This is a genomic window from Citrobacter sp. Cpo032 (assembly GCF_030332975.1).
Lineage (GTDB): Bacteria > Pseudomonadota > Gammaproteobacteria > Enterobacterales > Enterobacteriaceae > Citrobacter > Citrobacter portucalensis.
In genome coordinates this window covers 1-113735 of the sequence record NZ_JAOWGU010000036.1, presented here as the reverse complement: position 1 = coordinate 113735, position 113735 = coordinate 1, and the positions used below count along the sequence as shown (strand labels likewise).

The window sequence follows — 113735 nt, the reverse complement described above, 5'->3', positions numbered from 1 at the left end:
TTGGGTAGAAGCCCGCAAACAGCAACAACCGCTGGCCAGCTTTCAAAATGATGTTCAGCCTAGCTCACGTGATTTCTACGATGCGCTGCAAGGTGCACGCACCGCCTTTATTCTGGAATGCAAAAAAGCATCTCCATCAAAAGGCGTGATCCGTGATGACTTCGATCCGGCACAGATTGCGAACATCTATAAACATTATGCTTCCGCGATCTCCGTACTGACCGATGAGAAGTATTTCCAGGGGAGCTTTGATTTCCTGCCTATCGTCAGCCGCATCGCACCGCAGCCGATTCTGTGCAAGGACTTTATTATCGATCCTTACCAGATTTACCTGGCGCGTTTCTACCAGGCGGACGCCTGTTTGCTGATGCTGTCGGTGCTCGATGATGAGCAATATCGTCAACTCGCCGCCGTCGCCCACAGCCTGAAAATGGGCGTACTGACCGAAGTCAGTAACGAAGAAGAGCTGGAGCGTGCTATCGCACTGGGCGCCAAAGTCGTTGGTATCAACAACCGTGATTTACGCGACCTGTCGATTGATCTGAATCGCACTCGTCAACTGGCACCGCGTCTGGGTCACGGTGTGACCGTCATCAGCGAGTCCGGCATCAATACTTACGGTCAGGTGCGCGAGCTCAGCCACTTCGCCAACGGTTTTCTGATTGGCTCTGCGCTGATGTCGCATGACGATCTGCATACCGCCGTGCGTCGCGTACTGCTCGGCGAGAATAAAGTCTGCGGTTTAACCCGGGCTCAGGATGCAAATGCGGCATACGAAGCAGGCGCCATTTACGGCGGCTTGATTTTTGTCCCCACATCACCGCGCGCGGTTAACGTTGCACAGGCGCGAGAGGTCATGACCGGCGCGCCGCTGCAATACGTCGGGGTGTTTCGCAACTCAGATATTACCGACGTGAGCGCAACAGCGGCGGAGCTGGGACTAACTGCCGTGCAACTGCACGGTAACGAAGACCAGTCCTATGTTGACGCCCTGCGCGACGTACTGCCCGCACAGGTGCAAATCTGGAAGGCACTCAGCGTCAGCGAGACGTTGCCAGCCCGTGATTATCAGTATGTCGATAAATACCTCTTCGACAACGGCCAGGGCGGCAGCGGTCAACGCTTCGACTGGTCACTTTTAGGCGGACAATCGCTGGATAACGTTTTACTGGCTGGCGGACTCGGCGCAGATAACTGCGTTGACGCGGCAAAAACCGGCTGTGCCGGTCTCGATTTCAATTCTGGCGTAGAGTCACAGCCGGGCATCAAAGATGCACGTCTTCTGGCTTCGGTCTTTCAGACGCTGCGCGCATATTAAGGAAAAGGACATGACAACATTACTCAATCCGTACTTTGGTGAATTTGGCGGTATGTATGTGCCACAGATTCTGATGCCTGCCCTGCGCCAGCTGGAAGAAGCTTTTGTCAGCGCACAAAAGGATCCTGAATTTCAGGCGCAGTTTACAGATCTGCTGAAAAACTATGCGGGTCGCCCAACCGCACTGACCAAGTGCCAGAACATTACTCAAGGCACCAACACGACGCTGTATCTCAAGCGTGAAGACTTACTGCACGGCGGCGCGCACAAAACCAACCAGGTGCTGGGTCAGGCGTTGCTGGCGAAGCGCATGGGTAAAACGGAAATCATCGCCGAAACAGGCGCGGGTCAGCACGGTGTTGCATCTGCTCTCGCCAGCGCACTGCTGGGGTTGAAATGCCGTATTTATATGGGCGCGAAAGATGTTGAACGTCAGTCGCCTAACGTTTTCCGTATGCGTTTGATGGGCGCTGAAGTTATCCCCGTTCACAGCGGTTCCGCAACGCTGAAAGATGCCTGTAACGAAGCGCTTCGCGACTGGTCTGGCAGCTACGATACCGCGCACTACATGCTCGGTACGGCGGCTGGTCCGCACCCCTTCCCGACCATTGTGCGTGAGTTCCAGCGCATGATCGGTGAAGAAACCAAGGCGCAGATTCTGGAAAAAGAAGGTCGTCTGCCGGACGCCGTTATCGCCTGCGTGGGTGGCGGTTCTAACGCCATCGGTATGTTCGCCGATTTTATTAATGAAACCAGCGTCGGTCTGATTGGCGTAGAGCCAGGCGGTCACGGGATTGAGTCTGGAGAACACGGCGCGCCGTTGAAGCATGGTCGTGTCGGGATTTACTTCGGCATGAAGTCCCCGATGATGCAGACCGAAGAAGGACAGATTGAAGAGTCTTACTCTATTTCTGCAGGACTGGACTTCCCGTCAGTGGGGCCACAGCATGCGTACCTGAACAGCATTGGTCGCGCTGATTATGTTTCAATCACCGATGATGAAGCACTGGAAGCCTTCAAAACGCTGTGTCTGCACGAGGGAATTATTCCGGCACTGGAGTCCTCCCATGCCCTGGCGCACGCGTTGAAAATGATGCGTGAGAATCCGGAAAAAGAGCAGTTACTGGTGGTTAATCTCTCCGGTCGCGGAGACAAAGACATTTTCACCGTACACGATATTCTGAAAGCGCGAGGGGAAATCTGATGGAACGTTACGAAAACCTGTTTGCACAGCTGAAGGACCGCAAAGAAGGCGCTTTTGTCCCCTTCGTAACCCTGGGCGATCCGTCTGTTGAGCAGTCACTGAAAATCATTGATACGCTGATTGAAGCCGGTGCCGACGCGCTTGAGCTCGGCATTCCGTTCTCCGATCCGCTGGCAGACGGTCCGACCATACAGGAAGCCACCCTGCGAGCGTTTGCCGCCGGCGTTACACCGTCGCAATGCTTTGAAATGCTGGCGCTGATTCGCCAGAAGCATCCGACGATTCCCATTGGGTTGCTGATGTATGCCAACCTGGTCTTTAGTAAGGGTATTGATGAATTTTACGCCCATTGTGAGAAAGTCGGTGTGGATTCTGTGTTGGTAGCCGATGTGCCGGTTGAGGAGTCAGCTCCGTTCAGAACTGCAGCGCTGCGCCACAACATCGCGCCGATTTTCATCTGCCCGCCGAACGCTGATGAAGAACTGCTACGCCAGATTGCCTCTTATGGTCGTGGCTACACTTATCTGCTTTCACGTGCAGGTGTGACCGGTGCCGAAAATCGTGCGGTATTACCGCTGCATCATCTGGTCGAAAAGCTGAAAGAATATGGTGCGCCACCTTCTTTACAGGGCTTTGGTGTTTCTGCGCCTGAACAGGTCGCTGGTGCTATTGAAGCCGGTGCCGCCGGTGCAATTTCCGGCTCGGCAATTGTGAAAATCATTGAGAAAAATGTTGCGGCACCGGAACAGATGCTGGCTGAGCTGAAAGCGTTTGTCAGCACGATGAAAGCCGCCACCCACCAGTAAGCTAAATCAACCGCCAGAAATTTCTGGCGGTTTTATCCTTCTTTCGTGTGCTTCATTCTATACATAGCGCTATCCGCATTCTGAATGGCCGCATCAAGTTCACCATTCACCTCTGCAATCCCCCACGATACTGACAATGGCACGGTATGGCCATCCACCACAAACACATGGCTGGTCACCTGCCCACTAATACGTTGCGCGATTGCTATAGCGTCAGTTGCCTGCGATCGAAACAGCAGGATCATAAATTCATCCCCGCCGGTACGAATCACAATATCGTGACTGGTGCGGGTGTTTGACAGCATTCTGTTGGCGATAATTTGCAGCGCACGATCGCCTGCCGCGTGGCCCCAGGTGTCATTGACGGCCTTGAACTTATTACAGTCAAGTAGCACCACCGAGCAGTGTGATAAATCCCGACGCTTGATGATGTCGAGAATTCGGCGGTTAAAACAGCCGGTCAGAGTATCGATATAAACTTTTAGGTCGCTTTCGTTTAGCCATGACTTTAACGAGAAGCTAATGATGATGAAAAAGAACGGCGCCAGCAGGATAACTATCCCGGCATGTGCGTCGCGCGCCATAAAACGGCCTAATGAAAGCGAATAGTGCAGCGCATATTTCTCCGAAAAATTGCGCACCATAAAGCGGGATTTACCGGTACATTTACCGGATAAACAGAGACTCTCATGGTTTGTTAAATTCACCAACTCCACATTCAGCTCCGGTGGAATTTGGTTGTCAAATGCCTGGGCTAACGCTTCCTGCAATTCGGGCTTTGAATGGTCATAGACCAGATAGGCTACGATTTGGTCTGATATCTCTTTGCCAGACAGATCGTAGATATAACTCACCACGCTGTAAGCTTTTTCACCGGTAATTTTATCGGTATAAAAATTCGTCGAACTAAGGGCTTTGTTTTTGACGTTTTTTTGCAGTAATCGAGTATAGAAATCGACCGGAGGATAGAAAAAGTTGGTGATATCCCGTGCCATTTCAGAATTAGAGAAACTGAAATTGCGCGAATCGGAAGCCATAAACCAGTAAAAATAATCTGAATTTTTGGCGATGATATAACGATGTGCATCGAAGCTGCCGGGGTTTAGCTCATTGACCATACCACGAATAAATTCAGCCGCTGTATACATACACAGCGCGTTGTGGCTGGTTTGCTGGGCAACCATTGTCCCGGTCGCCGAATGCAGCCGCTTTGGGTCGGCGTTAATTCCCCATTCCTGATCATTCCGAGGAACAAATCGAGACATATCGCCACATTGCTCGCCATTTGTGATGTGGTGATAGCGCTCACCAATCGCATCAGCGATCAGCTCGTTATCGTTAAAAATGTCCATCATGCGCGCTTGCAGGCGGTTGACACCTTCGCTGGCAGCGGCCATTCGCTGTTCATAAATAATAAACAGAAACAACGACGTAAATACCAACGTAATGAGCCCTGATACCAGCAGTGCCTGCCTGTTTCTGAGCTTATCCTGCACAATCTTCACGAGTCCACCCTGATAGTTAACAGTATTGCCAAATCGGTTACCCGTTTATGTTGTTGCATAACAGCGTTGTACGTTGATAGAGAATGTTCGCCACCCCGAAGCAGGTAAGTTGATGTAGCCCGCAGTCGCGCGCTTAGGTTACAGATTTATACATTAAAAGCACATATTTGTTAACATAAGCGCAAACTAATCATCACCTTCGATAGGATATCCTGCCCGCCGGATGGCCTCGCGGCAGTCGTTTACGCCTGCGGCATAGCCCGCCTCAATCTCACAAACCGGACTTGCGCTGCAATAAGGTAGTGTAACCGGAGTCGCAATAATTTTCTCCAGCGCCTCAATTTTATCCATGTAAAGCAATAACTCACGTGCAGCACTCACGGCAAACGCTGCCGTTTGGTCTTCGGAGAACGGTTCCAGAAGTGTGATTTTTTGCTGTAGCAGATGGCGGGTCAACATCATCAGCAATACCCTCAAAGTTGGTTTGCTTAAAGAGTAGCACTACATCAAAGGGGAGAAAGGCTCGATGTTTTCCCCAGAATGTTTAAATGAAGAACGAGGGGAATGTTTCCTGGTTGCTAACCACTGTCAGGCATGCTCGGAATCTATACAGTTCAATCATCCTGGTTGTGCAGCTATTAATTAAGTTGACTTCAAAAAGTCCCTTGCGAGACACTGCTTTAAAGCATACCAAATATGGGTGAACTTGTTGAGACATCTGTTGATTAAATTAGTTGTGTTAAGCGTTGGATTTTTAAGCGCTGGGGACATACTGGCAAATACTCCGGAACAGGTAGTCACCGCTTTCCAGAGGGATTATAAATATTGGAATGACCAGTCATTTCAGAGAAATCAGAACGATGGAAAGCAAGAAGTTATGCTCCAGGCCCAGAAGGGTTGGAATGAGCTTTTGAAAAAATATACAAAACCTGGTTTTCAGGGCGAGCCTATAGCTTTTGGTTCTGAGTCTAGTCATGACCCTGAGCAAGAGAAGATCATATCGGTTCAGATTACTGAAAAAATAGCGGTCGTAACGACAAAATTATCAAGGCAGTATTATTCACCTATTTATGAATATCAGTTGTCCAAAGAAAATGATACCTGGTATCTATCTCAGATTTTTTTAGTTGATGACGATGGAAAATATCCGAGTTTGTAATAACAGTGTACTTGTACTCATTGTTTCCATACTGCCTGAGACTGTCAATCGCTGGACGACTCTGAGCGTGAAGCGGACCACACTATCTGATGAAAAGCTTCACTCATAATGTCGGGACAGCGATAAGTGAGGAACTCACGTTGTGCTTGCATCAGAATGATCTGGAATGATGGAGTTAACATCTCAATTGTTCATAGCGGCGCTGAGTGGATGCAGGATATCGCGTACTTATAAAGTTAAGGCCAGAGATTTTAATTATTACATTTTCTTTTTTAAGATAGTGGTTTTTATCTATTTTTTAGAATAGACATATCTGGCCAGACATTCTTCTTCATAACAACTCTATGAGTTAAAAAAATCTGCCATAATGACAGATTCCTTTAATCTATCATTAGAGATTTGCAACGTTATGATATACTTTTTGAACATCATCGTCATCTTCAAGGGCATCAACAAGCCCTGCAAAGACTTCTAAATCTTCTGGTGAAAGTTCAATTTCTGATTGAGCAATCATCTCTAATTCTGTGGTAGATAATTCAGTAATCCCTGCTGCTTTTAGAGCTGCAATGCCTTTGTGAAGATCTGTAGATTCAGTATAAATAACGATGTTTCCTTCTTCTTCGGTTACATCACGAACATCTACTTCAGCATTAAGCAAAATTTCAAAAATATGATCAGGATCTGTTCCTTCGAATACAATCACTCCGGTATTGTCAAACATATAGCTGACAGAACCAGCCGCCCCGATATTCCCACCTTTTTTATTAAAAATTGAGCGGACATTAGCAATCGTACGGTTAACATTTGAAGTCAATGTTTCAGCGATAATCAGTGAGCCACTGGGACCAAAGCCTTCATAACGCCCTTGCACGAACGTTTCATCGCTGCCGCCTTTGGCTTTATCAATGGCTTTATCAATAACGTGTTTTGGAACCTGCGCTTGTTTCGCACGTTCAATAACGAATTTTAAAGATGTATTTAATTCTGGGTCTGGTTCGCCTTGTTTAGCAGCTGCATAAATTTCCACACCGAATTTTGCATATACATTAGACGTTGCACCGTCTTTAGCTGTTTTTTTAGCAACAATATTTGCCCACTTACGTCCCACTGGAATGATCTCCTCGAAAATTCATTTACATAGTCGACAGGTAAATAACCTAGCATTACATTATATCATGATGTATAAATCCTCGTCCATGAAAAATAAAATATCCAAATTTTACGATATGTTACTTTAATTTTATCAATAGTTAACATTTTGGATAAATTATCCCCTGACTATCTTCAGGTTTTTTTGTGCGTAATAAATGAACCGCAGCAATAATGCATAAGAGAAGAGAAACAAAAGTAATATTCCAGACAAACACTTCTACTATTAAAGTTGCTGCTGCACTGCTTATAGCGAGGTATCGACACACAAATTTTGTCAGGCCAGAGGCGCAAAATAATGGCCGATCAAGACAACGACACGCGCGGAAAAGAATGAAAAAAACTGGTCATTTGATGACCAGTTTTGCAGAAGAACTTAAAAACGATAACCCGCAGAGAACATAAACACCCACGGATCGAGGCGTACACTGTCTCGCTGCTGGACGCCACCCATTTTATAGCTTGCGGTGGTATCGATATCCATGTACCAGACCGACATGTTAATCAGCCAGTCGCGGTTAATCAGATAGTCCATACCGACTTGCCCTGCTGCACCCCAGGAATCTTTCAGGCTCAGATCCGATAACCCCGTTTCTTTACCGTTATCGTTAAAGCCTTCATCGAAGAAGGTCGTGTAGTTCACCCCAACACCTACGTACGGACGCAGTTTACTGCTGGAGTCACCGAAGTACCACTGCGCCATTAACGTCGGCGGTAGATGATGTACGGTGGCAATATCACCCGTTGCAGCAGTGCCGATTTTATGGCGGAACGGCGTAGCTGCCAGTAATTCAACACCGATATTGTCGGTTGCCATGTAGGTAAATGTCAGACCTAACTGCGTGTTATTGCTGACATCAAAGCCACCTAAGCTGCCCAGCGTACCACCTGCACCTTCCGTCGGCCTGACGGTGGCTGAACCTGCACGAATAAAGAATTCTCCAGCTTCATGCGCAAATGCGTTACCAGAGAGAAGAGTTGTTAAAGCCAATGCTGCAACTGTTAATTTTTTCATGTCCGCTCCATCGTTATGGTTATAAAAGCGGAACGAATATACCCACATTGGAGTAATAAGTGATCTAACATGGATCACATTGACTTTGATAATTTAACATTTATTGATCCAGATTAAGTTAGAACTTGCATTCAAAATCCAGGTTAAATTAATTCAGATCAATTTTGATATATTTTCAATGTGCAAGTACCTCCAGCTCATTGCTGATGGGTGATGAATATCTGCGCGTGATGTGCAGATAACAAACAGCGTTCATGCACGACGCTGAAGTCGTAGCCAAAAATTACTGCAGCTTTACAAAGATATGCTTTTCCATACATCGCGCGATGCTGCCACTGTAGAGTTATCCAGGGTACAATTGCCCGCAAATGAACACCTGCAAAACTCAAGGAGAGTGCATGTCTATCACGGCGAAATCCGTTTACCGTGACACGGGAAACTTTTTCCGTAATCAATTCATTACCATCTTGCTGGTATCGTTGTTGTGCGCGTTTATCACAGTGGTGTTAGGGCATGCCTTTTCCCCCACTGACGCACAAATTGCGCAACTCAGTGAAGGCGATCAGTTAACCAGCAGCGTGGGGCTGTTCGATCTGGTGCAAAACATGACCCCGGAGCAACAGCAAATTTTGCTACGCGCTTCCGCGGCGTCGACGTTTTCCGGTCTGATTGGTAATGCCATCCTCGCCGGGGGCGTCATCCTGATGATTCAGCTGATTTCAGCAGGTCATCGCGTCAGCGCATTACGTGCTATCGGCGCCAGTGCGCCAGTGTTACCGAAGCTGTTTATTCTGATTTTTTTGACTACTCTGCTAGTGCAAATCGGTATTATGCTGGTTGTTGTTCCCGGTATTCTGCTGGCGATCCTGCTGGCACTCGCACCGGTGATGTTGGTACAGGACAAAATGGGTGTCTTTGCCGCGATGCGCAACAGTATGCGTCTGGCGTGGTCGAATATGCGACTAGTTGCGCCGGCAGTGATCGGTTGGTTGCTGGCAAAAACGTTGCTGTTGCTTTTTGCGCCAAGTTTTGCAGTACTTACGCCGAATGTAGGCGCGGTATTGGCGAATACGCTGAGCAATATGATCTCCGCCGTGTTGCTGATCTATTTGTTCCGCCTGTACATGCTGATTCGCCAATAAACCCTGAACGCATTCCGGGCTTGTACCCGGTGCTTTTGATTACGGAATCGAAGAATGAAGCAGTTTCTTGATTTTTTACCGCTGGTTGTCTTTTTTGCTTTTTATAAGCTTTACGACATCTATGCGGCGACCTCGGCGCTGATTGTCGCGACGGCTGTGGTGTTGATTTACAGCTGGGTTCGCTATCGCAAGGTCGAGAAGATGGCGTTAATCACCTTTGTCCTGGTGGCCGTATTTGGTGGTTTGACTATTTTTTTCCACAACGATGAATTCATTAAGTGGAAAGTAACGGTGATTTACGGGCTGTTTGCTGGTGCTCTGCTGGTTAGCCAGTGGGTGATGAAAAAGCCGCTGATTCAACGCATGTTAGGTAAAGAGCTGACCCTGCCGCAGCCGGTGTGGTCGAAACTTAATCTAGCCTGGGCCGTCTTTTTCATCCTGTGTGGCCTGGCGAATATCTATATTGCATTTTGGCTACCGCAGAACATTTGGGTCAACTTCAAAGTGTTCGGCCTGACCGCCCTGACTTTATTCTTTACGCTGCTGAGTGGGGTCTATATTTACCGTCATCTGCCGCAAGAAGATAAATCGTAATACATGCTCGCCAGATCTGCGGATCTGGCGAATTTTCATCCCTTCGCGTTCCAAAGAGCTGACAACCTGACTTACATCTGCTCTGCACGCCGCATCACCTCTGTTCTCAACGCACAAATTCTAGTAGCATCGCGCCTGTAATCTTTCTCTATAGTCGGTTCTACAATGACAACAACGAATAACACTCCCCAGGGTGAACTGGTTTTACGCACTCTGGCCATGCCTGCCGATACCAACGCGAACGGTGATATTTTTGGCGGCTGGCTGATGTCACAAATGGATATAGGTGGCGCGATTCAGGCCAAAGAGATCGCACATGGTCGTGTGGTAACGGTGCGAGTGGAAGGGATGAGCTTTTTGCGCCCGGTCGCCGTAGGTGATGTGGTGTGTTGCTATGCGCGCTGTGTGAAACGCGGGACAACCTCGATCAGCATCAATATTGAAGTTTGGGTGAAGAAGGTCGCTTCTGAACCTATTGGGCAGCGCTATAAGGCCACCGAAGCTCTGTTTATCTACGTTGCCGTTGATAAAGACGGGAAACCGCGTCCAATTCCCACGTTGGTCTGATAGCACACGTCAGTACTGCTATCCGGCAATCATCACTCTTGATCATTGCCGGACGGCCTGATGCTTACTCGATCTGCGTTGTGCCGTTTAATTTGAAAACAATATTCACCACAAGTCCGGAACCGGGTTTACCAGCTTCATAACGCCATCTACGCATCGCGTTTTTCACTTCACGTTCAAACATATTGGCAGGCTGTGCAGACAGGATTTCCACATTTTCAACCCGGCCATCCGGCGTTACGTTAAATTTGACCTTTACCCGGCCTTCAATGCGCAGCGCCTGAGCTCGCGCCGGATACTGAGGCTGATTACGGCTTAAAGCACGTGGACCCGATGGCGCACTGACCACCGGTTTGCTGGTAGTTGCCGGCGCGGTATTGGTCATTGTGCGCGTAGGTGCCGTATTTTCCAGTGGGGAGGCCGGGCGCGGTTCTGCTGGTTTAACATCGCGTTTCGGTTGCTCTTCCACCTTTTTCACCGGTTTTGGCTTCGGTTTAGGCTTGGGCTTCGGTTTTTCAATCACCACCGGCGCCTCTTTTGGTGGCTCTGGAATCGGTTCAGGTTCCGGTTCAGGCTCGACAACGGGTTCCGGCGGCGGCTGAACGGCCTGAGGCGGTTCGAGATCGGCAGGCGCGACCATCGTGACAGAGATCGGCTGCGCTGGCGCAGGTAGTTCAATAACCTGATGTACCGAGGTATACAGCAAACCAGCCACTACGGCACCATGAATGCCGACAGACAGTAACGTTGGCCAGGGAAAGCGACGAGGTAAATCAAGGGTCATTGAAGTCATAATCGTTTCAGTAAAAAAACCAGGCCCTGATTTTAAATGCAAATAGCAATCATATTCAATAAGCCCGTGGTGCTAACTGACATTTAAAACGCGATTTTATGATAAAAAACCACTTTCAGAGTATGGCCTTAACATATCAGTTATCTTTCCGTTGCAGTTGTTAGGCCTTTCCAATAACGTTATTAACGACTTTTACCGTTCAAGGAGTTCTACCCGTGCTGTATGTTATTTACGCTCAAGATATCGCAGACTCTCTCGAAAAACGTCTTTCCGTGCGCCCTGCTCATCTGGCTCGCCTGCAACTCCTTCATGACGAAGGTCGTTTGCTCACGGCGGGCCCTATGCCAGCGGTCGACAGTAACGATCCCGGTGCGGCGGGTTTTACCGGCTCGACGGTGATTGCCGAATTTGAATCTTTGGAGGCGGCACAGGCTTGGGCAGAAGCCGATCCGTATGTTGCGGCGGGCGTATATGCGCAGGTTTCAGTAAAACCTTACAAGAAGGTTTTTTGAATTTAAATAATTAACCTTAAATTCAAATAGATAAACACAAGCATTCATCCAAAATCAAATTTAAGGGCGCATTTAGGTACACATTAACCTACGCGCCCTCTCTTTTAGTTACCACCTATACTTTCAGTCTGACATATGGCTGGAGGTTTCTATGTGTGGACGCTTTTCACAGTCGATGACGCGTGAAGACTATCTCGTCCTTCTCGCTGACGAAGTCGAACGAGACATTCCATATGACCCGGAACCGATCGGGCGTTTTAACGTGGCGCCAAGCACCAGAGTTCTGCTTCTGAGCGAACGTGACGAGAAACTCCATCTCGATCCTGTTATCTGGGGATACGCCCCAGGGTGGTGGGATAAACCACCACTAATTAACGCACGCTCTGAAACTGCGGCCACCAGCAGAATGTTTAAGCCTCTGTGGCAACACGGTCGCGCAATTTGCTTTGCTGATGGCTGGTTTGAGTGGAAAAAGGAAGGCGACAAAAAGCAGCCCTACTTCATTCATCGAGCCGATGGCCAGCCGATATTCATGGCGGCGATCGGCAGCACACCATTCGAACGTGGAGATGAAGCAGAAGGATTTCTGATAGTGACGGCTGCTGCAGACAAAGGACTGGTAGATATTCACGACAGGCGGCCACTGGTACTGTCACCAGATGCTGCTCGCGAATGGATGAGGCAGGACGTTGGAGGGAAAGAAGCTGCGGAAATTGCGGCCGATGGTTCTGTGCCGGCTGAGAAATTTACATGGCACGCCGTGACACGTGCCGTCGGGAATGTGAAAAATCAGGGAGCAGAACTAATACAGCCAATATGATTACATTACCGGACAATCATCAAATTCCGCGTTCCTGGCATCATTAATGATGTACGTGATCACCCCGAATATAGCGGGTGCAGAACTGTAACCGTCATCATCTACTGGCAGTGCCTCCCTTCTCCCGTTATCCAGATTAACCAGGTGGGGCTGAGGATGAGTCCGATATCGCTTGATCCTGAATTCTCCGTCTATCGCGCATATCAGCAGCGAGCCATCACAGGGAGAAAGTGAGGCATCAACAACAAGCAGCGCCCCCTGGATTATCCCTTCCCTGAAATGTGAACGCGATGCCCGCATGAAATACGTCGCTGCGGGCTGACTGATTAGCTGCTGGTCGAGAGAGATCCTTGTTTCAACGTAATCTGCCGCAGGTGAAGGAAAGCCCATGGCTAGAGTCCTCCGTTTGGATTGAACAGCTGGAAGGTACGGTTCTCGCCTTCCTGCGTTGATATATCGCGGAATGTTGTCACATACCACTCGATCCATTCGTTGGCCTGCTTCATCGTCCAGTTCCAGTTAACCTTACTCAGTTCCTGGACAAACCGCTGAGTGGTGACGGTCTTCCGGCCATTTGGTTCCTGATTTATCGAAGCATACCAGGCTATTTCAATATCGCTGCGTCGTGGCATCATTACGCCCTCTCTTGAATACCGGATAAAAACACAGTATAAATACTGTATATCCATCCAGTAAAGAGGCAATGAGCAATGTTCGTGGAACTCGTTTATGACAAGCGTAATGTTGAAGGGTTGGCGGGGGCCAGAGAGATCATCCTGGCTGAGTTGACGAGGCGAGTGCACCAGATTTTCCCTGACGCCGAAGTGAGGGTGAAGCCGATGCAGGCGAACGGCTTGAATAGCGATGCTAGCAAAAGCGATCGGGAAAAGCTGAACCGCATGCTGGAGGATATGTTTGAAGAATCCGATATGTGGTTAGTTTCGGAGTAGTGCCAGCTTTTACCAAGTCCTTTTCATACCTTTCTGGATACGGGAAACCAAATTCCCGTATTGGATGAACCATTGCCGCCCTTTTTTAAAGCTGCTCTACCAGCGGATAAAAATTATGATCCTCGCGCTGCATTCGTTCATGCACCTTGCGCAACACTACATTCGCGTCGCGGCGAAATGCCTCGTCACAATTGATAAGCTTATTTGCCGTATTCCAGCGACGGGAAAACTTTTCATACTCGGCAACAATATCAGCCATCTCGCGCTGAAAATTTGCGCTCATTGTTTTTAGCTTTTGATCGTTCACCTTTTCCAGATAAGGATATAAAAACTGATCTTCGGCAGAAAGGTGTACTTTAATCACAGAACTCATACTGATAACGGTTTGAGCGATTTCTTGCGCATGAGCCGTCACACCCGCCCGGCTAAGCTCCCTGAGGCGGCTAATTTTATGGATAATCTCGGCATGCTGGATCTTCATTTTATCAATATTCACTGGGGAATCCCTTAATGAGCTTTGCAATTTATAACATATATATTAAATGCATCTTTAAAAATAAGCAATCTGAGTTGTTTTTATTAAATTTTATAAATTTACGTTATGTAAATACATAATAAACAAAATTTGAATGCAAATATAAAGAGATCTATTGCCAATCTTCGGAATTTTTCTATCGTACATATGTCTCAAAACTGCGCCAATGCCGCCTCAAGAGATATCGCAGCATCAGTGCTGTTGATAAAGTGCGTCACCCGCCTCATAACCTCAGCCTCTTCAGCTGCATCACCTTCGATCGCTTCGCCGTCATCCGTGATTAACGCTTTCCCCCTAAGCTTCGCAAACTGCGTCCGACCTCCGGACAGAATCAACAGCGCATCACCCTGCTGTGGGCGCGTGACCGGGACGATGATCGCATAACCCGCCGACGTCTCGAGGATGCGACTGTCGGGAGTCATGCAGACACTGGCTGGCGTAACCCGCTGCTCTATATAGTCGGTAGCTGGTGAAGGAAAGCCCATGTTTACGCCCTCTCTTGAATGCTGGATAAAAACACAGTATAAATACTGTATACCCATCCAGTAAAGGAGCAATGAGCAATGTTCGTGGAACTCGTTTATGACAAAAGGAATTTTGATGGTCTGCCCGGTGCAAAAGATATCATTCTGGGCGAGTTAACTAAGAGGGTTCACCGGATCTTCCCCGATGCTGATATTCGGGTTAAGCCGATGATGACACTGCCGGCGATCAACACTGACGCCAGCAAGCATGAGAAAGAACAGATAAGCCGTACTGTTCAGGAAATGTTTGAAGAGGCTGATATGTGGCTGGTTTCAGATTAAACACCTTGAACCGTCATATTGCTTAAGTACAATCCGCCGTGACTGGCAATCATTCAATACTCGCACTATCGAACGTTCGCCAGTCGGCCGCAATCATGTTCTTGCATACGGCGTGGTTGCGGCAACCATCAATTTTGCTGGCTACCTTTCAGCGTCTCAATGACATTCTTCAGAGAATTGAGCTCTGACATTTGTTCCTTCATAGCTCTGCCCATATAAACCAAAGCGCAGGCCATATCGGCCATAATGACATTGTTATCAAGGGCAAGGGTATCGTCTTTGAGACCAACCTCAATTTGATGGTCAACATATTCGTTACCGGACTCATCCCCCCCAATAACGTCCTCAAAAACAGGTCCACCAGGCACTATCTTTACGTACTGCGGATCCACTTTAGTCAGATCCTGGGCAATAAGGCCAAAGCGCTGCGTATCCGATCCCTTATACTTAAACATCGTCGGTAGTAGTTCCTCCGCGAGTCAGTTGGTAGGCTTTGCCGTTCTCCGTCAGGAGCCGCGTTGCCGTAGCGCGCATGCGGCGATAGTCGATTGCCATGCTACCCCCTTTCGACCCGGACCTGGTTGCCGCCCACTACAAGCCCGCGCAGTGCGGAATAGAACCATGGGAATGACGGAGAAGCTTTATTCGTTCCCGGCTCATACTGGACTGTTACCGCACCCTCAACGCGCTCCATCGTCACCGCCCCACCGCCAGCGACCGACGGGGTGAGGTCAATCTCCTGCGATTCGATAGCCAGGCGACATTGAGCATCAATCAGACGCTGTGGAATAGCATCATTCGGCAGGTCAACACCATCGAAGCGCACGCCGGAACGCGGCCAGGATAGAGGCTGTGATGCGCTGGAACGCTGACCGCGCCAGGCCTTCCCTTCCAGAAAGTCCATTGCCTGCATCAGCATCTGGCCGCACTCATCATCATCTGCAGGAATGCTATATCCGCGCCCGGCGGCAAATGCCCGCAGGTCTGACACGCTGGCGTAGCTGTTGAAGTCTGGAGAGTGGGGATCGGCAACCAGCATGTTTATTCCTCCAGACGCCAGTCCAGCGCCAGCCAGTTATCCACTTCATCAGGATGAACATCTGCGCGCAGCGGGCCGCCAGGGAATTCTGGGGAGTCACGTACCATGACCACCAGCTCAATACCCTGCTGTTCCTGCTGCTGTTCCTGCTGCTGTTCCTGCTGCTGTTCCTGCTGCTGTTCCTGCTGCTGTTCCTGCTGCTGTTCCTGCTGCTGTTCCTGCTGCTGTTCCTGCTGGGCAGGATTTTTATCAGCGGCCTGCTGAGCTGCAAGCTTTTCCGCTTCACGCTGAGAGCGCTGCTCTTTGGTTAATCCGGCCATTGGGCCTCCTGAAAAACAAAGGGGCCGAAGCCCCCTGGGTTAACCCATGATGATGGCGGAATGACGTGGCGCCACAGCAGCCACACCCCATGCCAGCCCCACTTCATAACGCACCTGACGGTACTGGCGGTACAGCGCCACCTGGAAAGTGATGCCAGATACCGGGTCGGTCACATTCATGACGTCATCAGCAGTATCGCCACCTTCAGGCATCGCCGGGGTACGGCTGGCCAGCAGGAATGCCCCGCGGTCAAACGCCATGTTCGGTACGAATTCGCTCAACACGGTGACATCAGCCTGATCTGCCAGATCCTGACGGAGGCCCGGCGCGCTAATAGTGATAGTGGAAGACGTAGCCGCAACGACCAGATACTGATTGTCATCACCGGCGAACTTCACCGCAGTACCTGCAGCGATACCGCCGGTACCGGCAGAGATAGCGATGATGATATCGCCCTCTTTCTTCGCGCCATTGACCTTATAGCCAGCAGCAGCGCTTTTCGCGGTACGCTTGATGCTGAAGGATTCGTGGAGGTTGAATCCCATGATGCGACCGATAACACCTTCACGCAGCAGCTGGTCGGTTCCCGCTTCGTTCGCTTTGAAGAGGACAGCCTGTTTACCACGGATGGATGCCATCGCTTCGCCACCAAGCACCATACGCAAATCGGTAGTCGGCGCACCGTTATCGGTCAGGATTTGACGCGCCAACGCAGCATCAGTCAGATCGTCTTTGATGCTGAACGGGGTATTCTTCGGCGCGCCAACAGCGCGGGAGGAGTTGAGGTACAGCGCAGCGAGGTCTGCATCCACTTCGTTCGCCAGCGCTCGGAAAGCCTGCTTGAACTGGTCAGCCAGGATGGTGTTGTAGGTGCCAGCCGGGCCCAAAGCCAATTGCTCTTCACCATTCCATTTGACCGGGGCCATCTTGGATTTGGTGATTTTGACATCCACACCACCGATGGTCTGGTCGCCAGAATTAGGTGCTGACGGACCAGGGACAATATCTTCAGTGGTGGCTGCAGGTGCGACTGGCGCACGTACGGTCTGGTCTTTTGCAGCAGCATCCGCTTTCGCGTCACGCGCCACCGCAGGAATAAAACCAGTTTGCTCGCGGGACACTACGTCCAGCGCGGTATAGATGGTCGGGATCAGACCAGTAAGGGTATTGCCTGCCATTTATGGCTCCTTTCGATTTAATCGACGATGCTGACGCCGTCTTTCAGCGCTGCTTGCTTGCCAGCGTTATCCAGGGAATCAAACGCACCGCGTTTCATGGTTTTTTGCCCGGCCTGGTGCTGCGACTGGTGAGAGCCGCCGCCGCTGTTACCGGACGCTTTGAGGATGTAATCTTTCTGCGGATGCGACTCGACCAGAGACTCCAGGGCCTCATCAAAGCTGGCTAACTCGCCGGGCTTGGTGCGAGAGAACACCTTATTGCCCTGGCCGTCGTAGGCGACAACCTTCCCTTCTTCGATTTTGAAGTTCTGACCGAAGTAGGAACGCACGAACTCCGTCGGGATCGCCATCTTCTCGGAGATGAACTTAGAGCCACCGAAACGGCCGCCGATCATCTCGTCGTAGAGTTGAGTTTCCAGCTGTTTGGTCTTACCGTTCGCCTCGTCCAGCTGCTGCTGGAAAACTTTGGTGATCTCCGCCTTTACCTGGTCAACGGCACCAGCATCAATCAGTTTTTTCTGGTCGATTTTGGTCATCATTTCCAGGGCCTCGAGCGCCTTGGCCGGGTCGGTGATGCCAGAGAATTTCGCGAGATTGGCTTCCGCCACTTCCTTCGCTTCACGGTGAGTTTTCGCCTCGCCATTCAGAGAGGTGATTTTGGTCATCGCTGCGACCGCATCGAACGGGATTTCTTTGCCGTCATCATGGATGTACACAGGCATACCGTTTTCAACGACCACATTTCCGTTAGCATCAAGTTTCAGTTTCATTGTTTTTGCTCCAGCCTTCCGGCCATACGTAATGGGTCATCCGACCCGAGCACCGCGTCGCATCCGCTCAGCGGCAGGCATAAAAAAAGCTGCCCGGAGGCAGCCTGTTAGATAAATTCGATTGTAATTTCGCCGCGTAGCTTGCGGGAGTAAACCTCACTCCGCTTTCGTTTATTGATCCGCAGCGGGTGTGGATGAATGCAAGCGACACCTCGCTTAACGTCCGCCCAAACGCAGCTCTTTACCTCATTACCATTTACAAACACCCTTCGTCTGCCACGGCCATCGCCCACGCAGTGAAAATCATCATTACGCATACCCTATCCCTCAAATGCCGACGCATCCACGCGGCGCAGTTCGTCCAGGGTCAGGTACTCCCCGGCATCGTTGAACATCTCCGGTACGGTGATTTTGCCGTCACGCAGCATCTGCGCGCGAGTAACGCCCAGCACCTGCTCCTGCCGCGCGTAAGGCTGCCTCGCAAGCCACTCGGCATAGCTGGTATGAGCTGGCACCTGTCCGTCCATTGAGGCTCGCGTGACGCTGCTCAGCTCGCCTGATGCTATTTGCATTTCCTCCCACGATTTAGTGATCAGGATTTCACAGGAGCGACAGCAAAAGTGGATTTTGCCGGGTCCGCGCAGATACGGAATTGCATGGCCCAGCGGCTTGCCATCGAGTGTGTAGAGTTTACGGTCGCGGATGATGCACCACTGGCTGGTGTGGGTGTCCAGAGTCGAAGACCACTGTTTGGCCTTCACGATATCGCTGTTGGCCTGGGCGAACTCCTGACGCGCTGAAGCAGCCATATGGTTCACCGCCGTGCGCGTGACTACGGCCAGGTCGCGCCGGGATGTGTTGATCACCCCGTCCTCGCGATTACGCTGTGGCGTACCAGCAATGCGTCTGACAATCTGCTCTACCGTTTCACCCTGGAGGAAACCGGAGCGCACAGCGTTAGTGATTTTGTCCAGTCGATCCGATTCGAGTTTCTGCCCCCACTCCTTGAGCAATCGTCCCTGGAATGGCTGCGCCACGGCAGCAGCGTAAACCTGCTCTGGTGCGATACTCTGGAGCGGAACGTGCTGGAGAATCTGCTTCGGAATAATGCTGCTGAAGAGGTCCAGTTGATACCCCGCCTCATACTCAACGTAACGCGTCAGTTCGCGCGCCAGCGCGGAATTAACCGGTTCATATGCCTGTTGGTTGAGGTCACGCGCACCAGCCAGCAGCGATGCCAGGCGACGGGCGCTGTAGGTATCAGCACGCTTGCCGTCCAGCAGCACCAGCAGTCTGGCGGCCAGGTCAGCATCCAGCTTGTTGAGTAGAGCCACCATCCGCCGGGCGACGCCGGTACCGTAGCGATTCACATATAGGCCGTGCGCTATCGTCTCGTCCTGCAGACGGTCGTTAACGGACCGGGCCATATCACACCTCGCCAGTCGGCGGTTCGCTCAGCGTGGCCGATTCAGCCAGCAGTTCGCTCAGCACCACATCGGGATCTGCGTCAGCGTCAATCAGGTTGAGCTTCTGCAGCGCCTTAATCGCGTCGACACGGCGGAGGTCACCACCCTGGCGCAACGACTGAATAGCCAGCGCCGCCGGCGGGTTGAACTCCTTCGATTCGACATCCAGTTCAGTGCGGACATCGACGCTGCCGCCATCCTTCTCACCGATGTACTCAGCCATAATTTGCAGGATGTTGTCGATTGCATCCTCGAGGCTGGTTGCCATGGTGTAGAGCGGCGACTGCTCCTGCATCTTCTCTTCCGATGTCTGGTCAACAGACTTGGTCGAGGTGTTGTCAGTGCGCAGCAGCTTCGCGCCCGCCTGGCGCATCTGTTCCACCAGGTCAGTCAGCGAATCTTTGCCAGCACCAATGGATGAGCCAGTATGCTCGACGTATTCGAGCCCTTGTTTCTGCCTGTCGGAGAACTGAGTTGCAGAGGAAGAGCCGATAACCAACTCCTCACCATCCCCAAGGCCAAATACCGTCAGCAGAGGCACCCGTGCGACATGCAGAATGTTGTCCTGCTCGCTCTGGCTCTGCCAGTGCTTAACGTTCAGCAGCGCCATGTTGAGCAGCGGCGGTGAACCACACATAAACCCGGTACGTTTGGTGTAGAGCGTGACCAGGGTGATATCTCGGCGGGAGGTCTGCCACTCTTCATGCAGCGCCCAGTTCACCTGACCATCGGCACCAGTGGCCTTGCGGTAAATCTGCACCTTCCCGGGCGTCAGCAGTCGAATCTGCTCAACCTTGGTCTGCCCAAAGTCGTCACCATCTTCGACCACCACCTCTTTGATGCGCAACGCAGTGAGCTGCACCTTGCCGCCGGTCATCGTCGACTTCCAGCCGATCACCTGGCGGGGATTCAGCATCGTCACATAGGGACGCGCTCCGGTGGCCTTTTCATCAGCCTTGGTCTTTACCTGCTCGGCATCGACCCGGGGGTAGTCCACCAGCGCGTGGGACAGACCGTACTGCATCGCCAAGCTGAAGAACGCCTGTGCCCATACATCGAGGCGACTGCCTTCAAGATCCACGTTCCTCGCAAATTCGCGCAGCGCATCCGGGACGTTCTCGCCCAGTTGGATCGGCTCAGCGAATACGCGGCCAACGTTCTGGTTGATGGTCTCTTCGTAGGCAGGAAGAAGCGTGGCCACAGCCAGGCGCTTTTTGTAATCCTCTTTGTCCTCTTTTGGCCAGCGCGGCAGATATTGCTCGCCAAGCTGTCGCATATAGAGCGTGCCGCCCATCAGGGCATCGTTGATATCCCACGCCTCGACCATGTTCCCATAGTCCAGATTGGGTGTTGAAATATCAGGCATGGGGTTAGAGCCTCAGGCTGGTGACTTTGCCGACTTTCTTCGGCGGTGAATGCAGGACGGCGTATCGCGTGCCGTCCCAGTCGTGATCTTCCTGCTGGGTGTCTACATCATCAGGATTCTTACTGTCTCGAACGAGAACCGGTACGCGGCTTATCCAGCCCCTGCAGTAGTCGAATACGTAGAATGCTGGCTTCTCAGGCATGCCTGATTCCAGCTTCTTACCTTCAATGACGGCCTCAAGCATGTCAGCAAAAAGGGCCGCGCCGTTCACGCGCGATCCCGGTTTCTTGTTGGATGGAACCCACTTAACGCCCTGCGATTCCATCTTCTGAGCAATGGAGAGTTCGTCATCGCCAGTGTTGTAGATTGCCCCGTCAGCCGGGCCGGGAACAATCTTCTTACAGATGTCAGGCATAATATTCAGCTGCCCCTGTGTAACACCGTTTAGCTTTATTTCTTCGGGTTCAGTCAGTTCCTCGCCCACCAGACGCTTATCAACCCACGCCACGCCTTTGGCGACGTTAGTGGATGACATGTTCAGGCCTTTGTTGAGCTCATCAGGCGGGCAGCCGTACCATTCTCCAATCAGGATCAGCGACCCGGCAGGCGGGCAGAACTGGCGACCGTCGGGCAACTTTGCGGCGGTACCGTCGGCACGCGCCCACCAGAGATTAGAAAACGGCTTCGACTCACCCCAGTCATGGGAGCGGTCGACCGTCCAGCTATCCGGGATGCGGAACGGCTTAATAACGTGCAGCGAGGCATTCCACAGGTGGTCAAAGCGTCCGCCGCTGGTGACGTCCCACGAGCCCTCAACCCACGCTTTGCGCCGATTAGGGTCTTTGATGGCCATCAGCGTTGCGATGTACTGGGGATCGAGATACGGGTTCTCTTTGAACGAGCCGTGAATCGCAACGCGGGTAAGCGTCACGTCCTCTTCTCGTTCGGTCTGCGGGTTAAAGACCTTTTGCGTTTCGCGAATGATAGTGCCGCGTGGTGCTGGCTCAATGAAGCGCTTCTTAACCCAAGTATGGCCGATGCCAAACGGGTTGGTCGTGCTGAACGTCTCCAGGGGGATTGGCTTAAGCAACGAGCCATCATCCAGCGGATAGTTCTCCGGCCGGAACGATGAGCGTCTGCAGGAGAACATCATCTCGTAGAACTCAGCCGACTGCTGCTTGGTCAGTTCGTTGAAGCCGATGAAGGGGAACTCCTGACCGTGATAGTCCCAGTAGTCACACTCTTCTTTCCCAAAGCGGAACAGCAGCTCTTCGCCAGTCGGCCATACCCAACGTAATTCACTGGCCGATGCCAGATAGCGTGCGCCGTCGTGAAATAGGCGATACATACGCTTTGACTGGGTAATGATGTCGGTGAGGTTTTTATACTCGGTATCGAATATCACACCTCGCCAGAACGAACCATATCCAAGGCCAACCAGACGACGAAAGCGAGCCAGCTGCGCAGCGGTTTTACCGGGCCCACGAGTTCCTTCATAGAGAATCTCGTTACACGGGCAACTCAGGGAAAGCGACTGCGACCCCGGCAATGGTTTCCAGACGGCTTTGTAATTCATCCACCCAATACCTCGCCTTGCTGTTTCTGCGCCGCTTTTTCCCAGTCATCCACGTTGTCGCATGACGGAACCGGCATTACGTTATGTGTGGCGATGACATTTTGCTCCACCTTCTGCCTATTGGTGTAAACGTCACCAACTTCCTTCGCTGCCTGCTCCATAAGCGCGGCAGTGAGCGCCATGTTTTTCATCCCTTCTGCTCTCGTAGCCATGCGATCAAGAACACGCAGGCGATATGCTTTGTTCGCGATAGGGATTTCGGCTATTTCGGTTTGAAAGCGAGTCCTTGTCGCATTGAATAGCGCCACCCATTTTTTCGCCAAGCCACGACCGCTAACCTTCGTAGGATCGTGCGTCTCAACTTGCTGCGGGGTGATCTTTATGCCGAATTCTTTCTGGACGGCATCGACCACAATCGATGGAGTGTCAAAACACGCAAGCTGTTGAATGATGAAGGCTTTCACTTCCGGTTTTAACGCAGCCATAAATCACCATTCGTCCAGAACAATCCAAAAGTTAAGCCAACTTCAGCATGCACGTCCCGCATGACCTGGCTATATCGATGTGAGCCACTTCTGCCGGCGCATTGGCCGCATCAACGAACTCCTGTACTTCTTTGCTGGCACCGTATCGACGTACGACTCCAGTGAATTCTTCGACGTCGTGGCCACGTAGTGTAAGTACTGGCTGCCCGGTCTCTTTGTTGAACTTAGGCGCGCCGAAATCATCGGTGGCCTGGGCGATGTGGTAAAGCTCATGCTCAACCAGCGCGCAGAATTCAAGGTCACTGCATTGTGAGCAGTAATCTGCTGCCAGCGTGATGATGAACTTCGGAATACGCCCAAACCATTCATACATCTGCTGCTCCATTCTTGCTTTTTGCCAACCACCGGAACGGAGCATTACCTGTTCGGCCTGACCGAGAACATATCGCCCTTTTTTCGCGAATGATTCTGAAGCCCACATAAAGCACAAATCAGCTTCCATTAAATGGGCGTGGTCAGGGTTATGGATGCTTCCGTCATCACTGAGGATTTGCCGGCTTATCCACTCATGCACTTCGTTAGCGGGGATTAGCATGGTGTATGGCTGCCAGTTGTCGGAGGCGATGAAGTTTACTGGCGGATATGGCCTCGTTTTTTTTGCTTCCTCCGTCACAATTAACAACCTCACCTTATTGATTTAAAGGGATACACCCCCAAATAAACATCTAATTCAATTTCTGGGGATGTTTATGTATCACTACTTTTTGTTAACCTATTCAGTTGAGAATGTCGGCAATTCAAGTTATGAGTCCACCGCTAAAGCTGTTAGAGATAGCATTGGGACGTTGACGCTCGAGGCTGTTAAGTCCACTAATGAAACTATTGCTTTCGCCATAGATGGGTGGGAAAAACTTAAAAACGTCGAAACTGCAATATCCGGGCAGATATGGATTTACGGTGAAGATGAGGAGTCTGACAGCGCCAAGGAGGCATTTTCAAAGAAACTAGTGCGTACGTTATTTCGAAATATTCTCGAAGACAAAAATGCCACGCGAGACACAACAATCATACATTGTGCAATGATCATCGGCGGAGCTGGGCAAACCTTCACCTTCAAAGTTTTACCTCGAGCGTAACTTATTGGCCCCATCTCTAGTGGGGCCTCAACTCAACAAACGCAGCATTACATTATCGAAGCCCCTCAGTGAAGAGCTTCTGTAATGCGGTCAGGCCTGCGCCTTACTGGCAAGCTCAGCTAAATCTTTGAAGTCCTGGCACATATCCAGTCGATGACCATGATCGTCGACAAAGTTATACCCTTTGAATAGCTCTACGATTTCCTCGGGACTTTTCCCATTCAAACGAGGAAACTGCTTTGATTCGTCAACCTGTTTCATCTTCAAATCTCCAATCAGTAGGTTATGACCAGGCCACTTCAACGCTGGAAATTGCATTCCATAGTAGTGGCATTTATCAATACTCTCGGGTTCCTTCTGCCGTGCACACAGCGTTAATGAATGCACCGTCAAAAGGTCAGTATTTTGATGCCCACATTAAAAAAGCTGGCTACCCTTATCGCAAAGTTGGCTAACAGCTAGCGGGGATTCGTCCCCGCTTTTTGCCACTTCCTGTTATTCGACTCTCTCACCGAGTCGTAAATCCGCTCACACGTCATCCCGGCGTTGTAGCTTTCGTCAGCTCTTCCAGCATAATATCGAGCTTCTTCTGCAAGGCGTCCGAGCATGTCGGCGAGCATTCCGGCGCCGGCGCTGGTTGTTTTGCTTCTGACGGTAGCGGCAAGATCTGCGGTGTGCTTTGCGGCGTCCAGGCTGGTAGCGAGTTTTTTGGCTTGTTGCTGCAACTGGCTAACAGTGGCAGACATACCAGCAGCAGTGGCAGCAGATTTTGCGGCTTGTGCTTGTGCATCTTTGACGGCCTCATCACGGGCAACAATTCGCCCTTGTTCAATCATGCGGGCGGCGGTCTGGGCGTTCGCTGTTTGCGATGATTCCACACTGTCACGCTCTGCCCACTTCTTTTCCCAACCACGGCTGCTCCATACACTACCCGCGATGAATGCGACAGCCACCAGCAGAGAAATAGCAATGAACTGATAGCGCAGGTTCACTGTTCTATCCCCCAGCACGCCAGCGCGCTTTCCTGGTCTCGTCGTTCTACCTGTCCATAGCAACCATTTTTCTGACCTTTGGTCAGACGACAATCGCGGCCGCCGTCTTTAATCCACCAGCGGATCGCTTCACAGGCTCCTTTACGGTCGCCAGCATTGATGCGCTTATAGAACGTAGACGGGAAGCATTTTCCGGGGCCGATGTTATAGGGGCAGAAAGATGCGATCCCGGCTTTCTGTGGTTCGGTCAGTGGTACTTTGATATTTCGGTCAACCCACGCCAGCGCCTTGTCGCGTTCAATGGCATTCACCTGGGCGCATTTCTCAGCAGACAGTTTCATGCCCTGAACTACTGGCTTGCCATCAACCATCGTGGCGCCACGGCAAATAGTCCAGAGCCCACCGCCATCACGATACGCCTGCTCGCTATTACCCTCCTTCTCATCCAGAAACTGATCGAGAATAACTGGCGCGGATGCCCCGGCAAGAATCAAACCAACGACCGCTGCGCTCAGCTTATTCCTCAGCTTTTGTGGCATAGCCATTGCGACGATCCTCCCGTTCCTTCCAGCGGAAATACCAGTTCACTGCACAAGTGATAACAGTGCATGCGATACCGACAATAATTGCCCAGTCGCTCAGGCTTAACCCTGCAATTCTGTCGGCCAACATCCAGGACACCTCTTTTGCTGTTTTAGCTGTTTCGGCATATGCCTTCGCTGATACACCGCAGCCGGTCAGCGTGGTTCCTGTTCCATATGAAAGTCTGCTGTAAATGGTGCTCATTCTGGTCATAGCCTCACCTCCGATTTTTCGGATGGCGTTTTGTAGAAAGGGAATAAAAAAGCCCGTTCGAATGAACGGGCCAGAAAAGGAGAATTTTGCATTACTGAAGTGTTAACGCGATGCCGGGTGCCTCCCGGTGGGCCTTTGGCTGACAAACCATGACCCGTGAGCACTTTGCATGTCACTCCCTGACATTTTTTACTGTCAGTTTCACCCCTCCGCTTAGGGGGATTCATCACAACAACTTCAAACGAGAGCTTTTACTGAATGCTCTTTAACATTAGGACCGATAAAGCAAATCTGCAAACAAATAGCCCTATGATTTCAAAAGAGTCAGGCTTCACGGGCTGGATTTATCAACAAAGCACGTAGTGGATGATTCCCGTGAGCCTGAAATAAAAAAGGCCACGCAATGCGCAGCCTTTATGACGAGAGTTTTATTGTTCAGAGGCACTCCATCCAACAAACCACCCACGGTTATCAGGATTTTAACGGAGTGCTTTTGGATGAGCGCTGAACCAAAAGGTCAGTATTTTTACACAGCAATTTTGCAAAAAGCAGCGACCATTCAAAAATGGAGCGGTCAGCGGGAATCGAACCCGCTTCATCAGCCTGGAAGGGTGAGGTAATAGCCATTATACGATAGCCGCTGTTTTGCGGGTCTGTTCCCCACAGTCACCGCTTGCCTTATTTAGAGTCATGCTCGGACTGACTATCCATTGGATTCTGGTGCCGACTACCGGAATCGAACTGGTGACCTACTGATTACAAGTCAGTTGCTCTACCTACTGAGCTAAGTCGGCGTTGGTCCGCCACCGAGGACTTGAACCTCATACCGTCAACTTAGAAGGTTGATGCTCTATTCCGATGAGCTAGTGGCGGCACAGCACATGAGTTGTAAGTAGCCATGTGCCTCTATTTTATCAGTCAGTACCAGAAACGCAAAAGCCCAAGGCGTTAACCTCGGGCTAAAAAATCGACTTACTGCCAGTGCATACAACAATGGCACAATATCAGATTTACACGAAATATATGCGTTTCAATCCAGTTTTGCAAGACTTACATCCAAATTTGTCGCCTTTTGTTGTGAACGTGATCGCGTAACCTGCAATAATGCGTCGCCATCCAGTCGCTGGTAGATACGCCTCATATCCACCCAGCGGTCCGTAAACGTCTCTGACCAGTTCTTTGGGTTTACGCCCACCAGCTCTGCCAACTTCTGGTATTCGTACGTCTCCCGCCCAGCCAATTCCGCCTTCACATCCTGCGCCGCCAGCCAGATAAGCTGACGTAAACGGTCTATCGTCTTCTTCGCTACTCGCTTCCCTTCCAGCTGTTGGCTGAACTGCTCCCAAGCCCAGCGTGTTATGACGACCTGATTGTCCCAACCGGTGTTTTCGCTGTAGCTCCATAGCAACCAAGCCTTCTGATGTTCTTCGAGTGACATTAACGCGCGGCGCCACGAAGCTGTGGAGTATTCAACCGGCTGTACCAGGGGAATATGCGATCCCTTGGCATGCGACTGTTTACCGGGGATTGGAGGGTTATCCAGAGTTATCATTTCGCCAGTAACCTCATCCTTCACCTTCATCTTCTTCCGCTTAAAGGTACCGGTATCGAACTGCGCGTTCTCCAGCCAGGCCATTAACTGCCCTTTCGTCGCACCACTCAGATCGGCGGTGGCCACTATCAGCTGCTGACGCACGTATTCGAGAAATTGAGTGTTCATACAGCACCGCCTGTGGTTTTGATGTAATTCTTCAGTATTCGGTAGTCCGTCAGCACAGAGCCGGGAAAGTGGTATAAGCGCAATCGTTGCCAACGAACGCGGAGGTGATCGGCAAAATAGGATTCGAATGTCATGCGGCCTCCCTGCTCTTAATTAATCCACGACGAAGTGCGCTGTAGCGCTTTCTGATGGCTTCGAGTTCTTCGATTGTGTATCGGTGCGGAACGTTATTGTTTTCGAGCGCCTCGACGCGCTCAGCCCCAATTTTCTCTATAAGGCCAAGGCGGTACTGCTGCTGATTGCCCGACAGCTGAACGTTACAGTGGTGGCACTGTTTATTGATATTGTCTTCGTGGTAGCGCAGGTGTGATGCCTTACCGCGTGACCGATAGTGACCTGCTTCCCACTGGACGGTTTCGAACGTCCCGCAACTGATGCATGGCAAATAATGGTCACGCTCGCGAATATAGTCATTGACTACACGCTGCGTTAAATCTTCCCAGTGCTTCAGCGGCTTAACCGCAGCTTTACGCTGGCGCCAGGCGGCTCGCTCTTTTTTCTCAGTGGCGCGCTTTTTGGCAGACTCCTTACGTTGTGCCGCCTCCCTGACCTTTCTGGTCTGCTCTTTTCCAACCGCGCTGGCGCACTCATAACCGCAGACAGTCTGCGTATCGCGAACAGGATGGAACCACTGGCGGCATTCTTTGTTGGCGCACTTCCGGCGCGGTAATTTAGCCATAATCACCCCCAGACCTTTTGTCGAAAGGTTCTTGGTGTACGCGCCGGATGCTCGCATTCAGGTAATTTTGCGCTAACAGTCCAGGTGATATTGTCGCGATTAAGGCTGAGTTCTACCGTAGCGCCACGACGGCGATAACTGGCCACCAGCTCGTCGGCCTGCTCGGTTGTGCATTCATGATGGTGAAACCAGGAATATTTCATCGCCATCACCCCACAAAGCTCATAAGCTGGGCGGCGGCATTTTCGGCCTCTTCCCTGCTGCTGAAAGTGCGGGACAAAATCCAGCGCCACAGAACATCGATCGCGGCTTTGTACAGCTGCTGGAATTCGGTTTCGTCCATGTTGGCGAAGGCAATGCTGCGAGGGTGTTTGCGAAGGGTGCCGTCGGGCAACTGTATGGCGTCGTAGTGGCCAGACTCGACTATCACCCATGCTCGGTATGCGTCATAGGATTTGCAGATGCTGATGCTACCGGCACGCTTATCAGCGATACGGTCGAGATATTGCTCGGCAGCGTCCAGGAGTGCAGCTTCACTTCCACCGAACGAGGCGAGGAATTTTGCGTACCCGGTCACCAGCTTGCGTTCATTGCTGGATATCGCCCCGCCAGTAGGTTCCCAGTATTCGAAACCGAGATTGAGTAATGCGAAGAAGCGACGGTGAAAGGCAGGGTTGCGTACCTGCCGGAACTCGGCCACCAGCACGGCGCCAAGCTTGATTTTTGATTGCAGTAAATCGCTGGTCTCGGGTGTGGCCGGGATCAGGATACCTGAAGACTGCTTGATTAGTTGTAGCTGCGCCATGGTGCTCTCCGTGGCGCATCAAGTTGTCAGTTGTTCAGGCTGACACTGACATTATGTACAGTTGATAATGGAAAATCAATGCAAGAAAAAACCCGCCGTAGCGGGTTGAATTGTCGATATGGGAATTCCCATATCCCTTGTGTGGCAGGTTATATCAATCACCAGAATCTGCGAGCTTTTGCATAGCACCTGCATAACGGGACATGCCGATTTCCAATGCTGACCTCACCTCCTGTTGTGGCGCTTCTGAAGGGTCGCACCCCATACAGGGACAAGGGAACGTATTCGCTGACTTTTTCCAACGGAAATAACCTGTACCGCCACAGTATTTGCAGGGACCAGTATCAGCATTTCGGCGCTCCTGTAGCTCATTTAGATCGTCAATTGCATCAAGTATTTTCTGTGCAAGCGGTTCTATAGAAGATGGTGACATATCGATAGTGAGTAACATCAACACCTCGATTGAATCAGCTGTTCTCTGATTTTTAGCTTCATTGTCCATAAATTCTTTCCGCTTTGTGGCGTCTCCGAAAACTACATTGGGCTGGTAGTAAGGCATAGCGACACAACTGGTACTTCAGCTATCAACATAGTCGTAGGTATTTTTGTTGTCCGGTTCAATTTCATTTTTTCACTCCCAGAGTTAACTGAGGCTGAAGCATGGCGGCGCGACATGCAAACCATGCAGATTCAGCAATTGCCCCCAGGTGTTTCTTTGCCGATGAAGAGTAATTATTAGGTTGATAGTATTGCTCCCATTCTATCCCGAACCATGAATAGAAATTATCATCAGCGTCAACTACCGGCGCTGGCGGGGCGGTGTAGAGAACTCTCGTTTCACACTCAAGATTTTTTGCGAATCCGTCGTGCTGAGCTTTCGTGCAATCATCCCAAAGGCTTCCCTCGTCATAGCGCTCACGCCATTGGTAAACAGGCTCTGCGTCCATTGCCGCCAGCGCGATACGCGCCAGCTCACGAATTTCATCGCCGCCAATATCGTCGATCTCATCTCGACTGGAAATTTGAGTGAGCCACTCAAGGCGTTCTCTGGTAATAGTGGTCATTTTGCACCCCCTTTAAGCATGGCGGCGCGGCAGGCCTTCCAGCCCTCCCACATCCTGATGAAATCATGGGCCAACCATGCGGAATACTCCGTTACTGCATAGCCAGTGCCACAGCGGGTGACATGCTTTGGCATTTTGAATGATCGCTCGAATGCGTCGCGCGGATCTTCATCCAGCACTACCGGCTCGGCGTTCCTCGCTTCCAGCACTGCATTAATTACCTTCACAGCATCAGCCATTGCGTAGCCGAGATTACCGCCGTCGCTTTGTGCTGCTGCTTTGCTGAGTATTTCGCGTATCTGGTGCAGGCGATCGAGTGATACAGGACCGTTCGCCGGGTGGTTAGTTGTCATGGGTTAGTCCTCCTTAATCCCATTGCAAAACTGATGCGAAATATGCGCCGCGACACGGCGTGTCACGAGGATGATGCCAGCCTGAATAGCCATCCTGACCACCTATTGGGCTAACTTTGTACCAGCACTGGTAATAGCGGGCGCTACTTGCAAAATCAGCCGCACCATCCGAGTCGATTACATCTTGGGACACAGAAGCCTGAATTATTTCCGCTTCCGTATAATCGCCGCGCATAACGATGAATCGCGCATCGTCCGAGCAAAGATAATCACATGAACCGTCATGTTTACCTTTGGTGGTAGGTTTGATTAATTTATCCATCTCACTCCCCCTTCACGCCAATGCCAGTGTCGCGGTCAATATGTTCAGAGCGGCAAGCGGTAGCGTTACGACAATCATTCCACCCGGCTACATATTCGTAATTTTGATATTCATCCTCGATATTCAGCGGCTGCGGAATGTATATCCGCGCCACCAGTTCTGCTATGCGCTTCTCTGCGGCTTCCAACTTGGCGCGCAGATTCTCGAAGTCATCAGCCTTTACAACTGGCACATGCCCGTAACCATGGTCTTTCGTACTGCCGAATGCCGCCGGATGGATGTAATACGTTTTCGGGTTCACGTCACCTGCTCCAGCCTGTTTGTTGAGTGCTGTCATTGGGCTGACTCCTGTTTCGATTTGCGTAGAGCTTCTTTGTAACTGGCCTTTGCTGCTTTTTTGGTGTCGCACCACTCGCCTTCAACATCACGTCGTGGATAGCCATAAGCCGCGTCGTATGAGCAGCGAAACATTCGGCATTTTCCATCACGGCTGTATTCGACTTCAGGCAGTCGATATCCCAACAACCATTCACTGAACGGCTGGCAGCTATCAGCATCAAGATATTCTTCGTATCGAGTGCGTTTCTTTGGCTCTGGCAGTGCAGAAATTGCCGTTGCTTCACCTTTTTCTGTGACGTGATAAAGCGTTCCGTCGCCTACAAAACCAGGTGCGGGACGGGAGGTAGCTAAACCATCAGATACCAGTTCTTCCCACTTCTCGTTATCCGTATGCCCTTCGCCTACGAGGAAATAATTACGGTATGGCGTGCGGTTCCGCTCATTGATGCCCAGCGCATGCTGCATGAGTTCAATTCCAGTGCTCATAGCGCGGATCCTTTGCGAAGTTGGGCTGCAACTGCTTCGGCTCGTTCAGCCGTCAGGTTGTAGCTACACTGCATATTCACCGAGCAACCATCTTTATTGGCAAGCCCTCGGCAGATAGCCGACACTTCGTCAGCGCCGCTTGCCCGCACTTCAGCTAGGAAAGCGTCGTAAGCAGGTATCTGCAATACAGCCAGTGAGCGAATCATCTTCTGAACTTCTGGCGGGCATTGTTCGTAATGGTCGTCTGTGATGAATACCGCTTCGTTGTGAATTTTATCTACAGCGCTTAATTCAGCCGCCAGCTCCCTGCACTTGCTCTCGGCGTTAGCGAGCTGTACTGCCATGTCTGTGACTTCGGCTTCAAGTTTTTCAGCATATTCAATCAGGAGATCGATTCTTTCCGGCGTTACGGTTTTAACGTATTTGCAAATCGATGACGCATAATTATCATCCTGGAGTGTGCCAGCCAGGCCATTACAAAATTTGCGGTTCCCTTTTGTCGCCTTGATATCGGCGATGATTTTTTTAACATCTGGTTTCATGCTGATGCTCTCCCGTAAAACGCCAGTACACGCTGCATAGCCGGACTTGTGCGGCATACTGAAGTAACCATGTTTCTTCTCACTTTCGATTTGATCTGCTTAATGTTCAACTCCCCGCCTGGTTGCAGCGAATAGACCGGGTGATGTGGCTCGCCAGTGCGGATTACTACCGCTCTGCGTACCAGGTGAAGCAGCAGGTTGTGTGCTTTCTTGCAGTCGCATCCAAGAAGGTTCTGAACCTGACGCGGCGTTACGGTCTGGTTAACCCGAAGAAAATCGACAATTGCCCATAGTGATTTGCTTGCCATAGAGATTTCCCCCATTAGACCAGACCGGCGTTTTTGCGTTGTTTGTACTGAGCCATCAGCATCTCTGCAGGCGTTGGGCCAGTAGCTGCTTTCGGCGCTGCAAGTGCGCGACGGATTGGCGGTACCGGCTTACCGGACAGTGCTCGCTTTTCCCAGTCATGCAGGATGTCACCAGCGGCTCGGATAAGTTCCTTCTCACTGAACTGTCCCTCTGTTCCACGACGGCGAAGCTCCAGGCAGACGTGGTAATACAGCGGGTTTTTATCCTTCCATGGGAACTGCTCACTGGTCGGATAGCGAAAAACAAGTTTCCGCCAGCGCCAGTATTCGCTCATGATGTCGTCCACACTGACACCCAGCGCACCACTCCCCTCACGGCACCACGAAATAAACTGACCCGGCGACGGCCAGAACGGTGACTGGCTGGATCGGGCCTTCTGCATCCCGGCGGAAAGTTGCTCACGGGAGGTGATGCCTGACTCAGCAAAAGCCGCGATCCATTGCTGCTTTGCAACGCGAATATCAGCGTCAGTACGTAGGTTCGTCTGAGTGGATGCCGGGAATACCTGCATGAGGTTTTCAAAAAGCATATCCACCAGCTTTTCAGCGTCAGCGTTTACAACCTTGCGTCCGTCGTAAGAATCTCCAGCCATGCGCGATAGCATTTCGCTGTCGCGATTCTGAATTGCACGATAAAGATCCGGGGTCATAAAAATTTCTCCCATGCTTCAGGACTGTTCCAGTGCGGGCCAGTTTCGGATTTGTTTGCGCTGACATCTGTGCGTGGCTTACGGGTAGTGTCTTCGCTGTGAAGGGTTAACGTGTCCCACTTGGCGCGGAGCTTTGCGGGGGAGAGAATATTTTTGTACCAGAACGAGTCTTTGCAGGCCCATCGGAACAGCTCACAAATCTCTTTGTGGGTGCGTCCGTCCAGTTGGCGCATCAGGCGTATTTCATTCGCCCAGCCAGCCATATTCGGTTTTTTCAGGGATGGTTTGGTGATGTCGCGCAGCGCCAGCATCCACTCTGCACAACGGAGATCGTCAGATGTCCCCCACTTGTCACCTTTCGGAGTCTGGACAGCTGCATCAGGAACAATTTTTGAAATTCTCTGACGTACATTAAATACGTTAGTATTTAATATTACTTCTTGTTCATGATTCTCGGGCTTAAGCGCGCCCTTATGCTCTGGGTTATGCTCGGCATCCACTCCCGAAGCCTCGCCATTGCTGGGTTCGTTATGCGCGGGGCTATGCTCGCTGTTATGCGCGGCGTTATGCGCGGGTAAATCGTCCATTTTTTGAGCGTAATGCGCAAAATTTGTGATGGTAATTACAGTGCCTTTTCTCTTCTCGCCAGCGGTTGAAATCATCCCTTCTTTCACGAAAAGAGACAGCATTCGATCCACTGCATGACGGCTTGTTGGCTCCCCATTTCGGTCGCATAATTTCAGCCCGAGATCTGCCGACGTGGTCACCAGTTGTCCGGTTTGTAATGGCCACTGCCGGCCTTTAAAGCTTGCCGTGTAGGGCTGACGGGCGGCGCCCAACAGAAGGTTCTCCCATAGCGTGCGCAGGAAGACATCTTTAGCCCAGGGCTTCTTCAGTACACTCCGGTACAACGGGATGAATCCGGTCTTCTGGTTCTCCATCCGGTTGCTCCTGACGGCGGTACGCGCCGCAAAATCGGCGTAGGCGACATTCGACATAGCTATGCCTCCCTTACCTGGTATTTTGAAAAACTCTTTGTCATAATGACCTCGCAATGAGTACGCAACGAATTGCACCTGAAAGCCGTTGGTGTTCGCGCACCGCGGCTTTCGCCATTTTTGAACCGGTCATAGAGCCCCCAGCATCATCTGCACCATTTCCATCAGCGGACCGGTTAACCCAGGGTCAACGCGATACATCTCCACGATCCCCTCGCTCAACTCTTTCAGCTTCTGATGACGTGGAGCGTCCATCGCGACGGCTATCTTCGCTTCGCTGGTTTCTTTCTCCAGCCGCGCCAGACGAGCCATAACGTTGTCTTCTGGTAGCAGACGGTTGCGGTACTTGAGCGGCAGAACAGCAAGAATTGCCGGAGTCAGTTGGCGAACATTTTCGCGGTACCGTTCGCTGTTGAAATGGTTGTCCAGGAAACGGAAGAGTTTCTGGCGCTGTCGGCTGAGGTCGTCAGGGAAAGTAATCTCGTCCCCCCCCTGCGCCCGGTACTCTTCGACGATCAGAGCCGTAACTACGTCCTGACCATCGGCACCAGCCCAGGAGCGGACCGCGTCACGAATGGCATCATGTTTATCGCCATGCTCTTGTTGAGTGCGATTTATCATCGCGGACGAATGGAATCCGGTATTTTGTTGGTACGTAAGTGATTGCATAGTGCTTTCCCTTTCGTGGTTAATTTGCTGTCATGCTGCTTTTGGTTTGCTGATCTCAAGAATTTGGGTGGTGGTAAATCGCCCCTCTGAAGCTTCAGCAATCTTCGACGCATAATCCGTCTCACCGGTGTAATCAGTGCGTGGTAAACAGCCGCTATTGATCCATTTGTAAATTGCGCGCGGACTGCGCTCACAAGCTTTTGCTACTACAGGTACTCGAATCATTTTGATGATTTCGCCAAGACTAATAGGTTGCATTCTTTGACCCTTAAATTGAACTGTAAGTACATATTATGTTGGAACTGATAGTTCACGCAAGTGATATTATGATTGAACCTATGGTTCAGGAAGAAAAAGCGCGAAAAGACTTTTCCCATAGGCTAGCGCTGGCCTGCGATAAAGCTGGTTTGCCGGTACATGGTCGTCAGGCTGAAATAGCCAAAAATATGAAGCTGACACCAAAAGCTGTAAGCAAATGGTTTAACGGGGAATCAATTCCAAGGCGTGGGAAGCTGCAAGAGCTTGCTGCGAGCATAGGTACAACTTCAGCTTACCTGCTAGGTGACAGCGTGGCTGATGGTATTGCGGAGGGGCACTTACAGAAATCGACCGAAACATTTCGTATAGACGTACTCGATGTAGCTGTTAGCGCTGGACCGGGCGTGATCAATAGTGAGTTCGTAGAGGTATTACGCTCCGTGGAGTACTCAGTAGAAGATGCGCGTCAGATGTTTAATGGTCGTAAACAGGAACAGATCCGCATCATCAACGTTCGTGGTGACAGCATGTCTGGAACGATTGAGCCTGGTGATTTGCTGTTTGTCGATATAAGCGTTCAACACTTTGATGGTGATGGAATTTACGCTTTCATTTATGACGACACATCCCATGTGAAGCGACTTCAGAAGATGAAAGATAAACTCTTGGTCATCTCAGACAACCAGACCTATCGACCGTGGGAGCCGATTGAGAAGGAAGAGATGAACAAAATATTCGTATTCGGAAAGGTGATCGGTAGCATGCCGCAGACCTACCGTAAGCATGGTTAGCAGATTAACAGTGGTCTGAATAGACGTTTGGGTAACGATCAATCAATCTCTTAACCGCCATATTCCGTAAAGAATGGCGGTTAAGTTTGTTACAGATACTACCAATGCAATTGTGGCAAAAATATCTGCTCCGGACATAAGGAAATCTCCATGAGTTACAGCGACATTGTTGCAACTATTGCAATGATTGTATCTATCAGTGCTGTTCCTGCAAGTGGTTATTTAAGCTATAGATATGCAATCAAGGGCGAAAAGAGAAAGGAATGGAATAGTGTTGTTGAACCAATCCTTGAGTATTTAGAAGGGCATGAAATATTTCTAAGCAGAAAGAAATGTCCTGATTGCACATTCCACAGCTTCCCATCCAAAAACTGGGATGCAGCAATTAGAAGGGTTAAAGACCCAAAGAAAGCACTGCAAGTGCTTCATGACTACCAGTCAATTTTGAATGAAATAAAAAAATCTCCGGCACCAGTTATTTATTTTGGGCAATCAGAAGCCGATCGAGAGGAGTGGATTGATAGGTATCCTGACGGGATCATCAAGCTTAATGAGCTAATGACACATATATCGTTGAAATAATCCTGCCACCGTGCCGGTTTTTTATTTGACCTGATAATTCATAATGTTAAGATGATTCCGATTGCAATCAATGGATATACATAATGAAAAAAATGGCTCTGGCAGTAGCATTAGCTGTAACCCTCACAGGGTGCGCGTCTTCTGGAAATCAGAAACTTAAAAGTGAAACTGAAACAAGTGTTCAGTCTAAAATTCAGGAAGGGAAAACGACCAAGGTTGAAGTGAAAACCTTGTTTGGCTCTCCTGATGCAGTCTCTTATACCGATGGTGGTAATGAGATCTGGAAGTACTCATTTGCCAAAGTTAAAGTGAATGGAACCTCATTCATTCCATTCTATGGCTTGTTCCATAACGGCACGAACGGCACTAAGAAAGAACTGACCATTCTATTTAAAGATAATACCGTACAAAAATACACAATGGCGGAATCGGCGATCAATACCAAATCCGGTTGGGCCGACTAGCACCATTTGCCCGGCAAAGAAAGTCGGGCCATTATTGCCCCTTCCTCACGAACTCCGCTGCATCCCGCAAAAATCCCTTGTGGATTACATTCCCTACAGCCTTACGCTTAGCTTCCAGCTGGTCGACAATAGCGTCACGGTCAATCACCACACCATCGATTATCAATTCAACCACCGCGCCGCCAATCTCGCCAGCGATGAAAGCTGCGCGATCTTCCAGCAGTTCATCACGTGACATATCCATACCTAAGCCCATAGCAACAATCTCTCTGGTGTTTTTTTGAGCATAGCAGGAATCAAATAAAAAATAAATTACCTTAAAGTTCATAGATTTATGACCAACTGAACTAACTGATTTATTAAAATGTACTTAAGGTACTTTACTTTAGTGAACTCATGGTACATTATCACCTCATCGCGAAACACTAAGCGCATCAAGTTCAAACGTTCCGCCAGCCTGGCGACAAGGGCAAAGCACAGAAGTGAGCTTCGCGGTGGTGAATTGCAGAGTTAAAACGCTCAACCGTGAAGATCAGCGCCGCGGCACCACCAGCGAAGTTCACTCAGTTCCAGCAACAAGGTATCGAGGGTGAGATGGAAAAAGCATACGAGGAATATTTTGAAGGCCTCGCCGATGGCGAGGAAGCACTCAGTTTTGCAGAATTTAAAGAGGCCCTGTCATGAAAACCAGTAACGCAGTACCAAACAACGGTCGCGCCATCCCAATGCGAAATAGCCGTACCGGCGCAGCCTGGCAGGTTTCCTATGACCATATCAACGGCACCTACTGGCACGAACCGCAGGGTAATCTGCGTCATATTCGCAGCCCGTATGCTTCGCGCACCATTGGACCGAATCTGGTACCGGCAGGTACGCACTGATGAGCACTCTTTTCGCGTTAGTCCTGACTATTGGCATGACCAACGGTGATTTTCAGGATGTTGTACTGGGTGTTTATGGCGACCAACATCAATGTGAGCAGGCCGCAGTTGAGCAGCAGGTTTCAGGTAGTTGCTATCCAGTTGAAAGGATCATCAGTAGTGAAGAGTTACCTGCTCAGGCAGACGTTAAGTTCTGAGGAAATGATGATGCAGACCAAATGCGGTTATTGCGGTAAGCCGGTTAAACCGGAAGAAGTAGTCAAAAGTACCCTTCTCTATCTCAACGGCTCACTGCTGGCGCGCAAAGAGAAAGAGTATTGCTCAAGACGTTGCGCTTCGCACGACCAGATGGCTCACGAAGGCTAACGTAAAACCCGCGCAAAGCGGGATCTACGTCCGGTGCCACCGACCAAAGTTACACCGGAAACAACATTAAAACCAAAGTTAACCCAATGGGCGCTATCAATGGTCCGGGGATTCTAACACACAAAAATGAGGATCTCACATGGAATTCTTTAATGTGGTTAAAGCCACTCAGAAATCCGGAAAGCAAGATGCAGTGGTCTGGTTCACTGCCAAAACCGAGGCTCGCGCCAACCTGATGCTGGATGTTGCACTGGAAGATGCTGGCATCGAAACCGGCCGCGGCAAGGATTACGCCAAGCCAATTCGCACTGACTTCCCGGTTGTTGATGACCTTCCGGAAGAAGGTGAAGTTGATTTCACCTGGTGTGATCGTTACGAACTTCAAGACGATGGGCGCACCTGGCTGCCAAAAGCCGCTGGTGAGTCTACTGGCACCGTTGACGCCCCCTCCACTCCTACTCCGACCGTAATCGTTGAAGACGCGACTGCGTCCGAAATTGTCCCAGTTGAAAACCGCACTCCAGCAGTCCGTTTTGCGATCCACCTAACTCTCGATAGATACCAGACTCACGTCACTAAAGAGCATCAACTGGCTGCCAGCGAGATGTCACTCGACGAAGGCAATACATATCTCCAGAGCCTGCTTGTGGCAAAGAACGATGCACCCGAGACTGCCAAACTCAGCCTGAATGCTGAGTGGAAAATGATTCAGGCGGTTAAGGACATTTTCGCACCAGACGAAGAGCACGAACCAAGATTGATCGCTGGTTTCATGTCTGACTGGGTGAACACGGATGCCGGTGACCGCAATCAACTGGTAGAAGACTGGCGCAGTGGTAAGTTGCAGCTGCTCAAAACTGAAACCAGCAGCGTTGCTGAGAACGCAACCGGTCAAGATCTCACTGTTAAGGACGGCATCCAGATCGACGACAACGGCCGGGCCGAAGATGACATCGTTGGTGATGAAGTCGGTATCGAAGAACAATCTCAACAGTCAGAGCAGCCGAACCTGATCGTCGTAGCCACCCTGCCATTCCGCCAGCGCGTACTGGCTCAGTTCATCGGTGATGGTGAATATCTCTATCACATCGACGCTGGGCAGAAAAACGAGATTGTCCGCCTTGAGATGGACACTGATGACACGTACATCCAGAACCTGCTGCTGGCTGCTGAGAATGTGGAAGCATTCAAAAAAGCCATTGAGCACGATATTCATAAAGTCGTGAATGCCGTTAAGAAAGTCTTCCCTGTCGAGGGTAAAAAACCGGAGCTGGCAACAGTTATCCAGTTCCTGACGGTGTGGTTCAAAACTGAATACATCGATCGCGGCCTGCTGGTCAAGGAATGGCAGAAAGGCAACCGCGTTGCGCAGATTCAACGCACTGACGTCAAAACCAATGCTGGCGGTGGAAATAAGACCGATCGCAATACCGACTACGTCCACACACTGGACACTCTGGATGTTGAAATTGCGCTGGCCACCTTGCCAATGGATTTCAATATCTACGACATTCCTGGTGGGGTCTACCGTCGCGCTAAAGAGATTGTCAGCAAGAAAGAAAGTCCGTTCAGCGAATGGTCTGAGGCGCTGCGCAAAACCGCTGGCATCCTGGACTATTCACGCGCCGCCATCTTTGCACTCATCCGCGGCACGTCATCCGAGTTAGTTAACTTTCCTGGACGGTTGCGGGCATATATCAATGCCAATCTAACCGAAAATGACCACTCAAATCCCTCAGAAGAAACGCTGGCTGATGCTGGTCATGCGCCGGACGTCAGCTGGGAAAATGAGGTTAATGAGCAGGTCGCTGCAGAGCAGAAAACAGCTGCTAAACAGCCACAAATCGCCAACATGGGCAACGGCGTATTCTCCATAGAAGGCCTGATGGGTGATCAACAAACGCAAACAGATGACCGTTCACCAGTTAATGAGGAAACCACCAGCAATGTGCAGATGGAAGAAACTGTCAGTGATGAAGAACAGGCTGGTGATGAAGTGCAGTCAGGCGAAAGCAGTCTGGAAACTGGTGAAGAGTCACATACCGGCCAGCAAGCCGATGTGAAACAAAAACCGGAAAATGCGCATCAGAATGATGAATATGCGCATCAAAACACCCAAAAAGCGAATCAAACCGAGCCAGAAGCGCAATCTGACGAACCAGCTGTTGTATATCCCGCCTACTTCGAGCCAGGCCGCTACGAAGGTCTGCCGAACGAGGTTTATCACGCAGCCAACGGTATCAGCTCTACCCAGGTAAAAGACGCGCGAGTGTCGCTGATGTACTTCAACGCACGCCACGTCGAGAAGACCATCACGAAAGAGCGCTCCCAGGTTCTGGATATGGGCAACCTGGTGCATGCGCTGGCGCTGCAGCCCGAGCAGCTCGACGAAGAATTCAGCGTTGAACCGGTGATTCCAGATGGTGCTTTCACCACAACAGCAACTATTCGCGCGTTTATTGATGAGTATAACGCCAGCCTGCCGGCGCAGCTGTCAGCCGACGATATCAAAGTGTTGCTGGAAGAACACAACGCCACACTGCCTGCTCAGGTGCCGCTGGGTGGGTCAGTCGAGGAAACTGGCCAGAGCTATATGTCGCTGCCAGAAGAGTACCAGCGTATCGAAGCTGACCAGAAGCAGACCGCAGCGGCGATGAAAGCCTGCATCAAAGAATACAACGCCACTCTGCCTGCTCAGGTGAAAACCAGCGGTAGTCGTGATGCGTTACTCGAGCAGCTGGCAATCATCAATCCTGACCTGGTGGCCCAGGAAGCGCAGAAGCCGCAACCGCTAAAAGTGTCCGGTACCAAAGCGGATCTGATCCAGACCGTGAAGTCTGTTAATCCGGGCGCCGTCTTTGCCGACGAACTGCTGGATGCCTGGCGTGATAATCCGCAAGGGAAAGTATTGGTCACCCGCCAGCAACTGAGCACCGCACTGGCCATTCAGAAAGCCCTGCTACAGCACCCAACCGCCGGGATGCTGCTTCAGCATCCGAGCCGCGCTGTTGAGGTGAGCTACTTTGGCTTTGACGACGAAACCGGACTTGAAGTCCGCGTGCGTCCTGACCTTGAGATCGACCTGGACGGGGTACGCATCGGTGCCGACCTTAAAACCATCAGCATGTGGAACATTAAGCAGGAAGGTCTGCGAGCCAAACTGCACCGCGAAATCATCGACCGTGACTACCACCTGAGCGCGGCAATGTATTGCGAGACAGCTGCGCTGGACCAGTTCTTCTGGATTTTCGTCAACAAAGACGAGAACTACCACTGGATCGCCATCATCGAGGCATCCGCCGAACTGCTGGAGCTGGGCATGCTTGAGTACCGCAAATCAATGCGCGCTATCGCTACCGGCTTTGACACTGGCGAATGGCCAGCGCCGATCACAACTGATTACACCGACGAACTGAACGACTTCGACCTGCGCCGCCTTGAAGCGCTGCGTACTCAGGCATAAGGGGAAAAGAACATGTCTACTGCAATTACTACCAACGAAAACAAGACGCAAATGATCGATAACATCTCAATTTTGACTAATGGGGAACTTTTCGACCGCCTACGCACCTTGTCGACAGTGATGGCAAATAGTGGCGCTTTTGTACCTGACCACTTCCGCGGAAAACCAGATGCCTGCATGGCTGTGGTCATGCAGGCCGCACGATGGGGTATGGACCCGTTTGCCGTAGCTCAGAAGACCCACATCGTCGGTAATAGCGGAGTATTGGGTTACGAAGCTCAACTGGTTAATGCGGTTGTTACCAACATGTCGCCTACAAAAGATCGCCTTCATTACGATTGGTTTGGCCCATGGGAAAACATCATTGGTCGATTTGTAGAGAGAACCAGTTCTAAAGGCAATAAGTACATCGCGCCCGGTTGGGATTTAAAGGATGAGGCCGGTGTAGGAATTCGTGTGTGGGCAACTATGAAAGGAGAGGATGAACCACGCGAACTGGTACTCATGCTTTCTCAGGCTCAGGTTCGTAATTCGACACTATGGGCAAGTGATCCGCGTCAGCAGCTCGCTTATCTCGCGGTAAAGCGCTGGGCTCGCTTGTACTGCCCTGATGTGATTCTCGGTGTTTACAGTGCCGATGAAGTCGAAGAACGAGAAGAAAAAGTTATTAACCCTGGCTCAACCCAACGAATGAGCGTTGCTGAAATCGCAGGTGACACCGTCACAACTACGCAAAGCGCACACGAATCGTCGGTAAATATCGACGCTCTTGCCGATGATTTCCGCGAGCGCATCGAGGCTGCACAGGATATTGATAGCGCAAAAGCACTGCGCGCTGATATCGAAAGCGCGAAGGCCACGCTCGGATCTGCCCTGTTCACCGAGCTGAAGAATAAGGCAGTGAAGCGCTACTACCTGGTTGATTCACGTAACAAGGTTGAAGCCGCGATCAACTCCCTGCCGTCTCCGGATGAACCGGATGCAGCTGAACGGTTTGGGGAAGTTGAGCGAGTTCTTGCAACGGCGAAACGTCATCTGGGCGACGAACTGCACGATCAGTTCAGCATCACCTTGGCGGATATGAAACCGGAATACATGGCCTAAGGGAGGCGGGAGGGCGAACCCTCCCGGTAACGAGATGAGTAAATCTTTAAACGCACGCTGCATCCGCCGCTGGGAAATTGAGTTCAAAGGATGTTGCGATTCGAAAGTAAGTCCTTGGTGGCGCAAACACCACCTTCGCGGTTACATCCGGGAATGCGCCCTGACAACTGCCGACTGCATGGTTGAGCGTATGGCTGAGGACAACGCTCTGGTTGATTTTCAAGGTAATGGTCGCGGCTGGTCACCGGAGTTCTCTGCCTGGTACCACGAACGCCGAGAACAGTATCTCAAAGAGGCGCGCGACTATCTAAACGAAGACGCCACCAATGACGAGATCGACGAGGAAATCCAGAACGAGCTGGAGGCCTGGAATGACTGAGCTGAATTATAACCCGGCAGACCCCGATAAAATGCAACTCCCGAAGGGTAAGACCTGCGGCGACTGCGCCCATATCCGTCGCTGTAAGGCAATTTTCGGGCATACCGAAACCGATGCATATTGCGATTGGTCGCCGTCCCGAGCGGTTTTCCGTCAACCATCCAATCCAGAAGGCGGTGACCATGCGATTAATTAACCGAGGCAACCAGCAATCCCCGTTAGCGCGTCAGGCATGCGACATAGCACTGGCCACTCATGCAGAACGTTACGGCGACTATGGCCGCAGCAAGATGAAGGAGACATACACGGTGAGAGTTGAAGGTGTGAAGGTCTGGGTGGAGGTAGTGAACCGTAAGGCTAGCTACGTGGCCACGGCAATGACAGGTATGCGCCGGTTGCGCGCGTTGCCGGGTCAGGTTTCTTGATATTACTTTTGGAAATGGCCCAGTTCGGGCCATTGGAGAAAAACGATGGATGATATTTTGCTGACGTCAGACCTGACCAGTCGATACAAAATCTCACGTAAAACCCTTTGGTCATGGCAAAGCACAGACACGATGCCGCGGGGTTTTGCGAAACCGTTCCCCGCCCCGGACTTCCCCGGTAACCCTAACCGCTGGAAGTCGGAGTCAGTCAAAGAGTGGGAAGGTGTGAAACAGCCAATTAACTGAACGGCTCACCGATGATGTTTTCAAGATGGCTCTGCCAAACGTGGAGCCAGTGTTTTTGATCATCGATGTAGTCATGCAGGTTATAGTGCGCCATCACGCCAACCATTTGGTGACCAAGTAACTTTTCAATCACATGCGGCGGACAGCCAAGTTCTGAAAGATTTGTTGCGATTGTTCTTCTCATATCATGGAGAGACCAGGGCTCCATGCCGGATTCTGACCAAATATACCTGGCGTAGTTCGAAGCAACTGGCGGATGAACCGGGACGTCTTTAATTTCCCCATCCAATAAGCGCTGTGAAGTGACTAAATGCTTTGTGTTGATCTTCTCAAGGTGATTTTTTACCAGTCCCACCGCAGCATCAGAAAGAGCCCTTCTCATGTGCACTCGCGTTTTGTAACTTCCAGCAGGAACTATCCATTCATTTTCATCCAGCTTGAACCATGACCTTTCGCTTAACCGAATCTCTGCCGTCCTACAGCCGGTCAACATAATAAATTTCACAAGAAACACGGACTCTATGGACATGCGGTTTTGCAGCCACCGATAAATAGCCACCAGCTCACGATCATCCAAGCGCCGCGTTCTCTTTTTCGGTTTTTGGCCAACGTCAGTGGGTAGCAATCCCTCGAGCGGATTGGTCGATATTACGCCTCGGTTAATACAGAACCTGAATGAGCGTTTGCACAGAGAAAGCATATAATGAGCCATCACCCTGCTTTCAATCTGATCAAAAACATCTATCCAGTGCCTTTTTGTCGAATTGTCGACTTTGACGTTTCGCATCGGTTCGGCGATATGCTTGGCAAATACCAACTGATAATAACCTGTCTTTGTCAGTTGATTAGCGATGCAGTGTTTCTCGATCCAATAATTGAATGCTTCCGATACGGCCATGGAACCTTCGCGGGTCAATTTCTCCAGCTTTACTTGCTCTCGGGGATCGAGTCCTTCAGTAAGCCAGATTCTGAATTGCTGACGCCTTTCCCTTGCCTGAGCAATACTCATTGCTGGATAATCGCCGACATTGAGTTTTACAGCTTTGCCTGCCCATCTGTACCGGTAGAAGAAAGAGACCTTTCCGGCCAGACTGATTCTTGCGTTGAGTCCGTGAGAATCTGAAATAATTTCGATATCATCGCGTTTCTTGCCAAGGGCCTTCCTGAGCTTTGTGTCAGTGATCATTGAATAGGTACACATTTGGCTTTTGAGTACGCAAAAGTGTACACAAAACTCATTGCTCAAAGATACCCACAATGTAACACTTGTACTCGGAGTGTGATAATTGGAAGGCTGAAAGGCAGGCGGCAGAAGGGTTCAACGTAACAGAACGTTTTTATGCGAAATTCTTCGAAAAGGGCTGAATGACAATACAAGAAAGTATTTTGACAAAACAAAAAGCCATTTTCATTTATAAAAATACTGAACAGTAAGCAAAATACATAGCCATTGAGGGCGCATTTAGGTGCACATTAGTCTAAACGCCCTCACTTCTCGTCTCTATGCATTAATTCAGCATATCAAAGCAATGATAAGTACCCTTATAAAAGGTAGCAACGACCGTTTATTAGCGTGTCATTGATTGTTTCTTACTCAACCTCAGTGTATTTTATTATCTGTCGAGATTAATTTGTCACAATGCAGACAGGCTGCGTTGTTACGCTATACGGGATTTTAGTCAATTATGGCTTTTGATTCGTTCCGTCCCGCCTCTCCCTCTCCTAAAGCATTCCGCCATGATATCAATGGCCTGCGAGCATGGGCTGTATTAGCGGTCGTATTTTATCACTTTGGCGTACCCGGATTTAGCGGTGGCTTTATCGGCGTTGATGTTTTTTTTGTTATATCAGGTTTCCTGATGACCGCCATCATCGTGAACGGCCTTGAACGTGGCAATTTTTCATTATGGAGTTTCTATCTGGCACGTGCCAGACGAATTATTCCTGCCTTAGTTGTATTATGTAGCACATTACTTTTCTTGGGTTGGTTTTGGTTGCCCACCGCTGATTATCATGTGCTGGCACTCAATGCGATCACAGCGCTTACTTTTGTTTCCAATCTCAAGTTTTGGCGTGAAGCGGGTTATTTCGATATCACTTCCAGAGAAAACTGGTTGCTGCACACATGGTCTCTTTCGGTGGAGTGGCAATTTTACATTTTGTTGCCTGTTGGCTGCATTTTACTCTGGCGCTGGTTTGGCCTGCAGGGTGTTAAGTTTGCACTTATCGCCGCAGGCGTACTGTCATTAGCTCTATCAATTTACGTGAGCCCTCGACTCCCAGGTAGTGCGTTTTACCTACTCCCCACCCGCATTTGGGAATTATTAGCTGGAGGAGCTGTATGGTGGCTAACTCGTCGGCATTCTATGTCGCAACGCCCAGCCCGGATACTAGAGTTGGTGGGTTTTATTTTAATTGCCCTGTCAGTCACACTCCTGGATGCGACACGACCATGGCCGGGAAGTTATGCCGTGGTTCCTGTGTTGGGGACCGTGCTGGTTCTTGCGGCTAATCGCCAGCGATCATTTTTTACATCTACGGCAATTTTTCGCCAGATAGGTGCCAGTTCTTATTCAATTTATCTGTGGCACTGGCCGCTGGCGGTGCTGCTCAGTTATGCCGACAAACAGGACAATCCCTGGTGGATTGCTACTGGCATCGTAATGAGTTTGCTATTGGGAAAGACCTCTTTATTGCTCGTAGAGATTCCGACACGCAAACAGCTTGCGCTAACCCCTGCACGCAAACAGAGCTGGGTACTATTACTGTTAATTTTGAGCACTGGTGGATTGGCCGCAGGGGCTCGTTATCAGCAAGTCGACGGCAGAATTAACCCGGCAATTGAATTAGCGATGATCCCGAAACTTGATTACGCAGTCCGATTTGAAAAATGTCTGCTCGCGCCGGGTAAAGGAAGCGAGTCTCCTATGTGCAGATATGGCAAAGGAGAGTTAACGGCCATTGTCCTTGGAGACAGTCATGCAAGCATGCTGGTTTCAGCTGTCGCAGAGGCTGCACCCGGTGCGGTGGTTGAGATGACCTATGCGAGCTGTCCGACAGTGTTAGGCATGAAACGAAGAGAGGATATTAATGATGACTGTAAACTATTTAATGATCGAGCTATTAATTTACTAAATAATGAATATAAAAATAAACTCGTCTTTATCGCCAACAGAAGCAGCCTCGCTATCCTGGGACAAAATGAAAAGGACGATTTTTTTAATATTCCTATGGGATTTTTTGATACGCCGAATGAACACCCCAATCAGAATTTAACACAGCAGTTTAGCCAGCAACTCGTAAAAACTCTGTGTTCCATAGAGAATAGTCAGAGGGTATTTCTGGTCCGCCCTATTCCTGAAATGGCAGTCGATGTGCCTAATACAATGGCCAGGGCACTGATGTTTGGTAAGTCAGACAGTACAGTATCTATTTCTCTCAATAAATATTACCAGCGACAAACAGCCATTTGGGCAGCACAAGATGAGGCGGCCCTGCGCTGCGGCGTCAATATTCTCAATCCGTTACCCTATCTTTGCAAGGATGGGCGGTGTTGGGGAGATGCTGGTGGACGTCCACTTTACTCAGACAGTAACCACCTAAGTGCATTTGGCAGTAGGCTTTTACTCCCCATGTTTCAACGCGCATTTAAACAAGCAGAACATACCGAGGCAACTAACGCCCTGCAACTTTGACGCTTGACCAGAACTATGGGAATCATATCCATTCGGATACTAATATTCACTCAAGTAAAAAAGCCGCAGATAGCGGCTTTGGTTGTTACTTTTTCTCGTCAGTGTAGCGACGAGCGTTGTCAAAAAGATTTGTACACATAATGACTTCCCTCAAAAGACAATAAACTAACAGAATAGGATAACGAGTAATACCTGACCACACTATTATGAACCACTAGCCCCAGAATGTAGAATCATCGTATTGATAATAAAAATAAAAGTATAATCAGCGAGAAATTTACGCTGCCGTTTTTTCAACAGTTCTTTCTTGAAACAACGGTGCTTTATTCATTACGTCTGGGATGCACCCGGTTTTAACAATCACGCCAGGATTACCAACAACGACAGAAAAAGGCGGGATACTTTCGGTCACAAACGCCCCGGCAGCAATTTTACTCCCTTGTCCAATGATGACCCCGCCGACGATGACAGCATTTGGACCAATCCAAACTTCATCCTCAATAATGGGGTAACCCGTGATGCGGGTTCCTGCTCCCCGAATAGTATCTCGCTGACCGATGGTTACACCATGAAATAAGGTAACGTTCTTTCCAATCCTTGCACTCGGCGATATCACTATCCCCCAGCCATGAGTGATAGCCAACCCGGCACCAACCTGCGTGCTCGATGGAAAATCCATCGAGCCCATGTGAGCAGCACACCGATGCAAGATCTTAAATGGATAGAGCATGATACGCAGCGGTGTGCGCGAAACCGCACAGTATTGGCATAAACGCATCATCACAATGATACGGAATGTTCTGCTAATTACTGTACCAATTATTAGTTTACTCCATGAGAAATAACCAAATTCACGGTGGGTATCGGCTTTAATTTTGTCGAATGCCATCATACTGTCTCATTGTTTAATCGTTAAAATGTATCAGTTCTCACTGAAATAAAAACATATTTTCTTGTCACCAGCATTCTTTTTTTCGAGTAGATACGGCACCTGAAAAATGACAATAATATAAATAATGAAATGGCTATCTCTTACCTGGACCAAAACAATAATGGCAGCCAGGAAAGTATTTAAGAATCAATACGGGAAAACAGACATTGGGCACCGCCAGCGGTGCCCTTTTGGGATCAGATGCTGTGGATCGCAAACAACAACGAGTTACGTTGGTGGTTGAGAACGCACTTCCTGATGGTATGGATACGCATATTACGACGCGATTGTCCTTCAAGCCAACGTGCTTTACGGCGGCTAGCCTGACGCAGCATCCGCCAGCGTCCCACTTCCGTTCTACTACGCTTCATGTTAACTACTCTTCCAGTCACTGAGCGGCCATTATAACGCCAGACCGAATGCAGACCAGTGGTTTTCCCGTGTTTTTATTTGCCAGATTAATCCTGATGCGTAAACTCTTAACAATACGCTTTCAAAAGGATTTTTAAATTTATGACAACCTTCTACACCGTGGTGAGTTGGCTGGTCATTCTGGGTTACTGGGTACTCATTGCTGGCGTAACGTTACGCATTCTGATGAAGCGACGCGCAGTGCCCTCCGCAATGGCCTGGCTGTTGATCATCTACATTCTGCCATTGGTAGGAATTATTGCTTATCTGTCTTTTGGTGAACTTCACCTGGGTAAGCGACGTGCCGAACGCGCCCGGGCGATGTGGCCTTCAACCGCCAAATGGCTGAACGACCTCAAGGCCTGCAAGCATATTTTTGCCCAGGAAAACAGCAGCGTCGCCTCTTCGTTGTTTAAACTGTGCGAGCGTCGTCAGGGAATAGCCGGCGTAAAGGGAAACCAGCTGCAGTTGCTCACCAGTTCAGATGACGTGATGCAGGCGCTGATCCGTGATATTCAACTGGCGCGCCACAACATCGAAATGGTGTTCTACATATGGCAGCCAGGCGGTATGGCCGATCAGGTAGCCGAGTCGTTAATGGCTGCCGCGAGGCGTGGCATTCACTGTCGCCTGATGTTGGACTCCGCAGGCAGCGTGGCGTTCTTCCGCAGCCCTTGGGCGGCGATGATGCGTAACGCAGGTATCGAGGTTGTAGAAGCGCTGAAGGTGAACCTGATGCGTGTATTTTTACGCCGTATGGACCTGCGTCAGCACCGCAAAATGATAATGATCGATAACTACATTGCTTATACCGGCAGCATGAACATGGTCGACCCGCGTTTCTTCAAACAAGATGCGGGCGTCGGGCAATGGGTTGATTTAATGGCGAGAATGGAAGGTCCTGTCGCCACTGCTATGGGCATTGTCTATTCCTGCGACTGGGAAATTGAGACCGGAAAGCGCATTTTGCCTCCGCCACCGGACGTCAATATCATGCCGTTTGAGCAGGCCAGCGGCCACACCATTCACACTATCGCCTCGGGTCCTGGTTTCCCTGAAGATTTGATTCATCAGGCGCTGCTAACCGCTGCTTATTCAGCGCGTGAATATTTAATTATGACCACCCCCTACTTCGTCCCCAGCGACGACCTGTTGCACGCGATCTGCACGGCGGCGCAGCGTGGGGTTGACGTCAGTATCATTCTTCCACGTAAAAATGACTCCCTGCTGGTTGGCTGGGCAAGCCGGGCCTTTTTCACCGAGCTGCTGGCGGCTGGCGTTAAAATTTATCAGTTCGAAGGTGGCTTGCTGCACACCAAGAGCGTACTGGTCGATGGCGAGCTGAGCCTGGTCGGTACGGTTAACCTGGATATGCGCAGTCTGTGGCTCAATTTTGAAATCACGCTGGTCATTGATGATGCCGGATTCGGTGGCGATCTCGCGGCAGTGCAGGATGATTATATTTCGCGTTCCCGCCTGCTTGATGCCCGTTTGTGGGTAAAACGACCACTCTGGCAGCGGATAGCAGAGCGACTGTTTTACTTCTTTAGTCCGTTGCTGTAAAACGTGCCCATCAGACAGTAAACAGGTAGTCATTATGGATATGGATTTGAACAATCGCCTGACCGAAGACGAAACGCTTGAGCAGGCTTACGACATTTTTCTCGAACTGGCTGCGGACAATCTGGATCCAGCCGACATCATTCTGTTCAATTTGCAGTTTGAAGAGCGTGGCGGTGCCGAGTTGTTCGATCCGGCAGAAGACTGGCAGGAGCATGTTGATTTTGACCTGAACCCAGACTTCTTTGCCGAAGTGGTGATTGGTCTGGCAGATACAGAAGACGGCGAGATTAACGATATTTTCGCGCGCGTTTTATTATGTCGCGAAAAAGATCATAAGCTCTGCCATATTCTCTGGCGCGAATAATCAGACAAAAAAGCTGCTCTCGCAGCTTTTTTCATTTTTAACCCGGCAGTTTACTTCCACAGCGGTTACAAAATTGCGCACTATGTTCGTGCTGCGTCTGCTGGCACTGCGGACATTTTCGTTGGTGCCCGCGCTGCTGGAACGCACTGCTCATGTGCGTGGTAATCAATCCCGTCGGTATCGCAATCACCGAGTAACCAATCAGGATAAGCACGGACGCCACCATGCGCCCCAACGGGGTGTGCGGCGTGATATCGCCATAGCCGACGGTTGTTACAGTAACAATCGCCCAATACACCGACGCATTCAGCGTAGTAAACCCATATTTTGGCCCTTCAATCAGATACATCATCGCGCCAAAAACCACCATCAGGATGGCAATAAAGGAATAGAACAGCATCAGCTGATGTCGGGCGCTTTTTAACGCATTCCAGAACACCCGCAGAGAAGGCATAAAGCGCAGCAGCTTGAGAATACGCAGGACGCGCAGGACACGCATCGCTCGCCAGGCGAAAACATAGCTCAGACTGATTTCCGGCCATAGCCACATCACATACAGCGGCAGAATGGTGGCAAGGTCAATTATCCCCCAGAAGCTGAACACATATTTAGCGGGGTTAGCCCAGCAACATAAGCGCAGAAGATATTCGAGGGTGAAGACCAGAGTAATGAAGATCTCCAGCCAGACAAAAACGCGCCATTCCTCAAAGGTTAAATGGTATTGCGTCCCTACTCCGGACTCAATGAAGATAACGATAACGCTGAGCAAGGCAAATAGCGCGCACATACCTTCAAAGCGACGCCCTGAACGGGTATTTAAATCAAATAATTTGCGATAGAGCGCACGGCGGACAGAAGAGACTAAACCTGGCACAGATACCTCACCAAAAAAAGGGCTGACCTTTGTCAGCCCTCAGGATTATAGCGGGTCTACTTTCAGGCAGGAAACTGCATGTCGGAAACTTCCTTCCAGAACCGGGCGCGTTTTTGCGCATTCCGGTCCAGCAATCGGACAGCGCGTACGGAACACGCAACCGGAAGGAGGATTAATCGGGGACGGTAACTCGCCTTCCAGCAACTGAATAACCTTATTCCTTTCCTGATCCGGATCGGGGATTGGCACCGCAGACATCAGCGCTTTGGTATAAGGATGTAGCGGGTTATGGTACACCTCGTCATAAGTCCCTAATTCCACCGCATGTCCGAGATACATAACCAGCACACGGTCGGAGATGTGTTTAACCACCGCGAGGTCGTGGGCAATGAAGATTAACGATAATCCCATTTCGCGCTGAAGCTGTTGCAGCAGGTTAACCACCTGGGCCTGGATTGATACATCCAGCGCCGAAACCGGTTCATCGCAGATAATCAACTTCGGTTCGAGGATCAGCGCGCGGGCAATACCAATACGCTGACACTGGCCACCGGAAAACTCATGTGGGTAGCGGTTAATCAGGTTAGGCAGTAGTCCAACCTTCATCATCATCGCCTTCACACGGTCGCGGACTTCCTGACCAGGAAGATTCGGATGATAAGTTCGCAGCGGTTCGGCAATGATTTCACCAATGGTCATGCGCGGGTTTAACGATGCCAGCGGATCCTGGAAAATCATCTGGATATCGCTGCGCACTTCCCGCCACTCATCGGGTTTCATACCCAGTAAATCTTTACCCAGCCAGGCAACCTTTCCATCGGTGGCCTTCACCAGGCCGATAATCGCACGGGCAAAGGTCGATTTCCCGCAGCCTGATTCACCGACCACGCCCAGGGTTTCGCCCTCATACAGTCGCAGGGTTACGCCATCAACCGCCTTCAGGGTTTTAGACGGTTGCCAGAACCACTGTTTGCCATCTTTAATATCGAAATGGACTTTAAGGTCGGCAATCTCAAGGAGCACTTTACGTTGTTCGGTCACCGTATTCATACCAGTTCCTCCACCGGCTTAAAGCAGGCACGCAGACGGCCTGGGCTAAATTCCTCCAGTGGCGGAGCACTGCTACAGATTTCCATCGCATGCGGGCAACGCGGCTGGAATGGACAACCTTTTGGTAGACGCAGTAGGTTCGGTGGGTTGCCAGGGATAGTGAGCATCTCTTCCCCTTCGGCATCCAGACGAGGTACGGCATTTAGCAAACCAATCGAATACGGATGAACGGGTTTATAAAAGACATCCCGTGCACTGCCGTATTCCATAGTACGTCCGGCATACATCACCAGGACTTTATCGCAAATACCGGCAACAACCCCCAGATCGTGGGTGATCATGATAATCGCGGTGTTGAATTCACTTTTCAGTTCATTCAGCAGCGTCATAATTTGCGCCTGTACCGTCACATCGAGCGCAGTGGTTGGTTCATCGGCAATCAGTAATTTGGGCCTGCACAGCAGCGCCATGGCGATCATTACGCGCTGACGCATACCACCGGAGAATTCATGCGGATACATTTTCATACGCTTACGCGCTTCTGGCATCTTCACCGCATCCAGCATTCTGACCGACTCGTCAAAAGCTTCCGCTTTGCTCATGCCTTTATGCAGCATCAGAACTTCCATCAACTGCTCCCCGACCCGCATGTACGGATTGAGAGACGTCATCGGGTCCTGGAAAATCATCGAGATTTGCTCGGCGCGCAGTTTGTTCAGTTCACGTTCCGGTAAATTCAGAATTTCACGCCCGTTGAACGTTGCGGAGCCCCCGATACGACCATTCGCCGCCAGCAGCCCCATCAGGGCAAAGGCCGTCTGCGATTTACCCGAACCGGATTCCCCGACAATACCCAGCGTTTCTCCGGCTCGCAGAGAAAAGTTTAAATCGTTGACCGCAGTTACATCGCCGTCGGGGGTAGCAAACGTCACGCGCAGATCTTTTACGTTCAGCAGTGCGTTAGCCTGTTGTTGCGCGAGCGGCGCGGTTGAGGTTTCAATTACGCTCATGGCTGCACTCCTTAACGGTCTTTCGGGTCGAGGGCATCACGCAGGCCATCGCCAATAAAGTTAAAACAGAACAAAGTGACCACCAGGAAACCTGCCGGGAACAGCAGCAGCCATGGTGAGACTTCCATAGAGTTGGCACCATCACTGAGCAGCGCGCCCCAGCTACTTAACGGTTCCTGTGTACCTAGTCCCAAAAAGCTCAGGAAGGATTCAAACAGGATCATGCTAGGCACCAGCAATGAAGCGTAAACCACCACCACACCCAACACGTTCGGCACAATATGGCGGATAACGATACGCACGGTAGACACCCCACCGACTTGCGCCGCCTCAATAAACTCTTTGCGCTTCAGGCTCAGCGTTTGTCCACGCACGATACGCGCCATATCCAGCCAGGAGACCATTCCGATAGCGACAAAAATCAGCAGGATATTTTGTCCAAAGAAGGTCACTAGCAGAATCACGAAGAACATGAACGGGAAGGAGTTGAGGATTTCCAGCAGACGCATCATCACCGAGTCGATTTTACCGCCGAGATAGCCCGACAGAGAGCCGTACAGCGTACCGACTACTACCGCGACCAGCGCCGCGGCAATGCCGACCATCAGCGAGATACGCCCGCCAATCGCCACGCGCACCAACAGGTCGCGTCCCGACGAGTCAGTACCGAAATAGTGGCCTGATTCTGTATCCGGCGCGCTAGACATCATGCCCCAGTCGGTATCAAAGTAGGTAAACTGCGACAGCATCGGTGCCAGCGTTACGAACAGCGCAATAATTACCAGCACCACCAGGCTTGCTACCGCCGCGCGGTTATGCATAAAGCGTCGACGCGCGTCCTGCCACAGGCTGCGGCCTTCGACCTCCAGCTTTTCACTGAAATTCTCCAGCGCCTCGCTGTTTTTCTTACTTAACATCATAGCGAGCTCCAGTATCAGTAACGAATTTTCGGGTCGATAACGGCATACAGCACATCGACAATCGCGTTAAACACGATGGTCAGCGTACCCACCAGTATGGTCAGGCTAAGAACCAGCGAATAGTCGCGGTTTAACGCCCCATTGACGAACAACTGGCCAATACCCGGCAAACCATAAATGGTTTCAATAACCATCGAACCGGTGATAATGCCGACAAATGCCGGTCCCATATAGGACAACACTGGCAACAGCGCAGGTTTCAACGCATGGCGGAAAATAATCCGCCGCATCGGCAGCCCTTTAGCGCGTGCGGTACGAATAAAGTTAGAGTGCAGTACTTCAATCATCGAACCGCGAGTAATACGGGCAATACTGGCGATGTAGGCCAGTGACAAGGCCACCATCGGCAGGATCATAAATTTCAGCGCCCCGCCGTTCCAGCCCCCGCCGGGTAGCCATTTCAAGGTTATGGCAAATATCATGACCAATAAGGGAGCGACCACGAAACTGGGGATAACCACCCCGGTCATTGCCACCCCCATCACCGTATAGTCCCAACGTGTATTTTGCTTCAGCGCGGCTATCACTCCGGCGCTAACACCGACGAGTACCGCCAGAATAAAGGCTGCCGCACCCAGCTTCGCAGAAACCGGGAAGCTCGAGGCAACGAGGTCGTTAACCGTGTAGTCTTTATATTTAAAGGATGGTCCAAAATCGCCGTGCGCCAGCTGTTTCAGATAGCTGAAGTACTGCGTCGAGATGGGATCGTTAAGATGATATTTCGCTTCAATATTCGCCAGCACCTCTGGCGGTAACGCGCGTTCCCCGGTGAATGGGCTTCCGGGCGCAAGGCGCATCATAAAGAATGAAATCGTAATAAGAATAAACAGCGTCGGAATCGCTTCCAGACAGCGACGTAATATAAATTTTAACATTGCCCGTACCTTCTGGCGTGTGCCTTTATACCCGTCATACTTCAAGCTGCAAGTGCGTTGGCTTTACTCGCTCACGCCAGTCACTTACTTAAGTAAGTGACTGGCGATTCGCTGCGTTGCCGCCTTCCTGCAACGTGAATTATTTAGGGTATACCTCTCTTTGTCTAAAGAGGTATATATAGTTCGAAGAAAAAGACACTGTGGGGCAACATGATTGCCCCACGTCTTGCCATTAATGCTTGATAATATACAAGTCTTTAACGTGGATATTATCCATCGGGTCTTTACCGGAGTATCCGCCAACCCATGGTTTCACCAGGCGGGCGTTAACATAGTAATAAACCGGTACAATCGCAGAATCTTTATCCAGCTGCTGTTCCGCTTTCGAATACAGTTCGCTGCGCTGCGCTTCATCCGTCACTTTCAGCGTATCCGCAATCAGCTTATCAAATGCCGGGCTCTTATAGTGGACGGTATTATTGGAGCTGTCGGACAGCACCATATTCAGGAAGGACGTCGGTTCGTTATAGTCCGCACACCAGCCTGCACGTGAAACATCATAGTTGCCCTGATGGCGCGTATCGAGGAACGTTTTCCATTCCTGGTTTTCCAGCTTCACATTAGCACCCAGATTTTTCTTCCAGATAGATGCCGCGGCAATAGCCAGCTTCTTATGCAGGTCTGAGGTGTTATACAGCAGATCAAAGGTCAGCGGTTTCTCAGCGGTATATCCGGCCTCAGCCAGCAGTTTCTTCGCTTCTTCATTACGTTTTTCCTGAGACCACTTGAACCACTCTGGCTCAACCAGTTTCGCACCATCGGTGTATGGAGGAGTAAAGCTATATGCTGGCAGGTCACCCTGGTTTTTCACTTTATTGACGATAATGTCACGATCCAACGCCAGCTTCAGGGCGGTACGAACACGAACATCGTTGAACGGTGCTTTCTGGTTGTTGATTTCGTAATAATAGGTGCACAGATACGGGTCAACGTGGACTTCGTTCGGGATCTCTTTTTTCAGTTTCTGGAATAACTCAATCGGCATGTTGTTATAGGTCATGTCGATTTCACCGCTGCGATAGCGGTTAACGTCAGTCACTTCAGAAGAAATAGGCAGGTAGGTTACCTGGTTAATAACCGTTTTGGCGTTGTCCCAATAGTTGGTATTACGCTCAAGCACAATGCGCTCGTTCACAACCCAGTCTTTCAGTTTATACGCACCGTTAGTAACGATGTTAGCGGGCTGGGTCCACTTCTCGCCGAATTTTTCAACAGCCGCTCTGGGAACCGGTGAAACGGAAGAGTGCACTAGCAGTTTGTAGAAATAAGGAACTGGTTCGCTGAGGGTAACTTCAAAAGTATGATCGTCGAGAGCTTTTACGCCCAGATCGGTGACCGGCTTTTTACCGGCGATAATATCATCAATGTTGACAATATGACCGTACTGCAAATAACTGGCATACGGTGATGCAGTATTTGGATTAGCCAAACGTTGCCAGCTATACACGAAATCTTGCGCGGTAACAGGCGTGCCGTCAGACCACTTAGCATCTTTACGCAGATGGAATGTCCAGACTTTAAAATCTTTATTTTCCCATTTTTCAGCCACGCCAGGCGATGGTTTGCCATCGACATCACTGATTAATAAACCTTCAAACAGGTCACGGTTAATGTTGGATTCAGGTACACCTTCGATTTTGTGGGGATCGAGTGATTGCACTTCCGAACCGTTATTACGCACCAGAGTCTGCTTTTCAGCAAGCTGCACACCCGCTGGCACTACTGCCGCCGTGGCAACATTTCCAGCGACTAGCGCAGTTAAGATCCCCGCAGCTACTAAACTTTTTTTAGTGATGTTAGTCATTGTGTTGTACTCCCTCATTATTATGGCTGGTTTTTTAACCAGACTGTTAATCCTGTCAGGATCCCTGTACGGCACCGGAGATTTTCTGCCGTCAGGTGGTTTATTGTTTTACTGCTTGCTATCACCGACTTTATTTATTCTGGCGATTCGTATGACCGCCTTGCGTCGATTCTCTACGTGCCTCCCCTGCCGGAAACACGCTATTACCCTGTTGAGAGAAACTAACTGCAAATGATTCTCATCAACGTGAATTCTTCTGCATAATACCTGGCCGGAAAGTATCAAATGCGTTTCTTAACCGCCAATACATTTTACAAATTTGTTAACCAATTCTCTTTTATTGGAAATAAATCTCACTTAAAAAGTCTTACGAATGAAGATTTATTATGGAAAGTTCACAAAAATCAATGCATTATGTCGACCATGGTGTTAACCATCCTGTCCGAAGTCAACGCCATGTCAAAATGCACATAAATTTAACAATTGGTTATTAATTAGCACATTCATCTGAAATAAAGGCTGAAATAACTAATAACATTTCGATAATCCTTCAGCAAGCCCCAGAGTATGATGTTAATAAAATAACAGCAGTATCGGTCTTCGCCGGGCGTACTGGGACGTGTTATATCTTTAGAATCAATGGCTAACAGGAGAGTTAATCATCAGCATTTTTTATTATTGCTCTGCTGATTTTCAACTTTAGTGAGAAGTTTTACTGATAATGAAAGGAAACGGAGCCGGACACGACTCCGTTTGCACAGAAGAGAGGTTTCAGGCCAGCAAACCAGGGAAAATGGATTTGATGCCTGTAACGATAAATTCGATACCCAAAGCCATTAACAGCAGTCCCATAATACGCGTAATGACGTTGATACCGGTTTGGCCCAACAGACGCACTAACCATGGTGCCATGCGGAACAGCCCCCAGCAGCACAGGGCAAACAACGCAATCGCTACAAAAAAGCCAAACAGGTTAATCGCGCTATGATACCGCGTACCCCAAACAATAGTTGAGCTTATCGCCCCCGGCCCCGCCATCAACGGCAATGCCAACGGCACAACGCCGATACTTTCACGGATTGCGGTTTCTGATTTTTCCTGTTTGTTTTGTTTATCTTCCCCTAGTTTTCCGCTAATCATTGACATCGCGATAGTCACAACCAGAATGCCGCCAGCGATCCTGAACGAGTCAATTGAGATGCCGAAGAGTTGCAGAATACCATCACCAAGAAACAGCGAAGTCCACAGGATGATTGCGACCGATAGGTTTGCCGTGAGGTTGGTTTTGTTTCGTGCTGCGGCAGTTTGATAGCTGGTCATACTGATAAAGACGGGGATGATCCCTACCGGGTTGACCAACGCAAATAACCCAATGAAAAATTTAAAATAGACAGGAAAATCAAATAGCGTTTGGATCACGGTTAGCTCCGAAGCGTTAGCCGGATAAAATGAGTCATAAAAATTGATAAAATCCGCGCTGAAGATACGCCTTTTGTCAGCATACTTCACCTTCTATCTGCGTATATCAATGTAAATACGCTACCAATACTCAGTGTTATTAATATGTATTAAATATGCTAATGTTATTAGCATTCATTACGTCAATTTATTAACACTTAACGAGAAACGCTAAAAGGGTCTGCTGAAAGGTGTCAGCTTTGCGAATTTTTGATCCAGATCACGCAATTACTACTCAGAAGTGAGTAATCTTGCTTACGCCACCTGGAGGTAACGCGTTAGAGTTAACAGGCGCTAGCGTATAAGCTCTTTTAGTAAATCAAAGTAAAGTGGACGTTAATTAACCGTTTGATTTTCAAACCATTACACAAATTTTCGTCGGTCTGTCTATACTCTCGTATCGAGCAGATGATTTACTAAAAAAGTTTAACATTATCAGGAGAGCATCATGGCTGTTACTAATGTCGCTGAACTTAACGCACTTGTAGAGCGCGTAAAAAAAGCCCAGCGTGAATATGCCAGTTTCACTCAAGAACAGGTTGACAAAATCTTCCGTGCCGCCGCTCTGGCTGCCGCAGACGCTCGAATTCCTCTCGCGAAAATGGCCGTTGCCGAATCCGGCATGGGTATTGTCGAAGATAAAGTGATTAAAAACCACTTCGCTTCTGAATACATTTACAACGCTTACAAAGATGAAAAAACCTGTGGTGTGCTGTCTGAAGACGACACTTTTGGTACCATTACCATTGCTGAACCGATTGGTATCATCTGCGGTATCGTTCCAACCACTAACCCGACTTCTACTGCAATCTTCAAATCACTGATCAGCCTGAAGACCCGTAACGCCATCATCTTCTCTCCGCATCCGCGCGCAAAAGATGCAACTAACAAAGCAGCTGACATCGTTCTGCAAGCAGCAATCGCTGCTGGCGCACCGAAAGATCTGATCGGCTGGATCGATCAACCTTCCGTTGAACTGTCTAACGCGCTGATGCACCACCCGGACATCAACCTGATCCTTGCGACCGGTGGTCCAGGCATGGTTAAAGCGGCATACAGCTCCGGTAAACCAGCTATCGGCGTAGGCGCAGGTAACACCCCTGTGGTTATCGACGAAACCGCTGATATCAAACGTGCTGTTGCATCTGTTCTGATGTCTAAAACCTTCGATAACGGCGTAATCTGTGCTTCTGAGCAGTCTGTCGTCGTGGTTGACTCTGTATATGATGCAGTACGTGAGCGTTTTGCGACTCACGGCGGCTACATGCTGCAGGGCAAAGAGCTGAAAGCAGTCCAGGACGTTATCCTGAAAAATGGCGCGCTGAACGCAGCTATCGTTGGTCAGCCAGCATACAAGATTGCTGAACTGGCAGGCTTCTCAGTACCAGAAACCACTAAGATTCTGATCGGTGAAGTGAAGGTTGTCGACGAAAGCGAACCGTTTGCTCACGAAAAACTGTCTCCGACGCTGGCAATGTACCGTGCGAAGGACTTCGAAGACGCTGTCATTAAAGCTGAAAAACTGGTTGCGATGGGCGGTATCGGCCATACTTCTTGCCTGTACACTGACCAGGACAACCAGCCAGAGCGTGTTGCTTACTTCGGTCAGATGATGAAAACCGCACGTATCCTGATTAACACCCCGGCCTCTCAGGGTGGTATCGGTGACCTTTACAACTTCAAACTCGCACCTTCCCTGACACTGGGTTGTGGTTCCTGGGGTGGTAACTCCATCTCTGAAAACGTTGGTCCTAAGCACCTGATCAACAAGAAAACCGTTGCTAAGCGAGCTGAAAACATGTTGTGGCACAAACTTCCGAAATCTATCTACTTCCGTCGTGGCTCTCTGCCAATCGCACTGGATGAAGTGATTACCGATGGTCACAAACGTGCGCTGATCGTGACCGACCGCTTCCTGTTCAACAACGGTTATGCAGACCAGATCACCTCCGTTCTGAAAGCTGCTGGCGTTGAAACCGAAGTGTTCTTTGAAGTTGAAGCTGACCCGACTCTGACCGTTGTTCGCAAAGGTGCTGAGCTGGCTAACTCCTTCAAACCAGACGTAATCATCGCGCTGGGTGGTGGTTCCCCGATGGACGCCGCGAAAATCATGTGGGTTATGTATGAGCACCCGGAAACTCACTTCGAAGAACTGGCGCTGCGCTTTATGGACATCCGTAAACGTATCTACAAGTTCCCGAAAATGGGCGTGAAAGCGAAGATGGTTGCAGTTACCACCACTTCCGGTACCGGTTCTGAAGTGACTCCGTTTGCGGTTGTTACTGACGATGCAACTGGGCAGAAATACCCGCTGGCAGACTACGCGCTGACTCCGGATATGGCGATTGTTGACGCCAACCTGGTTATGGATATGCCGAAGTCCCTGTGTGCGTTCGGTGGTCTGGATGCCGTAACTCACGCTCTGGAAGCTTACGTTTCAGTACTGGCTTCTGAGTTCTCTGACGGTCAGGCTCTGCAAGCGCTGAAATTGCTGAAAGAAAACCTGCCTGCGTCTTACCATGAAGGTTCTAAGAACCCGGTAGCGCGTGAGCGTGTACACAGTGCAGCGACTATCGCCGGTATCGCGTTTGCTAACGCCTTCCTGGGTGTATGTCACTCAATGGCGCACAAACTGGGTTCTCAGTTCCACATTCCTCACGGTCTGGCGAACGCCCTGCTGATCAGCAACGTTATTCGCTATAACGCGAACGACAACCCGACTAAACAGACTGCATTCAGCCAGTACGACCGTCCGCAGGCACGCCGTCGCTACGCTGAAATCGCAGACCATCTGGGTCTGAGCGCACCGGGCGACCGTACTGCCGCGAAAATCCAGAAACTGCTGGGCTGGTTGGAAGAAATCAAAGCTGAACTGGGTATTCCTAAGTCTATCCGTGAAGCTGGCGTTCAGGAAGCTGACTTCCTGGCACACGTGGACAAACTGTCTGAAGACGCGTTTGACGACCAGTGTACTGGTGCTAACCCACGTTACCCGCTGATTGCTGAACTGAAACAGATTCTGCTGGATACCTACTACGGTCGCGAGTACAGCGAAGACCAGACTGCCGCTAAGACTGAAGCAGTAGCTGCACCGAAAGCAGAAAAGAAAGCGAAGAAATCCGCTTAATTTGCTCAGATAAGTTTTAGTTTCACCATAAACGGTCCCAGTTGGGACCGTTTTTTTTCGTCTTGTGTTATGAAAATCGGGTGATACGCAATCTAGCCGTGTGAATAGAATGGCACTGTAAGAGATGTATTCAGGAAGATGTGAGAATAGCCATCAGAAGAGAGTCTGACAGGGTAGAGAACATTGGCGAAGGTTCCAGCCTACCCTGCGTTTATAAGCGCTCAGAAGCGTACAGGGTTAATCGTGGCTGTGTCGTTCTTGTATCGCCGTCAGAGAGCCCTCAGACTGCGCTTGTTTGTAGTGTTTACGACATACCGACACATAGCGTTCATTCCCGCCGATAACCACCTGCTCGCCCTCGTTATAAGGTCTTCCAGCCTGATCAAGGCGTAATACCATGCTGGCCTTACGGCCACAGAAACAAATGGTCTTTAATTCAACCAGTTTATCTGACCACGCAAGCAGGTATTCGCTGCCACCAAATAACTCACCACGAAAATCAGTGCGTAAGCCGTAACACAAAACAGGAATATCCAGTTGATCGACAACTTCAGATAATTCATAAACCTGTTGTCGGGTCAGAAACTGAGACTCATCGACCAGTACACAGTGAATTCTTTGCTGCGCATTCTCGGCGCGAATCTCTTCGAACAATGATGAATTTTGGTTAAACAATTTTGCAGGTGACGACAGACCTATACGCGAACTTACTTTTCCAGCACCAAAACGGTCATCAATTTCCGCTGTATATACAACGGCACGCATCCCACGTTCCTGATAATTGTACGAAGATTGCAACAATGCAGTCGACTTACCTGCGTTCATTGCAGAATAGTAAAAATATAGTTGTGCCATTGACCGAAGGCCCTCACCCGGGGAAATAAATATGGGCTGGATTGTATCATATTTCACGAACATGTCGGTGTAGCGTTGGTCGCAAAGGCGTATAAATGAGCGGGCAAGCTCGCACAGTGCCGCCTGAATTTAAGTAACGGATAGTGAGAGAGCATACAACCATCGACCAAACAGCCTGTGCTCGGACGCGTATATACACACTCTTTCACAAATAGTGCTCATGAAATTTATCAATGTCACTTATCATCATACGGCAATAAAGAAACCCTTCCCATATTGTTATTGAATCTACCCACTGTCGCCATGTATTAGCGAATTCACGTAAGCAAAACTAATACAAAAGGTTGAAATCACTGCAAAGAGATACTATTTGTACACCATAAAATGTGACCTGAATCTTGAATTTTTACTCTCAGCCGCTGAGAAGCCCCCTCGCCAATAAGCCTTTTTTATGCCCAACATCATGGGGAATTTAAGACAGGAGAATTAATTCTGATACTAAATAAAGCGCAATTTTGAATTCCTTACATTCCTGGCTATTGCACAACTGAATTTATCGCTCTATTATTAGCTCAACAAACCACCCCAATATAAGTTTGAGATTACTACAATGAGCGAAGCACTTAAAATTCTGAACAACATCCGTACTCTTCGTGCGCAGGCAAGAGAATGCACTCTGGAAACGCTTGAAGAAATGCTGGAAAAATTAGAAGTTGTAGTTAGCGAGCGTCGCGAAGAAGAAAGCGCTGCTGCTGCTGAAGTTGAAGAACGTACTCGTAAACTGCAACAATATCGTGAAATGCTGATAGCTGACGGCATTGATCCGAACGAATTGCTGAATAGCATGGCTGCTGTTAAATCTGGCACCAAAGCTAAGCGCGCTGCACGTCCGGCTAAATATAGCTATGTTGACGAAAACGGTGAAACTAAAACCTGGACTGGCCAGGGTCGTACACCGGCAGTGATCAAAAAAGCGATGGAAGAACAAGGTAAACAACTGGACGACTTCCTGATCAAGGAATAATTCAGAAATAGTTTGCTTAAAATCCCGCCAGTGGCGGGATTTTTTTTACCGGTACTTCGCTCAACCCTACCCGGATTAGGTATAAAAAAACGGCGCTGTTAATACAGCGCCGTTCTGACCAGATAATACCAGAAGGTTACTTCTTAATACCCATCTCGTCTTCCAGCCAGGCTTTAAATTCGGCGCCGAGAGTATTATGGCGAATACCATATTCAACGAACGCCTGCATATAGCCCAGTTTATTACCACAGTCATGGCTTTTGCCCTTCATGTGATAAGCTTCAACCGTCTCTTTTTCAATCAGCATATCGATAGCATCTGTCAGCTGAATTTCATCACCCGCTCCCGGAGGGGTTTTAGCCAGCAGAGGCCAGATATCGGCACTAAGAACGTAACGACCCACAACGGCCAGATTAGAAGGCGCAACATCAGCTTTTGGTTTTTCAACCACGCCAACCATCGGGACGCTTTCGCCCGGGGATAATTCAACGCCTTTACAATCAACAACGCCATAAGCCGTAACATCTTCTACCGGTTCAACCATAATCTGGCTGCTACCTGTTTCATCAAAACGATGAATCATTTCGGCAAGGTTGTCGCGGGATAAATCAGATTCGTATTCGTCAAGAATTACGTCCGGCAGGATTACAGCTACCGGTTCATCGCCAACCACAGGGTGCGCGCACAATACCGCGTGGCCCAGACCTTTAGCCAGCCCCTGACGCACCTGCATAATAGTCACATGTGGCGGGCAAATAGATTGCACTTCTTCCAGAAGCTGGCGTTTTACACGTTTTTCCAGCATCGCTTCAAGTTCAAAGCTGGTATCAAAGTGGTTTTCAATAGAATTTTTAGACGAGTGAGTTACAAGTACAATTTCAGTGATGCCCGCAGCAATACATTCGTTTACGACGTACTGAATTAATGGCTTATCAACCAACGGTAGCATCTCTTTCGGGATTGCTTTCGTAGCCGGTAACATCCTGGTTCCTAATCCCGCAACCGGGATAACGGCTTTTTTGACTTTTGAATTAAGGGCAGCCATTTAAAACTCTCCTGGACTGTTCATGTATTGAACGTGTTCATCATTCTGTATCGCATCCGAGTATATCAGTACAGCGACAAGCTTCTGGTCTGAAAAGGACGCGCGTCGGTATAATTAAGATAAATACGAATAAAACTGGCGCTGATAGTAGCACTCACAGCATGGGGAGGGTGAACCAATTTCATTTACACGCCTCTCAATTGTTCATTCTGCAGACAACATCAAGCGCAGGCGACCTCCCGCCCCCCAAATTTGGCATTGCCATGACTCACAATGTTGGCTCAGCTGATTAAGATACGTATTACCTAAGGTACCCAGCGGAACGCCATTGCTGATTTGCACTTGGTGGGAACCTGTATTTAATGTCGCATTCAGCCCTGCCGATACCAGAATCAGATTTTTTAATCCGCTGTGGTAATACCCCACCAGCAAGGGAAACTGCCCTGGTAAATTGGCTTGCCGCAACAGATGATTTACCTGTTTCAATAATGTACCTAGCTCTGGCAGTCGCTGATTTTGTTGTGTCAGTTGCTCCTGCAGTAAACCATTAAATAGCGCCCTCAGTAATAATGCAGCCAGCACGCCATTATCCCCTGCCCGCGTCACATCAAGGCAATAGAATGCAAGGTCATGATCAGACAGCGGAGCAATATCCAACACCAGCCCCGGTTGGTCGGCTGCCACCAATTGTCGATAGTTAATGCGACAGTGCGAGATCACTTGCGACACTGGAGGCTGTAATTCTTTTAGCAACTTCGCAGCTGCAGCAGGATCGTCCACCATCGCATCCCAGTCGCGAAACAGCCGTTCTTCTTCTTCAACGCGTGAATTAAACATGTTGGGATAAAGACATGCAAAGACGGTTTCTCGCAAGCGATTAAGGTCTTTCACCGGCTTCAACAGGACATCATCCACACCGAGTCGTAGCGCTTTGGCTATGTCGGACATGTTTTCCGTCGCAGAAATCACCAGTATCGGGGTCTGATCGCCACGATTGCGTAAATACTCAACCAGTTTGAGACCGTTCATTCTTGGCATAGCCAGGTCGCAGATCATCAGGTCGGGTTTAAAATGCCCAAGCAAGTCCAGTGCTTCAAGTCCGTCACCAGCTACCGCCGTTGTCGCTCCCAAAGAGGAAAACCATGAGTCCATGAGTGAGCGAAATACCGGCTCATCCTCAACGATAAGAATCTGTTTTCCGACCAATGGCTGCGTCATATTCTCCCCCCTGACTGGCTTTAATAAATAGTGGCATGCTATTGCCACTCACGCCTGTCAGAATTAGCTTAAGTGTTGATAAAAAATGCGTTAGACGTTGGTTTTCACCAGGGGTAGAAGCTCATCCATTTTCTTCTCGACCGCTAACTGCCCGGCAGCAATTGCCGCACTGGCGCGGTGAAAATCCAGCGTGGATATTTGTGGACAAAACGGCTGAATCAGAATGTCTGGAGGGTCACCGGCCATGCGGTTACGTTTCAGTCGGTTTTCCAGAACCTGAATAGACGTCGTCATAATCTCCATCGCCGTGGGCGCAGTTACTGCACGCCTGGCAGTAATGTTGCTCAAGCGTTCTTTCAGACGGGCATGCCATGAGAGTTCGTCAGCATCATCACCCGATTCGGCATCGCTATTGACGTTGAAGGAGAGTAAATCTTGTTGCATGAGATGCGCATCGTGTTGCAGGTCGACCGCAATAACAATATCGGCCCCCAACGCGCGAGTCAGGGAGACAGGGACAGGATTCACCACCGCACCATCGACCAGCCAGTAACCATTGTGCGCCACAGGTGACATCAGGCCAGGAATACTGCAGGAGGCCCGGACAGCCAGATGTAAATCACCTTCGGTGAACCAAAGTTCCCGACCCGTACTCAGATTGGTGGCCACTGTTGCGAAACGGCGAGTACATTGCTCAATTGCTTCTACCGGCATCACATTACGGTACTGATTGAATACCCGTTCACCGCGCAGTAAACCTCCCCTGCGCCACGAGAGATCCATCAGCCGTAAAACATCCCAATAGCTGAAAGAACAGACCCACTTTTCGAGAGCAGGCAGCTTATTGCAGGCGTAGGCAGCGCCAACCAACGAACCGATGGAGCACCCTGCCACGATATCAACATCAATGCCCATATGCTTAAGGGCTTTAATAACGCCAATATGCGACCAACCTCGCGCTGCGCCGGAACCTAGCGCCAGCCCAATTTTTATTTTTCTCATTATACGTACAAACTTCCCCTGGCTTGCAGACGTAGCAACATCGCTACCGCTCAGTTAACATAGTGCCACTCTGGCGTTTTTACGCCGTTTTTATATTCCAGGGAGTACTTTGTGTCTCAGCTTTGTCCCTGTGGTAGCGCTGTCGAGTATAGCCTATGTTGCTACCGTTATGTGTCCGGCGCGCAAGTAGCACCTACGCCGTCACACCTCATGCGTTCTCGTTACTGTGCTTTTGTGATGAAAGACGCAGATTACCTTATCAGGACCTGGCATCCGGATTGTCATGCGGCCGAGTTTCGCGACGACATTATCGCAGGATTTACTCATACCGAATGGCTTGGACTGACCGTTTTTGAACAAGAGACGGCAGACACAGAAAATATCGGCTATGTCAGTTTTGTCGCACGGTTTTCTGAACAAGGTAAAACAGGTGCAATTATCGAGCGCTCTCGTTTTTTAAAAGAAAACGGTCAGTGGTACTATATAGACGGTACACGCCCTCAAATTGGACGAAACGATACCTGCCCTTGTGGCTCAGGTAAAAAATTTAAAAAGTGCTGCGGCTAATCAACGCCCGACAGTATCAATTTTGCAAACATTCTCAACAGGATCACCGCTGCAAATGCATTCATTACAACGAAAAGTGCTGCGTACTATTTGCCCGGACCAAAAAGGTCTGATCGCGCGCATTACAAATATCTGTTACAAGCATGAACTGAACATCGTGCAGAACAATGAGTTTGTGGACCACCGTACCGGACGCTTTTTTATGCGCACCGAACTGGAGGGCATTTTTAACGACGTCACGCTGCTTGCCGATCTGGACAGCGCCTTACCTGAAGGCTCGATTCGTGAATTAACCCCAGCAGGCCGCCGCCGCATCGTCATTTTGGTCACCAAGGAAGCGCATTGTCTGGGCGATTTATTAATGAAGGCCAATTATGGCGGGCTGGATGTTGAAATCGCCGCTGTGATCGGCAATCACGAGACCTTGCGTCCTCTGGTTGAACGGTTTGATATTCCGTTTGAGCTGGTGAGCCATGAAGGTTTAACACGTGACGAACATGATCAGAAAATGGCTGATGCTATCGACGCCCACCAGCCGGACTATGTCGTGCTGGCTAAATACATGCGCGTTCTGACCCCGACATTTGTTTCACGCTTTCCGAATAAAATTATCAATATTCACCATTCATTCCTGCCAGCATTCATTGGTGCTCGTCCATACCATCAGGCTTATGAGCGTGGCGTGAAGATCATCGGCGCGACGGCCCACTACGTGAATGATAACCTCGATGAAGGCCCAATCATTATGCAGGACGTGATCCATGTTGATCACACCTACACTGCCGAAGATATGATGCGCGCGGGTCGCGACGTTGAAAAAAATGTATTAAGCCGTGCGCTATATCAGGTTCTGGCTCAACGCGTCTTTGTTTACGGTAACCGAACGATTATTCTGTAATCGATTGATAAGTTAATTGGTTACCTTTACATCTTTACGTGTAAAAATCAGGCAACCAGTTCTTTTTTATCAACGGAATGCTTTACAGGGGCGCATCATTTGATATGATGCGCCCCGCTTCCAACGGAAGCAGGCCAGTAATTAGCATTACCCCGTGGTGGGGTTCCCGAGCGGCCAAAGGGAGCAGACTGTAAATCTGCCGTCATCGACTTCGAAGGTTCGAATCCTTCCCCCACCACCATTCATTCCTGTAGATTCATAAAATTAGTATACCCCTGGTGGGGTTCCCGAGCGGCCAAAGGGAGCAGACTGTAAATCTGCCGTCATCGACTTCGAAGGTTCGAATCCTTCCCCCACCACCATCACTTCATAAAGCACCAACAGCAAATCAATCTCTAATGCCCCATATTCTGCCCATGTGGGAAGGATGAGAAGCTTCGACTAAGGTTCGATTCGAGCGTAGCGAGAAAGCGTTGCCGCAGGCAACGACCCGAAGGGCGAAGCGCGTAGCGCTGAGTAATCCTTCCCCCACCACCATCACTTCATAAAGCAACACACTCAATTCCTCAGCAATGCCTTTTATTTGCCTGATGCGCTATGCTTATCTGGCCTACGAACTCGATACGTGCCCGCTATTTGTCTGATGCGCTGCACTTATCAGGCCTACAGCGCTCGCTGATACCTTCGTAGGCCGGATAAGGCGCTTGCGCCGCCATCCGGCAAACAGGCATAAAAAAACCCCGCCGAAGCAGGGTTTTGTCATTCTCAAATATACGATTAGTGACGCGCGCGAACAATCTGGTATTTGCGTGTCAGATATTCGACCGGGACGCTCCAGATGTGTACCAGACGAGAGAATGGGAACAACAGGAACAGCGTCATACCCAGCACCAGGTGCATACGGAAAATGAACGCAACACCATCGAGATACTGAGACGCTCCGCCCTGGAAGGTCACCACTGTCTGCGCCCAGTTCACCAGCTTCATCATCTCGCTACCGTCCATATGCTGGGCGGAAAACGGAATGGTCAGCAGGCCCAGCGCACACTGGATCACCAGCAGTGAGAGGATCAGAATATCCGCTCCGGTGGTGGTGGCCCGCACGCGTGGGCTGAACAGACGACGTTTCAGCAGCAGTACGCCACCAATCAGACACATCAGGCCACTGGCACCGCCCGCAAACATTGCCATCTTTTGTTTCACTTCAAGCGGTAGCCAGGCTTCATACATCCAGTGCGGCGTCAACATGCCAAGGAAGTGCCCAGCAAAGATACCCAGGATCCCGATGTGAAACAGGTTTGACGCCAGGTTCATCCCTTTGCGATCCAGCATCTGACTGGAAGCCGCACGCCATGTATATTGCCCATAGTCATAACGCAGCCAACTGCCGATCAGAAAGACAGAACCCGCGATGTACGGATAGATGTCAAAGAAGAACGTATTCAGGAAGTGCATTAGTGCTGTCCTCCGGTGGTGATATTCAGATACTGCGGCGCAACGGCCCCGGCAAAACGACGCTGGTGAGCGGAGATTTCCGACTCGCCACACCCCTGATCGGCGAAAAATTTCACCTGCTCTTCTTCCCAGACCGCATCCAGCGCTTGTGGAGTATCATCACGGGCTTCATCCGCAATTTTTTCAGCCACTTTATCGCTGTCGATAACGGTATTCGCCAGTTTTAACAGCAGATCGAACAGCACCGCATAACGGCTTTCGCGCTGTTGCAAACGAGCGCTGAGCAGCGCCAGAATCGGCGCAATATCCTGTAAGCCACCTAGCGCTTCGCTTTTCGGCAATTGCGCAAGGTATTCCAGATACAGCGGCAGATGATCGGGAAGTTCGCGGCTGTCGAGCTGCAAACCGTGCTGCTCATACTGTGCCATCAGGTCAACCATAGCCTGACCGCGATCGCGGGATTCACCGTGAACATGTTCAAACAGCAGCAGCGATGTCGCGCGGCCACGGTCAAACAGTTCGCTGTAGGCGGCCTGCACATCCAGCATGTCCTGCGCGGTTAGATCGCGCAGGAAAACGCCCAGAGTCTGGGCATCCTCTTTATCCAGGTTCTCAGATGACGCGAGTGCATCGAAAAGTTCCTGCTGATGCTGCCACAAGGCAGCATCCGGGTACTCGAGCAGACGCGAAACAATGACGAGTTCAATCATTGGTGCGGCTCCGTTTTGCTGGTCACATCGACAGCGTCGATGCGGCGGCTGTTGAACAGATTGAATTTAGTATCAGAACCGTGGCAACCGTCGCCGAAGGTAAAGCCACAACCGCTTTTCTCCGGGAACGCGTCACGCGCCAGTTCACGATGGCTGCTCGGTACCACGAAACGATCTTCGTAGTTCGCGATTGCCAGGTAACGATACATTTCCTGTGCCTGTGCTTCGCTTAAGCCCACCTCTTCCAGCGCACGGGTATCAACTTTACCGTCAACTGTTTCCGCACGTTTGTAGTGACGCATTGCCAGCATACGTTTCAGCGCCAACAGTACCGGCTGGGTGTCGCCAGCGGTCAGCAGGTTCGCCAGGTACTGAACCGGGATACGTAGACTGTCCACATCCGGCAGAATACCGTTGCTGCCCAGCTCGCCCGCGTCGGCGGCAGACTGAATCGGTGACAATGGCGGCACGTACCAGACCATCGGCAGTGTGCGGTATTCCGGATGCAGCGGCAGCGCCAGCTTCCAGTCCATCGCCATTTTGTAAACCGGAGACTGCTGTGCGGCATCAATGACGCTCAGCGGAATACCATCTTTCAGCGCCTGTTCAATAACCGCCGGATCGTTCGGATCGAGGAACACGTCCAGCTGACGCTGGTACAGATCTTTCTCGTGCTCGGTGCTGGCCGCGCTTTCGATCGCATCTGCGTCATACAGCAGTACGCCGAGGTAACGGATACGACCTACACAGGTTTCGGAGCAAACGGTCGGCTGACCAGCTTCGATACGCGGGTAGCAGAAAATGCACTTCTCAGATTTCCCGCTCTTCCAGTTGAAGTAGATCTTCTTGTACGGGCAGCCGGTGATACACATACGCCAGCCGCGGCACTTGTCCTGGTCGATCAGCACGATGCCATCTTCTTCACGCTTGTAGATAGCGCCGCTCGGACAGGTCGCCACACACGCCGGATTAAGGCAGTGCTCACACAGACGCGGCAGGTACATCATGAAGGTGTTTTCGAACTGACCGTACATCGACTTTTGCATGTTTTCGAAGTTCTGGTCTTTGGCGCGTTTTTCAAACTCGCCGCCGAGAATTTCTTCCCAGTTAGGACCGCTGGTGATTTTATCCATTCGCTGACCGGTGATCAGCGAGCGTGGACGAGCAATCGGCTGCGCTTTGCTGTCTGCCGGGGCGTTATGCAACGTCTGGTAGTCAAAATCAAACGGCTCGTAGTAATCATCCATGCCCGGCAGATGCGGGTTAGCAAAGATTTTACCCAACAGCAGCGCTTTGTTACCCATGCGCGGCTGCAGTTTGCCGTTGATTTTACGGATCCAACCGCCCTTCCATTTTTCCTGGTTTTCCCAGTCGTTCGGGAAGCCAACGCCAGGCTTACTTTCGACGTTGTTGAACCAGGCGTACTCCATACCTTCACGGCTGGTCCAGACGTTTTTACAGGTCACTGAACAGGTGTGGCAGCCGATGCACTTATCGAGATTCAGCACCATGCCGACTTGTGAACGAATTTTCATTTTACGCTCTCCTGTACCTGGTCATTGCCTTCGCCATCCAACCAGTTAATGTTCTTCATCTTACGTACAACTACGAACTCATCACGGTTTGAACCGACGGTGCCGTAGTAGTTAAAGCCGTAGGCCAGCTGCGCATAGCCGCCGATCATATGGGTCGGTTTCGGTGTAATACGGGTCACCGAGTTGTGGATCCCACCGCGCTGCTGGGTGATTTCTGAACCCGGCAGGTTAACGATACGTTCCTGCGCGTGGTACATCATGGTCATCCCGGCCGGTACACGCTGGCTGACAACTGCACGTGCCGTCAGCGCACCGTTGCTGTTGAAGACTTCGATCCAGTCGTTATCTTCGATTCCCAGATCCTTCGCATCGACTTCGCTCATCCACACAATCGGGCCACCGCGTGACAGCGTCAGCATCAGCAAGTTGTCGCTGTAAGTGGAGTGGATACCCCATTTCTGGTGCGGCGTCAGGAAGTTGAGCGCTTTTTCCGGGTTACCGTTAGATTTCTCGCCGATCACCGCTTTCACCGAACGGGTGTCGATTGGCGGACGGTAAACCAGCAGGCTTTCACCAAAGTCACGCATCCACTGATGATCCTGATACAACTGCTGGCGACCAGACAGTGTACGCCATGGGATCAGCTCGTGAACGTTGGTATAGCCGGCGTTATAAGACACGTGTTCATCTTCCAGTCCTGACCAGGTCGGGCTGGAGATAATTTTGCGCGGCTGCGCCTGAATATCGCGGAAGCGAATTTTTTCGTCTTCTTTATTCAGCGCCAGATGCGTATGGTCACGACCGGTAAATTCACTCAGCGCAGCCCAGGCTTTAACGGCTACCTGACCATTAGTTTCCGGCGCCAGCGTCAGGATCATCTCGGCTGCATCAATTGCGGTATTAAGCCAAGGCTGGCCTTTTGCCGGACCTTCAGCCTTGGTGTAATTGAGCTTACGCAGCAGATCCATTTCGCTCTGGGTATTCCAGGCAATCCCTTTACCACCGTTACCGATTTTTTCCATCAGCGGGCCGATGGAGGTGAAACGCTCGTAGGTTGCCGGATAATCACGCTCAACGGTCATGATGTGCGGTGCGGTAACACCAGGAATCAGGTCACATTCACCTTTTTTCCAGTCCTTCACGTCCAGCGGTTGTGCCAGTTCTGCGGCAGAGTCGTGCTGAATTGGCAGCGTAACGACGTCGGTTTCTTTACCGAGATGACCCACGCAAACTTCAGAGAATTTCTTGGCGATGGCTTTGTAGATTTCCCAGTCGCTCTTCGATTCCCAGGCCGGGTCAACCGCCGCAGACAGAGGATGAATAAACGGATGCATGTCCGAGGTATTCATATCGTCTTTTTCATACCAGGTTGCGGTCGGCAGCACGATGTCGGAATACAGACAGGTGCTCGACAGACGGAAGTCCAGCGTGACAACCAGATCCAGTTTGCCGTCCAGGCCGTTATCCTGCCATTCCACTTCTTCAGGCTTCACGCCGCTCTGCTGGCCGAGATCTTTGCCCTGAATACCATGTTCAGTACCCAGCAGATACTTGAGCATGTACTCGTGGCCTTTACCGGAAGAACCGAGCAGGTTAGAACGCCAGATAAACAGGTTGCGCGGATGGTTTTTACCGTTTTCCGGCTGCTCTGCCGCAAAACGAATAGAACCTTCTTTCAGGGATTTAACGGTGTAATCCACCGGCGTCATACCTGCTTTCTGCGCTTCTTCGGCGATACGCAGTGGGTTAGTCCCTAACTGCGGCGCAGATGGCAACCAGCCCATACGTTCAGCGCGAACGTTAAAATCAATCAAATGACCGCTGTAGCGGGATTTGTCTGCCATCGGGGAAAGCAGTTCCTGCGCAGTAACCGTCTCATAGCGCCATTGGCTGGAGTGGTTATAGAAGTAGGAAGTGCTGTTCATATGACGAGGCGGACGCTGCCAGTCAAGAGCAAACGCCAGCGGCTGCCAGCCGGTTTGCGGACGCAGTTTTTCCTGGCCGACGTAGTGGGCCCAACCGCCGCCGCTCTGACCGATACAACCGCAGAACACCAGCATATTGATCAGGCCACGATAGTTCATATCGAGGTGGTACCAGTGGTTCAGGCCCGCACCGACGATGATCATCGAACGACCGTGTGTTTTATCGGCGTTATCCGCAAATTCACGGGCAATGCGCACGATCTGAGAACGTGATACGCCAGTGATTTTTTCTGCCCATGCCGGCGTGTACGCTTTCACGTCATCGTAGCTGGTCGCGCAGTTTTCGTCGTTCAGACCACGTTCCAGGCCATAGTTAGCCATGGTCAGGTCGTAAACGGTGGTCACCAGCGCGGTAGAGCCATCGGCCAACTGCAGGCGTTTAACCGGCAGTTTGTGCAGCAGAATATTTTCCAGCTCTACTTTACTGAAGTGCTCGGTACCTTCGCCGCCAAAGTACGGGAAGCCCACTTCAGCGATATCGTCCTGGCTACCCAGCAGGCTGAGTTGCAGTTCGGTTTCATCACCGGACGTACCGTCGCGTTGCTCAAGGTTCCATTTGCCCTTTTCGCCCCAACGGAAACCTATTGAACCGTTTGGCGCAACCATTTCGCCGTTGCTGTTGATAGCGACGGTTTTCCATTCTGGGTTATTTTCCTGGCCCAGAGAGTCGACCAGATCCGCCGCACGCAGCATACGACCAGCAGCATAGTAGCCGTCACGCTCTTCGAGCATCACCAGCATTGGCATGTCGGTATAACGACGAACGTAGTCGGTGAAGTACTGGCTCGGGTTATCGAGGTGGAACTCGCGCAGCATGACATGGCCCATCGCCATTGCCATCGCCGCATCGGTTCCCTGCTTCGGTGCCAGCCACAGGTCGCAAAGTTTGGCAATTTCTGCGTAGTCCGGAGTAATCGCTACCGTTTTGGTGCCTTTATAGCGAACTTCAGTAAAGAAGTGCGCATCCGGAGTACGGGTCTGCGGTACGTTAGAGCCCCATGCAAGAATGTAGCTGGAGTTATACCAGTCGGCAGATTCCGGTACGTCGGTTTGCTCGCCCCAGGTTTGCGGGGAAGCCGGCGGCAGGTCACAGTACCAGTCGTAGAAGCTCAGGCAGGTACCACCAATCAGCGACATATAGCGTGCGCCGGAAGCATAAGAAACCATCGACATCGCCGGAATCGGAGAGAAGCCTGCAACGCGGTCAGGGCCATAGGTTTTGATGGTGTAAACGTTAGATGCAGCAATCAGTTCATTCACTTCCTGCCAGGAAGAACGAACAAATCCACCACGACCACGCGCTTGTTTGAAGCTTTTTGCTTTGTCGGCGTCTTCGATGATGGATGCCCATGCATCTACCGGATCGCTGTGCAGTCTTTTTGCTTCGCGCCACATCTTCATCAGACGTTTGCGCATCAGCGGGTATTTCAGACGGTTAGCGCTGTAGAGATACCAGGAATAGCTTGCACCACGTGGGCAGCCGCGAGGCTCGTGGTTAGGCATATCTGGACGCGTGCGTGGGTAGTCAGTTTGCTGGGTCTCCCAGGTCACCAGACCATTTTTCACATAGATTTTCCAGCTGCATGAGCCCGTGCAGTTTACCCCGTGGGTTGAACGCACGATTTTGTCATGCTGCCAACGCTGGCGGTATCCGTCCTCCCAGTCCCTGTTGGTATTGAGAAGCTGGCCATGCCCATCGGCAAAGGTTTCGCCCTTCTGCTTGAAGTAGCGAAACCGGTCCAGGAATTTACTCATCGGTTTTCTCCTGTAGGAGCCTGACGGCTCTCTGATAAATCGACATTGCTTGATTGAGAGCGAAGGTAACGCTCTGAAAGGGCGTGAGAATTGATAACGATCAAGGCATGCAGGGATGAAAAATGAAGGTTGGTTTTTACATACCCCCAAAGTGGGATATTGTTTTTTAGCGTAATACTTTGAATTTAAAGAATTTTAAATAATTCACTTATCATACAAATGTTAAATTCTTTATAAGTGGGTATTAAGGGGTATCCCCCCTGCCAGGCATATTACCAGCACCGTTTTCGCAGACTTTCGTCATGAGCTCACATATAAGTATGTTGTAACTAATTTAAAGCAAAAAAAAAGCGCGGTCTAACGCCGCGCAATGGATAATCAACTGCTACTACTTTTTTACTTTTTAGAATGACGTCCGTATACCGCCCAGGTGATGACCACACAAGCGACATAGAAGATCAGAAAGACTTTCATCGCATCGACCGGCGAACCAGTTAACGCCAGAGACGTACCAAATGCTTTCGGGATAAAGAAGCCGCCAATCGCACCAATGGCTGAGATAAAGCCCAACGCTGCCGCGGTGTCGGTTGCTGCTTCGCGCATTGCTTTCTCTTCTGAACCGCCTTCAGCTTTCACTCTGTCCATCGTCAGCTTGCGGAAGATAACGGAGATCATCTGGAAGGTTGAACCACTCCCCAGACCAGCCGTCAGGAACAATGCCAGGAACACCGCGAAGAAGGCGATAAAGTTGCCGCCAACGCCGTTTGATGGCAGCGTCAGGAACAGTAAGGCACTGAAAATTGCCATCAGCACGAAGTTCACCAGCGTTACACGGGTTCCGCCCAGACGGTCAGAGATTGCGCCACCCGCTGAACGAGCCAGCGCGCCAATCAACGGTCCAAAGAAGGCGTAATGCAGGATCTGTACCTCAGGAAACTGCGTTTTTGACAACATGGCAAAACCGGCAGAGAAACCGATGAATGAACCGAAGGTTGCCAGATACAGCAGGCTCATAATCCACAGATGCCCACGTTTCAGCACCGGCAATTGCTCTTTCAGCGACGCTTTTGAGGTTGCCAGTTCATTCATACCAAACCATGCAGCCAGCGTTAACACCGCCAGAAACGGTACCCAAATCCATGCGGCGTTTGCCAGATACAGCTGCGTACCATCCGGTTGTTCAACCCCGTGGCTACCAAATGCGGCAAAGATTGACAGTGAAACCACCAGCGGCGCAACCAACTGCATCACGCTGACGCCCATGTTGCCCAGGCCACCGTTCAGACCCAGCGCACCACCCTGTTTCTGTTTTGGAAAGAAGAAACTGATGTTTGCCATGCTGGACGCAAAGTTCGCACCGGCGAAACCGCACAACAGAGAGATAATAATAAAAGTACTAAACGGCGTGGAGGTATCCTGCACCGCAAAACCTAACCATACGCAAGGAATGATCAGGATACCGGTGCTAAACGCTGTCCAGCGACGTCCACCAAACAGGGGAACCATAAAGGAGTACGGAACACGCAGCAGCGCGCCTGACACCGAAGGTAATGCCGTCAGCATGAACAGCTGTTCAGTGGTGAAATCAAAACCGACTTTCGGTAAGTTCACCGCCACGGCGCTAAATAACATCCACACGCAAAACGCCAGCAGCAAGCAAGGGACTGAAATCCACAGGTTACGGCTGGCGATTCGTTGACCACGCTGCTGCCAGAAGGCGGGATCTTCCGGCCGCCATTCGGTAATTACAGCTCCAGATGCCCTTTCCGGGGCAGATGAGTGACTCATAGACACCTCTGATACTTGTTTCGATGCCTGCAACATTAGGGTTTACAGCTGGAGGTAAGTTGATATAAATCAAAGGAAAAGGTGTCATTATTCATGCCTAAAATTTATCATTACCCTAAATGAGTACATAACTTCGGTAAAAAAGATGTGGTTTTTCACGCTTCTGTCGCCCCCTACTCCCCCTCGCCCAGGATCTCTCCCTCCGCTGGCAATTAAGAGGTAGCCCGTTTGAGGTATGGGTATACTCCAGTGTATCGCCGAGAATAACGCCACTGCCTGCAGCAGAATCGTCATTCAATAAGGTTTTCTGTTCGACGAAAACCCGAAGGAACAAGTCACCATGTTTAAACGTTGTCTCTCCCCGCTTACGCTGGTCAACCAGGTGGCGCTGATTGTTTTATTGTCCACAGCCATCGGCGTGGCGGGTATGGCTGTCTCCGGCTGGCTGGTTCAGGGCGTTCAGGGTAGCGCCCATGCAATCAACAAAGCGGGATCGCTGCGCATGCAGAGTTATCGCCTGCTGGCAGCCGTACCGCTGGACGCTAGCGATCAACCGCTTCTGGATGAAATGGAGAAAACGGCGTTTAGCCCGGAGTTGACGCGTGCCGCAAAGCGAGACGGACAACAGGCACAGTTAAAAGCACTACAGGATTACTGGCACACTGAACTGGCGCCGGGGCTTGCGCATGCGCAAACGCCTGATGCGGTAGCGCAGGATGTGACGCGCTTTGTAGGCGGTCTGGATAAGCTGGTTACCGCCTTTGACCATACCACCGAATTACGCATTGAACGCGTCGTCCTGCTGCATCGCCTGATGGCCATATTTATGGCATTGCTGCTGGTTTTCACCATTATCTGGCTGCGCGTGCGCCTGTTAGAGCCGTGGAAACAGCTGCTGGCGATGGCGCGAGCCGTCAGCCAACGTGATTTTACCCAACGCGCGCGTATCAGCGGGCGTAATGAGATGGCCGCTCTGGGTTCGGCACTGAATAATATGTCCGAAGAGCTGGCTGAGAGTTATGCCGTGCTGGAACAGCGGGTGCAGGAAAAAACGGCGGGACTGGAGCACAAAAATCAGATCCTTTCTTTTCTGTGGCAAGCCAACCGCCGCCTGCACTCTCAGGTGCCGTTGTGCGAACGCCTCTCACCAGTACTGAACGGTCTGCAAAATTTGACCTTGCTACATGATATTGAACTCCGGGTTTACGACCTGGAAGATGAAGACAATCATCAGGAATTTACCTGTCAGTCCAATGCCAGCTGTGATGAAAAAGGTTGCCATCTGTGTCCTCGCGGAACACTGCCCGCGATTGACGGCGGGATCACATTGAAATGGCGGCTGACCGATGCGCATACCCAATATGGTATTCTGCTCGCCACCTTGCCGAACGGACGCCATCTCAGCCACGATCAGCAGCAGTTGGTTGATACCCTGGTTGAGCAACTGACCGCAACGCTCGCGCTCGACAGACATCAGGAGCGTCAACAGCAGTTGATCGTGATGGAAGAGCGTGCCACCATTGCACGCGAACTTCATGATTCTATTGCACAATCGCTCTCTTGTATGAAGATGCAGGTTAGCTGTTTGCAGATGCAGGGCGATGCGCTTTCAGATAACTGTCGCGAGTTGCTCAGCCAGATACGTAACGAGCTGAATGCTTCATGGGCACAACTGCGTGAGCTGTTAACCACCTTCCGTTTATAGCTCACGGAACCTGGATTACGACCGGCGCTTGAAGCCAGCTGTCAGGAGTACAGCGCCCGTTTTGGATTTACGGTTAAGCTGGATTATCAGCTACCGCCACGCCTGGTCCCTTCGCATCAGGCGATTCACCTGCTACAAATTGCGCGCGAAGCCCTGAGTAATGCACTTAAACACTCTCAGGCCAATGAAGTGGTCGTGACGGTGGTGCAAAATGGCAAGCAGGTCAAACTAACAGTGCAAGATAACGGCTGCGGCGTACCGGAAAACGCCGAACGCAGTAACCACTACGGCATGATTATAATGCGCGACCGTGCGCAGAGCTTGCGCGGCGATTGCCGCGTACGCCGTCGCGAGACGGGCGGTACTGAAGTTGCTGTCACTTTTATTCCCGAAACAAACTTCACAGAAGTCCAAGGAGATACCCATGAGTAATCTGGAACCGGCAACCATCCTGTTGATCGACGATCATCCGATGCTGCGAACCGGTGTAAAACAGCTTGTCAGCATGGCGCCCGATATTACCGTTGTCGGCGAAGCCAGCAATGGTGAGCAGGGTATCGAGCTGGCTGAATCCCTTGATCCCGATCTGATCCTGCTTGATCTCAACATGCCCGGCATGAACGGCCTGGAAACTCTCGATAAGCTGCGTGAAAAGTCACTGTCGGGCCGTATCGTTGTGTTTAGCGTATCCAATCATGAAGAAGACGTAGTTACCGCACTGAAACGCGGCGCTGATGGTTATCTGCTGAAAGATATGGAGCCTGAAGATTTACTCAAAGCCTTACAGCAGTCAGCGGCCGGTGAAATGGTGCTGAGTGAGGCCTTAACGCCGGTTCTGGCCGCCAGCCTGCGTGCTAATCGTGCAACGTCGGACCGTGATGTTACCCAACTGACACCGCGTGAGCGCGACATTCTCAAACTCATTGCCCAGGGGCTGCCGAACAAGATGATCGCCCGTCGTCTGGACATCACTGAAAGTACGGTAAAAGTCCATGTGAAGCATATGTTGAAGAAAATGAAGCTCAAATCACGCGTCGAAGCCGCGGTATGGGTACATCAGGAACGCATTTTCTGATAACGCGTTGATGCTTCATTGCTAACGAGGATCATTTTCCGAAACGGTAATAAACGGTTCGGTCAGTGATAGCGTGATCTCATTGGAAGAGACACGCTGACCCTGCTCATCTTCTACCACCACAGACAACCGCCAGCGGTTTGTCGCGCCTTCGCTGCTGTCCCACTTAGGCATAATAATCGTCCAGCCTTGCGCGCTTCGGTTATCGCTACCCGCCGTTAAACTCAACGCCTGGGTATCACCCTGCCAGGTCAAATGGCGGATCCCATGCAAACTACGCACCTGCAACTTCAGCGCCACCGTCTCACCAGACTTGAGATCCCAGGGCGGCGTGGCCAAAAATACCGACAATGTTTTACGCTGGCGATATTCCAGCGTCGGCAGATTGTTGCGCTGCGGATCGTCATAACGACTGCCGCGCAGCGATCGGCTGTTTGCCACCTCGCTGACCATCAGCTGTTTTTTTAGCGGCACGCCAAAGCGGTAATTCAGCGTTAAGCCGAGGTTATTCTGGCTGACTCCGCTTTCGCCCTGCTTATGTTGTGCCGTCACGGTAATCAACGGCACCGGCGTATAGCTCAATCCCAGATTCACCGCCACAGGATTGTGGTACCCGGTTCCGGAATGAAACAGATCCACCCGGTCGCCAAAATACTGTTCCACGCTGACGCTGGTATTGAGGTGTTGATAGAACGGCATGCGCATTTGCGCAGTCAGGTCGTAGCCGCGGGCCATCCGTTGTTCCTGGGTTGCGGAACGCTCCTGCCAGGAGGACAGCGGTTGGTAATAGTTAGCGGATAAGCGCAAGTATTCACCCCACGCCTCGGCGCCAAGGCCTCCCCGGGGCAGATTTTCATCCAACAGGTTGTCATAAAAGGTGTTGTAACCCAGAAACCAGCCGTCGCGTACCCAGCGCTGCCCAATCCCCGCATTGCTGACTAAACCTTCGTCCTGTTGCGTCAGCCCCAACTGGCTCCAGGTTAAATATCGTTGATTGTCCTGCCATGGGATAAACCAGCTTCCCCGACTTCCGGTAAAGCTGCCTTCGTTATCCATCTGCAATCCAACGCTGGCGTTTCCCCAGGGAGAGAGCCAGGATTCCAGTTGCTGATTAACCTGTTCACTGACCGTGTCACGCACCTGACCAAACGCGAACTGCTTCGCCTGTTCACCCGTATCAAGCCCGTTATCGGTCATGCTGGCTTCACCAAACGCTTTGACCATTTCAGCAAAGTGCTTTTCGCCTGCCCGCGACTCCGGCGCCATACCGAGATCGGGTAAGCCATCACTATTGTTATCGAAAGGGTTTTCAGCCTGGTGAATAAAAGATGTCCGTGCGTTGGCAATACCGCCTGCCAATGGCAAGAGTGAGAATACAGCGAGAGAAAAATAAATATTACGGCTCAAATCGTCAGTTGTCTCTTACATCAATTAATTAGACACACTTAACCTAAACCATAACGTCTTCGGCTGTTAATTGCAGCCTTTATCCCCGTTTTCGGGATTTTCTGACATGGATAATTAGAGGTACCCACTCCTGCAACCATGCTTTCTTTCCCACATCAGGAACAGGGAGTAACATACACGCCAGGAATTATCCCTTCCATCTGACAACAGGAGTAATAATGCAAAAGATAGTGATCGTCGCGAACGGTGCGGCCTATGGAAGCGAATCGTTATTTAATAGCCTGCGTCTGGCCATCGCCCTGCGCGAACAGGAAGCGGATCTCGACCTGCGTCTGTTTTTAATGTCGGACGCGGTAACGGCGGGGCTTAGCGGTCAAAAACCTGCGGAAGGATATAATATTCAGCAAATGCTGGAGATCCTGACAGCGCAAAATGTGCCGGTCAAACTGTGTAAAACCTGTACCGATGGCCGTGGGATCACGACGCTACCGTTAATTGACGGAGTAGCCGTCGGCACGCTGGTTGAACTGGCTCAATGGACGTTGGCTGCAGATAAAGTATTAACCTTCTGATACACCGCTTCAGGCAAGCTCACTGAAAGTGTCGATAATTTCCGGATTTAATCGTAGATGGGCGCGGTTTCGTTGAACGTTAGCACGCCTTTTCAACCCTTTTGAGGGATTTTGTCACTTTTGTTTAATCGTTATGCCATTTTTTGATCAAAATCAGCATCCTGTTGCCCCCCCTTTGGTGTTATGCAATGAGTGAAATGTGAACAACATCACGCAGCACTTTCGACAGAAAGTACGTTGTTTTCAAGAACGGGGTGAAAAATGGCATTAGTGAAGGCGAGTTTAAAGTTATTTGGTGGTGATACGGTAGTCGTGCGCTGTTCTGAGCGTTGCCACATCCACCTGATGAGCGAGAAAAATCACGTCAAAGACACGCAGTCCGACATCTTAAGCGTGCAGGATCGTGATAACGCATGGCTAACCGTACCGTATACCGGCGTCTGGAATGTGCTGATCGACAGCCATAGCCAGTCGCTTGAGCATTCGATAAGTTTTATTGCAGCCTAAGCGTTAAACGCCCGATAAGCACCTGGCTTATCGGGCATACAACATCGGGCGATATTAGGCAAATCCTGGACGCATAACACCTTCCGGCAGATTCTCTCCCAACAATCGTTTGACCGTGATCACCAGATCGTTAAGACAATCATCCTGCATCCCCAACTTGACCAGCTCCTGTTCCAGTGAGAACAGATACTGGGCGTTGGTGCCTAAAGGTCCGCTCGCCGCGGCGATAAGCGGCGCAATAACCTGCGCGCGCGTGTCTGACTCAAACAGCGGATGACGCGGATCCATAATAAAGACCAGTGCGTTCACCGTCCTGCCGTCATCAAGCGCCAACTGACACCAGGTCGGCAGATAACAGCCGGTAATCATTTCTCGCTTCCACAGCAGTGAAAGCTCTTGTTCCAGGGACGCGTCCGGCAAACGGTAGGCCACACCGGTGGTGCGTCCGCCCTCTTTCAGGGCCAGCATACGTCCTGGCTGACACGCCGTTCCTCGCCCCGCCGTCAGACGCAGGCAAAAGGCACGGTGCCAGCCGACTAACGTCCCGGTACAGGACTCTTCAAATTCTAAGGCCGGGTTCCACATCAATGATCCATAACCGAAGATCCACACCGGTCCATCATCTGGTCGGCATGCAAGCGTGGCAGCAAGTGAGGCTGCACGTTGTTCCGCTGACCAGAGTAGTGATTCTTCAATAGCACCAAATGCCGTCTTGCAGTCGGCATTCAATAAAAAATCACGCGTTAACACCTTACACCTCCGCCACTGCTGCTTCCCTGCGACAACTTTTTTGACGCCTTCCGGGCTTTTTAACTGCTCATTTTGAAACCAATAGCTGGACAATAGGCAATTCACCGCTCGCTTGCAAGCCAGCAACGGCGCGGCGTAGCACGATTCGCTAACGCCTGATGCAAGCTAGTTCATAAAGGCATTATAATTGATACTGTTACGCCTTTTTATGCCATTTATCATCATCACCTTTTTGATAATCATTTTTGACCGCGGCCCACGCCACCTTGTGTGCTGTCTCTTCACGGGTAGCATCATCACGACGGTCAGATTTATCTTTATATTGTTCCCAGGCGCTGTTGAAAGCTTCTTTGTAGATGTCCTGAGCATGGGCTGGCAGAACATGCTGCACGCTTTCAGGCAGATCGCTTTTGGATTTATATGGCATTGTGAACTCCTCTTTTTAGGCTAAACCTTAAGTGTGGTTAACAATGCGGAGATGCGCCAATAATGGACATTTATAGAAAATTTCTTCATCTAACCTTCTGTTAATTAAACAGTCTATAAACTAGAACTTTGTTTTTGACCGCTTTGAGAGGAAAAATAAGCGATGTAGTAAAATTTCGTAAAATGTCACCTACAAAACCAGGTTTTCTGTTATTTTTTACATTCTTTAATACTTTTTATAATTATATACCCTAAATAATTCGAGTTGCTTAAAGGCGGCAAGGGAGTGAATCCCCAGGAGCATAGATAACTATGTGACTGGGGTGAGCGAGCGTAGCCAACACATAAGCAACTTGAAGTATGACGGGTATAAATACCTGCAGAGACGGAGAATTAATTCAATGACACACGTAAATGAGGCGGTAAAAACCCGCCACAAGGAGACCTCTCTCGTCTTCCCGATTTTGGCACTGGTAGTACTGTTCTTATGGGGGAGCAGTCAGTCACTACCAGTGGTCATCGGCATTAATGCGCTGGCCCTTATTGGTATATTAAGCAGTGCATTCAGTGTTGTCCGTCATGCGGATGTATTAGCACATCGACTTGGCGAACCCTACGGGTCGCTGATCCTCAGCCTGTCCGTTGTTATTCTTGAAGTCAGCTTAATCTCCGCATTAATGGCGACCGGCGATGCAGCGCCTACGCTCATGCGCGATACGCTATATTCAATCATTATGATCGTAACCGGCGGCCTGGTCGGTTTTTCATTACTGTTAGGTGGCCGTAAATTTGCCACTCAGTATATGAATCTGTTTGGTATTAAGCAGTATTTAATTGCTCTGTTCCCACTGGCCATTATTGTACTGGTGTTCCCGATGGCTTTACCGGGTGCGAATTTCACTACCGCACAAGCGCTGTTGGTGGCGTTAATTTCTGCGGCAATGTACGGTGTATTTTTGCTGATCCAAACTAAAACGCACCAGAGTCTGTTCATTTACGAGCATGAAGACGAGGGTGACGACGACGACCCGCATCACGGTAAACCGTCAGCACATAGCAATTTATGGCACGCTGCCTGGCTTATCATTCATCTGATCGCCGTTATTGCTGTGACCAAGATGAACGCCAGCCCGCTGGAGACATTGCTGACTGAACTGAATGCGCCGGTCGCCTTTACCGGTTTCCTGGTAGCGTTACTGATCCTCTCTCCTGAAGGGCTGGGTGCGCTGAAAGCGGTTCTGAGCAACCAGGTACAGCGGGCGATGAATTTGTTTTTCGGTTCAGTATTAGCCACCATTTCACTGACCGTTCCGGTAGTGACCCTGATCGCATGGGCAACCGGGAATGATTTGGTCTTTGCGCTGGGCGCGCCAGAGATGATTGTGATGGTTTCATCACTGGTACTGTGCCACATCTCTTTCTCCACCGGACGCACCAATGTGCTTAACGGTGCGGCGCATCTGGCGCTGTTTATCGCCTATCTGATGACGATATTTGCCTGATGAGTTTTTCTGGTAGAACCCACGGCCCTTCTCAGGGCCGTTTTCTTTTACCGCTCACAGCTCCGGATAAACCTGTTGACCATCGACAAACGTTAATAACGACTCCGTTTGGTGCAATTTGTCTGCCGGAATAGCCATAATATCCTGATTAAGCACCGCAAAATCGGCGAACTTACCTTCCCGCAAACTACCCCTCTGCTGTTCTGCAAAAGCCAGCCAGGCGGCATTTCGGGTATACATTTTTAACGCATCTTCCCGACTTAACTGGCGGGTGTCATGGCGTACTGAGCCGTCGAGTGCTTTACCTGTGACATGATACTCAATGGCATGCCACACTCCCGCAACGCCAATCCGCGTCGCATCTGTACCGCCGGCAACGATTACCCCCTGCTCTAACGCGGGTTGAACTGGTGATGAGAGTGCCGCCACCGTTTTACCATTTGCGCGTCCAATGGCGGGAGATTCAAAATATGGCCCCATCTGGACAGAATAGGCCAAGCCGAGTTTCTTCATGCGGGTAATTGTTTCTGGCGTACCGGTATTGAGATGCGCAATAGACCAGCGTAACGGAGCAATGTCATACGATTTAGCCACCTCGCTAATGAGATCTAAAATCGCATCCGCACTGTCATCGGTATAGGCATGTATTTCTACGGCGACCCCTTCCAGGGCGGCAAGCTGGAGCACCTTAAATTGTTCTTGTTGGGATTGTGCAGAAGACTTAAATCCAGATGACATCCGTACGCCGTCATTCATTGCCATCACCAGGCTTTCACCGAAGCCCAGAAAGGCTATTCTGCCGTCATCGTGTATTGCCGGGCGAAATGCCAGACGTTGTTTAAACCATTCCGTTTCATTACCAGGCGGTGCGGATAAACGATATCCAACACGTATCCTGAGAGGTTGCTGCTGCTGAAGTTTAAAGAAATCACGATAAGCTTGCTCATGCCCGGCAGAAGGATCGATAAACCCGACCACGCCGCGTTTATTTAAATAACGAACAAAGGCGTTAAGGTTCTTTTCAACATCGGAAGTCTGGCTAATCTGGGCGAAAAGCTGGTTAAAACTGCCAATGGTCCCGCGCAATTTCCCCGTTGCCAGCCCTTTGTCATCGCGTTCTATCACGATCCCTGCCGGAACATCCGGCTGTGGACTATTAAGTTTTAGGGTCTCGATAGCCTTTTGATTTAACAGGGCATAGTCATAAAGGCTTTGTATATACGCAGGATGCTGAGGCACCGCCTGATTCAGTTCCTGAACCGTCGGATCCCGTTTTTCAGCAAATTGTTCAGGCATCCATGAGCCAGCCACCGCCACCCATTGCGCAGTATTTTTCTGTGCCGCAGATTGCGACAATTTATTTAACGCATCGGGTAAATTTTTAGTATCAAACCAGTAGGTTTCAAATAAAAACGTCCTCCCACCCCGAATGCCATGCAGATGCGCATCAATTAATCCCGGAATAACGGTTTGCCCCGTAAGATCGATTTCCTTCGTGTTCGGTCCGGACCATTTTTTCACCGTTTCATTATTACCCACCGCAATAATATGCCGCCCTTTTACCGCCAGCGCCTGCGCGTTGGGTTGTTGTTCATCCATGGTAATCAGCTTGCCGTTATACAAAATAACATCGGCCTTGTCCTGAGAATGCGCCAGAAATGAAGTTCCGATCAGAATTGCGGCCAACGTTGCTTTGCGAATAGCCGGAGGGGGAGTATTAAAGCGAAGTCCCAGTTTACCCATCATATTTATCTACCTTTTCACGTGATGAAAATCAGGAAAGCTGATGCCGCACCGCTACGCTAGCGATTCGCGCGCTGGCTAGCAGACGTTCGAACGAATGCCCGCAACGCGCTTTTCCCGACAGGCCAAGCATTGTGGTACTGACGTAATCAGTCAGGCTGTCAGCCTCTTTAGGATGCCGCTGTGCGATAAAGTCGTGAATTTTATGTTCGGCAGCCGAGTAGAAATTCCGCGCGACCTTCCGCGCTTGCGGATCGTTACTGTGCGTGCCCTCCAGGACCAAACATCCCGGCGTATGCGGATCTGCGGCATAACGTCGCGCCGCCTCTTCAAGCAGATCGGTAAGACATTCAGAAACGGGTTTGTCGGGGCGCAAAATATCATCAAACGGAATCGCCTCAGTTTGTACGTAGCGGTCAAGAACACGTTCATAAAGACCGATTTTGTTCCCAAAAGCAGCATAGAAACTGGGGGGCTTGATCGACAACGCCGCGGTGACATCCGCCACGCTAACGGCGTCATAGCCATGTGCGTGAAACAAGGGTTGTACTTTGGCAACGGCCATTTCTGGATCAAAATTACGTGGGCGTCCAGGTGCTCGAGTGCATTTTGTAGTGTTCATTACAAATCCATTGACAGAAAACTGTGCACCTATTATATATCGATCACTACATAATTGTTCAAGGAGTACCTCATGTCTTCTTTTAATGGCAAGTCAGTTCTGGTTCTTGGCGGCAGTCGTGGGATTGGCGCGGCTATCGTGCGCCGTTTTGCCGCGGATGGCGCATCGGTTACCTTTACCTATTCAGGCTCCCCTGACGCTGCCAAAGCGCTTGCTGATGAGACGGGTACCCAGACAGCGCAAACCGATAGCGCCGATCGTAACGCCGTCATCAACCGGGTACGCGAAAGCGGCCCGCTGGACGTGCTGGTAGTTAATGCAGGCATTATTCTGTTTGGTGATGCGCTGGAGCAGGATCCGGATGACGTGGAGCGCCTGTTCCGGATTAACATTCACTCCCCATACTATGCGGCGGTGGAAGCGGCACGACAGATGCCTGACGGCGGACGCATTATCATTATTGGTTCTGTGAATGGCGACCGTATGCCTCTTGCTGGCCTGGCCTCTTATGCGGTGAGCAAATCAGCGCTGCAAGGGCTGGCCCGGGGGCTGGCACGTGATTTTGGACCGCGGGGCATTACGGTAAACGTGGTTCAACCAGGCCCTATTGATACCGATGCCAACCCGGAAGATGGCCCACTGAAAGAGGTGATGCACAGTTTTATGGCGCTAAAACGACATGGCCGTCCAGAGGAAGTTGCGGGAATGGTTGCCTGGCTTGCAGGCCCTGAGGCTGGATTTGTGACGGGGGCAATGCATACAATTGATGGTGCGTTTGGCGCCTGACGCCTACCCTTAACACTTTTCTCAAACAGCAGTCCGAAGAGATATCTCTCCGGACTGCAACACTTTCTTAGTTCTCAGTATCCAGCTCGTCGAAGCTTTTAACCAGGTCATCAATCGCTTTAATCTGAGTCAGGAACTGTTCCAGTTTCGCCAGCGGCAGCGCGGATGGACCGTCGCATTTCGCATTGACTGGATCAGGATGCGCTTCAATAAACAGACCGGCCAGACCTACCGCCATACCTGCGCGCGCCAGTTCAGTAACCTGCGCACGACGACCGCCGCTTGCTGCGCCAAACGGGTCACGGCATTGCAGCGCATGGGTAACGTCAAAAATCACCGGCGAGTTGCCAGAAACTTTCTTCATCACGCTGAAGCCCAGCATATCCACAACCAGGTTGTCATAACCAAAGTTCGCGCCACGGTCGCACAGAATTACTTTGTCGTTGCCGCCTTCATGGAATTTATCCACGATATTGCCCATCTGGCCCGGGCTTACGAACTGCGGTTTTTTCACGTTGATAACGGCACCGGTTTTCGCCATCGCTTCCACCAGATCGGTCTGACGAGCGAGGAAGGCCGGCAGCTGAATCACATCCACCACGTCAGCAACAGGCTGAGCCTGGCTGGCTTCGTGAACGTCGGTGATCACTTTTACGCCAAAAGTCTGCTTCAGTTCCTGGAAGATTTTCATCCCTTCTTCAAGGCCCGGCCCACGGTAAGAGTGGATGGAAGAACGGTTGGCTTTATCAAAGGAGGCTTTGAACACGTAAGGGATACCCAGCTTTTGAGTAACGGTTACGTAGTGCTCACAAATGCGCATCGCCAGATCGCGGGATTCCAGCACGTTCATTCCGCCAAACAGCACGAACGGCAGGTCATTTGCCACGTTGATGTCGCCAATGCTAACCACTTTTTGTTTCATAGGATCGCCTTAAACGGTAGGTAAAGTGTCATTAATCAATGCAATACAATTTGCTTGTGCGAAATAGTATTAATCTGCGCACGAATCATTTCGCTGATCGGGTCTTCCGGACACTGTTCAACGAAATAACTTAAATCGGTCAGCGCAACATGTTCACACTCCAGCTGCGCGTAAATTAATCCACGATCGCGTATTTCATACGGATCTTCAGGATTAAACTGTAATAGTGCTTCGCTGGCACGCAGCGCCAGCTCCATTTGCCGCTCTTCCATCAGCGATGATTTCAGCGTGTCGAGCAGCTTACGAATTACTTCTGCATTATCCGCCTCATCCAGGTCTTCGTTAAACAGCTCCGCGACCGGGCTGATATTCCCCTTCAGCCACACTTCCAACGTGTGCTCATTTAACGTTTCGCCATTGAACGGATTGATTAGCCACATTTCGCCATCGAGCGATTCAATACGCAGGATGAGTTGTGTCGGGAAAATCACCGGCACCAGTGGCAGCTCCAGTCGGTTGGCAATCCACAATAAGATCGCACCCAGGGATACGGCACTGCCCTGACGACTTTTCAGTACCTGATCAAGCCATAGTGCATCAGAAAGACGATAGACGCCGTGGGTATCCGTAAAACCCCATTCGCCGTAAAAAAGTGCCAGCAGTTTTTCCAGTTGCTCATCCTGAGACAGGAGCTGGCTAATTTCTTCTTGCGCCAGACTGACCAGACGTTCCAGTTCGTCATAGACAGTTTGTGTTGGAAAATCCAGACGGATAGACTCCGACGCCAGGATCATCCCATCACACAATGGCGCTTTATTAAATTCGAAATCAGCTAACGACCTCATGCTTACCCCAGTAACGGTATTTTTGTGGTGGCGAGTTTAATGATGATGTACAGCACCACCAGCGCCAGCGGAAAAGCGATTAATCGCGCCTGCTGACTGCGCGCCCGACGATAATCGAGCGCAATAAAACCCAAAACGATGTAAATGATAACCCCAAACAGCTTTTCAGTCAGCCATGTCCCGTGCTCAGTGAATGGCAGGATGTGCGCTTTAACCATTAACGCTACGCCGCTGAGTAATAAAACGGTATCGACAACCGGCGGCACGATGCGCGTCCAGCGCGCGCAGGCAAGGCACGAGTCGGTGTAACGCCACCAAAATCGCAGCGTCAGCAAACCAACCGAAAGCGCAATGCTGATGAGATGGACGTTGAGTAACACACCGAAGGTACTCATGATGGGATGCGTCCAAGCGTAATTCGCTCGTTGCCGCCATAGTCACGACAGGTTTCAACCGCCAGGTAACCCGCACGAGTAAAGGCATCACGGACGGCCTCGCCCTGCTGCCAACCATGTTCCAGCAACAGATAGCCGCCGGGCGTTAACATGCGCTGAGACTGGTCGATGATATGCACGATATCCGCCAGTCCCTGATCGCCCGCCACCAGCGCCGACAGCGGTTCAAAGCGAACGTCGCCTTGCGCCAGGTGCGGATCCTGTTCGTCGATATACGGCGGATTGCTGACAATCATGTCAAACTGCTGTCCCTGCAATGCGCTGAACCAGTTACTTTGCAGCACGCAAACATTGTCGATGCCCAGTTGCTGCTTGTTGCGAATGGCCAGTGCCACGGCATCAGGCATGCGGTCTACAGCTGTCACTGCACAATCCGGACGCTCGGTTGCCAGCGCCAGCGCAATGGCACCCGTGCCGGTTCCCAAATCGAGAATACGACACGCTGAGGCCGGCAGGCGAGCCAGCGCCTGCTCCACCAGACACTCGGTATCCGGACGCGGAATAAGCGTGGCTGGAGACACAAACAGCGGCAACGACCAGAACTCACGCACGCCGGTTAAGTGCGCCACCGGCTCTCCCCGCTGACGCCGCGCCAGTAGCGTATCAAGCTGTTGACGCTGCGCCTCGGTTAACTCCGTTTCGCCGAAAGCCAGAATAAAGGTGCGCCCTTTGCCAGTAACGAACTCGAGTAAAATCTCGGCGTCACGGCGCGGGCTTTCGCTTGCCTGTAATTGGCTTATCGCTTCACGCAGCCAGTGCTGATAATCCATTAATCCTGCTCGGACAATGCCGCCAGTTGATCGGCCTGGTATTCCTGGACAATCGGCTCAATGAGCATATCCAGTTTGCCTTCCATCGCTTCATCCAGACGGTAGAGCGTCAGGTTAATGCGGTGATCGGTCACACGACCCTGCGGGAAGTTATAGGTACGGTTACGATCACTGCGATCGCCACTGCCCAACAGGTTGCGGCGTTCAGAGGCTTCCGCCTGTTGACGTCTTGCCACTTCGGCCGCACGAATTCGCGCCCCCAGCACCGACATCGCTTTGGCTTTGTTTTTATGCTGTGAACGTTCGTCCTGGCATTCCACTACGATACCGGTCGGTAAGTGGGTAATACGGATTGCGGAGTCGGTGGTGTTAACGTGCTGACCGCCCGCGCCTGATGAACGGAAGGTGTCAATACGCAGATCGGCCGGGTTGATGTCCGGCAGTTCGGCATCCGGCAGTTCCGGCATAACCGCGACCGTACAGGCAGAGGTATGAATACGCCCCTGCGATTCCGTCGCAGGTACGCGCTGCACGCGATGGCCGCCAGACTCAAACTTCAGTCGCCCGTAAACGCCTTCGCCGCTAATCTTGGCAATGACTTCTTTAAACCCGCCATGCTCGCCTTCGCTGGCGCTCATGATCTCAACCCGCCAGCGACGCGATTCTGCGTAACGGCTGTACATGCGGAACAGATCGCCGGCAAACAGCGCCGCTTCATCACCACCGGTTCCCGCGCGCACTTCGAGGAAGGCGTTACGTTCGTCATCGGGATCTTTAGGTAATAGCAGGACCTGCAGATGCTGTTCCAACTGCTCACATTTCTCTTTTGCTTCGCGCAGTTCATCCTGCGCCATTTCACGCATTTCAGGATCGTCGAGCATCATCTGAGCCGTCTCGATATCTTCCTGAACCTGTTGCCAGTCCGTAAAACAGCGAGATACATCGCTTAATTGCGCATATTCGCGCGACAGCGCACGAAAGCGATCCTGGTCTGCGATAGTACCCGCATCACCGAGCAGCGCCTGAACTTCTTCATGGCGTTCATGCAGGGCTTCCAGTTTGGCAACGATAGAAGGCTTCATAGGCGTAAATGCACCCTGTAAAAAATAAGATTGGTGTGCTGCTACTCCAGCCCGAGGCTGTCGCGCAGAATATTCAGGCGTTCACTATCCCCGTCACGGGCGGCCTGTTGAAGTGATTTGGTTGGTGCATGAATCAGGCGATTGGTCAGTTTCCAGGCCAGATCCTGCATAATGGCTTGCGCATCACCGCCCTGTTGAAGAGCGGCCAACGCTTTGGCGGTCAGTTCATCACGGATCTGTTCTGACTGACTGCGATACTCGCGGATAGTGTCGCTTGCGCCCTGGGCGCGTAGCCAGGCCATAAACTCGCTGGCTTCCTGCTCCACTATCGTTTCGGCTTCCACCGCCGCCGCTTTGCGCTGGGCCAGGTTATGCGAAATGATGCTTTGCAGGTCATCAACGCTGTACAGATAGGCGTTAGACAATTTACCCACTTCCGGCTCGACATCGCGCGGTACGGCGATATCCACCAGCAACATAGGCTGATTGCGGCGGTTTTTAAGCGCACGTTCCACCATTCCTTTGCCGATAATCGGCAGCGGACTGGCGGTAGAACTGATAATGATATCGGCATCCTGTAAACGCGCGTCTATATCACTCAGTGAAATCACCTCGGCGCCGACTTCATCCGCCAGCACCTGCGCACGCTCGCGAGTACGGTTGGCGATGATCATCTTCTTCACTTTGTGCTCGCGCAGATGTCGCGCTACCAGCTCAATGGTTTCGCCCGCACCGACTAACAGCACGGTTACCGTGGAGAGCGATTCAAATATCTGCCGCGCCAGGGTACAGGCGGCAAACGCCACCGACACGGCGCTGGCGCCGATGTCAGTTTCTGTACGTACACGTTTTGCGACAGAGAATGATTTCTGGAACATGCGTTCCAGCGCACTGGCGTTCAGGTGACCTTTTTGCGAATCCGCAAACGCTTTTTTCACCTGCCCAAGAATTTGCGGTTCACCGAGCACCAGTGAATCCAGACCGCTGGCAACACGCATCAAATGACTGACCGCGTCGTTGTCCTGGTGCCAGTACAAGCTGTTGCGCAGATCTTCTTCATTGAGGTTATGGTATTCACACAGCCAGCGAACCAGCGCTTCTTGCAGGTTATCCTGCTCTTCAACGCTGAGATACAGCTCCGTGCGGTTACACGTCGACAGCACTACCCCGCCCTGCACCATTGGCTGCGCGAGCAGGCTGTCCAGCGCCTGATCGAGCGTATCCGGCGAAAACGTTACGCGTTCTCGCAGCGATACAGGTGCCGTTTTATGGTTAATACCAAGCGCTAAAAGGGTCATGTGTGCGGGAATAGTACCAGCGTTGATAAGGTTAGACTGGGTGCATCATACAGGATGCGTGCGGTCAATAAAAGAGACTGACCCCTTTTGGAGTAATAGCTTAGTGCACAAATTTAAGCGATTTAAGATAACTTGAACGTAGACGATGTCTGATGGCGGCGCTAGCATTAAGAGTTATAACTGCAACGTATCTCAAGGATTTGTCATCATTATGACCCTGCCTGATTTTCGCCTGATTCGCCTGCTGCCGCTGGCGGCCCTGGTTCTTACTGCCTGTACGCTCAACGCGCCTAAAGGTCCCGGTAAAAGCCCCGATTCTCCGCAGTGGCGCCAGCACCAACAGGAAGTTCGCGCCCTGAACCAGTATCAGACGCGTGGTGCGTTTGCCTATATTTCCGATCAACAGAAAGTGTATGCCCGCTTTTTCTGGCAGCAAACCGGTCAGGATCGCTATCGTCTCCTGCTGACCAACCCTCTGGGCAGCACTGAACTGGAACTTAATGCGCAGCCGGGCAACGTCGAACTGGTCGATAACAAAGGCAAGCATTACACCGCCGACGACGCTGAAGAGATGATCGGCAAACTGACCGGCATGCCTATCCCATTAAACAGCCTGCGCCAGTGGATCCTTGGACTGCCAGGTGACGCCACCGATTATAAGCTCGACGACCAATATCGTCTGAGTGAAGTGAACTACAGCAAAGACGGTAAAAACTGGAAAGTGGTCTATAGCGCCTACGACAGCAAAACCCAGCCAGCGATGCCAGCAAACATGGAGCTGTCCGACGGCTCCCAGCGTATTAAGCTGAAAATGGATAACTGGATTGTGAAATGATGACCCATTGGCCCTCTCCGGCAAAACTGAATTTGTTTTTATACATCACCGGACAGCGTGCGGACGGTTACCACACGCTGCAGACCTTATTTCAGTTTCTTGATTATGGCGACACGATAGATATTACGCCGCGTAGCGACGGCGAAATTCACCTGTTAACCCCAGTGGAAGGCGTTGCGCATGAAGATAATCTGATCGTCCGTGCGGCACGTTCGCTGATGAAAGCGGCATCTGAAAGCAATTGCCTTCCCAAAGGGAGCGGTGCGGACATCAGTATCGACAAACGCCTGCCGATGGGCGGCGGTCTTGGCGGAGGTTCGTCTAATGCGGCAACCGTTCTGGTGGCGTTGAACCATCTCTGGCAGTGCGGACTTTCGGTTGATGAACTGGCGGCACTCGGCTTAACGCTGGGGGCGGATGTTCCCGTATTCGTGCGCGGCCACGCGGCCTTTGCCGAAGGCGTTGGCGAAATTCTGACGCCGGTCGAGCCTGAGGAAAAGTGGTATCTGGTTGCTCATCCGGGAGTCAGTATTCCGACACCGGTGATTTTTAACGATCCCGACCTCCCGCGCAACACGCCAAAAAGGTCAATAAAAACGTTACTAAAATGTGAATTCGGCAATGATTGCGAGGTTATCGCAAGAAAACGTTTTCGCGAGGTTGATGCGGCGCTTTCCTGGCTGTTAGAATACGCGCCGTCGCGCCTGACTGGTACAGGGGCTTGTGTCTTTGCTGAATTTGACACTGAGTCTCGTGCTCGCCAGGTGCTTGAGCAAGCCCCGGAATGGCTCAAAGGCTTTGTGGCGAAAGGCGTCAACCTCTCCCCATTGCACAGAGCGTTACTCTAAATCCTTCGGGTTTCAGGAAAATGGCGAAATGACGAATCGCCAGATGCATACAATTTCAGTATGTAACTGGTGTGAGGAATTGATGCCAGCGCAAATGAAACGCGAAAGATAAAGAGTAAGCCGGGCAAGCTGAGTTGCGGTGACAACGTCACCCTGTTCCAGACGTTGCATCGCGCTCTTTAATACACCGCATGGAGAGGATACTGCCTGGCCCGCACAGTTTTCGGCAGATTCTTTCCACCAATGGACGCATGCCTGAGGTTCTTCTCGTGCCTGATATGAAGCTTTTTGCTGGTAACGCCACCCCGGAACTAGCACAACGTATTGCCAACCGCCTGTACACTTCACTCGGCGACGCCGCTGTAGGTCGCTTTAGCGACGGCGAAGTCAGCGTACAAATTAATGAAAATGTACGCGGTGGTGATATTTTCATCATCCAGTCCACTTGTGCCCCTACTAACGACAACCTGATGGAATTGGTCGTTATGGTTGATGCGCTGCGCCGTGCTTCCGCAGGCCGTATCACCGCCGTTATTCCTTACTTCGGCTATGCACGTCAGGATCGTCGCGTACGTTCCGCTCGTGTACCGATTACCGCTAAAGTCGTCGCTGATTTCCTGTCCAGCGTTGGCGTTGACCGCGTCCTCACCGTTGACCTGCATGCTGAACAGATCCAGGGCTTCTTTGACGTACCGGTTGATAACGTATTCGGTAGCCCGATCCTGTTAGAAGACATGCTGCAGCTGAACCTGGACAACCCGATTGTGGTTTCTCCGGATATCGGTGGCGTCGTGCGTGCCCGCGCTATCGCTAAACTGCTGAACGATACCGACATGGCTATCATCGACAAACGTCGCCCGCGTGCGAACGTTTCTCAGGTGATGCACATTATCGGTGACGTTGCAGGTCGTGACTGTGTTCTGGTTGATGACATGATCGATACCGGCGGTACGCTGTGCAAAGCAGCAGAAGCACTGAAAGAACGTGGTGCTAAACGCGTATTTGCTTACGCCACTCACCCGATCTTCTCAGGTAATGCGGCAAACAACCTGCGCAACTCAGTGATTGATGAAGTCGTTGTCTGTGACACTATCCCACTGACTGACGAAATCAAAGCGCTGCCAAACGTGCGTACATTGACCCTGTCGGGTATGCTGGCCGAAGCGATTCGTCGTATCAGCAACGAAGAATCCATCTCTGCTATGTTCGAGCATTAATCGAGCCCGGCTCAAAAACCCGCTGCGGCGGGTTTTTTTATCTGCAATACTTATTTGTATGACTTATGCCTCCTTCACCTGCCATTTAGTTGACAGATGATGCGCTCATGGATGAAACATTATTGTGAACAGATTATTTTCCTCACATGTGATGCCTTTCCGCGCCCTCATCGACGCTTGTTGGAAAGAAAAATATACTGCCTCTCGCTTTACCCGTGACCTGATCGCCGGGATAACCGTTGGGATCATCGCCATTCCGCTGGCAATGGCCCTGGCAATAGGCAGTGGCGTTGCGCCGCAGTACGGCCTGTATACCTCAGCCGTCGCTGGGATTGTTATCGCCCTTACCGGGGGATCGCGCTTTAGCGTATCTGGCCCAACCGCCGCCTTCGTGGTGATTCTGTATCCGGTGTCGCAACAGTTTGGGCTGGCAGGCCTGCTGGTTGCCACGCTCATGTCCGGGATATTCCTGATCCTTTTCGGCCTCGCTCGTTTTGGCCGCCTGATCGAATATATCCCCGTGTCGGTAACGTTAGGTTTTACATCGGGTATTGGTATCACCATCGGTACCATGCAGATTAAAGATTTTCTTGGCCTGCAGATGGCCCATGTCCCGGAGCACTATCTGCAGAAGGTTGGTGCGCTGTTTATGGCCTTGCCGACCATCAATTTCGGCGATGCCGCCATTGGCGTAGTGACGCTGGGGATCCTGATTTTCTGGCCGCGCCTGGGGATCCGACTGCCGGGTCACCTTCCCGCACTGCTGGCAGGCTGTGCGGTAATGGGTATCGTGAACCTGACCGGCGGCCATGTCGCCACCATTGGTTCTCAGTTCCACTACATTCTGGCTGACGGCTCACAGGGTAATGGTATCCCGCAGTTGCTGCCGCAGCTGGTCCTGCCGTGGAATATGCCGGAATCAAACTTTACCCTGAGCTGGAGCTCGTTACAGGCGCTGTTACCGGCAGCCTTCTCGATGGCGATGCTGGGGGCAATTGAATCTCTGCTGTGCGCCGTCGTACTCGATGGGATGACCGGCACCAAGCATAAAGCTAACAGCGAGTTGATTGGCCAGGGGCTGGGTAACATCGTGGCACCATTCTTTGGCGGTATCACCGCCACAGCGGCAATTGCCCGCTCTGCGGCAAACGTCCGCGCCGGGGCGACCTCGCCAATCTCTGCGGTTATCCACGCGATTCTGGTGATCCTTGCCCTGCTGGTACTTGCACCGCTGCTTTCCTGGTTACCGCTTTCCGCCATGGCCGCCCTGCTGCTGATGGTGGCATGGAACATGAGTGAAGCGCATAAAGTGGTGGATTTGCTGCGCCATGCACCGAAAGACGACATCATTGTCATGCTGATGTGTATGTCGCTGACGGTACTGTTCGACATGGTTATTGCCATCAGCGTCGGTATCGTTCTCGCCTCTCTGCTGTTTATGCGTCGTATTGCGCGCATGACTCGCCTGGCGCCGGTCAACGTAGACGTACCGGACGATGTGCTGGTGCTGCGCGTTATTGGTCCGCTGTTCTTTGCCGCGGCGGAAGGATTATTTACCGATCTTGAGTCGCGTATTGAAGGTAAACGCATCGTAGTCTTGAAGTGGGACGCGGTCCCGGTACTGGATGCCGGTGGTCTGGACGCTTTCCAGCGCTTTGTAAAACGTCTGCCGGAAGGTTGCGAATTACGCATCAGTAATCTGGAATTCCAGCCGCTACGAACCATGGCGCGCGCGGGTATTCAGCCGATTGCCGGGCGCCTGACGTTCTTCCCGAATAAAGATGCTGCGCTAGCAGATATCCGCTAACGTGTAGCCCGGCCAGGCGAAACGCCGCCGGATTGCAAATGACAGACAAAAAAATGGCTCCCTTACCTGGGAGCCATTTTTATAACAAGCTTATTGCTTACGCGTTCAACAGTTGCTCAGCCGTTGCCTTCACGCTTGCCAGCAGGACTTTAACATCCTCCAGACATACCGTCGGATTGAGCAGCGTTAGCTTCAGGCAGGTGACACCATCTGCTTCGGTCACGCCGACGTTGGCGCTACCAGAAGCCAGCAGAACGTCACCAATACGCTGGTTCAGCAGCGCGACAAACGCCATGTCGTCACTTTGCGGCCGGAAGCGGAACAGCACACTTGCCAGCTGCGGCTCCATCACCAGTTCAAGATGTGGCTGGGTTTTGACAAACTCAGCAACATCACGCGCCAGCGTCACACCGTTATCAATGATCTCGGCATACTGCTTTTTGCCCAGCGCTTCGAGGCCCATCCACAGCTTCAGCGCGTCGAAACGGCGCGTGGTCTGCAGTGACTTCGATACCAGGTTTGGTACGCCAGCCTCTTCATCGAAATCAGAGTTCAGGTACGCCGCCTGGTAACGCATCAGCTCGTAGTGGCGCGCATCTTTTAACAGGAACGCACCGCAACTGATGGTCTGGAAGAACTGCTTGTGGAAATCCAGCGTCACGGAATCTGCCAGTTCAAGGCCGTTCAGGAAGTCACGGTACTTCTCAGAAAGCAGTAACGCCCCGCCCCATGCCGCATCCACGTGCATCCAGATCTGATGTTCTGCAGCCAGCGCTGCAATATCCGCTAACGGATCGATTGCGCCCGCATCGGTAGTACCGGCAGTGGCGACGATTGCCATCACCTGCTCACCGTTGGCTTTCGCCTGGGCCAGCTTGTCTTTCAGGTCAGCCAGATCCATGCGTGAAAACGCATCGGTCTTCACCTGGGTGACGGAACGGTAGCCCAGCCCCATCAGCGCCATGTTCTTCTGCACGGAGAAGTGCGCGCTTTCAGAGCAGAACACTTTGATTTTACTCAGATCACCGGTCAGACCATCCTGCTGAATGGAGTGCCCCTGGCGAGCGAAAAAAGCATCACGCGCCAGCATCAGGCCCATCAGGTTACTCTGCGTACCGCCGCTGGTGAATACGCCCGCATCGCCTGCCGGGTATCCAACCTGCTCACGCAACCACTCGATCAGCTTGATCTCAATGATGGTGGCCGACGGGCTCTGGTCCCAGGAGTCCATACTCTGGTTGGTGGCGTTGATCAGCACTTCCGCCGCCTGGCTAATCACCAGGCTCGGGCAGTGCAGATGCGCCACGCACTGCGCATGGTGAACCAACAAGCTGTCTTTGAGAAAGTATTCAACCGCACGCTCAATAGCGGCCTGGTTGCCCAGGCCCTGAGACGTAAAATTCAGGTTGATACGTTCACGCAGTTGCTCAACGGTTTTACCCTGATACATCTCAGGCTGCTTCAACCATTTAACGACCGCTTGCGTACTCTGCTCGATAGCGTCCTGATAAGCTGCAATGCTTTGCGCCGAGCCGGACAGAATCGGGTTTACGTCTGACATTCGATCCAACTCCGTTTAAACCGGCTTCACGCCAGCGCCCAGCAGGGCGTTTTCGAATTTATCGAGGAAGATTTCCAGCTCAGCGTTGGTGATCAGCAGTGACGGCAACAGGCGCAGCACGCAACCATTGCGGCCACCACGCTCCAGAATCAGCCCATTTTCGAAGCATTTTTTCTGCAGCAACGCGGACAGCTCGCCATCGGCCGGGTAGCAGCCCATGTGATCCTGCGCTTCGTTCGGCTTCACGATTTCCAGGCCGATCATCAGACCCAGACCGCGCACCTGGCCGATAACCGGGTAGCGTTTCTGCAGGTCAGCCAGTTTGCCTTTCAGCCACTCGCCCTGGGCAGCAACTTTATCGGCAATCTTGTCGTCTTTGAGGATCTTCAGCGTTGTCAGACCGGTCGCCATCGCCAACTGGTTGCCGCGGAAAGTACCAGTGTGGTGGCCCGGAGACCACGCATCGAACTGCTTTTTAATGCCCAGCACCGCCAGTGGCAGACCGCCGCCAACCGCTTTGGACATCACGATGATATCTGGCTCAATACCGGCGTGTTCGAAGGCGAACAGTTTACCGGTACGTGCAAAGCCCGCCTGAACTTCATCGATGATCAGCAGAATGCCGTGTTCCTGCGTCACTTTACGAATGCGTTGCAGCCACTCGACCGGAGCCGGATTCACGCCACCTTCACCCTGCACCGCTTCGAGGATCACGGCAGCCGGTTTACGCACGCCGCTTTCAACGTCGTTGATCAGGTTTTCGAAGTAGTAGGTTAATGCTTTAACGCCAGCGTCGCCGCCGATACCCAGCGGACAACGGTATTGATGCGGATACGGCATAAACTGCACTTCCGCCATCATGTTGCTGACCGCTTCTTTCGGCGACAGGTTGCCGGTCACGGATAGCGCGCCGTGGGTCATCCCGTGGTAGCCACCGGAGAAACTGATGATGCTGGAACGGCCAGTGACTTTCTTCGCCAGCTTCAGCGCCGCTTCAACAGCATCTGCGCCGGACGGACCGGTGAACTGCAGGCAATATCCTTTGCCCTGACCCGGTAATAAAGAAAGTAAATATGATGAGAATTCATCTTTTAACGGCGTGGTAAGGTCAAGCGTATGTAACGGTAAGCCGCTTGTGATGACACTTTGAATGCTCTGCAGCACTTCAGGATGGTTATGACCAAGCGCCAGGGTTCCGGCACCTGCCAGGCAATCAAGATATTGATTATTTTCTACATCAGTAATCCAGACGCCCTGCGCTTTAGCGATCGCTAATGGCAGTTTACGTGGATAGCTGCGGACATTAGATTCAAACTCAGCCTGTCTTGCTAAAAAGGTATCATTGCTCTGTGGTAATGAATTAGCACTTAAAGTATCAATACGGACTTTATCCGTCATCATATCACTCCTACAACCAGGTGTAGATTAACGCCTGATTGAATAAATGGTTATAAGGATTACCTGTAAAAAAGCGCGGCTAATATATGTTGTTTTAGCTTAGGACTCAATCATTTATTTTTCGGCATTAAAAATAACAACTTTCCCCTTTAAATTCAAAGTGTAACAACAATTTACCATTACTAAATCCTAAAGAAATATATCTATTTAATTAACAATGTTGTAGCTAATTGCAACGCAGACAATCTAATAAAAACCATGGAATTTTCGTGTTTTTATTATTTTTTTACACGTTTTTACCATTAATGATGCTCGCAATATCTTGTGATGACATGATTTTTCACTTATTTGTCGATAAATCGAATAAAAAAGTCGATCCCTCAATATAAATCACTTAGTATGGCGCGCTTATTTGCAGGCTATGTAGATAAAATTAATGCGCAGCACCCGATAACGCGTACAGGCGACACGCGTTATCGACAACAGGTATTCCCTGGGTTGTCAGCAGAAATGTTCGCGGGCGGACATTTCGTAAGGCGAACTTCGTTCCCTTATGCCGAGAATGAAAATTTTCTAGCCATACTTTTATGGCGCCCTGATATGAGATTGTTATGACTCGCATTTATCCACCATCCGTCGTTGCCAAATTTGGCGGCACCAGCGTCGCTGATTTTGATGCGATGAACCGCAGCGCCAGCATTGTCCTTGCTGATCAAGATGTCCGTTTAGTCGTTTTGTCTGCTTCAGCAGGCGTGACAAACTTACTGGTTGAGCTTTCTGAAGGTCTGGAAACACATCAACAATTAGATAAGATTGAGACTTTACGCGCCATCCAATACAACATTATTTCCCGCCTGAAGCAGCCGTCCGTTATCAGCACGGAAATCGATAATCTTCTAAACAATATCCGTCGTCTTGCACAAACGGCGATGGTTTCGCCGTCTGATGCGTTAAGCGATGAATTAGTCAGCCATGGCGAGCTGATGTCCTCGCTACTGTTTACTGAAGTGTTACGTGAACGGCATGCTGAGGCCGGGTGGTTTGACGCCCGTAGCGTGATGCGTACTAACTCGAACTTCGGCTGTGCCGAACCCGAGCTTGGCACACTGCACCACCAGGTGGAGACTCACCTGCGTCCTCGTCTTGAGCAAGCGATTATGGTGACTCAGGGATTTATCGGGCGTGATGCCGCAGGGCACACCACAACGCTTGGACGCGGCGGTAGTGATTACACGGCTACGCTTCTCGGTGAGGCGCTTCACGCCACACGCGTTGACATCTGGACCGACGTCGCAGGGATCTACACCACCGACCCACGCATTGCGCCGCGTGCCAAACGAATCGACCATATCTCATTTTCCGAGGCCAGCGATATGGCCGCCTACGGTGCGAAGGTTCTTCACCCGGCTACACTGCTCCCGGCAATGCGTAAAAGCATTCCGGTCTTTGTTGGCTCAAGCAAGGATACTGCCGCCGGAGGTACGCTGGTACACAACACCACCGATAATCCACCTCGCTATCGCGCGCTCGCCGTTCGTCGTAAACAGACGCTGTTGCGGTTACACAGTCTGGAGAAGCAAACTTCCTGTTCTTTCCTGGCGCAGTCCTTCGCCATTTTAGCTCGCCATGCGGTCACGGTGGATTTGGTTACAACCTCAGAGAATAGTATTGCGCTGGCGCTGGACGCCACTCATGCAACCTCAGGTGAAGACCATGTGTTGACCACCGCATTGTTTACCGCATTGTCCTCCCACTGTCGGGTGGAAGTGGAAACCGGGCTGGCGTTGGTCACTTTGGTGGGGAATCAACTCACACAGGCTGCGGGAGTTTGCAAAGACGTTTTTGCCTGGCTTGAAGAGCATACGGTACGAATGATTTGCCATGGGGCATCAAACGACAACCTGAGCATCCTGTTGCCGGCTGACAATGCAGACAGCGCGATCAAAGCGTTACATTATCGGTTATTCGAATAACGCTTCTTTGTAGTATGCCACCAAGGGTAGAAGTCGTTTACCCCAGTACTGACGAACAAGCAGAGCCCTGGTTTTTAAACCAGGACTTTGTGTTCAAACAACTGCCCTCCAAGCTGGGAGAGCTATTTAGTTATGCCGATGATTGGTATCACCGCGACGGCAGCGTTTGTCATAATGGCGCACCCACCAGTAACGATCGCTGATTTGTTCGTGCCCCCCCACTCTGGCACCCGCCAACCAGAGGACACCACCAACAAAAATACTGAGCACGGCACCATGTGCGAAAAACTGTGGCAGATTAAATTGCGGCAGTTGGTTTAAAATAGAGTAACCAACACCACCCACCATCACCACCAACCCTAAAGCCATGAGCACGTTACCGAGTAACGAAGCGTTTTTGCGTTTCATGTGTCACCTCCGGAACTTTGGGTTGTTACAGGGAATACCCCTAATCCTTATGTGTAAAGTATAGACAACACTGCCGTTCGCAAGTGCGGGAGCGATCACAATTACAAACACTCATGCAACAAAACTTTACAAATAAGCTACTGAACATACTCATTTTCTAATAGTCCATTTGTGCAATTATTCAGCTTTTGGCGATAAGCACGCAGTTTTTTGTCAACAGCAGCGTCAGACAGTAAACTACACGTCGTTTATCGAAACACTCAGGACAAAACACGTGGCGATTAAATTGATTGTCGGCCTGGCGAACCCCGGCGCAGAGTATGCGGCAACGCGACACAATGCAGGCGCATGGTATGTCGATCTGCTGGCAGAAAGATTACGCGCTCCCCTGCGCGATGAGCCGAAATTCTTCGGCTACACCTCCAGAGTTACGCTTGAAGGTGAAGACGTCCGTCTGCTGGTGCCAACCACATTTATGAATCTGAGCGGCAAGGCTGTCGGTGCGATGGCCAGTTTTTATCGTATTAACCCCGATGAAATTTTGGTCGCACACGATGAGTTAGACCTGCCGCCAGGCGTTGCCAAATTTAAGCTTGGCGGCGGCCATGGCGGACATAATGGCCTGAAAGACATCATTAGCAAGTTAGGTAATAACCCCAACTTTCATCGTTTACGCGTTGGAATTGGCCATCCAGGCGATAAAAACAAAGTTGTCGGATTTGTTTTAGGCAAACCACCTGTTTCAGAACAGAAGTTAATTGATGAAGCAATTGACGAAGCGGTACGTTGTACCGAGATTTTGTTCAAAGATGGCCTGACCAAAGCAACGAGCCGGTTACACACCTTTAAAGCGCAATAAGTAGCGATGTGGGGCATTTTTCTCGCGTGCTGTGTATAATAGGCAAAGTTATTTACATTTCTACAATCTGTTTTCCATAACAGGTTGAATATCAAAAGATTAAGGTGATTTAAACATGGGATTCAAATGCGGTATCGTCGGTTTGCCAAACGTAGGCAAATCCACCCTGTTCAACGCGCTCACAAAAGCGGGTATTGAAGCGGCAAACTTCCCGTTCTGTACTATCGAGCCGAACACCGGTGTTGTCCCGATGCCCGATCCGCGTCTGGATCAGCTGGCCGAAATCGTCAAACCGCAGCGTATCCTGCCAACAACGATGGAATTCGTCGACATCGCCGGTCTGGTAAAAGGTGCGTCCAAAGGTGAAGGTCTGGGTAACCAGTTCCTGACCAACATCCGTGAAACCGAAGCTATCGGCCACGTGGTGCGTTGCTTTGAAAACGACAACATCATCCACGTTAATAACAAAGTGGATCCGGCTGACGACATTGAAGTTATCAATACCGAGCTGGCGTTGTCCGACCTCGACACCTGTGAGCGCGCTATCCATCGCGTGCAGAAAAAGGCCAAAGGCGGCGACAAAGACGCTAAAGCAGAACTGGCTGCGCTGGAAAAATGCCTGCCACAGCTGGAAAACGCTGGCATGCTGCGCGCGCTGAAAACGCTGACTGACGAAGACAAAGCGGCTATCAAATACCTGAGTTTCCTGACGCTGAAGCCAACAATGTACATCGCCAACGTCAACGAAGACGGTTTTGAAAATAACCCGTACCTCGATAAAGTGCGCGAAATCGCGGCTGCCGAAGGTTCTGTTGTGGTTGCCGTTTGCGCAGCCGTTGAAGCTGACATCGCAGAACTCGATGATGCTGACCGTGAAGAATTCATGGCTGAAATGGGTCTGGAAGAGCCGGGCCTGAACCGCGTTATCCGTGCTGGCTACGAATTGCTGAACCTGCAGACCTACTTCACCGCTGGCGTGAAAGAAGTCCGTGCATGGACCATTCCTGTCGGTGCCACGGCTCCGCAGGCAGCCGGTAAAATCCATACCGACTTCGAGAAAGGCTTTATCCGCGCACAAACCATCGCGTTTGAAGATTTCATCACCTATAAAGGTGAGCAAGGTGCGAAAGAAGCTGGGAAAATGCGTGCCGAAGGTAAGGACTATATCGTCAAAGATGGCGATATCATGAACTTCCTGTTCAACGTCTAAATAAAATTTGTTGTCTCATGAGGTTTCACTGAATCTCATAACAACGGTAAAACTCTATAAAATCCACGCAATTGCGTGGATTTTTCATTTCACAATGTCTCAATTCATCTCGTAACAACGCTGTCAAAAATGAGTACATGGATGAGTACAACATTCTTCCATCTTCATTTTAAGTGAGTACAATAACGGTATAATAAATAAACAAGGCCCCGTTATGCTCACTGATACGCAATGCCGCACTACCAAGCCGAAAGAAAAACTCTATCGGCTCAATGATTTCAATGGTCTCTACCTCGAAGTGAAACCCAATGGCAAAAAGGCATGGCGCTATCGGTTTAGACTCAACGGTAAATCCAGCATGTTTGCGTTGGGTGAATACCCGACGGTCAAACTTGCCGAAGCTCGCGAAAAATGCGAGCAAGCGCGTAAGCAAGTCGCAGATGGAGTTAGCCCAACACAAGCTCGTCAATTAGATAAGATCCGCAAGGTCAATGACGCTTCTAACACCTTTGAGCTGATCGCCAAAGAGTGGTTGCAGATGAAAGACTGGGCCGAGATCACCAAAACGCGGCGACTGGATATGCTTGAACGTGTGGTTTTTCCCGCAATTGGTAAGCTCCCAGTCAGAGAGATCACTCCACACCACATTCTTAAAATTCTTCAGGAAACGGCTAAGCGCGGCGCTCCGACTGTTGCCGCTGAAGCCCGTCGTACCATTTCATCAGTTTTCGAGTTGGCAGTCGCGACACTTAGAGCTGATAGTGATCCTGTCTGGCCCGTGCGCAAAGCTCTTCCAGCCAATAAGACACAGCACAAACAAGCACTGAATCCTCAGCAAATCGGAAAGTTATTAAGCTGTTTTGACAGTAGTCGCGGCTCGTACCAGGTTAACTATTGCATGTGGCTTATGTGGTGGACATTGGTGCGTCCTGCAGAAGCCACCGAAGCGGAATGGATAGAATTCGATCTTGATAACGCCCTCTGGACCATTCCGGCAGCGCGGATGAAAGCCCGCAGAGAACACGTTATTCCCCTACCCTTCCAAGCTGTCAAAATGCTCAGAACACTACAGGGATTAACCGGGCATCGGCAGCACCTTTTCCCAGGCAGAGATAACCCTCTAGGTCCAATGACATCGCACTCGCTGCGCCAGCGACTAAAAAGCCTCGGCTGGAGTGGCATTTATAGTCCCCATGCTACCCGAACTACAGGAAGTACGCGTTTAAACGAAATGGGCTATCGACCTGATGCTATTGAGGCCCAACTTGCACACGCTGATACCAACAATGTTCGTCGCACATACAACCATGCAACGTATCTTGATGAGCGTAAAGTGATGATGCAGAAATGGGCGGATATGTTGGACAATTGGGTAGCAGGATTCGAGTAGAACTTAGTGAACCACGAGGATAGAACATATTCCTCAAGGTTCACTTTGTGCCAGAAGCAGACGTTGCGTACATCCTCAATATTGCTCCCTGTTGATCAGGTCAACTGCATTGAACATTCTGTATAGATGTCCACCAAGTTTGGTAAATACACATTTGATTAAAAGGCACTGCATATTAGCAGGAATTCCGTCATGGCCTTCGACGTCAGTTAACCTATTCGTTATGATATAAAACCAATGGCATAGCCTGCCGGATGCTCGAAATCCCCAAACCGTTTAACAGGAAGAACTGGTGAATATGGAATTGGATGAAATAACAAACACGGCAGTGACTTCACCTGCGAACCATGTACCAGATTTTGTAGCTGTACATTCCGTTACGATGACGCTGCCCTTTGCTGAGCTGACTTGGGAAAACTTCGAAAAACTCTGCTATCGGTTAGCGGGGAAGGATGCGGATGTAGAGTCACATAGTTTGTATGGTAGAGCAGGCCAGGCCCAGCAGGGAATCGATATCTTTGCGAGGAAGCGCAATGGGAGATACAACACTTGGCAGGCAAAACGCTATAAAAATATACATATAACGATCTTAATAGCGCCTGTTCGACATTTCTGTCAGGCGGCTGGGCGGTTAAAACGGATATCTTTTATATTGTCGTACAATGTTCTGTTGATGATGTAAGCCTTCAAGACGCCATTGAAAAACAGGCTGAGAGATTTCGTGTACAGAATATTGTGTTAAAAGTCTTGGGCGGACATGACTTATGCACCGTTCTACGAGACCATCCGGATATTGTTCTGGAATTTTTTGGACGAGAATGCGCAAAACATTTTTTTGGCGATACTGTCAGTCAGGATCTTCTTAACAAGCTTGATGGTGGGGAAATCCAGAAAGTCAGATCACAACTGTTGAGGGTTTACCAGGCTGGATTTGAGCTACTTGATAAAATCCCGGTCAATGCCCCAACGCCTTTTTCCGATCAGCCGGTTGAACCCATTTCTCTACTCAAACGTTTCTCTGCTCCTGATGTTTTACTTAGAGAAAACATCAAGGATCATGCGCCCGAAAAGAAAACTACTGAAAAGAAGGTCCTTGCGCATGATCAGCAGCCGATTGAAACGCATTCACAATCCCGGGGTGAAGAAAGGCGCCAGGCTGAACAATACCGACGAATCCCCATTCTGAACTGGTTAGCGCAATCTGATCAGATTGCTGTTATTGGTCATGCAGGCACAGGAAAGAGCACTGTGCTGCGCTGTCTCGCGCTTGATCTGCTTGGGGAGCAGAATCATTTCACGCACGTAGCAAAAAAATGGGGGCGGCATCTCCCCCTATTCATCTCATTCGCGAAATGGGTACGTCTGACGGAAGCGAATGGCGGTGTCGTGAGCATTAAAACCTTAATCCGGGAAACATGGCAACAACAGTTGACGGCAAATCTGGTCGCTTTGATCGATAAGGCGATTGATGAAAACCGTGTGGTACTTTTTGTGGATGGCCTTGACGAATGGGCTAACGAGCAAGCTGCTCGTACCACGCTGCTGGCAATGCTGACAGTGGTCTCTGCACACAACATTCCCGTTCTGGTCAGTGCCCGTCCTGGGGGACTGACAAGCATTGGAGGCATTCCAGATAATTGGGCCGTAGGTGTACTTGCGCCTTTGTCGAAAAAGCAGCAAACACAAATTGCCACCATCTGGTTCTCAAGAAACGTAGATCAACATCGAGATCCGGTTCAAAGCGCAGAGTCCGTTCTGTGGCAAACAAACCGCTTTTTTGATGAGTTAAACAAGGGCCGTGGGTTGTCCACTCTAGCGGAAACACCACTACTGCTGTTAGGGCTTATTGCTCTTGCTATCCGTCAGTTGGTTCTGCCTATTAACAAAGTTCAAGCTCTAAGTCAGCTCACTGAACTTTTATTAGAACGCCACCCTCACAGCCGCGCAACCGCAGCGGGGGATGTCGTTCCGCGTTTTTCACCTGCAGCTTCAAATGATGTGCGACGAGAAGCACTTGCTGCACTCGCTTTTAAAATCCGCTCTGAGGGTGGCGATGCCGGGTATCCCATTAATCTGGCCCGAAAATGCCTTCAAACGTTTCTAACAGATCCTGAGGGGTTCAGCTATACACAACGAGAGGCAATCGAAGTTGCCAATGAAATCTTGGCTGTGAATTCAGAAACCATGGGGTTGCTAGTCGAAAAAGGACCTGCAGAAGTCGGATTTGTACACGCAAGCCTAGAAGAATATCTGGCATCGGTTCATATCCACGGATGGCCTATTGAACGGATTTTAGAGTTTGTCCGAGCTAATGCAAGCCACTTTCGCTGGAGAAGTGTTTTTGGCGATTTGATTGCCAGAAATAACCGGCGATCCGAAGCAGAGAAAATCGTCAGAGTTATTGACGAGCCTGAAAATGATGCTATCGGTGCACTGCAGCGCCGTTTACTACTTGCTAATGTCGTGTTTGGCGGTGCTGAGATCAACAAGCCAACCGCTATCAGGCTTGCCGAGCAAAGTTTCAATATCATTACTGGTTCGGGCTGGATAGGGGAAAGGAGTGCGCATCTTACCGCCGCCTTTGAGGGAATTTATAACACAACTCTCAGAGAAAAAACTTCTACAGCTATCAGTTGTTGGGGCACCAAAAGCGCCGATTACCTGCATAATTTCTATCACACTTTAGCAGCATGGCCTCACTCAGATGAAACGCTGAATATCCTTCAGCACGGAATGAAGGACGAAAATGTCTACAATGCACGACCAGCAGCTCATGTTCTCGCTTTAAAATACGCCGGGGATGCCAGTGTAGAGAAATGGTTGCTATCACTCTTTCGGGGTGATTCAGACTTAATGATAGTGGCGATAGCATTAGAGGCTCTAGTACTTGGCTGGTCAGAAAATAGTGCATTACCTGCGCTAATTAATTCTGCGTCAACCTCAAAAGACCCAAACCTGCAGCTCAGTGCGATTTTTTGCAAAGTAAAACTATCTATACATGATGATCAAGACTTGGAAGTATTATTGGATTTGCTTCGTTGGTATAGCCGCCTTGATTATCACAACAGAGATCTGGCTGGACGATGTCTGATATTGGGTTGGAAGGATAACGATTCACTCATTAAGAAATGCCTAGATTCGTTTGATAATTCGTTCAGGGGAGACGAAGGGATTGAAAAAGATATAGCCCAACTATACCTCACAAACTGCAACGCAAAAAATAAAGACGTCATTGCCTGGATTTTACGCGAACTGGAATCGAAACACCCCTTTATAGCTCATTTCGGGCGGAACTGGGAATGGTTGTTACGTTTTACAGAGGAAAATACAGAGATCCATGAAAAAGTTATTTCCACTATGTTGTCGGAAAGGATGGATCATAAAGAATATGTGTTGAACCCTGTCCTCAGTGAAATAGAAGATCCACGAATCAAACAACACCTTATAAATAAGGTAAAAACTACTGAAGGATTTAGAGTTTTCTGGTTTTTAAGCCCCTTGCTTCATAAGCGGAAGGCTGGCGACCACGAGGTGGATTCTCTTATTCAAGAAATCCTGCAATGGCCAGCTAATAAAAAGCGGCATATTGTCAGTTTATTCCCCAAAATGTTGGGCAGGGAAGAATGCATAGAAGCTCTGATTAGTATTGCCAAGACTACGCATGGCGTCAGGACAGACCTACTCATGTCTGCTTTTACCCAACTTGATGTTGGTTCAGATACTGACGTCACTGACTTCCTGGTTACCCACTTTTTATCTGAGCCAGACAATATTTACTCGGGCCTCAACAATTTGCTGCTGATCTGTCCGGATGAGCCTAGGTTAAAAGATTACGCGCTTTCAAAACTTGAAGATCGTAATCCACCCCTTGCAATGATTGCCTCTACTTATCACAAACTGCCTGAAGTCCGTTTACAATTAACAAAACATGTAGAATCTCTTTCCGTTTCTATGCGCCATCAAATTATGAACGCTGCAGCCAGTGAATTTGATAGAAATGAGACAGCAGAAAAAATACTCAGCCGATATGACGATGAAGTTGACAGCCAGTTAAAAATCGAAGGTGCAATAAAATACTATCAGGCATTATTACCCTCAAACGTGGAGCGTCAAACAACTATTGACCGTTTGATATCAGATGCTCAGGTTGCAGCTCCGGATTTTGAAGAACGCCATGCAGCTGCTTTTGCAGGACTGGTGAGTTATGGCGCTGTAAACGAGTTTGTTCACCTAGAATGGAATAATAAACCATTGGATGTTTCACTGGGGCCATACAATGGAGAATCCAAAGCCCTTTTAAGATTAGTAGCTGAGCACTGGGAAGAAATTGATGTGTGTTTCGATAAACTGTTTAGGTCTCGAATTAACGGCATAGATTCAGAAGCCCATTTCTGGACTCTCATATCCCCATATGTTGGTGAGAGTGCGTCTTTACGAGAGCAGTTCATCGATTACTGTGAAAATTCATCTCAGGTTCTGGATGAATCGCCACGGGTTTAACAGACACCTCGGAGTCATTTAAGATGACTTAAAGAGAGGTGCCCATGAGCGGTAAACGTTATCCCGAAGAGTTTAAAATTGAAGCAGTCAAACAGGTTATTGATCGCGGTCATTCTGTTTCCAGCGTTGCAACACGTCTCGATATCACCACCCACAGCCTTTACGCCTGGATAAAGAAGTACGGTCCGGACTCATCCACTAATAAAGAACAGTCAGATGCTCAGGCCGAGATCCGCCGACTCCAGAAGGAGTTGAAGCGGGTTACTGACGAACGGGACATATTAAAAAAAGCCGCGGCGTACTTCGCAAAGCTGTCCGACTGAGGTACGCCTTTATTCGTGACAACTCCCGTTGCTGGCCTGTTCGTCTGCTCTGCAGGGTGCTGGATGTTCATCCCAGTGGCTTTTACGCCTGGTTTAAGCAACCGTATTCTCAGCGCCACCAGGTAGATCTGAGACTGACGGGACAGATCAAACAGTTCTGGCTGGAGTCCGGTTGCGTTTATGGTTATCGCAAGATCCATCTGGACTTGCGGGATAGCGGTCAACAGTGCGGAGTGAACAGAGTCTGGCGACTGATGAATCGTGCCGGGATAAAGGCTCAGGTCGGGTACCGGAGCCCGTGGGCACGCAAAGGCGAGGCCAGTATCGTATCGCCCAACAGGCTCCAGCGACAGTTCAATCCGGATGCTCCGGATAAGCGTTGGGTAACGGACATAACCTACATCAGGACCCACGAAGGCTGGCTGTATCTTGCTGTGGTTGTTGATCTGTTCTCACGCAAAATTATCGGCTGGTCAATGCAATCCCGGATGACAAAGGACATTGTCCTGAACGCACTGCTGATGGCTGTATGGCGGCGTAATCCCCAAAAACAGGTGCTGGTTCATTCGGACCAGGGCAGTCAGTACACAAGCCATGAGTGGCAGTCGTTCCTGAAATCACACGGCCTGGAGGGGAGCATGAGCCGTCGCGGTAACTGTCACGATAATGCGGTTGCAGAAAGCTTTTTCCAGTTGCTGAAACGCGAACGGATAAAGAAAAAGATCTACGGAACGCGGGAAGAAGCCCGCAGCGATATTTTTGATTACATCGAAATGTTTTATAACAGTAAGCGTCGGCATGGTTCGAGCAATCAGATGTCACCGACAGAATATGAAAACCAGTATTATCAACGGCTCGGAAGTGTCTAGATTATCCGTGGCGATTCA

123 protein-coding genes, 5 tRNA genes, 1 other RNA gene and 2 pseudogenes (1 of these 131 running past the window's edge) are annotated in these 113735 nt (G+C 50.5%); 54 read left to right on the top strand and 77 right to left on the bottom strand.

Translation table 11 applies throughout. The features are described 5' to 3' along the window. The 3 genes in view from trpCF to trpA are tightly spaced (at most 10 nt apart) and all read left to right on the top strand, a layout consistent with a single transcriptional unit that may run on beyond the window. Positions 1-1318, top strand: partial view of a bifunctional indole-3-glycerol-phosphate synthase TrpC/phosphoribosylanthranilate isomerase TrpF gene (gene trpCF / locus OGY33_RS06800; RefSeq protein ID WP_191239018.1) — the 3' portion only. 41 nt of this gene lie to the left of the window's left edge; 1318 of the gene's 1359 nt are visible here — the last part of the coding sequence; the start codon falls outside the window, past its left edge; its stop codon occupies positions 1316-1318. Between the two features lie 10 nt (positions 1319-1328). Continuing rightward, positions 1329-2522, top strand: coding sequence for a tryptophan synthase subunit beta (gene trpB / locus OGY33_RS06795; protein ID WP_003020645.1), 1194 nt, complete (start codon positions 1329-1331; stop codon positions 2520-2522). After that, positions 2522-3328, top strand: coding sequence for a tryptophan synthase subunit alpha (gene trpA, locus OGY33_RS06790; protein WP_191238460.1), 807 nt, complete (start codon positions 2522-2524; stop codon positions 3326-3328). The genes trpB and trpA overlap by 1 nt, the downstream gene beginning before the upstream one ends. Positions 3329-3360: 32 nt before the next feature. On the opposite strand, the gene OGY33_RS06785 is transcribed toward trpA, so the two are convergent. Together OGY33_RS06785 and OGY33_RS06780 are read right to left on the bottom strand one after the other, a co-directional pair. Beyond that, positions 3361-4833: a GGDEF domain-containing protein gene (locus tag OGY33_RS06785; RefSeq protein WP_286571342.1), complete on the bottom strand. Its 1473-nt coding sequence runs from the start codon at positions 4831-4833 to the stop codon at positions 3361-3363. A 186-nt stretch (positions 4834-5019) separates the two neighbouring features. Then, entirely contained in the window at positions 5020-5295 is a 276-nt protein-coding gene (locus OGY33_RS06780; RefSeq protein ID WP_003833349.1) for a hypothetical protein, read from the bottom strand. 259 nt (positions 5296-5554) lie between these two features. Here OGY33_RS06780 and OGY33_RS06775 point away from each other — a divergent pair, with 259 nt between their 5' ends. Continuing rightward, complete coding sequence (locus OGY33_RS06775) at positions 5555-5992, top strand: hypothetical protein (protein ID WP_223240868.1); 438 nt, start codon at positions 5555-5557, stop codon at positions 5990-5992. A 391-nt stretch (positions 5993-6383) separates the two neighbouring features. On the opposite strand, the gene OGY33_RS06770 is transcribed toward OGY33_RS06775, so the two are convergent. Beyond that, positions 6384-7100: a YebC/PmpR family DNA-binding transcriptional regulator gene (locus OGY33_RS06770; protein WP_191238458.1), complete on the bottom strand. Its 717-nt coding sequence runs from the start codon at positions 7098-7100 to the stop codon at positions 6384-6386. Positions 7101-7517: 417 nt separating this feature from the next. Next, on the bottom strand, positions 7518-8156 hold the full coding sequence (gene ompW / locus OGY33_RS06765) for an outer membrane protein OmpW (RefSeq protein WP_003833354.1): 639 nt from the start codon (positions 8154-8156) through the stop codon (positions 7518-7520). Between the two features lie 292 nt (positions 8157-8448). On the opposite strand from ompW, the pseudogene OGY33_RS06760 reads away from it, so the two are divergent. From OGY33_RS06760 to yciA, 4 genes and pseudogenes are all read left to right on the top strand, one after another. Continuing rightward, positions 8449-8526 (top strand): annotated as a pseudogene (locus OGY33_RS06760) (YkgJ family cysteine cluster protein); the annotation flags it as partial. Between the two features lie 28 nt (positions 8527-8554). Continuing rightward, the gene (locus OGY33_RS06755; protein WP_003020663.1) at positions 8555-9298 is read left to right on the top strand and encodes a YciC family protein; all 744 of its coding nucleotides are present in this window, start codon (positions 8555-8557) and stop codon (positions 9296-9298) included. Positions 9299-9352: 54 nt separating this feature from the next. Next, positions 9353-9892, top strand: coding sequence for a septation protein A (locus tag OGY33_RS06750; protein WP_003020667.1), 540 nt, complete (start codon positions 9353-9355; stop codon positions 9890-9892). Positions 9893-10057: 165 nt separating this feature from the next. After that, the gene (gene yciA / locus OGY33_RS06745) at positions 10058-10459 is read left to right on the top strand and encodes an acyl-CoA thioester hydrolase YciA (protein WP_008784945.1); all 402 of its coding nucleotides are present in this window, start codon (positions 10058-10060) and stop codon (positions 10457-10459) included. A 64-nt stretch (positions 10460-10523) separates the two neighbouring features. Here the strand turns inward: yciA and tonB are convergent, their stop codons facing one another. After that, entirely contained in the window at positions 10524-11252 is a 729-nt protein-coding gene (tonB, locus tag OGY33_RS06740) for a TonB system transport protein TonB (RefSeq protein WP_168150127.1), read from the bottom strand. 215 nt (positions 11253-11467) lie between these two features. Here tonB and OGY33_RS06735 point away from each other — a divergent pair, with 215 nt between their 5' ends. Both OGY33_RS06735 and OGY33_RS06730 read left to right on the top strand, forming a co-directional pair. Then, on the top strand, positions 11468-11764 hold the full coding sequence (locus tag OGY33_RS06735; RefSeq protein WP_003020675.1) for a YciI family protein: 297 nt from the start codon (positions 11468-11470) through the stop codon (positions 11762-11764). A 151-nt stretch (positions 11765-11915) separates the two neighbouring features. Next, on the top strand, positions 11916-12584 hold the full coding sequence (locus OGY33_RS06730) for an SOS response-associated peptidase (RefSeq protein ID WP_149335268.1): 669 nt from the start codon (positions 11916-11918) through the stop codon (positions 12582-12584). On the opposite strand, the gene OGY33_RS06725 is transcribed toward OGY33_RS06730, so the two are convergent. Both OGY33_RS06725 and OGY33_RS24555 read right to left on the bottom strand, forming a co-directional pair. Continuing rightward, a complete protein-coding gene (locus tag OGY33_RS06725) occupies positions 12585-12974 on the bottom strand; it encodes a HumD family translesion DNA polymerase (RefSeq protein ID WP_008323363.1) in 390 nt (129 codons plus the stop codon). 2 nt (positions 12975-12976) lie between these two features. After that, on the bottom strand, positions 12977-13219 hold the full coding sequence (locus OGY33_RS24555) for a DNA polymerase V (protein ID WP_436537486.1): 243 nt from the start codon (positions 13217-13219) through the stop codon (positions 12977-12979). A gap of 75 nt (positions 13220-13294) precedes the next feature. On the opposite strand from OGY33_RS24555, the gene OGY33_RS06715 reads away from it, so the two are divergent. Further along, entirely contained in the window at positions 13295-13534 is a 240-nt protein-coding gene (locus tag OGY33_RS06715; RefSeq protein ID WP_126957515.1) for a DinI family protein, read from the top strand. 85 nt (positions 13535-13619) lie between these two features. Here OGY33_RS06715 and OGY33_RS06710 read toward each other — a convergent pair whose 3' ends face one another. After that, entirely contained in the window at positions 13620-14030 is a 411-nt protein-coding gene (locus OGY33_RS06710) for a hemerythrin domain-containing protein (protein ID WP_110497733.1), read from the bottom strand. Between the two features lie 191 nt (positions 14031-14221). Next, positions 14222-14554: a hypothetical protein gene (locus tag OGY33_RS06705; protein ID WP_003841689.1), complete on the bottom strand. Its 333-nt coding sequence runs from the start codon at positions 14552-14554 to the stop codon at positions 14222-14224. A gap of 78 nt (positions 14555-14632) precedes the next feature. Between OGY33_RS06705 and OGY33_RS06700 the strand changes: the two genes are divergently transcribed. Beyond that, positions 14633-14875 carry a DinI family protein gene (locus OGY33_RS06700; protein ID WP_191238456.1) on the top strand — a complete coding sequence of 81 codons (243 nt, stop codon included), beginning with the start codon at positions 14633-14635 and terminating at the stop codon, positions 14873-14875. Positions 14876-15003: 128 nt separating this feature from the next. Here OGY33_RS06700 and OGY33_RS06695 read toward each other — a convergent pair whose 3' ends face one another. The 10 genes from OGY33_RS06695 to OGY33_RS06650 all read right to left on the bottom strand — a co-directional run bounded on the left by OGY33_RS06695 (position 15004) and on the right by OGY33_RS06650 (position 23749). After that, positions 15004-15330, bottom strand: a complete 327-nt coding sequence (locus tag OGY33_RS06695; protein ID WP_286571334.1) for a hypothetical protein — start codon at positions 15328-15330, stop codon at positions 15004-15006. Between the two features lie 101 nt (positions 15331-15431). Continuing rightward, on the bottom strand, positions 15432-15914 hold the full coding sequence (locus OGY33_RS06690; protein ID WP_047416523.1) for a DnaT-like ssDNA-binding protein: 483 nt from the start codon (positions 15912-15914) through the stop codon (positions 15432-15434). 2 nt (positions 15915-15916) lie between these two features. Further along, positions 15917-16234: a hypothetical protein gene (locus OGY33_RS06685; protein ID WP_279274685.1), complete on the bottom strand. Its 318-nt coding sequence runs from the start codon at positions 16232-16234 to the stop codon at positions 15917-15919. Positions 16235-16273: 39 nt separating this feature from the next. Next, positions 16274-17413, bottom strand: a complete 1140-nt coding sequence (locus OGY33_RS06680) for a major capsid protein (RefSeq protein WP_016156686.1) — start codon at positions 17411-17413, stop codon at positions 16274-16276. 17 nt (positions 17414-17430) lie between these two features. Continuing rightward, on the bottom strand, positions 17431-18183 hold the full coding sequence (locus tag OGY33_RS06675) for a DUF6651 domain-containing protein (protein WP_016156687.1): 753 nt from the start codon (positions 18181-18183) through the stop codon (positions 17431-17433). 320 nt (positions 18184-18503) lie between these two features. Continuing rightward, the gene (locus OGY33_RS06670; RefSeq protein ID WP_047416707.1) at positions 18504-19610 is read right to left on the bottom strand and encodes a phage minor head protein; all 1107 of its coding nucleotides are present in this window, start codon (positions 19608-19610) and stop codon (positions 18504-18506) included. A gap of 1 nt (position 19611) precedes the next feature. After that, positions 19612-21015: a DUF4055 domain-containing protein gene (locus tag OGY33_RS06665; RefSeq protein ID WP_191238448.1), complete on the bottom strand. Its 1404-nt coding sequence runs from the start codon at positions 21013-21015 to the stop codon at positions 19612-19614. A gap of 4 nt (positions 21016-21019) precedes the next feature. Further along, entirely contained in the window at positions 21020-22591 is a 1572-nt protein-coding gene (locus OGY33_RS06660) for a terminase large subunit domain-containing protein (RefSeq protein ID WP_191238447.1), read from the bottom strand. Continuing rightward, entirely contained in the window at positions 22588-23076 is a 489-nt protein-coding gene (locus OGY33_RS06655) for a DUF2280 domain-containing protein (RefSeq protein ID WP_123924733.1), read from the bottom strand. The genes OGY33_RS06660 and OGY33_RS06655 overlap by 4 nt, the downstream gene beginning before the upstream one ends. A 31-nt stretch (positions 23077-23107) precedes the next feature. Continuing rightward, a complete protein-coding gene (locus OGY33_RS06650) occupies positions 23108-23749 on the bottom strand; it encodes a putative metallopeptidase (RefSeq protein WP_172960224.1) in 642 nt (213 codons plus the stop codon). Between the two features lie 76 nt (positions 23750-23825). On the opposite strand from OGY33_RS06650, the gene OGY33_RS06645 reads away from it, so the two are divergent. Further along, positions 23826-24212 (top strand): hypothetical protein, encoded by a 387-nt coding sequence (locus tag OGY33_RS06645; RefSeq protein ID WP_100272350.1) that lies wholly within the window; start codon positions 23826-23828, stop codon positions 24210-24212. Between the two features lie 90 nt (positions 24213-24302). Here OGY33_RS06645 and OGY33_RS06640 read toward each other — a convergent pair whose 3' ends face one another. Beyond that, positions 24303-24473 carry a hypothetical protein gene (locus OGY33_RS06640; protein WP_191238446.1) on the bottom strand — a complete coding sequence of 57 codons (171 nt, stop codon included), beginning with the start codon at positions 24471-24473 and terminating at the stop codon, positions 24303-24305. On the opposite strand from OGY33_RS06640, the gene OGY33_RS06635 reads away from it, so the two are divergent. Continuing rightward, positions 24452-24667, top strand: a complete 216-nt coding sequence (locus tag OGY33_RS06635; protein ID WP_071891841.1) for a KTSC domain-containing protein — start codon at positions 24452-24454, stop codon at positions 24665-24667. The two genes, OGY33_RS06640 and OGY33_RS06635, sit on opposite strands and share 22 nt — an antisense overlap. Before the next feature lie 3 nt (positions 24668-24670). Here OGY33_RS06635 and OGY33_RS06630 read toward each other — a convergent pair whose 3' ends face one another. The 23 genes from OGY33_RS06630 to OGY33_RS06520 all read right to left on the bottom strand — a co-directional run bounded on the left by OGY33_RS06630 (position 24671) and on the right by OGY33_RS06520 (position 35312). Next, complete coding sequence (locus OGY33_RS06630) at positions 24671-25204, bottom strand: DUF2514 domain-containing protein (RefSeq protein WP_191238445.1); 534 nt, start codon at positions 25202-25204, stop codon at positions 24671-24673. Then, positions 25201-25749: a lysozyme gene (locus OGY33_RS06625; RefSeq protein ID WP_016156696.1), complete on the bottom strand. Its 549-nt coding sequence runs from the start codon at positions 25747-25749 to the stop codon at positions 25201-25203. Before OGY33_RS06625 ends, OGY33_RS06630 begins: the two co-directional genes overlap by 4 nt. After that, on the bottom strand, positions 25721-25999 hold the full coding sequence (locus OGY33_RS06620; protein WP_001568784.1) for a phage holin: 279 nt from the start codon (positions 25997-25999) through the stop codon (positions 25721-25723). Before OGY33_RS06620 ends, OGY33_RS06625 begins: the two co-directional genes overlap by 29 nt. Before the next feature lie 566 nt (positions 26000-26565). Continuing rightward, positions 26566-26640, bottom strand: a tRNA-Gly gene (locus OGY33_RS06615). Between the two features lie 77 nt (positions 26641-26717). After that, positions 26718-26793 (bottom strand) — tRNA-Thr (locus OGY33_RS06610). A gap of 2 nt (positions 26794-26795) precedes the next feature. Continuing rightward, positions 26796-26872 (bottom strand) — tRNA-Arg (locus OGY33_RS06605). Between the two features lie 157 nt (positions 26873-27029). Further along, positions 27030-27719: a bacteriophage antitermination protein Q gene (locus tag OGY33_RS06600; protein ID WP_086523724.1), complete on the bottom strand. Its 690-nt coding sequence runs from the start codon at positions 27717-27719 to the stop codon at positions 27030-27032. Next, the gene (locus OGY33_RS06595) at positions 27716-27853 is read right to left on the bottom strand and encodes a YlcG family protein (RefSeq protein ID WP_086523725.1); all 138 of its coding nucleotides are present in this window, start codon (positions 27851-27853) and stop codon (positions 27716-27718) included. The genes OGY33_RS06600 and OGY33_RS06595 overlap by 4 nt, the downstream gene beginning before the upstream one ends. Further along, positions 27850-28458, bottom strand: coding sequence for a recombination protein NinG (locus tag OGY33_RS06590; RefSeq protein WP_149335243.1), 609 nt, complete (start codon positions 28456-28458; stop codon positions 27850-27852). The genes OGY33_RS06595 and OGY33_RS06590 overlap by 4 nt, the downstream gene beginning before the upstream one ends. Positions 28459-28460: 2 nt before the next feature. Then, positions 28461-28667 (bottom strand): hypothetical protein, encoded by a 207-nt coding sequence (locus OGY33_RS06585; RefSeq protein ID WP_149335242.1) that lies wholly within the window; start codon positions 28665-28667, stop codon positions 28461-28463. Beyond that, positions 28667-29263: a DUF1367 family protein gene (locus OGY33_RS06580; protein WP_149335241.1), complete on the bottom strand. Its 597-nt coding sequence runs from the start codon at positions 29261-29263 to the stop codon at positions 28667-28669. Before OGY33_RS06580 ends, OGY33_RS06585 begins: the two co-directional genes overlap by 1 nt. Positions 29264-29417: 154 nt before the next feature. After that, complete coding sequence (locus OGY33_RS06575; protein ID WP_149335240.1) at positions 29418-29765, bottom strand: hypothetical protein; 348 nt, start codon at positions 29763-29765, stop codon at positions 29418-29420. Between the two features lie 121 nt (positions 29766-29886). Further along, on the bottom strand, positions 29887-30327 hold the full coding sequence (locus tag OGY33_RS06570) for a hypothetical protein (RefSeq protein ID WP_149335239.1): 441 nt from the start codon (positions 30325-30327) through the stop codon (positions 29887-29889). Next, a complete protein-coding gene (locus tag OGY33_RS24550) occupies positions 30324-30680 on the bottom strand; it encodes a hypothetical protein (RefSeq protein ID WP_262411176.1) in 357 nt (118 codons plus the stop codon). The genes OGY33_RS06570 and OGY33_RS24550 overlap by 4 nt, the downstream gene beginning before the upstream one ends. A gap of 13 nt (positions 30681-30693) precedes the next feature. Further along, on the bottom strand, positions 30694-31002 hold the full coding sequence (locus tag OGY33_RS06560) for a hypothetical protein (RefSeq protein WP_149335238.1): 309 nt from the start codon (positions 31000-31002) through the stop codon (positions 30694-30696). 1 nt (position 31003) lies between these two features. Continuing rightward, entirely contained in the window at positions 31004-31339 is a 336-nt protein-coding gene (locus tag OGY33_RS06555; protein ID WP_191238444.1) for a hypothetical protein, read from the bottom strand. Beyond that, positions 31336-31827 (bottom strand): hypothetical protein, encoded by a 492-nt coding sequence (locus tag OGY33_RS06550; protein WP_038641073.1) that lies wholly within the window; start codon positions 31825-31827, stop codon positions 31336-31338. Before OGY33_RS06550 ends, OGY33_RS06555 begins: the two co-directional genes overlap by 4 nt. Beyond that, a complete protein-coding gene (locus tag OGY33_RS06545; RefSeq protein WP_227797033.1) occupies positions 31824-32369 on the bottom strand; it encodes a hypothetical protein in 546 nt (181 codons plus the stop codon). Before OGY33_RS06545 ends, OGY33_RS06550 begins: the two co-directional genes overlap by 4 nt. Beyond that, a complete protein-coding gene (locus OGY33_RS06540; RefSeq protein ID WP_148977500.1) occupies positions 32366-32677 on the bottom strand; it encodes a hypothetical protein in 312 nt (103 codons plus the stop codon). The genes OGY33_RS06545 and OGY33_RS06540 overlap by 4 nt, the downstream gene beginning before the upstream one ends. Positions 32678-32691: 14 nt before the next feature. Then, positions 32692-33387 (bottom strand): replication protein P, encoded by a 696-nt coding sequence (locus OGY33_RS06535; RefSeq protein WP_049281720.1) that lies wholly within the window; start codon positions 33385-33387, stop codon positions 32692-32694. Next, positions 33384-34328 (bottom strand): phage replication protein O, encoded by a 945-nt coding sequence (locus tag OGY33_RS06530; protein ID WP_262411197.1) that lies wholly within the window; start codon positions 34326-34328, stop codon positions 33384-33386. The genes OGY33_RS06535 and OGY33_RS06530 overlap by 4 nt, the downstream gene beginning before the upstream one ends. Positions 34329-34514: 186 nt before the next feature. Next, positions 34515-35054, bottom strand: a complete 540-nt coding sequence (locus OGY33_RS06525; RefSeq protein WP_151532629.1) for a toxin YdaT domain-containing protein — start codon at positions 35052-35054, stop codon at positions 34515-34517. A 30-nt stretch (positions 35055-35084) separates the two neighbouring features. After that, positions 35085-35312, bottom strand: coding sequence for a hypothetical protein (locus OGY33_RS06520; protein WP_016156713.1), 228 nt, complete (start codon positions 35310-35312; stop codon positions 35085-35087). A gap of 35 nt (positions 35313-35347) precedes the next feature. Here OGY33_RS06520 and OGY33_RS06515 point away from each other — a divergent pair, with 35 nt between their 5' ends. The 3 genes from OGY33_RS06515 to OGY33_RS06505 all read left to right on the top strand — a co-directional run bounded on the left by OGY33_RS06515 (position 35348) and on the right by OGY33_RS06505 (position 37149). Next, on the top strand, positions 35348-36103 hold the full coding sequence (locus tag OGY33_RS06515) for an XRE family transcriptional regulator (protein WP_016156714.1): 756 nt from the start codon (positions 35348-35350) through the stop codon (positions 36101-36103). 150 nt (positions 36104-36253) lie between these two features. Next, positions 36254-36685 (top strand): hypothetical protein, encoded by a 432-nt coding sequence (locus OGY33_RS06510; RefSeq protein ID WP_016156715.1) that lies wholly within the window; start codon positions 36254-36256, stop codon positions 36683-36685. Between the two features lie 83 nt (positions 36686-36768). Further along, a complete protein-coding gene (locus tag OGY33_RS06505) occupies positions 36769-37149 on the top strand; it encodes an SEN1984 family lipoprotein (protein ID WP_151532627.1) in 381 nt (126 codons plus the stop codon). A 31-nt stretch (positions 37150-37180) separates the two neighbouring features. On the opposite strand, the gene OGY33_RS06500 is transcribed toward OGY33_RS06505, so the two are convergent. Then, positions 37181-37387: a hypothetical protein gene (locus OGY33_RS06500; protein WP_170975197.1), complete on the bottom strand. Its 207-nt coding sequence runs from the start codon at positions 37385-37387 to the stop codon at positions 37181-37183. 287 nt (positions 37388-37674) lie between these two features. On the opposite strand from OGY33_RS06500, the gene OGY33_RS06495 reads away from it, so the two are divergent. From OGY33_RS06495 to OGY33_RS06450, 10 genes are all read left to right on the top strand, one after another. Continuing rightward, the gene (locus OGY33_RS06495; protein WP_153690470.1) at positions 37675-37833 is read left to right on the top strand and encodes a hypothetical protein; all 159 of its coding nucleotides are present in this window, start codon (positions 37675-37677) and stop codon (positions 37831-37833) included. After that, the gene (locus OGY33_RS06490) at positions 37830-38030 is read left to right on the top strand and encodes a hypothetical protein (RefSeq protein WP_097728169.1); all 201 of its coding nucleotides are present in this window, start codon (positions 37830-37832) and stop codon (positions 38028-38030) included. Before OGY33_RS06495 ends, OGY33_RS06490 begins: the two co-directional genes overlap by 4 nt. Continuing rightward, positions 38030-38227, top strand: a complete 198-nt coding sequence (locus OGY33_RS06485) for a DUF1482 family protein (RefSeq protein WP_151532626.1) — start codon at positions 38030-38032, stop codon at positions 38225-38227. The genes OGY33_RS06490 and OGY33_RS06485 overlap by 1 nt, the downstream gene beginning before the upstream one ends. A gap of 7 nt (positions 38228-38234) precedes the next feature. Next, on the top strand, positions 38235-38396 hold the full coding sequence (locus tag OGY33_RS06480) for a YdaE family protein (protein WP_225990744.1): 162 nt from the start codon (positions 38235-38237) through the stop codon (positions 38394-38396). Between the two features lie 139 nt (positions 38397-38535). After that, a complete protein-coding gene (locus OGY33_RS06475) occupies positions 38536-41859 on the top strand; it encodes a RecE family exodeoxyribonuclease (protein WP_191238443.1) in 3324 nt (1107 codons plus the stop codon). Positions 41860-41871: 12 nt separating this feature from the next. Next, positions 41872-42963: a RecT family recombinase gene (locus OGY33_RS06470; RefSeq protein WP_149335229.1), complete on the top strand. Its 1092-nt coding sequence runs from the start codon at positions 41872-41874 to the stop codon at positions 42961-42963. A gap of 34 nt (positions 42964-42997) precedes the next feature. Beyond that, positions 42998-43342: a hypothetical protein gene (locus OGY33_RS06465; RefSeq protein WP_032943683.1), complete on the top strand. Its 345-nt coding sequence runs from the start codon at positions 42998-43000 to the stop codon at positions 43340-43342. Beyond that, entirely contained in the window at positions 43335-43538 is a 204-nt protein-coding gene (locus OGY33_RS06460) for a hypothetical protein (RefSeq protein WP_003841645.1), read from the top strand. Before OGY33_RS06465 ends, OGY33_RS06460 begins: the two co-directional genes overlap by 8 nt. Continuing rightward, positions 43525-43767 carry a DUF4060 family protein gene (locus OGY33_RS06455; RefSeq protein ID WP_003841647.1) on the top strand — a complete coding sequence of 81 codons (243 nt, stop codon included), beginning with the start codon at positions 43525-43527 and terminating at the stop codon, positions 43765-43767. The genes OGY33_RS06460 and OGY33_RS06455 overlap by 14 nt, the downstream gene beginning before the upstream one ends. A gap of 45 nt (positions 43768-43812) precedes the next feature. Continuing rightward, entirely contained in the window at positions 43813-44013 is a 201-nt protein-coding gene (locus tag OGY33_RS06450; RefSeq protein WP_008322518.1) for a hypothetical protein, read from the top strand. On the opposite strand, the gene OGY33_RS06445 is transcribed toward OGY33_RS06450, so the two are convergent. After that, positions 44006-45199 carry a tyrosine-type recombinase/integrase gene (locus tag OGY33_RS06445; RefSeq protein ID WP_057064858.1) on the bottom strand — a complete coding sequence of 398 codons (1194 nt, stop codon included), beginning with the start codon at positions 45197-45199 and terminating at the stop codon, positions 44006-44008. The two genes, OGY33_RS06450 and OGY33_RS06445, sit on opposite strands and share 8 nt — an antisense overlap. Before the next feature lie 499 nt (positions 45200-45698). Between OGY33_RS06445 and OGY33_RS06440 the strand changes: the two genes are divergently transcribed. Beyond that, complete coding sequence (locus OGY33_RS06440; protein WP_191238442.1) at positions 45699-47708, top strand: acyltransferase family protein; 2010 nt, start codon at positions 45699-45701, stop codon at positions 47706-47708. 277 nt (positions 47709-47985) lie between these two features. On the opposite strand, the gene OGY33_RS06435 is transcribed toward OGY33_RS06440, so the two are convergent. Together OGY33_RS06435 and OGY33_RS06430 are read right to left on the bottom strand one after the other, a co-directional pair. After that, positions 47986-48600 (bottom strand): serine acetyltransferase, encoded by a 615-nt coding sequence (locus OGY33_RS06435; RefSeq protein WP_048216256.1) that lies wholly within the window; start codon positions 48598-48600, stop codon positions 47986-47988. 236 nt (positions 48601-48836) lie between these two features. Further along, a complete protein-coding gene (locus OGY33_RS06430) occupies positions 48837-49010 on the bottom strand; it encodes a YciY family protein (RefSeq protein WP_122984013.1) in 174 nt (57 codons plus the stop codon). 142 nt (positions 49011-49152) lie between these two features. On the opposite strand from OGY33_RS06430, the gene cls reads away from it, so the two are divergent. Together cls and OGY33_RS06420 are read left to right on the top strand one after the other, a co-directional pair. Next, positions 49153-50613 (top strand): cardiolipin synthase, encoded by a 1461-nt coding sequence (cls, locus tag OGY33_RS06425; RefSeq protein WP_003020687.1) that lies wholly within the window; start codon positions 49153-49155, stop codon positions 50611-50613. A 34-nt stretch (positions 50614-50647) separates the two neighbouring features. Then, complete coding sequence (locus OGY33_RS06420; protein WP_003020691.1) at positions 50648-50977, top strand: HI1450 family dsDNA-mimic protein; 330 nt, start codon at positions 50648-50650, stop codon at positions 50975-50977. A 37-nt stretch (positions 50978-51014) separates the two neighbouring features. Here the strand turns inward: OGY33_RS06420 and OGY33_RS06415 are convergent, their stop codons facing one another. From OGY33_RS06415 to ychE, 7 genes are all read right to left on the bottom strand, one after another. Next, positions 51015-51851, bottom strand: coding sequence for an ion transporter (locus OGY33_RS06415; RefSeq protein ID WP_048216255.1), 837 nt, complete (start codon positions 51849-51851; stop codon positions 51015-51017). 45 nt (positions 51852-51896) lie between these two features. Continuing rightward, positions 51897-52901 carry a murein tripeptide/oligopeptide ABC transporter ATP-binding protein OppF gene (gene oppF, locus OGY33_RS06410; RefSeq protein ID WP_008784949.1) on the bottom strand — a complete coding sequence of 335 codons (1005 nt, stop codon included), beginning with the start codon at positions 52899-52901 and terminating at the stop codon, positions 51897-51899. After that, the gene (oppD, locus tag OGY33_RS06405) at positions 52898-53911 is read right to left on the bottom strand and encodes a murein tripeptide/oligopeptide ABC transporter ATP-binding protein OppD (protein WP_048216254.1); all 1014 of its coding nucleotides are present in this window, start codon (positions 53909-53911) and stop codon (positions 52898-52900) included. Before oppD ends, oppF begins: the two co-directional genes overlap by 4 nt. 11 nt (positions 53912-53922) lie before the next feature. Further along, positions 53923-54831, bottom strand: coding sequence for an oligopeptide ABC transporter permease OppC (gene oppC, locus OGY33_RS06400; protein WP_003020701.1), 909 nt, complete (start codon positions 54829-54831; stop codon positions 53923-53925). A 14-nt stretch (positions 54832-54845) separates the two neighbouring features. Further along, positions 54846-55766: an oligopeptide ABC transporter permease OppB gene (gene oppB, locus OGY33_RS06395; protein ID WP_003020708.1), complete on the bottom strand. Its 921-nt coding sequence runs from the start codon at positions 55764-55766 to the stop codon at positions 54846-54848. 232 nt (positions 55767-55998) lie between these two features. Next, positions 55999-57630 carry an oligopeptide ABC transporter substrate-binding protein OppA gene (gene oppA, locus OGY33_RS06390; RefSeq protein ID WP_048216252.1) on the bottom strand — a complete coding sequence of 544 codons (1632 nt, stop codon included), beginning with the start codon at positions 57628-57630 and terminating at the stop codon, positions 55999-56001. 771 nt (positions 57631-58401) lie between these two features. Then, positions 58402-59049, bottom strand: a complete 648-nt coding sequence (gene ychE / locus OGY33_RS06385) for an NAAT family transporter YchE (protein WP_003020714.1) — start codon at positions 59047-59049, stop codon at positions 58402-58404. Positions 59050-59536: 487 nt separating this feature from the next. Between ychE and adhE the strand changes: the two genes are divergently transcribed. Continuing rightward, complete coding sequence (gene adhE, locus OGY33_RS06380; protein WP_123267320.1) at positions 59537-62215, top strand: bifunctional acetaldehyde-CoA/alcohol dehydrogenase; 2679 nt, start codon at positions 59537-59539, stop codon at positions 62213-62215. A 237-nt stretch (positions 62216-62452) separates the two neighbouring features. Here adhE and tdk read toward each other — a convergent pair whose 3' ends face one another. Continuing rightward, positions 62453-63070 (bottom strand): thymidine kinase, encoded by a 618-nt coding sequence (tdk, locus tag OGY33_RS06375; RefSeq protein WP_008784954.1) that lies wholly within the window; start codon positions 63068-63070, stop codon positions 62453-62455. Positions 63071-63680: 610 nt separating this feature from the next. Here tdk and hns point away from each other — a divergent pair. Then, complete coding sequence (gene hns, locus OGY33_RS06370; RefSeq protein WP_003020723.1) at positions 63681-64094, top strand: histone-like nucleoid-structuring protein H-NS; 414 nt, start codon at positions 63681-63683, stop codon at positions 64092-64094. A gap of 136 nt (positions 64095-64230) precedes the next feature. Here hns and galU read toward each other — a convergent pair whose 3' ends face one another. The 3 genes from galU to rssA all read right to left on the bottom strand — a co-directional run bounded on the left by galU (position 64231) and on the right by rssA (position 67359). Further along, positions 64231-65139, bottom strand: a complete 909-nt coding sequence (gene galU, locus OGY33_RS06365; RefSeq protein WP_003020727.1) for a UTP--glucose-1-phosphate uridylyltransferase GalU — start codon at positions 65137-65139, stop codon at positions 64231-64233. A gap of 204 nt (positions 65140-65343) precedes the next feature. Further along, entirely contained in the window at positions 65344-66357 is a 1014-nt protein-coding gene (rssB, locus tag OGY33_RS06360) for a two-component system response regulator RssB (RefSeq protein WP_032943688.1), read from the bottom strand. A 90-nt stretch (positions 66358-66447) separates the two neighbouring features. Further along, entirely contained in the window at positions 66448-67359 is a 912-nt protein-coding gene (rssA, locus tag OGY33_RS06355; protein ID WP_008784956.1) for a patatin-like phospholipase RssA, read from the bottom strand. A gap of 111 nt (positions 67360-67470) precedes the next feature. Here rssA and OGY33_RS06350 point away from each other — a divergent pair, with 111 nt between their 5' ends. The 5 genes from OGY33_RS06350 to OGY33_RS06330 all read left to right on the top strand — a co-directional run bounded on the left by OGY33_RS06350 (position 67471) and on the right by OGY33_RS06330 (position 69361). Further along, entirely contained in the window at positions 67471-67926 is a 456-nt protein-coding gene (locus OGY33_RS06350) for a YchJ family protein (protein ID WP_008784957.1), read from the top strand. A 55-nt stretch (positions 67927-67981) separates the two neighbouring features. Further along, complete coding sequence (purU, locus tag OGY33_RS06345) at positions 67982-68824, top strand: formyltetrahydrofolate deformylase (protein ID WP_003020737.1); 843 nt, start codon at positions 67982-67984, stop codon at positions 68822-68824. A 156-nt stretch (positions 68825-68980) separates the two neighbouring features. Continuing rightward, positions 68981-69065, top strand: a tRNA-Tyr gene (locus OGY33_RS06340). 36 nt (positions 69066-69101) lie between these two features. Next, positions 69102-69186, top strand: a tRNA-Tyr gene (locus tag OGY33_RS06335). Between the two features lie 44 nt (positions 69187-69230). After that, positions 69231-69361: non-coding RNA, RtT sRNA (locus OGY33_RS06330), on the top strand. A gap of 240 nt (positions 69362-69601) precedes the next feature. Here OGY33_RS06330 and narI read toward each other — a convergent pair. The 5 genes from narI to OGY33_RS06305 form a co-directional block, all read right to left on the bottom strand. Beyond that, the gene (narI, locus tag OGY33_RS06325; protein WP_003833386.1) at positions 69602-70279 is read right to left on the bottom strand and encodes a respiratory nitrate reductase subunit gamma; all 678 of its coding nucleotides are present in this window, start codon (positions 70277-70279) and stop codon (positions 69602-69604) included. After that, positions 70279-70989 (bottom strand): nitrate reductase molybdenum cofactor assembly chaperone, encoded by a 711-nt coding sequence (gene narJ, locus OGY33_RS06320; protein ID WP_048216248.1) that lies wholly within the window; start codon positions 70987-70989, stop codon positions 70279-70281. The genes narI and narJ overlap by 1 nt, the downstream gene beginning before the upstream one ends. After that, positions 70986-72524 (bottom strand): nitrate reductase subunit beta, encoded by a 1539-nt coding sequence (gene narH, locus OGY33_RS06315; RefSeq protein ID WP_128611750.1) that lies wholly within the window; start codon positions 72522-72524, stop codon positions 70986-70988. The genes narJ and narH overlap by 4 nt, the downstream gene beginning before the upstream one ends. Further along, positions 72521-76264 (bottom strand): nitrate reductase subunit alpha, encoded by a 3744-nt coding sequence (locus tag OGY33_RS06310; protein ID WP_008784960.1) that lies wholly within the window; start codon positions 76262-76264, stop codon positions 72521-72523. Before OGY33_RS06310 ends, narH begins: the two co-directional genes overlap by 4 nt. 396 nt (positions 76265-76660) lie before the next feature. Then, positions 76661-78052, bottom strand: coding sequence for a NarK family nitrate/nitrite MFS transporter (locus OGY33_RS06305; protein ID WP_003833390.1), 1392 nt, complete (start codon positions 78050-78052; stop codon positions 76661-76663). 340 nt (positions 78053-78392) lie between these two features. Here OGY33_RS06305 and narX point away from each other — a divergent pair. Next, positions 78393-80189 (top strand): annotated as a pseudogene (gene narX, locus OGY33_RS06300) (nitrate/nitrite two-component system sensor histidine kinase NarX). Continuing rightward, positions 80182-80832, top strand: coding sequence for a two-component system response regulator NarL (gene narL, locus OGY33_RS06295; protein ID WP_003833392.1), 651 nt, complete (start codon positions 80182-80184; stop codon positions 80830-80832). The pseudogene narX and the gene narL overlap by 8 nt, the downstream one beginning before the upstream one ends. 21 nt (positions 80833-80853) lie before the next feature. Here the strand turns inward: narL and OGY33_RS06290 are convergent, their stop codons facing one another. After that, positions 80854-82239: a YchO/YchP family invasin gene (locus OGY33_RS06290; protein ID WP_081364695.1), complete on the bottom strand. Its 1386-nt coding sequence runs from the start codon at positions 82237-82239 to the stop codon at positions 80854-80856. A 218-nt stretch (positions 82240-82457) separates the two neighbouring features. Here OGY33_RS06290 and OGY33_RS06285 point away from each other — a divergent pair, with 218 nt between their 5' ends. Both OGY33_RS06285 and OGY33_RS06280 read left to right on the top strand, forming a co-directional pair. Beyond that, complete coding sequence (locus tag OGY33_RS06285) at positions 82458-82811, top strand: DsrE/DsrF/TusD sulfur relay family protein (protein WP_048216246.1); 354 nt, start codon at positions 82458-82460, stop codon at positions 82809-82811. Positions 82812-83072: 261 nt separating this feature from the next. After that, positions 83073-83318, top strand: a complete 246-nt coding sequence (locus OGY33_RS06280; RefSeq protein WP_038641131.1) for a DUF1883 domain-containing protein — start codon at positions 83073-83075, stop codon at positions 83316-83318. A 54-nt stretch (positions 83319-83372) separates the two neighbouring features. Here the strand turns inward: OGY33_RS06280 and OGY33_RS06275 are convergent, their stop codons facing one another. Both OGY33_RS06275 and chaB read right to left on the bottom strand, forming a co-directional pair. Further along, entirely contained in the window at positions 83373-84068 is a 696-nt protein-coding gene (locus OGY33_RS06275) for a gamma-glutamylcyclotransferase (protein WP_016156738.1), read from the bottom strand. 196 nt (positions 84069-84264) lie between these two features. Beyond that, on the bottom strand, positions 84265-84495 hold the full coding sequence (chaB, locus tag OGY33_RS06270; protein WP_008784971.1) for a putative cation transport regulator ChaB: 231 nt from the start codon (positions 84493-84495) through the stop codon (positions 84265-84267). Positions 84496-84895: 400 nt separating this feature from the next. On the opposite strand from chaB, the gene chaA reads away from it, so the two are divergent. Next, on the top strand, positions 84896-85996 hold the full coding sequence (gene chaA / locus OGY33_RS06265) for a sodium-potassium/proton antiporter ChaA (RefSeq protein WP_191238441.1): 1101 nt from the start codon (positions 84896-84898) through the stop codon (positions 85994-85996). Between the two features lie 54 nt (positions 85997-86050). On the opposite strand, the gene OGY33_RS06260 is transcribed toward chaA, so the two are convergent. Both OGY33_RS06260 and OGY33_RS06255 read right to left on the bottom strand, forming a co-directional pair. Beyond that, positions 86051-87742, bottom strand: a complete 1692-nt coding sequence (locus tag OGY33_RS06260) for an amidohydrolase (protein ID WP_191238440.1) — start codon at positions 87740-87742, stop codon at positions 86051-86053. 28 nt (positions 87743-87770) lie between these two features. After that, complete coding sequence (locus OGY33_RS06255) at positions 87771-88361, bottom strand: TetR/AcrR family transcriptional regulator (protein ID WP_048224046.1); 591 nt, start codon at positions 88359-88361, stop codon at positions 87771-87773. A 72-nt stretch (positions 88362-88433) separates the two neighbouring features. On the opposite strand from OGY33_RS06255, the gene bdcA reads away from it, so the two are divergent. Continuing rightward, positions 88434-89147, top strand: coding sequence for an SDR family oxidoreductase (gene bdcA / locus OGY33_RS06250; protein WP_048216243.1), 714 nt, complete (start codon positions 88434-88436; stop codon positions 89145-89147). 67 nt (positions 89148-89214) lie between these two features. On the opposite strand, the gene kdsA is transcribed toward bdcA, so the two are convergent. The 6 genes from kdsA to hemA are packed head-to-tail and all read right to left on the bottom strand — an operon-like array spanning position 89215 to position 94519. Beyond that, the gene (kdsA, locus tag OGY33_RS06245) at positions 89215-90069 is read right to left on the bottom strand and encodes a 3-deoxy-8-phosphooctulonate synthase (protein WP_136391949.1); all 855 of its coding nucleotides are present in this window, start codon (positions 90067-90069) and stop codon (positions 89215-89217) included. Positions 90070-90104: 35 nt separating this feature from the next. Continuing rightward, complete coding sequence (sirB1, locus tag OGY33_RS06240; RefSeq protein WP_008784975.1) at positions 90105-90914, bottom strand: invasion regulator SirB1; 810 nt, start codon at positions 90912-90914, stop codon at positions 90105-90107. A gap of 2 nt (positions 90915-90916) precedes the next feature. Next, on the bottom strand, positions 90917-91309 hold the full coding sequence (gene sirB2 / locus OGY33_RS06235) for an invasion regulator SirB2 (RefSeq protein WP_048224049.1): 393 nt from the start codon (positions 91307-91309) through the stop codon (positions 90917-90919). Next, positions 91306-92139, bottom strand: a complete 834-nt coding sequence (gene prmC / locus OGY33_RS06230) for a peptide chain release factor N(5)-glutamine methyltransferase (RefSeq protein WP_191238439.1) — start codon at positions 92137-92139, stop codon at positions 91306-91308. Before prmC ends, sirB2 begins: the two co-directional genes overlap by 4 nt. Continuing rightward, positions 92139-93221 (bottom strand): peptide chain release factor 1, encoded by a 1083-nt coding sequence (gene prfA / locus OGY33_RS06225; protein ID WP_003020786.1) that lies wholly within the window; start codon positions 93219-93221, stop codon positions 92139-92141. The genes prmC and prfA overlap by 1 nt, the downstream gene beginning before the upstream one ends. Positions 93222-93262: 41 nt before the next feature. Beyond that, a complete protein-coding gene (gene hemA / locus OGY33_RS06220; protein ID WP_003833420.1) occupies positions 93263-94519 on the bottom strand; it encodes a glutamyl-tRNA reductase in 1257 nt (418 codons plus the stop codon). A 211-nt stretch (positions 94520-94730) separates the two neighbouring features. Here hemA and lolB point away from each other — a divergent pair, with 211 nt between their 5' ends. The 4 genes from lolB to dauA all read left to right on the top strand — a co-directional run bounded on the left by lolB (position 94731) and on the right by dauA (position 99226). Continuing rightward, positions 94731-95354 (top strand): lipoprotein insertase outer membrane protein LolB, encoded by a 624-nt coding sequence (gene lolB, locus OGY33_RS06215; protein ID WP_003833422.1) that lies wholly within the window; start codon positions 94731-94733, stop codon positions 95352-95354. Beyond that, positions 95351-96202, top strand: a complete 852-nt coding sequence (ispE, locus tag OGY33_RS06210; protein ID WP_008784980.1) for a 4-(cytidine 5'-diphospho)-2-C-methyl-D-erythritol kinase — start codon at positions 95351-95353, stop codon at positions 96200-96202. The genes lolB and ispE overlap by 4 nt, the downstream gene beginning before the upstream one ends. A 269-nt stretch (positions 96203-96471) precedes the next feature. Next, entirely contained in the window at positions 96472-97419 is a 948-nt protein-coding gene (gene prs / locus OGY33_RS06205; protein ID WP_001518537.1) for a ribose-phosphate diphosphokinase, read from the top strand. Positions 97420-97543: 124 nt separating this feature from the next. Continuing rightward, complete coding sequence (gene dauA / locus OGY33_RS06200; RefSeq protein ID WP_071692414.1) at positions 97544-99226, top strand: C4-dicarboxylic acid transporter DauA; 1683 nt, start codon at positions 97544-97546, stop codon at positions 99224-99226. Between the two features lie 97 nt (positions 99227-99323). Here dauA and OGY33_RS06195 read toward each other — a convergent pair whose 3' ends face one another. Both OGY33_RS06195 and OGY33_RS06190 read right to left on the bottom strand, forming a co-directional pair. Next, positions 99324-100787 (bottom strand): pyridoxal phosphate-dependent decarboxylase family protein, encoded by a 1464-nt coding sequence (locus tag OGY33_RS06195; protein WP_410739386.1) that lies wholly within the window; start codon positions 100785-100787, stop codon positions 99324-99326. 15 nt (positions 100788-100802) lie between these two features. Next, complete coding sequence (locus tag OGY33_RS06190) at positions 100803-102188, bottom strand: diaminobutyrate--2-oxoglutarate transaminase (protein ID WP_191238437.1); 1386 nt, start codon at positions 102186-102188, stop codon at positions 100803-100805. A gap of 608 nt (positions 102189-102796) precedes the next feature. Here OGY33_RS06190 and lysC point away from each other — a divergent pair. Then, positions 102797-104158, top strand: a complete 1362-nt coding sequence (gene lysC / locus OGY33_RS06185) for a lysine-sensitive aspartokinase 3 (protein ID WP_048216237.1) — start codon at positions 102797-102799, stop codon at positions 104156-104158. A 126-nt stretch (positions 104159-104284) separates the two neighbouring features. On the opposite strand, the gene ychH is transcribed toward lysC, so the two are convergent. Next, positions 104285-104566: a stress-induced protein YchH gene (gene ychH / locus OGY33_RS06180; protein ID WP_003833480.1), complete on the bottom strand. Its 282-nt coding sequence runs from the start codon at positions 104564-104566 to the stop codon at positions 104285-104287. A gap of 274 nt (positions 104567-104840) precedes the next feature. On the opposite strand from ychH, the gene pth reads away from it, so the two are divergent. The 6 genes from pth to OGY33_RS06150 all read left to right on the top strand — a co-directional run bounded on the left by pth (position 104841) and on the right by OGY33_RS06150 (position 113717). Continuing rightward, entirely contained in the window at positions 104841-105425 is a 585-nt protein-coding gene (pth, locus tag OGY33_RS06175) for an aminoacyl-tRNA hydrolase (protein ID WP_048216236.1), read from the top strand. A gap of 115 nt (positions 105426-105540) precedes the next feature. Beyond that, the gene (gene ychF, locus OGY33_RS06170; RefSeq protein WP_003020818.1) at positions 105541-106635 is read left to right on the top strand and encodes a redox-regulated ATPase YchF; all 1095 of its coding nucleotides are present in this window, start codon (positions 105541-105543) and stop codon (positions 106633-106635) included. A 214-nt stretch (positions 106636-106849) separates the two neighbouring features. Next, a complete protein-coding gene (locus OGY33_RS06165; RefSeq protein ID WP_191238436.1) occupies positions 106850-108025 on the top strand; it encodes a tyrosine-type recombinase/integrase in 1176 nt (391 codons plus the stop codon). Positions 108026-108317: 292 nt separating this feature from the next. Further along, complete coding sequence (locus OGY33_RS06160) at positions 108318-108707, top strand: hypothetical protein (protein ID WP_191238435.1); 390 nt, start codon at positions 108318-108320, stop codon at positions 108705-108707. 53 nt (positions 108708-108760) lie between these two features. After that, a complete protein-coding gene (locus OGY33_RS06155; RefSeq protein WP_191238434.1) occupies positions 108761-112525 on the top strand; it encodes an NACHT domain-containing protein in 3765 nt (1254 codons plus the stop codon). Positions 112526-112569: 44 nt separating this feature from the next. Then, positions 112570-113717, top strand: a protein-coding gene (locus tag OGY33_RS06150; protein ID WP_191238548.1) for an IS3 family transposase whose coding sequence is annotated in 2 segments (ribosomal slippage) — positions 112570-112807 and positions 112807-113717 — 1149 coding nt in all. Because the reading frame shifts where the segments join, the coding sequence is not laid out codon by codon here. Positions 113718-113735: the final 18 nt, after the last annotated feature.

Bases quoted from the DNA above. Each gene is read 5' to 3' on its own strand.
- OGY33_RS06260 (WP_191238440.1), bottom strand. From the start codon at position 87,742: ATGATGGGTAAACTGGGACTTCGCTTTAATACTCCCCCTCCGGCTATT.
- OGY33_RS06255 (WP_048224046.1), bottom strand. From the start codon at position 88,361: ATGAACACTACAAAATGCACTCGAGCACCTGGACGCCCACGTAATTTT.
- yciA (WP_008784945.1), top strand. From the start codon at position 10,058: ATGACAACAACGAATAACACTCCCCAGGGTGAACTGGTTTTACGCACT.
- oppB (WP_003020708.1), bottom strand. From the start codon at position 55,766: ATGTTAAAATTTATATTACGTCGCTGTCTGGAAGCGATTCCGACGCTG.
- chaB (WP_008784971.1), bottom strand. From the start codon at position 84,495: ATGCCATATAAATCCAAAAGCGATCTGCCTGAAAGCGTGCAGCATGTT.
- purU (WP_003020737.1), top strand. From the start codon at position 67,982: ATGCATTCATTACAACGAAAAGTGCTGCGTACTATTTGCCCGGACCAA.
- trpA (WP_191238460.1), top strand. From the start codon at position 2,522: ATGGAACGTTACGAAAACCTGTTTGCACAGCTGAAGGACCGCAAAGAA.
- OGY33_RS06555 (WP_191238444.1), bottom strand. From the start codon at position 31,339: ATGACAGCACTCAACAAACAGGCTGGAGCAGGTGACGTGAACCCGAAA.
- trpB (WP_003020645.1), top strand. From the start codon at position 1,329: ATGACAACATTACTCAATCCGTACTTTGGTGAATTTGGCGGTATGTAT.
- bdcA (WP_048216243.1), top strand. From the start codon at position 88,434: ATGTCTTCTTTTAATGGCAAGTCAGTTCTGGTTCTTGGCGGCAGTCGT.
- lolB (WP_003833422.1), top strand. From the start codon at position 94,731: ATGACCCTGCCTGATTTTCGCCTGATTCGCCTGCTGCCGCTGGCGGCC.
- OGY33_RS06285 (WP_048216246.1), top strand. From the start codon at position 82,458: ATGCAAAAGATAGTGATCGTCGCGAACGGTGCGGCCTATGGAAGCGAA.
- OGY33_RS06645 (WP_100272350.1), top strand. From the start codon at position 23,826: ATGTATCACTACTTTTTGTTAACCTATTCAGTTGAGAATGTCGGCAAT.
- OGY33_RS06480 (WP_225990744.1), top strand. From the start codon at position 38,235: ATGATGCAGACCAAATGCGGTTATTGCGGTAAGCCGGTTAAACCGGAA.
- OGY33_RS06305 (WP_003833390.1), bottom strand. From the start codon at position 78,052: ATGAGTCACTCATCTGCCCCGGAAAGGGCATCTGGAGCTGTAATTACC.
- OGY33_RS06715 (WP_126957515.1), top strand. From the start codon at position 13,295: ATGTTCGTGGAACTCGTTTATGACAAGCGTAATGTTGAAGGGTTGGCG.
- tonB (WP_168150127.1), bottom strand. From the start codon at position 11,252: ATGACTTCAATGACCCTTGATTTACCTCGTCGCTTTCCCTGGCCAACG.
- ompW (WP_003833354.1), bottom strand. From the start codon at position 8,156: ATGAAAAAATTAACAGTTGCAGCATTGGCTTTAACAACTCTTCTCTCT.
- OGY33_RS06460 (WP_003841645.1), top strand. From the start codon at position 43,335: ATGACTGAGCTGAATTATAACCCGGCAGACCCCGATAAAATGCAACTC.
- OGY33_RS06590 (WP_149335243.1), bottom strand. From the start codon at position 28,458: ATGGCTAAATTACCGCGCCGGAAGTGCGCCAACAAAGAATGCCGCCAG.
- tdk (WP_008784954.1), bottom strand. From the start codon at position 63,070: ATGGCACAACTATATTTTTACTATTCTGCAATGAACGCAGGTAAGTCG.
- hemA (WP_003833420.1), bottom strand. From the start codon at position 94,519: ATGACCCTTTTAGCGCTTGGTATTAACCATAAAACGGCACCTGTATCG.
- OGY33_RS06670 (WP_047416707.1), bottom strand. From the start codon at position 19,610: ATGGCCCGGTCCGTTAACGACCGTCTGCAGGACGAGACGATAGCGCAC.
- sirB2 (WP_048224049.1), bottom strand. From the start codon at position 91,309: ATGAGTACCTTCGGTGTGTTACTCAACGTCCATCTCATCAGCATTGCG.
- OGY33_RS06705 (WP_003841689.1), bottom strand. From the start codon at position 14,554: ATGGGCTTTCCTTCACCAGCTACCGACTATATAGAGCAGCGGGTTACG.
- OGY33_RS06420 (WP_003020691.1), top strand. From the start codon at position 50,648: ATGGATATGGATTTGAACAATCGCCTGACCGAAGACGAAACGCTTGAG.
- OGY33_RS06525 (WP_151532629.1), bottom strand. From the start codon at position 35,054: ATGCAATCACTTACGTACCAACAAAATACCGGATTCCATTCGTCCGCG.
- cls (WP_003020687.1), top strand. From the start codon at position 49,153: ATGACAACCTTCTACACCGTGGTGAGTTGGCTGGTCATTCTGGGTTAC.
- narI (WP_003833386.1), bottom strand. From the start codon at position 70,279: ATGCACTTCCTGAATACGTTCTTCTTTGACATCTATCCGTACATCGCG.
- OGY33_RS06595 (WP_086523725.1), bottom strand. From the start codon at position 27,853: ATGACATTCGAATCCTATTTTGCCGATCACCTCCGCGTTCGTTGGCAA.
- OGY33_RS06660 (WP_191238447.1), bottom strand. From the start codon at position 22,591: ATGAATTACAAAGCCGTCTGGAAACCATTGCCGGGGTCGCAGTCGCTT.
- OGY33_RS06675 (WP_016156687.1), bottom strand. From the start codon at position 18,183: ATGAAACTGAAACTTGATGCTAACGGAAATGTGGTCGTTGAAAACGGT.
- OGY33_RS06190 (WP_191238437.1), bottom strand. From the start codon at position 102,188: ATGATGACGGATAAAGTCCGTATTGATACTTTAAGTGCTAATTCATTA.
- OGY33_RS06640 (WP_191238446.1), bottom strand. From the start codon at position 24,473: ATGAAACAGGTTGACGAATCAAAGCAGTTTCCTCGTTTGAATGGGAAA.
- OGY33_RS06550 (WP_038641073.1), bottom strand. From the start codon at position 31,827: ATGAGCACTGGAATTGAACTCATGCAGCATGCGCTGGGCATCAATGAG.
- OGY33_RS06585 (WP_149335242.1), bottom strand. From the start codon at position 28,667: ATGGCGATGAAATATTCCTGGTTTCACCATCATGAATGCACAACCGAG.
- OGY33_RS06780 (WP_003833349.1), bottom strand. From the start codon at position 5,295: ATGATGTTGACCCGCCATCTGCTACAGCAAAAAATCACACTTCTGGAA.
- ispE (WP_008784980.1), top strand. From the start codon at position 95,351: ATGATGACCCATTGGCCCTCTCCGGCAAAACTGAATTTGTTTTTATAC.
- kdsA (WP_136391949.1), bottom strand. From the start codon at position 90,069: ATGAAACAAAAAGTGGTTAGCATTGGCGACATCAACGTGGCAAATGAC.
- OGY33_RS06310 (WP_008784960.1), bottom strand. From the start codon at position 76,264: ATGAGTAAATTCCTGGACCGGTTTCGCTACTTCAAGCAGAAGGGCGAA.
- OGY33_RS06685 (WP_279274685.1), bottom strand. From the start codon at position 16,234: ATGGCCGGATTAACCAAAGAGCAGCGCTCTCAGCGTGAAGCGGAAAAG.
- OGY33_RS06445 (WP_057064858.1), bottom strand. From the start codon at position 45,199: ATGATCACTGACACAAAGCTCAGGAAGGCCCTTGGCAAGAAACGCGAT.
- oppA (WP_048216252.1), bottom strand. From the start codon at position 57,630: ATGACTAACATCACTAAAAAAAGTTTAGTAGCTGCGGGGATCTTAACT.
- OGY33_RS06510 (WP_016156715.1), top strand. From the start codon at position 36,254: ATGAGTTACAGCGACATTGTTGCAACTATTGCAATGATTGTATCTATC.
- OGY33_RS06505 (WP_151532627.1), top strand. From the start codon at position 36,769: ATGAAAAAAATGGCTCTGGCAGTAGCATTAGCTGTAACCCTCACAGGG.
- OGY33_RS06560 (WP_149335238.1), bottom strand. From the start codon at position 31,002: ATGGATAAATTAATCAAACCTACCACCAAAGGTAAACATGACGGTTCA.
- OGY33_RS06195 (WP_410739386.1), bottom strand. From the start codon at position 100,787: ATGTCAGACGTAAACCCGATTCTGTCCGGCTCGGCGCAAAGCATTGCA.
- OGY33_RS06520 (WP_016156713.1), bottom strand. From the start codon at position 35,312: ATGCAACCTATTAGTCTTGGCGAAATCATCAAAATGATTCGAGTACCT.
- prfA (WP_003020786.1), bottom strand. From the start codon at position 93,221: ATGAAGCCTTCTATCGTTGCCAAACTGGAAGCCCTGCATGAACGCCAT.
- OGY33_RS06750 (WP_003020667.1), top strand. From the start codon at position 9,353: ATGAAGCAGTTTCTTGATTTTTTACCGCTGGTTGTCTTTTTTGCTTTT.
- oppF (WP_008784949.1), bottom strand. From the start codon at position 52,901: ATGAATACGGTGACCGAACAACGTAAAGTGCTCCTTGAGATTGCCGAC.
- OGY33_RS24550 (WP_262411176.1), bottom strand. From the start codon at position 30,680: ATGACAACTAACCACCCGGCGAACGGTCCTGTATCACTCGATCGCCTG.
- OGY33_RS06500 (WP_170975197.1), bottom strand. From the start codon at position 37,387: ATGTCACGTGATGAACTGCTGGAAGATCGCGCAGCTTTCATCGCTGGC.
- prmC (WP_191238439.1), bottom strand. From the start codon at position 92,139: ATGGATTATCAGCACTGGCTGCGTGAAGCGATAAGCCAATTACAGGCA.
- OGY33_RS06580 (WP_149335241.1), bottom strand. From the start codon at position 29,263: ATGGCGCAGCTACAACTAATCAAGCAGTCTTCAGGTATCCTGATCCCG.
- galU (WP_003020727.1), bottom strand. From the start codon at position 65,139: ATGGCTGCCCTTAATTCAAAAGTCAAAAAAGCCGTTATCCCGGTTGCG.
- OGY33_RS06680 (WP_016156686.1), bottom strand. From the start codon at position 17,413: ATGGCAGGCAATACCCTTACTGGTCTGATCCCGACCATCTATACCGCG.
- narL (WP_003833392.1), top strand. From the start codon at position 80,182: ATGAGTAATCTGGAACCGGCAACCATCCTGTTGATCGACGATCATCCG.
- OGY33_RS06515 (WP_016156714.1), top strand. From the start codon at position 35,348: ATGTTGGAACTGATAGTTCACGCAAGTGATATTATGATTGAACCTATG.
- OGY33_RS06625 (WP_016156696.1), bottom strand. From the start codon at position 25,749: ATGGCTATGCCACAAAAGCTGAGGAATAAGCTGAGCGCAGCGGTCGTT.
- rssB (WP_032943688.1), bottom strand. From the start codon at position 66,357: ATGACGCAGCCATTGGTCGGAAAACAGATTCTTATCGTTGAGGATGAG.
- OGY33_RS24555 (WP_436537486.1), bottom strand. From the start codon at position 13,219: ATGATGCCACGACGCAGCGATATTGAAATAGCCTGGTATGCTTCGATA.
- sirB1 (WP_008784975.1), bottom strand. From the start codon at position 90,914: ATGAGGTCGTTAGCTGATTTCGAATTTAATAAAGCGCCATTGTGTGAT.
- OGY33_RS06545 (WP_227797033.1), bottom strand. From the start codon at position 32,369: ATGAAACCAGATGTTAAAAAAATCATCGCCGATATCAAGGCGACAAAA.
- OGY33_RS06725 (WP_008323363.1), bottom strand. From the start codon at position 12,974: ATGGGCTTTCCTTCACCTGCGGCAGATTACGTTGAAACAAGGATCTCT.
- hns (WP_003020723.1), top strand. From the start codon at position 63,681: ATGAGCGAAGCACTTAAAATTCTGAACAACATCCGTACTCTTCGTGCG.
- OGY33_RS06535 (WP_049281720.1), bottom strand. From the start codon at position 33,387: ATGACCCCGGATCTTTATCGTGCAATTCAGAATCGCGACAGCGAAATG.
- OGY33_RS06165 (WP_191238436.1), top strand. From the start codon at position 106,850: ATGCTCACTGATACGCAATGCCGCACTACCAAGCCGAAAGAAAAACTC.
- ychH (WP_003833480.1), bottom strand. From the start codon at position 104,566: ATGAAACGCAAAAACGCTTCGTTACTCGGTAACGTGCTCATGGCTTTA.
- OGY33_RS06530 (WP_262411197.1), bottom strand. From the start codon at position 34,328: ATGGAGAACCAGAAGACCGGATTCATCCCGTTGTACCGGAGTGTACTG.
- OGY33_RS06485 (WP_151532626.1), top strand. From the start codon at position 38,030: ATGAGCACTCTTTTCGCGTTAGTCCTGACTATTGGCATGACCAACGGT.
- OGY33_RS06755 (WP_003020663.1), top strand. From the start codon at position 8,555: ATGTCTATCACGGCGAAATCCGTTTACCGTGACACGGGAAACTTTTTC.
- OGY33_RS06440 (WP_191238442.1), top strand. From the start codon at position 45,699: ATGGCTTTTGATTCGTTCCGTCCCGCCTCTCCCTCTCCTAAAGCATTC.
- oppC (WP_003020701.1), bottom strand. From the start codon at position 54,831: ATGATGTTAAGTAAGAAAAACAGCGAGGCGCTGGAGAATTTCAGTGAA.
- OGY33_RS06475 (WP_191238443.1), top strand. From the start codon at position 38,536: ATGGAATTCTTTAATGTGGTTAAAGCCACTCAGAAATCCGGAAAGCAA.
- OGY33_RS06730 (WP_149335268.1), top strand. From the start codon at position 11,916: ATGTGTGGACGCTTTTCACAGTCGATGACGCGTGAAGACTATCTCGTC.
- OGY33_RS06470 (WP_149335229.1), top strand. From the start codon at position 41,872: ATGTCTACTGCAATTACTACCAACGAAAACAAGACGCAAATGATCGAT.
- OGY33_RS06620 (WP_001568784.1), bottom strand. From the start codon at position 25,999: ATGACCAGAATGAGCACCATTTACAGCAGACTTTCATATGGAACAGGA.
- adhE (WP_123267320.1), top strand. From the start codon at position 59,537: ATGGCTGTTACTAATGTCGCTGAACTTAACGCACTTGTAGAGCGCGTA.
- OGY33_RS06455 (WP_003841647.1), top strand. From the start codon at position 43,525: ATGCGATTAATTAACCGAGGCAACCAGCAATCCCCGTTAGCGCGTCAG.
- oppD (WP_048216254.1), bottom strand. From the start codon at position 53,911: ATGAGCGTAATTGAAACCTCAACCGCGCCGCTCGCGCAACAACAGGCT.
- OGY33_RS06430 (WP_122984013.1), bottom strand. From the start codon at position 49,010: ATGAAGCGTAGTAGAACGGAAGTGGGACGCTGGCGGATGCTGCGTCAG.
- OGY33_RS06435 (WP_048216256.1), bottom strand. From the start codon at position 48,600: ATGATGGCATTCGACAAAATTAAAGCCGATACCCACCGTGAATTTGGT.
- OGY33_RS06700 (WP_191238456.1), top strand. From the start codon at position 14,633: ATGTTCGTGGAACTCGTTTATGACAAAAGGAATTTTGATGGTCTGCCC.
- OGY33_RS06570 (WP_149335239.1), bottom strand. From the start codon at position 30,327: ATGACCACTATTACCAGAGAACGCCTTGAGTGGCTCACTCAAATTTCC.
- lysC (WP_048216237.1), top strand. From the start codon at position 102,797: ATGACTCGCATTTATCCACCATCCGTCGTTGCCAAATTTGGCGGCACC.
- narH (WP_128611750.1), bottom strand. From the start codon at position 72,524: ATGAAAATTCGTTCACAAGTCGGCATGGTGCTGAATCTCGATAAGTGC.
- OGY33_RS06665 (WP_191238448.1), bottom strand. From the start codon at position 21,015: ATGCCTGATATTTCAACACCCAATCTGGACTATGGGAACATGGTCGAG.
- OGY33_RS06695 (WP_286571334.1), bottom strand. From the start codon at position 15,330: ATGTTTAAGTATAAGGGATCGGATACGCAGCGCTTTGGCCTTATTGCC.
- ychF (WP_003020818.1), top strand. From the start codon at position 105,541: ATGGGATTCAAATGCGGTATCGTCGGTTTGCCAAACGTAGGCAAATCC.
- OGY33_RS06450 (WP_008322518.1), top strand. From the start codon at position 43,813: ATGGATGATATTTTGCTGACGTCAGACCTGACCAGTCGATACAAAATC.
- chaA (WP_191238441.1), top strand. From the start codon at position 84,896: ATGACACACGTAAATGAGGCGGTAAAAACCCGCCACAAGGAGACCTCT.
- OGY33_RS06575 (WP_149335240.1), bottom strand. From the start codon at position 29,765: ATGGACAATGAAGCTAAAAATCAGAGAACAGCTGATTCAATCGAGGTG.
- OGY33_RS06655 (WP_123924733.1), bottom strand. From the start codon at position 23,076: ATGGCTGCGTTAAAACCGGAAGTGAAAGCCTTCATCATTCAACAGCTT.
- OGY33_RS06280 (WP_038641131.1), top strand. From the start codon at position 83,073: ATGGCATTAGTGAAGGCGAGTTTAAAGTTATTTGGTGGTGATACGGTA.
- OGY33_RS06490 (WP_097728169.1), top strand. From the start codon at position 37,830: ATGAAAACCAGTAACGCAGTACCAAACAACGGTCGCGCCATCCCAATG.
- OGY33_RS06600 (WP_086523724.1), bottom strand. From the start codon at position 27,719: ATGAACACTCAATTTCTCGAATACGTGCGTCAGCAGCTGATAGTGGCC.
- OGY33_RS06690 (WP_047416523.1), bottom strand. From the start codon at position 15,914: ATGCTGGTTGCCGATCCCCACTCTCCAGACTTCAACAGCTACGCCAGC.
- narJ (WP_048216248.1), bottom strand. From the start codon at position 70,989: ATGATTGAACTCGTCATTGTTTCGCGTCTGCTCGAGTACCCGGATGCT.
- OGY33_RS06540 (WP_148977500.1), bottom strand. From the start codon at position 32,677: ATGGCAAGCAAATCACTATGGGCAATTGTCGATTTTCTTCGGGTTAAC.
- OGY33_RS06465 (WP_032943683.1), top strand. From the start codon at position 42,998: ATGAGTAAATCTTTAAACGCACGCTGCATCCGCCGCTGGGAAATTGAG.
- rssA (WP_008784956.1), bottom strand. From the start codon at position 67,359: ATGAGAAAAATAAAAATTGGGCTGGCGCTAGGTTCCGGCGCAGCGCGA.